We start from the raw sequence: 110,548 nt of genomic DNA, 5'->3' as shown, positions 1-110,548 counted from the left end.
GTACCACCCCGGTGCTGGTGCAGACCAGCAAGCAGGGCATGATCTTTATGCTCAACCGCGAGACCGGCGAGCCGGTGGCCAAAGTGGAAGAGCGTCCGGTACCGGCGGGCAACGTCAAAGGTGAACGCTACTCTCCGACGCAACCTTACTCGGTAGGGATGCCGATGATCGGCAACCAGACGTTGACCGAATCCGACATGTGGGGAGCGACACCGATCGACCTGCTGCTGTGCCGTATTCAGTTCAAAGAGATGCGCCATCAGGGCGTCTTTACCCCGCCAGGTGAAGACCGTTCCCTGCAGTTCCCGGGCTCGCTCGGCGGCATGAACTGGGGCAGCGTTTCGGTGGATCCGAACAACAGCCTGATGTTCGTCAACGATATGCGTCTGGGTCTCGCAAACTATATGGTGCCGCGCGCGAAGGTGGCGAAAGACGCCAGCGGGATCGAGATGGGCATCGTGCCGATGGAAGGTACGCCGTTTGGCGCCATGCGCGAACGTTTCCTGTCGCCGCTGGGCATTCCGTGCCAGAAACCGCCGTTCGGCACCATGTCCGCGGTGGATCTGAAAACCGGCAAACTGGTGTGGCAGGTACCGGTTGGCACCGTAGAAGATACCGGGCCGCTGGGGATCCGGATGCACATGCCCATTCCGATCGGCATGCCGACCCTTGGCGCGTCGCTGTCCACGCAGTCCGGACTGCTGTTCTTCGCCGGTACCCAGGATTTTTACCTGCGCGCCTTTGATACCGCGAACGGGAAAGAGATCTGGAAATCGCGTCTGCCGGTCGGTAGCCAGTCCGGCCCGATGACCTACGTCTCACCGAAAACCGGTAAGCAGTACATTATTATCAATGCTGGCGGCGCCCGTCAGTCACCGGATCGCGGCGATTACATCATTGCCTACGCGCTCCCGGATCATCACTGAACGACCTAAGCAAAAGGGCCCATCCGGGCCCTTTTTTTATCGGTGACGATACGCCATCAGCGTTAGCGATTACTGGTCGCCAAAGTGGATCACGGTGCGAATCGATTTGCCTTCATGCATCAGATCAAAGGCCTCGTTAATCTGCTCCAGCGGCAGGCGATGGGTAATAAACGGGTCGAGGCGAATTTTACCAGCCATGGCGTCCTCCACCATTCCCGGCAGCTGGCTGCGCCCTTTCACGCCGCCGAAGGCGGAACCGCGCCACACGCGGCCGGTTACCAGCTGGAACGGACGGGTCTTGATCTCCTGGCCCGCACCGGCTACGCCGATGATCACGCTCTCACCCCAGCCTTTATGGCAGCACTCCAGCGCCGCGCGCATCACGTTGACATTGCCGATGCACTCGAAGCTGAAATCCACCCCGCCGTCGGTCAGTTCGACAATCACATCCTGAATCGGCTTATCGTAGTCGTTCGGGTTGATAAAGTCGGTTGCGCCCATCTCTTTGGCGAGGGTGAACTTATCCGGGTTGGTATCGACCGCCAGAATCCGTCCGGCCTGCGCCTGCACCGCGCCCTGGATCACCGCGAGACCAATGCCGCCCAGACCAAAGACCGCGACGCTATCCCCGGGCTTGACCTTCGCCGTGTTGTGCACTGCGCCGATACCGGTGGTGACACCGCAGCCCAGCAGGCACACTTTATCCAGCGGCGCCTGCGGATTGACTTTCGCCAGCGAGATCTCGGCGCAAACCGTATATTCGCTGAAGGTGCTGGTGCCCATATAGTGATAAATCGGTTCGCCGTTATAGGAGAATCGGGTGGTGCCGTCCGGCATCAACCCTTTGCCCTGGGTGGCGCGCACCGCCTGACAGAGATTGGTTTTACCCGACTTACAGAACTTGCACTCGCCGCATTCGGCGGTATACAGCGGGATCACGTGGTCGCCCGGCTTAAGGCTGGTGACGCCCTCGCCCACTTCCACGACAATCCCGCCGCCTTCATGGCCCAGTACCGCCGGGAAAACACCCTCTGGATCGTCGCCGGAGAGGGTAAAGGCATCGGTGTGACACACGCCGGTGTGGGTGATTTTCACCAGAACTTCGCCTTTCTTCGGCGGCGCGACGTCAATCTCAACGATTTTTAACGGCTGGCCAGGACCAAAGGCAACTGCTGCGCGTGATTTCATAACTGTCTCTTCCTCGTCGTGATGTTATTTTAAATAGGATCGTAGCAAATGACCGACCTCTGCCATTCTCGCGGCCCGCTGGTCCGGGGTGGTCTCGCCGCTAACCAGCTCGTCCTGCAGGTGGATCTCCACCATTTCGCCCATCAGGCCATTTGCCGCACCGCGAATCGAGGCAATCTGCTGCAGGATTGTCATGCAGGGTTCGCCGGACTCCAGCGCGCGCTCGAGGGCCTCGACCTGGCCGCGGATGCGGCGTACGCGACTGAGCGCCCGTTTTTTATCTTCAGGTGAATGTGGCACGATTACGCCTCCGTATCATATAGGGGGGTATACTATACTTTATTACCCATAAAGGCAAAAAAAACCCCGTCGCGGGACGGGGTCAGGCAAAAAGGGTAACGATCATTTAGCGCTTACGAGGCATCATCCGCAGCAGGGTATTATCTTTCCACCAGTAATGATGGACCAGCGCGGCAAGGGCATGCAGGCCAATGACGAAGTACCCGGCGTTGGCTAACCATTCATGGATCGCCTTCAGGGTATCCACCCGCTCAAAATCGCTCTGTGGGGCATACGGCATGGTCAGGCCAAAGGCGTACCAGGGATTTCCGCGCCAGTACATCATCACCATCCCGATCAGCGGCAAGGCAATAAATAGCAGATAGATAACCAGATGGCCGAGATGAGCAAAACCGGTCATCATCGGCGACGGTTTCGGCACGATCGGCGGCGCTGGCGACTTCAGCCGCACCAGCAAACGCGCCACCATCAGCGCGCAGATGGTGATCCCGCAGGAGACATGAATCATATTAATCAGCGGCCGGTCACTACGGGGAAAAAATCCACGTAGCTCCATTGCCGCATAAGCCACCACCACCAGCAAAAAGACCAACCAGTGAATACCGATCTGCAGGCCCGAATATTTATCGCGCATGGAATTTCCTTAATGGAAAGAGTGATATCGCCAACATAGCGGCCTTCTCTTAAATTTTCATTAACCTTTACGTTGAATTAACAATTGATTACCGCATTGCGCCGATCCGCTCCCGACCCGGGAAGGCGCAGCATGCCTCGACGTGCTGAAGCGAACAGGCAACCGGCAGTCGGTACGCTATTACAAAATTAAACAGTTTTGTCACCTTCCCCTGTCCTGTCCTTCTCTATAGTAGAGAGCATCTGTCGAGCCACGTTGCGCATGGAGATGAGAATGAAGAAAATCGGCTTAACGCTATTGTTGCTGGCGTCGCTGGCTGTCCCGGCTTTCGCTGCGGACTGCCAGCCTAACGGCATTGGCGGATCATTTTGCATAAACGATGATGGCACCACCACCGACACGGTACCGAATGAAGTGAATGGTATGGATACTTACTCAAACAATGGCGGGTATACCAGCTCCCTGCCCGATCAGTCGGGGGCCGATGAAGCGCTGGAAGGCTCGACGATGTCGACGCAGCAGGATACGGTCGCCAGCAGCGGCCAGGGCGATAGCGCACTGGCTGGCCGCGACTGGCATGCACCCTCCAATCTCAATGATGGCGCCGCCACCTCCAGCATGAGTCTGCTGGATAAACCCTGAGATCGGATGCTAAGCGAGGCTCCAGCCTGCGGCGCCGATAGCGACGGCGAACAGCAGGCAGGCCAGCGCCGTTTTGCGTAACAGCATGGTATAGAATGAAATCGCAACGCCAATAAAGACCACAATCAGAATCGGCCACATGCTTAATAGCAGCAGCAGAAAACCCTCAATATTGTTATGGATTACGCTCTCCACATCCGCATCCTTGCCTCATCGTCGATAAAGTAAGCAGAATTTAATATGTAACATGAATACATTCAAATAAAATATAAATGCAAATGATTATGCACAGCATTCTGCGGCGGACGGTGGCTCGCCTGTCGCGGCGTCCTGGGGGTGCCATCAGGAGCCGCCACGAAAAGAGACGTCAGGATGGTTCCAGGACCACTTAGTGGTACGCTCGTACTCTTGCTGGGATCGCGCTCCCCTTCAGACCTTCATTCGCCGCTGATATCCGACACTACGCGCCGGCGATGGCAGTCGCCTGGTTGCAGTTTCTCCCCCTGAGCGGAACGCACATCCAGATACTGAAGCGGCTGACCGTGTTCGTTATCCAGCAGGACAGAATAGGTTTCCCCTTTATCAAACATATAACGCTCTCCCCATTGCCGCATCGCCACAACAATGGGAAACACAGACCTCCCCTTTTCAGTCAGGACGTATTCCTTGTAGGCGCTGCCATCCGATGCCGGTAAAATCGCGAAAATACCGATATCGACCAGGTGCTTCAGCCGCGAGGCAAGGATATTTTTGGCCAGCCCTAGATTCTTTTGAAACTCGCTGAATCGCCGCACATCGTCAAATGCCTCGCGAATAATCATCAGGCACCAGCGTTCTCCAATTGATTCCAGCGTTCTTGCCACCGGACATTCACTGGTTCTGAGTGATTCCTGTTTCGCCATCTGCGTGCTCTCCGTCTATCAGTCTGCTGTTGCCAGCTTAATCTCCCCTCGTAGCAGTTGCAAAAGAAAACCACTATGGCTAGTTTTATAAGCATACTAGTTTTAAAAAGCAACCAGAGTGCAGGCCTCTTATGAAATGCAAGGCAAGTTTGTGTACCGAGCACGAGATCCCGACCGCGTCCGCCCCTGTCACGATGCTGACCGCGGGGATAACGACGCTGTTTTCATTGACCTGCGCGCTGGCGGTAGCCAACGTTTATTCAGCTCAGCCTTTACTCGACTCGATGGCGGTCAGCCTGAAAGTGTCGCCCGGTATGATTGGCAGCGTCGTCACGGCAACGCAGGCGGGCTATGCCATTGGTTTGCTGTTCCTGGTTCCGCTCGGGGACGGGTTGAACCGTAAATACGTGGTGTTGACTCAGCTGTTGCTGTCAGTGGCGGCGTTAGTCGTGGCAGGGTTATCCCCTAATATCGCGATCCTGCTGGGGGCCATGCTGATCGTCGGGCTGATGGCCGTGGTGGTGCAGTTGATGGTGGCGTGGGTGGCGATACTGGCGACGCCGCAGAAACGAGGCCAGGCGGTAGGTACCCTGACCAGCGGCATTGTTTCAGGCATTCTGTTATCTCGTTTTATATCAGGGGCGATCGCTGATATCGCCGGCTGGCGAGCCGTTTATCTCACGGCTGCCTGTCTGATGTTGTTGATTGCCGGCGTCGTCTGGAAAGTCATGCCTTCGCCCCCGCCGCAGCCGCAAAAGCCCACTTATCTATCCTTACTGAAGTCAGTTTTTCAGCTGTACCTCACTGAACCGCAACTGAGAAAGCGCGGGATCCTGGCGCTACTGATCTTCGCCGCTTTCAGCATGCTGTGGACGACCATGGTCATGCCGCTCACCGCTCTTTCCCTGTCGCACACCCAGACAGGGATGTTTGGCTTAGCCGGCATCGCTGGCGTGCTGGCCGCCTCAAGGGCGGGCAGATGGGCTGACCAGGGATGGGCGCAGCGCACGACCGGCCTGGCGCTGGCGCTGCTGGCGCTCTCCTGGCTACCTATCGCCTTTGCCGAAACTTCTCTGCTCTGGCTGATAGCGGGCGTTATCGCACTGGACTTTGCGGTGCAGGCCGTTCATGTCACCAACCAGAGTCTGATTATTGCCGCCAGGCCTGCAGCGGCAAGCCGCCTGGTTGGGGCTTACATGTGTTTTTATTCGCTGGGCAGCGCGGCAGGTGCTATCGTCGCCACCCAGCTCTATTCTCACTGGGGATGGCAGGCGGTTTGCCTTGCCGGCGCCGCGGTCAGCGCCTGTGCTTTTCTGGTCTGGTCAGGATCGCGTCAATCATGAACGTCGTGCTCGCTGTAAAATGGCGCAGCGAAAAAGAGCGGAAAAGTGACCAGAGAAGCCCCAGCTGTTTGTATCGAATGGATTTTTTCAATGCTTTTAAACAGTTATGTACATGTTGTATAATGACGTGCACTTTAACTAAAAAAAGAGTGCGACCATGATTGATTCTTCATTGCCATTAACCGACATTCACCGCCACCTTGACGGTAACATCCGGGCCCAAACCATCCTCGATCTTGGCCGCGAGTTTAATATTGCCCTTCCCGCTTCCACCCTCGACACGCTGCGTCCCCACGTCCAGGTCACCAGCCTTGAGCCCGATCTGGTCAGTTTTCTCGCCAAGCTCGACTGGGGGGTAAAAGTCCTTGCCTCACTGGAAGCCTGCCGTCGCGTGGCATACGAGAACGTCGAAGACGCCGCGCGCAATGGCCTGCACTACGTTGAGCTGCGCTTCTCTCCCCGCTATATGGCGATGACCCACCAGCTTCCTGTCGACGGCGTAGTAGAGGCAGTGATCGCGGGCGTACGTGAAGGCAGCCGCGATTTTCAGGTCGACGCCCGCCTGATCGGCATTCTGAGCCGCACCTTCGGTGAAGCGGCCTGTCAGGAAGAGCTGGCGGCGCTGCTCGCTCACCGCGAGGGCATCACCGCGCTGGATCTGGCCGGTGATGAGCTGGGCTTCCCGGGCACGCTGTTCCTCAACCATTTTAATCAGGCCCGCGACGCTGGCTGGCATATTACCGTCCACGCTGGCGAAGCGGCCGGACCGGAAAGTATCTGGCAGGCCATCCGCGAGCTGGGCGCGGAGCGCATCGGTCATGGGGTCAAAGCGGTAGAGGATCCGGCCCTGATGGACTACCTGGCCGAACATCAGATCGGCATTGAATCGTGCCTGACCTCGAATGTGCAAACCAGCACCGTGGCTTCGCTGGCCCAGCATCCGCTGAAGCAGTTCCTTGAGCACGGCGTGCTGGCGAGCCTCAACACTGACGATCCGGCGGTGCAGGGCGTCGATATCATTCACGAGTACACCGTGGCGGCGCCGGCGGCGGGCCTGAGCCGGGAGCAGATCCGTCAGGCACAGATCAACGGTCTGACCCAGGCGTTTCTGAGCGAACAGGAAAAAGCCGCTCTCATTCAGCGGGTGGCGAAAGGTTGATCACCGGCCCGGCGGCAGCGCTGCCGGGCTCCCCCTCACACCAGGCTGAGCGTGGCGCGATGTCTGGCTGACTCGATACCCAGCTCAATCAACGTCATGATCTGAATCGCCTCGCTGGCCGGGACCGGGTTTTCTCCCTCCCCGTTAAGCGCGTCGCGAATGGCGGCATAGTAGGCGGGATAGTTGCCCGGCAGCGTCAGCCATGTCTCCTCGCTTCGTTCGTCGCCTTCGGCGCGGGTCAGAGTACCGTCGCGCATATCATACCCCCAGTCCTCCTGCGGCAGTCGTTCACCGTTTTTTAGCCGTTCCTCCTGAGGATCAAGGCCGAACTTAATATAGCTGGCCCGCGAGCCGTGGACGATAAAGCGCGCGCTCTCCGCCGCAGCGAGCAATGTGCCATGCAGCACCACCCGCCGCTGGGGATAGGCCAGCACGGCGTGAAAATAGTCGGTGGATTGCGCGCCGGGGCGAAGTTGAGCGAGATCGACTGTGATACTCACCGGCAGGCCAAAGAGCACCACCGCTTGATCAAGCAGATGTGGCCCCAGATCGTACCAAATGCCACTTCCGGGCCCCCCCTGCTCATGCCAGCGCTGACGCACCTGGGGGCGGAAGCGATCGAAATGCGACTCAAAGTAACACACTTCCCCCAGCTGACCTTCGTTAATTAACGCCCTGACGGTTAAGAAGTCACTGTCCCAGCGGCGGTTATGAAACACCGACAGCACCCGGCCGCAATGCTTCGCCAGACTCTCCAGCTCGCGTGCTTGTGACAGTGTCACGGTAAAGGGTTTATCCACCACCACATGTTTGCCCGCTTCCAGCGCCGCTTTCGCCAGCGGGAAGTGGGTATCGTTCGGGGTGGCGATGACCACCAGATCAATATCAGGATCGTTGAGCAAGTCTTTTGCCGCACTCACCACCCTGACCCCCGGCCAGTCGGCATGGACTTTGCCGGCCTCGCTGCTGGAGACCCTCGTCAGCGCCATGCCCGGCGTGCCGCCGATCAGCGGCGCGTGAAACGTTTTGCTGGCGTAACCGTAGCCTATCAGCCCTACCCGGATCGCGTCACTCATGTTACCGCCTCACTTATTCAGCTAATGTCAATATCGCGTAGATGAGAATAATCTTACAAACAATGAGCAAAATTTATCATTTGATTCACAGCTGTTTTTCCGCATGCGTGCAAAATCAGACAGATACCCCTTGTGATCTGCTGACCATGGAGTAACATTTCCCACTGTGTTCAAAGGATACTGAAGTGTTATGACGACTGTTTTTACCCGTATTGTAGAACTTATTGGCTGGATTGTTTTTGGGATTTCCGCACTGCTTTTGGTTATCGCCCACCATATTGATAACTACCAGTCGCCACCGCCAGCGGATGCGGTGCAGACAAAGTAGCCCCGCCGTGAAACAGTGACCCGCCTCGCAACTGTGCAACCGGTTTCAGAAACCGGTTGCACAGCTATCCTTGCTTTGATTACACTCCCTCTATCATCAGACTGGGAGCTTTTTCATGGCCGCTTTTCCGCACAATTTTTTATGGGGTGCCGCTACCGCAGCGTATCAGGTTGAAGGTGGGCACGACGCAGACGGTAAAGGACCGTCAATCTGGGACATCTACTCTCACCTGCCGGGTACCACCTTTGAAGGCACCACCGGCGATGTCGCGGTCGACCACTATCACCGTTTTCGCGAAGACGTTGCGTTAATGGCCGAAATGGGCCTGCAAAGTTATCGATTCTCCATCTCCTGGCCCCGGCTGCTGCCCGCTGGGCGCGGCGAAGTGAATGAAGCCGGCGTACAGTTTTACAGCGATCTGATCGACGAACTGCTGGCGCACAATATTGAGCCGATGATCACCCTCTATCACTGGGACCTGCCGCAGGCCCTGCAGGATGAGGGTGGCTGGGAAGCACGCACTACCGCCGAGGCCTTCGCCGAGTACGCCCGCCTGTGCTATGCGCGCTTTGGTTCACGGGTGAAGCTGTGGGCGACCTTTAACGAAACCATCGTGTTCATTGGCCACGGCTACATTAACGGTCTGCATCCCCCGGCGGTGCGCGATCCGGCGCGTGCCATTCAGGCCTGTCATCACGTGTTTATCGCCCATGCGCTGGCGGTCAAGGCATTCCGCGAGATGAACGTGGCGGGCGAGATTGGCTTCGTCAATGTGCTACAGCCGCATACTCCGCTCACCGACAGTGAGGCGGACAAAAAAGCCACCGAACTGGCTGACGCCATCCACACCCACTGGCTTTACGACCCGGTACTGAAAGGCACCTATCCTGCCGCCCTGCTGGCGCAGACCCAGGCTCTGTGGGGGGTACCACGCTTTGCCCCGGACGATGACACACTACTGCGCGAGAATCGCTGTGACTTTATCGGGCTGAATTACTATCGCCGGGAAACGGTGTCCGCCCAGCCGTCCAACATCCCCACCGGTGGCGAACCTGGCGTGGAGGGGTTGTTCTATTTCGTGCGTAATCCGCAGAGCACCTATACCGAATGGGGATGGGAAATCTGGCCGCAGGGGCTGACGGACGGCATTATGATGATCAAGGAACGCTATGGCGATATCCCGATCTATATCACCGAAAATGGCCTGGGAGCGAAAGACCCGATAATTGCCGGAGAAGTGGTCGACGATCCGCGAATCGACTACCTGAGCAGCCATATTGGCGCCCTGGAAAAGGCACTGGCGCTGGGGGCGGATGTGCGCGGCTATTATCCCTGGTCGTTTATCGATCTGCTGAGCTGGCTCAACGGATATCAAAAGCAGTACGGCTTTGTCTATGTCGATCACCAGCAAAATCTGGCACGCAAACGAAAGAAGAGTTTTTATTGGTACAAATCTGTTATTGCCAGTCACGGCGAACAGCGTTAATCTTCTCTTGCGGGCGCCATTCGGCGCCCGGTCTGGTTTTAGAATATTCTTAAACTTCTCCCTGCTCTTCAAGGTCGGCTCTCGCCCCTTGTCATGGGTTTATATAACCTGAATCATTCCACCCGGCCCCATTCAGAAGGCGCCGTTGGTTGAGAGTAGGTTTAGTGAATGCTGATAATATTCAACATAATTATTCCGATTATAAAATGGATACGAAAATGACCGTTCTGGACTATTTATTAAAATTCCGCAAAATCAGTTCGCTCGAAAGTCTTGAAAAACTATTTGATCACCTTAACTACTCCCTGACCGACACCGAAGAGATCGTGAATATGTATCGTGCGGCCGACCACCGCCGGGCAGAGCTGGTCTCCGGTGGTAAATTGTTCGATGTGGGCCAGGTGCCTAAATCCGTTTGGCGATTCGTGCAGTAAGGCTGTCATCCTTCACGCCAGTTGCTTATACTTCCCGGCCTGATTTTCATTACTGGCGTTGAATAGGGGAGTAACATGACGTCTCAATCTGCAGAACGCATTGGCGGATGGCTGCTGGCACCGCTGGCCTGGTTGCTGGTGGCGCTACTGAGCGCCTCCTTATCGCTGCTGTTTTTTGCTAATGCTCTCATGTCGACGCAGACGTATGCCCTGCTCCGCGCCATGAGCACCGGACATCTGGCGCTGTGGCTCGCTTCGCTGCTGTTTGCCGTCGCCATGTGGTATTACACGCTCTGGCTGACCATCGCGTTCTTTAAGCGACGCTCGCTGGTCCCTAAGCACTATATTATCTGGCTGCTCATCACCCTGCTGCTGGCGATAAAGGCATTTGCCTTCTCTCCCGTCTCGGATGTCCTTGCTTTGCGCCAGCTGCTGTTTCCACTCTTGGCTGCCGCGCTCCTGGCGCCCTATTTTCGCCGTTCCCAGCGGGTAAAGCGGACCTTTGTTCATCCGTAATAACCCCACACTTAACCTGTTGTCGCCGGTATCGTTTTATTCGATAATAAGCGGCTTTTTTTCGTTTCAGGTCGCATGATGGCTGATTATTTACTGCTCTTTATTGGTACAGTCCTGGTCAATAACTTCGTTCTGGTGAAGTTTCTTGGTCTGTGCCCGTTTATGGGGGTTTCCAAAAAGCTGGAAACCGCAATGGGGATGGGGCTTGCCACGACCTTCGTGATGACGCTGGCCTCTATTTGCGCCTGGCTGATTGATACCTGGATCCTTATCCCCTTAAATCTGGTCTATTTACGCACGCTGGCCTTTATTCTGGTCATCGCCGTGGTGGTTCAGTTCACTGAAATGGTCGTGCGTAAAACCAGCCCGGCGCTCTATCGCCTGCTGGGTATCTTTCTGCCGCTGATCACCACCAACTGTGCCGTACTCGGGGTGGCGCTGCTGAATATTAATCTGGGGCACAATTTCCTGCAGTCCGCGCTGTACGGCTTTGCCGCCGCCGTCGGTTTCTCGCTGGTGATGGTGCTGTTCGCGGCGATCCGCGAACGCCTGGTGGTGGCCGATGTGCCCGCGCCGTTTCGCGGTAATGCCATCGCATTGATTACCGCCGGTTTAATGTCTCTGGCCTTTATGGGCTTTAGTGGTTTGGTGAAGTTGTAATGAGCGCAGTCTGGATAGCCGTGATCGCCATCAGCCTGTTAGGGCTGATTTTCGGCTTAATACTGGGGTATGCCTCCCGCCGTTTCGCGGTGCAGGACGACCCGGTGGTGGAAAAAATTGATGAACTGTTGCCGCAGAGCCAGTGCGGGCAGTGCGGCTACCCCGGCTGTCGTCCCTATGCGGAAGCTGTTGGTGCCCAGGGTGAAAAAATTAACCGCTGTGCGCCGGGTGGCGAAGCCGTAATGTTAAAAATCGCCGCCTTACTGAACGTCGACCCGCAGCCGGTCGATGGCGATGAACAGGAGGCGGAGCCAGTTCGTATGCTCGCGGTAATCGACGAGCCGAACTGCATTGGCTGCACCAAATGCATCCAGGCGTGTCCGGTAGATGCGATTGTCGGGGCAACCCGCGCCATGCATACCGTGATGAACGACCTGTGCACCGGTTGTAATCTGTGCGTAGCCCCCTGCCCGACCCAGTGCATTTCGCTCGTTCCGGTGGCGACCACCCCGGAAACCTGGAAATGGGATCTCCATGCGATCCCGGTGCGCAATATTCCTGTGGAACAACATGTTTAAGTTATTTTCCGCTTTCCGAAAAGATAAAGTCTGGGATTTTAACGGCGGTATTCATCCGCCCGAAATGAAAACCCAGTCTAACGGTACCCCACTGCGCCAGGTGTCCCTGCCGCAGCGCCTTATCATTCCGCTCAAGCAGCATATTGGCGCCGAAGGCGAACTGTGCGTCAAGGTGGGCGATCGGGTGCTGCGCGGCCAACCGTTGACCCGCGGATGGGGAAGAATGCTGCCCGTACACGCCCCGACCTCCGGTACCGTTACCGCCATCGCCCCGCACACCACCGCTCATCCTTCGGGGCTGGCGGAGATGAGCGTGATCATTGACGCCGACGGCGAAGACCGCTGGATTGAGCGCGATGGCTGGAGTGATTATCAGGTCCGCACGCGCGAAGCGCTTATCGAACGCATTCATCAGTTTGGCGTCGCAGGCCTCGGCGGCGCCGGTTTCCCCACCGGCAGCAAACTGCGCGGCGGCGGCGATAAAATTAAGACGCTGATTATTAACGCCGCCGAATGCGAACCCTATATCACGGCGGACGACCGCCTGATGCAGGACTGCGCCGCGCAGATTGTCGACGGGATCCGCATCCTCGCGCATATTCTGCAGCCTGACGAAGTGCTGATCGGCATTGAAGACAATAAACCGCAGGCCATTTCGATGCTGCGGGCGGTGCTCTGCGACGCCCATGGCATCTCGCTGCGCGTGATCCCCACTAAATACCCCTCCGGTGGGGCCAAGCAGCTTACCCAAATTCTCACCGGCAAGCAGGTGCCTCATGGCGGTCGTTCGTCGGATATTGGCGTGCTGATGCAGAACGTGGGGACGGCCTATGCGATAAAACGCGCGGTGATTGACGGCGAGCCGTTAACGGAGCGCGTGGTCACCCTGACCGGCGAGGCGGTCTCGCGGCCGGGCAACGTCTGGGCGCGCCTTGGTACCCCGGTACGCCATCTGCTTAACGACGCCGGCTTCTGCGCCAGCGCCGAGCCAATGGTGATCATGGGCGGCCCGCTGATGGGCTTTACCCTGCCGGGGCTGGATGTCCCGGTGGTGAAGATCACCAACTGCCTGCTGGCGCCTTCCGCCAGCGAGATGGGCGAGCCGCAGGAAGAGAAAGGCTGCATTCGCTGCAGCGCCTGCGCCGACGCCTGTCCGGCCGATCTGCTGCCGCAGCAGCTGTACTGGTTCAGCAAAGGCCAGCAGCACGATAAAGCCACCGCGCACAATCTGGCGGACTGCATAGAATGCGGCGCCTGCGCGTGGGTTTGCCCAAGCAATATTCCGCTGGTGCAGTACTTCCGTCAGGAGAAAGCGGAGATCAGCGCGATTCGCCAGGAAGAGCAGCGCGCCGCAGAAGCTAAAGCGCGATTCGAAGCCCGACAGGCGCGCCTGGAGCGTGAAAAAGCCGCCCGCGCCGAACGGCATAAAAAAGCTGCCGTTCAGCCTGCCGCCAAAGATCAGGATGCGATTAACGCCGCCCTCGCCCGGGTACGCGACAAACAGCGTGATGCCGCGCAACCGATCGTGATTCAGTCTGGCGCCAAACCGGATAACAGCGAGGCGATCGCTGCACGCGAAGCGCGGAAGGCCGAAGCCCGGGCACGCAAGGCACAGCAGCAGGCCGCGTCGGTGGAAGCCCCGGTCGCCGAGCCGGTCGACCCGCGTAAAGCCGCGGTGGAAGCCGCTATCGCCCGCGCCAAAGCGCGTAAAGCCGAACAGCAGGTCGCGCCGGTGGAAGCCCCGGTAGCCGAGCCGGTCGACCCGCGTAAAGCCGCGGTGGAAGCCGCCATCGCCCGTGCCAAAGCGCGTAAAGCCGAACAGCAGGCTGCGCCGGTGGAAGCCCCGGTAGCCGAGCCGGTCGACCCGCGTAAAGCCGCGGTGGAAGCCGCCATCGCCCGCGCCAAAGCGCGCAAAGCCGAACAACAGGCCGCACAACCGGATCTCGCGTCAGCCGCAGCCAATGACGACCCACGCAAAGCGGCCGTCGCCGCGGCTATCGCCCGCGTTCAGGCGCGTAAAGCAACACAGCAGGCAGTTAACGAGGAATAAATGGTTTTCAGAATCGCAAGCTCCCCCTATACCCATAACCAGCGGCAGACCTCGCGTATTATGCTGCTGGTGCTGCTCGCCGCCGTGCCTGGCATTGTGGTCCAGACCTGGTTTTTCGGCTGGGGTACCGTACTGCAGATTGTCCTCGCCGCATTGACGGCCTGGGCAACGGAAGCCGCTATTCTCAAACTGCGCAAACAGCATATTGTGGCGACCCTGAAGGACAACTCCGCCCTGCTCACTGGCCTGTTGCTGGCGGTGAGTATTCCACCGCTGGCCCCCTGGTGGATGGTGGTGCTCGGCACTGCCTTTGCCGTGGTGATCGCCAAGCAGCTGTACGGTGGATTAGGCCATAACCCCTTCAACCCGGCGATGATCGGCTACGTCGTGCTGTTGATTTCATTCCCGGTACAGATGACCTCCTGGCTGCCTTCATATGAAATTGCCGCCCAGGTTCCGGCGTTCAGCGATGTGCTGCAGATGATCTTCACCGGGCATACCGCCGCCGGGGGCGACATGGCCAGCCTGCGACTGGGTATCGACGGCATCAGCCAGGCCACCCCGCTGGATACCTTTAAAACCTCTCTGCATGCCGGGCATAGCGTCCAGCAGGTGCTGCAATTGCCGGTTTACGGTGGCGTACTGGCGGGCCTCGGCTGGCAGTGGGTGAATATCGCCTGGCTGGCGGGCGGTCTGTTCCTGCTGTGGCAGAAAGCGATCCGCTGGCATATTCCGGTCAGCTTTCTCGTTAGCCTTGGGCTGTGTGCCACCCTCGGCTGGTTATTCTCGCCGCAAAGCCTGGCGTCGCCGCAGATGCATTTGTTCTCTGGCGCCACCATGCTCGGTGCTTTCTTTATTCTGACCGACCCGGTGACGGCTTCAACAACCAACCGCGGCCGCCTGATCTTCGGCGCCCTCGCCGGCCTGCTGGTGTGGCTTATTCGCAGCTTCGGCGGTTACCCGGATGGCGTGGCATTTGCCGTTCTGCTGGCGAATATTACCGTGCCGCTGATCGATTATTACACGCGCCCGCGCGTGTACGGCCACCGTTGAGAGAGCGATGATGTTAAAAACGATGCGAAAACACGGCGTAACGCTGGCGCTGTTTGCCGCCGGATCCACCGGGCTGACGGCGGCGATCAATGAACTGACGAAAAGCACTATCGATCAGCAGGCGGCCCTGCAGCAGAAAGCGTTATTTGATCAGGTCTTACCCGCCGACCGCTATAATAACGATCTGCTCAAGAGCTGCTATCTGGTCAGCGCCCCGGCGCTGGGCAAAGGCCAGCATAAAGTGTGGATAGCCAAAAATAACGACCAGCCGATCGGCGCGGTGATGGAAGCCACCGCGCCGGATGGCTATTCCGGGGCAATACAGCTGTTGGTTGCTGCCGATTTTAGCGGCACGGTCCTCGGCACCCGCGTGACCGAGCATCATGAAACGCCGGGCCTGGGCGATAAAATCGAGCTTCGCCTGTCGGACTGGATCACCCATTTTGCCGGGAAAGTCATCCACGGTCAGGGCGACAGCCATTGGGCGGTCAAAAAAGATGGCGGCGATTTTGACCAGTTCACCGGCGCCACCATCACCCCCCGGGCGGTGGTCAATGCCGTTAAGCGCGCAGGCCTGTATGCACAAACGCTGCCTGCGCAACTTCCTGAATTCACCGCCTGTGGAGAATGACCATGAGCGAAGTTAAAGACGTCATCGTCCAGGGCCTGTGGAAAAATAACTCCGCCCTGGTTCAGCTGTTAGGGATGTGCCCTCTGCTGGCGGTCACCTCGACCGCCACCAACGCCCTCGGGCTGGGTCTGGCGACCACCCTGGTGCTAACCTTAACCAACCTGACCATCTCCAGCCTGCGCCGCTGGACGCCGGCGGAGATCCGGATCCCCATCTACGTGATGATCATCGCCTCGGTGGTGAGCGTCGTGCAGATGCTGATCAACGCCTATGCCTTCGGCCTCTATCAGTCGCTGGGGATTTTCATCCCGCTTATTGTGACCAACTGCATCGTGGTCGGCCGCGCCGAAGCCTTTGCCGCCAAAAAAGGGCCGGCGCTGTCAGCACTGGATGGCTTCTCTATCGGCATGGGCGCCACCTGCGCGATGTTTGTGTTGGGCTCCCTGCGCGAGATCCTTGGCAATGGCACCCTGTTTGACGGCGCCGACAGCCTGCTTGGTAGTTGGGCAAAGGTGCTGCGCATCGAGGTTTTCCATACGGATACCCCCTTCCTGCTGGCTATGCTGCCGCCAGGCGCCTTTATTGGCCTCGGCATGATGCTGGCGGTAAAATACCTCATCGATGAACGTAGCAAGCAGCGGAAGGCGCAAGCGGCCCGGGCCGTTTCTGTCGCCCCGTCTGACGTGACAGGGAAAGCGTAACATGAACAAAGCCAAACGCCTGGCGATCCTCACCAGGCTGCGGGAAAACGATCCCCATCCCACTACCGAACTGCATTTCAGTTCGCCGTTCGAGTTGCTGATTGCCGTTCTGCTTTCTGCGCAGGCCACCGATGTCAGCGTCAACAAAGCGACAGCCAAACTCTATCCGGTGGCCAATACGCCCGCAGCGATGCTGGCGCTGGGGGTGGATGGGGTGAAATCGTATATCAAGACTATCGGCCTGTTTAACAGCAAAGCGGAAAACGTCATCAAAACCTGCCGCATCCTGCTGGAGCAGCACAACGGCGAGGTGCCGGAAGACAGAGCGGCGCTGGAGGCGCTGCCCGGCGTGGGCCGTAAAACCGCCAACGTGGTACTAAACACCGCCTTTGGCTGGCCGACCATCGCCGTGGACACGCACATCTTCCGCGTCTGCAATCGGACGCAATTCGCCCCTGGCAAGAATGTTGAGCAAGTGGAAGAGAAGCTTCTGAAGGTGGTCCCCGCCGAGTTTAAGGTCGACTGTCATCACTGGTTGATCCTGCATGGACGTTATACCTGCATTGCCCGCAAACCGCGCTGCGGCTCCTGCCTGATTGAAGACCTCTGCGAATTTAAAGAGAAAGTCTACGCCTGATCCCTTCTTCTGAGCCATAACTTAACCCTGAGTTATGGCTCGAATTTGTGCATTTAACCCGCCGTTAACACCAGAAAATGTCTCTTATGATGGGTAATAATCCGGCTATATAACGAACAATCAGTGCTTTCATTTTTTCTCGATGCAAAATTTCTCTACATTTGTGATCGAGATCATGCTCGCAACTTTATGTTGATTACATGTTGTGAAAATGAAAACAAATGTCAGGCAATACAACGATTGAGCAAAGATTACCAGGATAATAGACCATTAATTTTTAGGATAATGGACCATATCACTACCCATGAGGTCAATCAGTAGAATATATCGCCTTTTTAACGAAATCAGACTGATGAAAAAGATAAAAATAGCAATCATAACGAAACGGTGAAATTTAACTCTGGATAACATTCATATGTCCGGAGCATTATGCCACCCATATTATGTGTAACAGTTTATTACAAAGGCCTTGCCTGATGCGCCAGGATAGTGAACATTACCTGCCGTTTTCCCTCCCAAAATAACTATAAAGGCGGCGGTCCAACGAGATTGCGCCCCGAACACCCCCCAGTAAATATGGGATGTAAAAAAAGAGGTATATGTGTCTACTGCAAACAATAAACCAGCAGAAAGCGTGAGTCTGAACGCTTTCAAACAACCACGCGCGTTCTATCTCATTTTCTCGATCGAGTTATGGGAGCGTTTTGGTTATTACGGCCTGCAAGGGATCATGGCCGTTTACCTGGTAAAACAGCTGGGTATGTCGGAAGCGGATTCCATTACTCTGTTCTCCTCCTTTAGCGCGCTGGTCTATGGTCTGGTTGCTATTGGCGGCTGGCTGGGCGATAAAGTGCTGGGCACCAAACGTGTCATCATGCTGGGTGCTATCGTGCTGGCCATCGGCTATGCGCTGGTGGCCTGGTCCGGCCATGATGCTGCCATCGTCTATATGGGTATGGCGACCATCGCCGTCGGTAACGGTCTGTTCAAAGCCAACCCGTCCTCCCTGCTTTCTACCTGCTATGACAAAAACGATCCCCGTCTGGACGGTGCATTCACCATGTACTACATGTCCATCAACATCGGTTCGTTCTTCTCGATGCTGGCAACCCCGTGGCTGGCTGCTCGCTTCGGCTGGAGCGTGGCGTTTGCCCTCAGCGTGGTGGGGATGGTGATCACGATTATTAACTTTGCCTTCTGCCAGAAATGGGTAAAACAGTACGGTTCGAAACCGGACTTTGCCCCGGTACACATGGGCAAACTGCTGGCGACCATCGCTGGCGTGGTGGTGCTGGTCGCCATCGCCACCTGGCTGCTGCACAACCAGGGCATCGCACGTATGGTGCTGGGCGTCGTCGCACTGGGTATCGTCGTGATTTTCGCCAAAGAAACCATCGGTCTGAAAGGTGCCGCGCGTCGTAAAATGATCGTCGCCTTCCTGCTGATGGTAGAAGCGATTGTCTTCTTCGTACTGTACAGCCAGATGCCGACCTCTCTGAACTTCTTCGCGATTCGTAACGTTGAGCACTCGATCCTCGGTATCGCCTTCGAACCGGAACAGTATCAGGCGCTGAACCCGTTCTGGATCATGATTGGTAGCCCTATTCTGGCAGCCATTTATAACAAGATGGGCGACCGCCTGCCGATGCCGCACAAGTTCGCTATCGGCATGGTACTGTGCTCCGGCGCGTTCCTCGTCCTGCCTTTAGGGGCGAAGTTCGCCAGCGACGCCGGCATCGTCTCGGTTAACTGGCTCATTCTGAGCTACGCGCTGCAGTCTATTGGTGAGCTGATGATTTCCGGCCTCGGCCTGGCGATGGTCGCTCAGCTGGTTCCGCAGCGTCTGATGGGCTTCATTATGGGCAGCTGGTTCCTCACTACCGCCGGCGCGGCGATCATCGCCGGGAAAATCGCCAACCTGATGGCGGTGCCGGAAAACGTCACCGATCCGCTGGTGTCGCTGGAAGTGTACGGCCACGTGTTCCTGCAGATTGGTATCGTCACCGCGGTTATCGCCGCCCTGATGCTGCTCACGGCGCCGAAGCTGAACCGTATGACTCAGGACGACAGCGCGGACCTGAAAGCACGCGAAACCGCGGCAGCCTGACGCCGCAGGGAAAACCAATTATTTTTAAGCCGCTAACGTTAGGTTAGCGGCTTTTTTTTTACCCCTGGCGGGACTAACATACAGAAAACTGCAGCCACGAGGAGTTACGCATGAAACTGTTCTACAAACCCGGCGCCTGTTCCCTGGCCTCGCATATCGCCCTGCGCGAAAGCGGCCTGGATTTCACGTTGCAGAGCGTGGACCTGGCCAAAAAACGGCTGGAAAACGGGGATGATTATCTGCTGATCAACCCGAAAGGTCAGGTGCCGGCGTTGCTGCTGGATGATGACATCCTGCTCACTGAGGGCGTGGCTATTATGCAGTACATCGCCGATCAGGTGCCGGACCGCCATCTGCTGGCGCCAGTGGGCTCCATTGCCCGCTACCAGACCCTGGAGTGGCTGAATTACGTGGCCACCGAGCTGCATAAAGGCTTTACCCCGCTGTTCCGCCCGGATACCCCGGAAGACTATAAGCCTGTCGCGCGGGCGTTGCTCGAGAAGAAACTGCAGTATGTTGATACGTCGCTGGAAGATAAACAGTGGCTGACCGGCCATCGCTTTACTATCGCCGATGGCTATCTGTTCACCGTGCTGCGCTGGGGCTATGGCATAAAACTGGATATGGCTGCCTATGGTCATATCGGCAGCTGGATGGCGCAGGTGGCAGCGCGTCCGGCGGTGGCGGCCGCACTGGCGGCTGAAGGCTTAAAATAAGGCCTGAACCTGCCCGGCGGACCGTCGGGCAGGCCCGGGGAGTTACAGCCGGGTGGCGCTGAAGCAGTGCTCCGGTACGGCAATGCGATCCTGCGCCGCCACCACCTGCAGTTCATACTCTTGCATGTTTTTGGTGGTGAGCATGATCTCGTACACCGCGGCGGTAACGTGCTCAAGCGCATCGCGCAGGCTGGCACCCTGCAGCAGTTTCACCAGCAGCAGTCCACTGGTCACATCGCCGACGCCAACCGGCTGACGCAGGCCAAAATCCACCAGCGGCCGACTGATATGCCAGGCTTCTTCGGCCGTCACCAGCAGCATCTCAAAACGATCCATGCTCAGACCGGCGCGGGAAAGATGTTTAACCAACACCACCTCCGGCCCCTGGGCAATCAGCTCCCGCGCAGCAGCTACCGCTTCGCTGACGCTGGCGACCGGATGACCGCACAGGATCTCCAGCTCAACCAGATTCGGCGCAATAATATCGCTGGCCGGCAGCGCATAACGCACGTGGAATTCCGCCACGCCGGGCGCGACGATGCACCCTTTCTCCGGATGGCCCATCACCGGGTCACAAAAGTACTTCGCCGCCGGATTGGCCGCTTTCACCTGACGCACGATACCGAGGATATGCTCGCCCTGTTCAGCGGAACCGAGGTAGCCGCTCAGAACCGCATCGCAGGTCTGCAGCTTGTCGATGTCGGCAATGCCCTGGACGATCTCCGTCAGGTGTGAAGGCGGCATCACGCAACCGGTCCATTTACCGTATTGCGTATGGTTGGAGAACTGAACGGTATTCAGGGGCCAGACATTGGCGCCCAGACGGCGCATCGGAAACTCGGCGGCACTGTTGCCGGCGTGGCCAAACACAACGTGAGACTGAATGGCGAGGATGTTCTTCATTTTCTTACCACAACCCTAAAAAGAAAAAGGGCGTGGTTTCCCACGCCCTGGTTTTATTTTTTATTTCCAGCAGACCAGGCAGTAATTCTTTTTACCGCGACGCAGTAAGGTGTAGCGGCCGAACAGACGGTCGCTGTCGCTGAATACATATTCCGGGTCGGCCTGTTTTTCACCGTTGATGGTCACCGCGTTCGAGGCAACGGTTTTACGCGCCTGACCGCGGGACGGCTGCAGCTCGGAATCCACCAGCGCCTGCAGGAGATCGGCGCCTTTTTCCATTTCGATCATCGGCACGCCATCCTGCGCCAGCTGTTCGAAATCTGCTTCGCTCAGGTCGCTCAGGTTACCGTTGAACAGGCTTTCGGTAATGCGCTTCGCCGCTTCCAGGCCTTCTTCGCCGTGGACCAGGCGCGTCACCTGCTCTGCCAGCACGTACTGGGCGCGCGGCGCTTTACCGCTGTTTTTGTCTTCTTCTTCCAGAGCATTGATCTCCGCCATGTCCATAAAGGTGAAGAACTTGAGGAAACGATAGACATCAGCATCCGCGGTGTTGATCCAGAACTGGTAGAATTTGTACGGACTGGTTTTCTTCGGATCCAGCCACACGGCGCCGCCTTCGGTTTTACCGAATTTGGTGCCATCTGCTTTGGTGATCAGCGGAACCGTCAGGCCAAACACCTGGTTCTGGTGCAGGCGACGGGTCAGATCGATACCGGAGGTGATGTTGCCCCACTGGTCGGAGCCGCCGATCTGCAGCGCTACGCCGTGCAGCTTGTTCAGGCAGGCAAAGTCGTACCCTTGCAGCAGGTTGTAGGAGAACTCGGTAAAGGAGATACCCTGATCGTCACGATTCAGACGCTGCTTCACCGCTTCTTTGTTGATCATCTGGTTAACAGAGAAGTGTTTGCCGATATCGCGCAGGAAGGTCAGCACGTTCATGCTGCCAAACCAGTCATAGTTGTTCGCCGCGATCGCCGAGTTGTCGCCACAGTCAAAATCAAGGAACGGGGCCACCTGTTTGCGGATTTTATCCACCCACTCCTGCACGGTATCCTCGGTATTTAGCTTACGCTCAGCGGCTTTAAAGCTTGGGTCGCCAATCAGACCGGTTGCGCCGCCCACCAGCGCTACAGGTTTATGACCTGCCTGCTGGAAGCGTTTCAGGCATAACAATGGAACAAGATGCCCCAAATGCAAGCTGTCAGCGGTAGGATCGAAGCCGCAATAGAGCGCGATCGGGCCTTGCGCCAGTCGCTCTGCTAACGCTTCCTCGTCCGTCACCTGGGCTACTAGCCCCCGCTCTTGCAATTGTTTAATCAAGTTACTGCTTGCCATCAAATTCTCCATGTATAAACGACTGCACCTCTGCCGGTACACGACTTTTCGCCAGATGCGAAAAGTACATAGAATAAAGCGCCGGCCCTTTCAGCGCCAGCGCTTCGATAACTAATTTCGGCGTTTACGGTGCCAGGCGGTCTATTTTCCAGGCGCCATTATCACGCTGGTATAAAAAGCGGTCATGCAGCCGATGTTCGCCCCCCTGCCAGAACTCCATCTGCTCGACGCTGACGCGGAATCCGCCCCAGAAACTCGGCAGCGGCACTTCCCCCTGCTGGAATTTCTGCTTCAGCTCGAGGAATTTGCTCTCCAGGATCCCGCGGGCGGAAATGCGACTGGACTGCTGGGAGACCCAGGCGCCGATTTGGCTATCGCGCGGACGGCTGTGGAAATATTTGACCACCTCCAGCGTCGACAAGCGCTCCGCTTTGCCGATCACCATCACCTGGCGCTCCAGCATATGCCACGGAAACAGCAGGCTCACCTGGGGATTTTTTTCAATCTGATGGGCTTTGCGGCTGCCAAGGTTGGTATAAAACACCAGCCCTTTTTCATCGTAATGCTTCAGCAGCACAATACGCTGGTAAGGTTGGCCGCGCTCATCAACGGTAGCAACCACCATCGCGGTCGGGTCTGCGAGTTTCGCGTTACAGGCCTGACGCAGCCAGCGTTCAAACAGCGGCAGGGGTTCAGCAGGAAGATCGTGGCGACGCAAACCGCCACGGGTATATTCACGGCGCAAGTGCGCGATTTGCTGGAGTTCGTCGTTATCAGACATGGCCATTGAGGATGTAGTCATAAGGTGGCGTTATTGTGCGCCCCCCCGACAGAAATCTCAACGTTTGGCCGTCTGCAGCTGACAGTTATCGAGGATGATGCGATCGCGTTTATAGACGGTAGCGGTATCGCCCTTCGACCAGAAGACGTAGACGCCGTCGGTGTAGCGCGCCCCCGAAGCCGACAGCCCCTCAGCCAGGTTCAGTTGCTGATTATCATAGATAAAACTCACCTGTTGGCGGGTATTATTGCGATGGACCGTTAACGGTTTCTGGTCGCATTGATACTCCAGCGTGTCCGTCTGCATCCGCTCGACAAACTGGTTGTAGTAGCTACAGCCCGCCAGCATAAAAGGTACAACTGCGATAAGAATTTTTTTCATTCGTTTGCCTTCGACTTTCCCGGTCACGGAGGGCACTCCGCCCACCGCTTAACTTGTCCAGTTTACCGGTCGCGCCGTGTTTAAGATTTCAGTTAACTCCGATTCTGCGGCGGGTTAGCCGGGAAAATGGCGCCCAGCACCGTGGCTTCGCTGGCGCCGGTCACTGAGGGAAGATTACCCGGCAGCCCCGCCAGCGTACGCCAGGCCAGCCAGGCAAAGGCCAGCGCCTCCATATCATCGCCGCTGATCCCCGCCTCATCGGTGGTGGAGACTTCGGTTCCCGGCAACAGTGCCGCCAGGCGCGCCATTAACAAGGGGTTACGCGCGCCGCCGCCGCACACTAACAAACGCTCGCAGCCGCCGCTTAACAATACCTGCTCACTGATGGTCACAGCGGTTAATTCCGCCAGCGTGGCCTGCACATCCTGTCCACGCAGTCCCGAATAACGGGCCAGATGTTTTTCCAGCCAACCGTAATTGAAATATTCACGACCGGTGCTTTTCGGCGCCGGTAAAGCAAACCACGGATCGCTCAGCATGTCCTGCAGCAGCGGCAGCATCACTTTACCTTCGCTGGCCCACTGGGCATCCTTATCATACGGTTTACCCTGCTGACGCCAGATCCAGGCGTCCAGCAACATATTTCCCGGCCCGGTATCATAGCCGCGCACCGGCTGCCCCGGCACCAGCAGCGACACGTTGGCGATGCCACCGATATTCAGCACCATCCGCCGTTCAATGGGATGCGCCAGCAGCGCATGATGAAATGCCGGGACCAACGGCGCCCCCTGCCCGCCAAGCGCCATATCGCGCCGGCGAAAATCCCCCACCACCGTGACTCCGGTATGCGCGGCGATCTGGTTGTTGTCGCCGATTTGCAGCGTGTGCGGCGCGTCGCCTTGCGGTTCATGCCATACGGTCTGTCCATGGCAGCCGATAGCGATAACGTCGGTGGGCTTGAGATTTTCCTGGCGCATCAGCGCCAGTACGGCATCGGCAAACAGCCGCCCCAGACGAGTGTCCAGACGCCCCAGTTGTGAGAGGGTCAACGACTGGCCCTGGCAAATCGCGAGGATCTCTTCTTTTATTGGGTGTGGTATGGGCCAGGTGAGACTGGCCTGCTGCGCCACGATGTTTTCGTTGATGGCGGCCAATACGACATCGATACCATCAAGGCTGGTACCGGACATAACGCCAATAAAGCGACCCGATCTCATACGTTTTTCCTTCATTCCATGACCCTCGTATACGCCTCACTCCACCATAAAGCGCCCGCTAATGCTATGTTGTTATAATACTTTTTAACAATAGAGCGACATTTCAGAGAACACCGTAAAGAACCGGCGTTTAGTTTAGGTTGAAGCATCATTAATTATTATTTTTTGTATAGTCAGGGCGGAAGCTATGCCCGCCGGCGACTAAATGCCATATAATTAACCGTATGGACGTTCAATTGAACACCTTCGGTGAACAGGAGATTCATAAATGATTTTACGTGTTTTGGCTGTATCGATGATTGGTTTTACGCTCGCAGGCTGCGTGAGCAGCAGCGGCCTGTCCGGCGACGTTTATTCCGCATCTGAAGCCAAACAGGTGCAGAGCGTAACTTACGGTACGATTGTGCATACGCGCGCCGTGCAGATCCAGAGCGGCGACGACAGCAATGCCATCGGCGCCATTGGCGGTGCTGTGCTCGGCGGGTTCCTCGGCAACACCATCGGCGGCGGTACCGGACGCTCTCTTGCCACCGCGGCTGGCGCTGTCGCGGGCGGCGTCGCAGGCCAGGGCGTTCAGGGTGCAATGAACAAAACCCAGGGCGTAGAACTGGAAATCCGTAAGGATGATGGCAACACCATTCTGGTGGTGCAGAAACAGGGCAGCACGCCGTTCTCTGTGGGTCAGCGCGTCGCCATTGCCGGCAGCGGCAGCCAGGTCACCGTTTCTCCTCGATAACCCCCCTTGCGATGCGGCCCGTTGCGCCGCATCGTATTTTTCAGCCGCGGTTATTCCACCGTAATAGATTCGTATTAGCAATCAGATATATTATATTCAAGTAGTTCATCAATCATTGCGCCTGCGCAATATCTTATCTCACCGCCCCCACTACTCTCAGATTGTCATAATACTTTGTCGACTGAACGTCGCTGTTGCTTTTCTCTCTGGGATCTTGCCTATGCTCAAACATGTCAATCATGTTGCTAAACGTTTTATTATATATGTTTTTATTTGCTTACTGGCCGGGTTCGGCATTGCCGGAGTGACCGCTTTTTTTCATACCAGTTTCAGCACTACCTCATCAATATTATTTCCTCTACTGACCAGCTTTCTGATGGTCTTTCATATTACTATTGCCTGTTTTATGGGCATGAAATACTGGAGCAGCAAGCGCCGCCTGTACCTTACACCTGTTGCTTTCGGCTTTGCCTGTTCAGCGCTGCTGATGCTGGGCACCCTCAGCAGCTATCCGGACTGGCTTACCTGCAGCACGACCCCGGTCATTAATCAAAATGACGCCGTTATCTATTATTTCTTTCGCAATATAATGATGGCTGTATTATTCATGTCATCTATTGTTTTGTATTACTTCCGCCAGCGCATCATGCACTCGCTGAAAGCACACATAATTACATTCGCGGCATGTATCGTTTTTACATTAACAATTATTTTTTTATCGTGGGTGTACTCCAGCCACTCGCCGTGGCTGAGCGTCAATTTTATCGACGATCTTAGTCATACCTTCACGCCACTGTGGCAAAGTATTATCGGCTGGCTGCTGATGGCTATCTGGTTTATCACGCTTATTTTATTAATTAGCCTAAGTAAATTACGCAATATTTTCTGGTTTAGCGGCGCTTTTTTTTGCAGCGCTTATCTTTACACCCTCTTCCAGCTAGTCTCCACCGCCGGGGACCTCGATCAGACCTGGTACCAGGCGCGTTTTTTCGAAACGCTTTGTACCCTGTTCCTGATTCTGGTGCTGCTGGTCGACGTCTTTATGCTCTACCGTGAGTCTAACCATAAGTATGTCAACTCGTACCAGAACTCGATTCGCGACCCGTTGACCCGGCTTTATAACCGCAGCTTCTTCTACGACACCCTGAACCAGCAGCTGGCGAAGGTAAACCCCCAGCATCCGCTGTCAGTGATTATCAGTGACCTCGATCATTTCAAACGCATCAATGATAACTATGGCCACGTCGCCGGCGACAAGGTGATCCAGTTTGCCGCCTCGGTACTGGAGAACCATTCGCGCGCGGATGACGCTGCTGCCCGCATTGGCGGTGAGGAGTTTGCCCTGCTGCTGGTCAACACCGCCGAGAAAGACGCCCTGGCGATCGCCGAGCGTATCCGCCTGGCCGTCAACGCTGAGCAAAACCCTCTGCCGGAGCGAATGACCATCAGTATGGGGTTGTATACGACGCGCGATAGAAGCGTGAGCGCAGAAACGTGCGTCGAGCGCGCAGATGCGGCCATGTATGAAGCGAAAAACAGCGGGCGTAATCGGGTGGTGGTCTGGCGTCACCCTGGCGACTAAAAAAAACGGCCCGGGGCAACCCGGGCCGCTAAAAAATTAATCTTTTGCCTGGAGATCGAGGATATTTTGTTCAAGTTTACGAATTAAGTGGAGCAACGTTTCCACTTCCTGCTTTGACACCCCCGACAGGATTTCATCGCGGGTCTTGCCTATCACCTCTTCCATCTCATTGATCAACGGTTCAGCTTTTTCAGTGAGCTTGATGCGTTTGGCCCGCCGGTCGCTTGAACAGGTCTGGCGAGAAATAAGCCCTTTCTCCTCCAGCTGATCGAGCGTGCGCACCAGCGACGGCTGTTCAATGCCGATGGCTTTCGCCAGCTGGATCTGCGACTGCTCAGGCGGCAGCTGGTGGATGTTATGCAGCGTGACCCAGTGAGTCTGCGTTAACTCCAGAGGTTTCAGGCGATGGTCGATTAGCGCGCGCCAAACGCGGACTAAACGTGCCAGATCAGAACCAAGTGGCGATTCCAATTTCATCTCCTTATAATTAGCTTGCTAAGTTATTATACTGATTTTAGAATAGTGTGCAGCATTTGAATTATCAAAACAAATGAATTACTTGATTCAACAAAAACCAAAACAATGATTTACACTGTTATAGCGTAGCACGCTCTGAGGTTACCCCTGTAATGGCAAAGGATTTTTGCTTGTGAAACTGAGTCTTAACACATCCGGATTGCCGCTGCAGGACCTGGTGTTCGGCGCGTCCGTCTATTTCCCTCCGCTGTTCAAAGCCGTCTTATTAGGTTTTTTTATCTGGTTGTTTTTACATCGTCAGCTGCGTGACTGGATGTATGCCGGCGACATCTGGCATCCCCTGCTGATGGATCTCTCCCTGTTCGCGCTCTCGGTCTGTCTGGCCCTGGTGTTACTGATTGCCTGGTGATCTCCTTGCTATGAAAAAACTAAAATATCTGTCAACGCTGTTGGTTGCGGCTATCGCCCTGATCGCCGCATGGCTGTTATGGAATTTCTACACCCAGTCCCCCTGGACCCGCGACGGCAAAGTGCGTGCAGAGCAGGTCGGGATCACCCCTCAGGTCTCCGGTAGCATTCTGCAGTTGAACGTGACGGACAACCAACGGGTCAACGCCGGGGATGTTCTGTTCACTATCGACGACACCCCCTACCGTATCGCCGTGCTGAACGCCCAGGCGCAGCAGGCGAAAGCGCAAGCCGAGGTGGCGAAAGCGCAGGCTGAGCAAACGAAGGCCGCCAGCGAGGCACGTCGTCGTCGCAACCTGTCGCAGAATGCGATCTCGGCTGAAGATCTTGAGAACGTCAACACCGCGCTGAATACGGCCACCACCAACCTGGCGGCCGCCAGAGCGGGACTGGGCGTCAGCGAAGCGATGCTGAAACATGCGCAATGGCAGCTAAGCCAAACAACGGTCAAAGCGCCAGTGGACGGCTGGGTGACCAACCTCTCCACCCGCGTCGGCGATTACGCCACTACCGGCCACCCGGTCTTTGCTCTGGTAGACAGCCACTCGTTTTACGTGCTGGGCTACTTTGAAGAGACTAAACTGCGTCATATCCGCATCGGCGATCCGGCGCAGATTATTCTCTACAGTAATCAGCAGACGCTGCACGGGCATGTCGCCAGCATCGGCCGGGCAATTGTCGATCAGAGCGTGGAACAGGGAACCGGGCTGGTGGCCAACATCAAACCGAATATCCCCTGGGTGCGTCTCGCGCAGCGCGTTCCGGTGCGGATTGCCTTTGATACGCTACCGGCGGACGTCACTCTGGTCTCCGGCACCACCTGCACTGTCTCGATCGGCGGGCAGTAATGAATCTGCAGGCCCTGTCGTGGCGCACACTGCCCTGGGTTAAAGCCACCCGTCCACAGTGGCGATACGCGTTGCGTAACGGCATCGCTATGTGTCTCGCGTTAAGCATCGCCTACGCGCTGGATCTCGATGAGCCGTACTGGGCGATGACCTCCGCGGCAGTGGTCAGCTTTCCCACCGTCGGCGGCGTGATCAGTAAAAGCTTTGGCCGCATCGCCGGCAGCCTGCTCGGCGCCTGCGCCGCCCTGCTGCTGGCGGGCCATACGCTGAACGATCCCTGGCTGTTTCTGTTCAGTATTTCCGGCTGGCTGGCGCTGTGCACCTGGGCCTGCGCGCTGTTCACCAACAACGTGGCCTACGCCTTTCAGCTTGCCGGCTATACCTGCGCCATCATCGCGTTTCCGGTGATTAACATCAGCGACAGCTACGAACTTTGGGTGATCGCTCAGTCGCGCGTCTGCGAAGTCATCGTTGGGATCCTCTGCGGCGGACTCATGATGATGATCCTGCCCAGCACCTCCGACGGCAGCAACCTGCTGACGGCCCTGAAAACCATGCACGCCCGGCTGCTGGAGCACGCCAGCCTGCTGTGGGTGCCAGAGACGACTGATGCCATCCGCACCGCTCACGAAAGCGTGATTGGCCAGATCCTCACCATGAACCTGCTGCGCATCCAGGCCTTCTGGAGTCACTACCGCTTCCGTCGGCAGAATCCCCTGCTGAACTACCTGCTGCATCAGCAGCTCCGAATGACCAGCGTCATTTCCAGTCTGCGACGTATGTTGCTGAACTGGCCGGACGCGCCGGCGAACACTCGTCAGGTGCTGGAGTCGCTGCTTGCTGAACTCGCTGCTCCCCATGCTGACAGCTATCATGTCGCCCGCATTCTGGCGCCTCTGGCGCCGCCGCCGGATGCCGATTACCGTCATATCGCCTTTTGGGCGCGACTGCGCTATTTCTGTCGCATTTATCTGGAAAGCAGTCGCTGGATCCGCCGGGTAGAGAATGCGTCGGCGATCGCCGAGTTCAACGTACCTTCGGCGCCAGCCCTGGCCCGCCACACCGACCAGGCAGAGGCCTTGCTCAATGGCATCCGTACTTTTTGCGCGCTGGTGGCGATTGGCGCATGGGGGATCAGCACCCAGTGGACCAGCTGCGCGGCTGCCCTGACCCTGGCCTCCATCTGCTGCGTGCTCTATTCGGTCTCGGCTTCGCCGTTTCGATCGCTGACGCTGCTAATGCAGACCCTGGTGCTGCTGTCGCTGTTCAGTTTTGTGGTGAAGTTCGGCCTGATGGTGCAGATAACCGACCTGTGGCAGTTTCTGCTATTTCTGTTCCCGCTGCTGACCACCATGCAGTTGCTCAAGCTACAGTGGCCCAAATATGCCGGCCTGTGGGGACAGCTTATCGTGTTTATGGGCTCGTTTATCTCCGTCACCAATCCGCCGGTGTACGACTATGCGGCTTTTTTCAATGATAACTTAAGCAAGATTGTCGGCGTGGGCTTTGCCTGGCTGGCTTTTGCGGTGCTCAGTCCGGGCTCAGACGCCCGCAAAGGGCGACGCCATATCAGAGCGTTACGGCGTCACTTTGTCGATCAGCTCAGCCGTCATCCCCAGCATAGCGAACATGAATTTGAATCGCTGGTGTACCACCATGTCAGCCAGCTCAGTCAGAGTAAAGATGCCCTGGCACGGCGCTGGTTACTACGTTGGGGGGTGGTGCTGCTCAACTGCTCGCACGTCGTCTGGCAGCTTCGGGAATGGGAAACCCGCTCCGATCCCCTCGCCCAGGTGCGCGACCTGTGCATCAATTTGCTGCGCGATGTGATGAGCGAGCGCGGCGTGCAGCAGCGCCCGCTGGCCTCCACCCTGCAGGAGCTGCTGCGGATCTGCGACGTCCTGAACCACCATCATCAGCCAGCGGCCCGGGAGCTGGCCGCCGCAATCTGGCGACTGTATTGCGCCCTGTCACAGCTGGAACAGGCCCCGATCGCCGGGACGATTGGCGAAAAGACTACTTAATCACCCCGCAGGCAAACCGCTCGCCGCCGCCGCCCAGCGGCTGCGGGTTGTCGGCCATATTATCGCCGCCCACGTGGACCATCAGCGCTTTCCCCTTCACCTCATCCAGCGTTTTCAGACGTGGGGCAATAATTGGCTGGTCGGCCACGCCCGCGTCGTTGACCACCAGCAGAGGCAAATCGCCAAGATGCCCGGTGCCCAGCGGCCCTTCGTGTTTCCCGGTATGTTGCGGGTCATAATGTCCGCCCGCCGCCCCGGCGGCCACCGCTTTGCCCTCTTTCATCGCCGGCTGGCAGCTGCCTTCGGCATGAATATGAAAGCCGTGCTTGCCCGGCGGCAATGCCCGCAGTTCGGGGGCGAACTCGAGGCCGCGGTCGGTTTCGGTGATTTTTACACTGCCGATGGACTGCCCGACGCCCTGGGGGGTCACGAGATTAAGTTGAACATCTTCACTGACGGCCTGTGCGCCAGCGCAAAATGCGAGGGATAAGATCGCGAGAATACATCGTTGCATAACACCTCCGGATGGCTGTCTCCCTGTTAAGTGTAAACCAGGAACGCCTTTCCGGAGGCGAAATGCCCGTTACGGTACGTCGTAACCGAGCGCGGCTTTGCGGATACGGAACCACTGCTGACGGGTCATGCTAAGTTTTTCGGCCACGATCGCGGAACGCACGCGTTCGATTTTGCCCGAGCCGATAATCGGCAGCGGCTGCGAGGGCAGACGCAATATCCAGGCGTAGACCACCTGCTCGATGCTGTCGGCATTGAGCTCATGCGCTACCTGCGCCAGCTCATCGCGCAGCGGCTGGAAGCCCTCTTCATTGAACAGGCGTCCGCCGCCAAGGCAGGACCACGCCATCGGACGAATACGCAGCTGCTGCAGCTGATCGAGCGTGCCGTCGAGCAACAGCGGCTGATGCACCGGCGAGATTTCGACCTGATTGGTGGCCAGGGTAAACGGCAGGCGCGACTGCAGAAGAGTGAACTGGGCTGGGGTAAAGTTCGATACGCCAAAGTGGCGCACTTTTCCGCTGTGATGCAGCGCGAGGAACGCCTCAGCCACTTCATCGGCATTCATTAGCGGATCCGGCCGATGGATCAGCAGCAGATCGAGATGGTCCGTCGCCAGATTACGCAGCGATTGCTCAGCGCTCAGCACGATGTGGTCGCGGTCGGTGATATAGTGGCCGATGGTGTTTTCAGCCCGCGCCCGGGTGGCGATGCCGCATTTGCTGACAATTTCCATGCGATTACGCAGATGCGGCGCCAGCTTCAGCGCTTCGCCAAAGGCAGCCTCACACTGATAATCGCCATAGATATCGGCGTGATCGACAGTGGTTACGCCTAAATCGAGATGCTGTTCAATAAAGCTGACCAGCTCGCCTGGCGACATTTTCCAGTCCATCAGACGCCAGTAGCCCATCACAAAACGCGAAAATTCCGGCCCCTGGGGAGCCATAGCAATACGCTGAACCATAACCGCTTCCTCAATAAAAAAGTGTACTGAGTATACGTACTTTTTGGTTTAAAACAGTGAGGGTTGCTGCGGTTCTTCCGCCGGTTCCGGCTTGTTCGCGCGTATTTTGCGCAGCAGCCGTTGGCGGCAGAGACGCAACACCTCCTGTTTCTGCGCATCACTCATCGTTTGCCAGTTAAAACGTTCCTCACGGCTGCGGAAACAGCCGCGACAGTAGCCGCGCTCGTCGGTCTGACATATTCCCCGGCACGGGCTCTGCACCGGGAAAAACTCTAACTGCTCTGCCACCACACGTCTCCTGTCCCCTCGTCTCCTTTCATTGAAGACGTTTCCCCGCGCCGACGCAAATTTTGTTCACTACGTGCTGCGCCAGCTAACATTTTTCCGCCGACGCTTGCATTAGACCAATCGGTCTACTACAGTGTGCTCCATGAACAGACACAGCGAATGCGATACCCGAGAACATATCCTGGTCACCGGCGAGCAGCTCTGCATGCATCGCGGTTTTACCGGAATGGGCTTGAGCGAACTTCTGAAGACGGCGGAAGTGCCTAAGGGCTCTTTCTACCATTACTTCCGCTCTAAAGAAGCCTTCGGCGTCGCGCTGCTCGAACATCACTACACCGGATATCTGCAGCGCCTGGTCGACCACTTCGATCATGGCGACGGCAACTATCGTGACCGCCTGCTGGCTTATTATCAGCACACGCTGAATCAGTTCTGCCAGCAGGGGATTATTAGCGGCTGTCTTACCGTCAAGTTGTCGGCAGAGGTTTGCGACCTGTCGGAAGATATGCGTACCGCCATGGACCATGGTGCCAGTCAGATTATCGCCCTGCTGGGCGACGCGCTGGAGAAAGGACGTCAGGAAGGCAGTCTGGCGTTTGACGGCGAGGCCATGACCCTGTCGCAGGTGCTGTATTCCCTGTGGCTCGGGGCCAACCTGCAGGCCAAAATTACGCGTAGCGCAAGGCCGCTGGAAAGCGCCCTTGCCCACGCCAAACAGATTATTGCGGCGCCTGCGGTATAACAGGCGTTTTTATTTCATCAGTTACTAGACGACCGGTCTACTCAGGAGTCACTATGTCGGAAGCAAAATTATTCAGCCCGTTGAAAGTCGGTGCGGTCACCGTCCCTAATCGCGTATTTATGGCGCCGTTGACGCGTCTGCGTAGCATCGAGCCGGGCGATATCCCTACCCCGCTGATGGGCGAATACTACCGCCAGCGCGCCAGCTCCGGCCTGATCATCACCGAAGCGACGCAGATTTCTGCCCAGGCCAAAGGCTATGCCGGCGCGCCGGGCCTGCACAGCCCGGAGCAGATTGCCGCCTGGCAGAAAATCACCGCCGGTGTTCATACGGAAAATGGCCGTATCGCCGTCCAGCTGTGGCACACCGGGCGTATTTCCCATAGCAGCCTGCAACCTGGCGGCGGCGCGCCGGTAGCGCCTTCCGCGCTGAGCGCCGGTACTCGCACCTCCCTGCGCGATGAAAACGGCCATGCTATTCGCGCCGACACCTCGATGCCGCGTGCCCTGGAAACCGAAGAGATCCCGGGGATCGTCGACGATTTCCGTCAGGCGGTCGGCAATGCCCGTGACGCTGGCTTCGATCTGGTTGAGTTGCACTCGGCCCACGGCTATCTGCTGCACCAGTTCCTCTCGCCGTCGGCGAACCAGCGTACCGATCAGTACGGCGGCAGCGTGGAGAACCGTGCCCGTCTGGTACTGGAAGTGGTCGACGCCGTGAGCAAAGAGTGGAGCGCTGACCGGATCGGCATCCGCGTGTCGCCGATTGGCAGCTTCCAGAATGTGGATAATGGCCCGAACGAAGAAGAAGACGCGCTGTATCTGATTAGCGAACTGGCGAAACGCGGTATCGCCTATCTGCACATGTCCGAGCCGGACTGGGCGGGCGGCAAGCCGTACAGCGAAGCCTTCCGTCAGAAAGTTCGCGACCGCTTCCCGGGCGTGATCATTGGCGCTGGCGCCTACACGGTAGAAAAAGCTAACGATCTTATCAATAAAGGGCTCATTGATGCTGTGGCCTTTGGCCGCGATTACATCGCCAACCCGGATCTGGTGGCCCGTCTGCAGAAAAAAGCGGCGCTCAACCCCCAGCGCCCGGAAACTTTCTATGGCGGCGGCGCGGAAGGCTACACCGACTACCCTACGCTGTAATCCCTCCATTGATAGCGGCGACGTATCGCCGCTATACTCAAGGTTCTGATCTATCAAATAAACTGCATAGGGGACATTATGCGCTTACTCCACACCATGCTGCGCGTTGGCGACCTGCAACGTTCTATCGACTTCTATACCAACGTGTTGGGCATGAAGCTGCTGCGCACCAGCGAAAACCCGGAGTACAAGTACTCCCTCGCCTTTGTCGGCTACGGCGAAGAGAGCGAAACCGCGGTGATCGAACTGACCTACAACTGGGGCGTGGACAGCTATGAGCTGGGCACCGCCTACGGCCATATCGCGCTGAGCGTCGACAACGCCGCCGAAGCCTGCGAACGGATCCGCCAGAACGGGGGCAACGTCACCCGTGAAGCCGGCCCGGTAAAAGGCGGCACCACCGTCATCGCCTTCGTGGAAGATCCGGACGGTTACAAAATCGAGCTCATTGAAGAGAAAGATGCCGGCAAAGGTCTGGGCAACTAACGCTTCCCGAGCCAGGCCTCTTTAATGCCGTGGCTCGCCCGGGCGCTGCGGCGCCCGTTGTTTTCACCCCTGCCTGCTGCAAGCCGCGGCAAAATTTGCCATAATGCGCGCTACTTTTTTCCAGCTAAGAGAATCTGATGTCCGAGAATGCTCAACTGAATGGTCTGTGCGACCGTTTCCGCGGTTTTTATCCGGTGGTGATTGATGTTGAAACCGCAGGATTTAATGCCAAAACCGACGCTCTGCTGGAGATCGCCGCCATTACGTTGAAGATGGATGAGCAAGGCTGGCTGATGCCCGATGAAACGCTGCATTTTCATGTTGAACCTTTCGAGGGCGCCAATCTGCAGCCCGAAGCGCTGGCCTTTAACGGAATTAACCCGCACGACCCGGAGCGCGGCGCCGTCAGCGAATACGATGCCCTGCATGCCATCTTCAAAATGGTACGCAAAGGGATGAAAGAGAGCGACTGCAGCCGGGCGATCATGGTGGCGCACAATGCGACCTTTGACCACAGCTTCACCATGACCGCCGCCGAACGCGCGGGGCTTAAACGCAATCCGTTCCATCCGTTTGTTACCTTCGACACCGCCGCGCTGAGCGGGCTGGCGCTGGGCCAGACGGTGCTGTCGAAAGCCTGTATCGCCGCGGGTATGGCCTTCGATGGCGCGCAGGCCCACTCCGCCCTGTACGATACCGAGCAGACGGCGCAGCTGTTTTGTGAGATTGTGAACCGCTGGAAGCGTCTGGGCGGCTGGCCGCTGCCCGTGGCCACCCCGGAGTAATAAAAAAAGCGACTTCCAGGAAGTCGCTTTTTTACGGATGGCGGGAATTACTCCGCTTTCGGCTCGTCGGTGTGGTACTTCGCCGCCGTCTCTTTGATCAGCTGCTGCAGTTCACCGCGCTGGTACATTTCGATGACGATATCGCAGCCGCCCACCAGTTCACCGTCTACCCACAGCTGCGGGAAAGTCGGCCAGTTGGCGTATTTAGGCAGCTCGGCGCGGATATCCGGGTTCTGCAGGATATCAACGTAAGCAAAACGTTCGCCACAGGCGGACAGCGCCTGAACGGCCTGGGCAGAGAAACCGCAGCTTGGCAGCTTCGGCGACCCTTTCATGTACAACAGGATCGGGTTTTCAGCGATTTGGCGTTGGATCTTTTCTAAAGTCGAGCTCATTGTCGTGCTTCCTTAAACTTCTTTCTACGGCAGTAACTTGTCATTGTAGCGTCCTGTAGGCAGGACGGATAATAACATTTTTTTCACTATTCATATTTTATCTTCTGTTGCGCGAAGTTGCCTTAAAAATATCATTTTGCCGTCGCAGGCGGGCGCTCATTGCGCATTTTCTGTGCGAGACGGTCAATGTCTGACGCGTTTTCTTGCAATCGTTAACCAATCGACATTTTTGATACAAAAGAATATTAACTTTCCGGGTTTTTATGCTTTAGAATCATTCCGGTTTGTCATTCATCGTCAGGCATTTGTACATGTCTGTAATTAATCAGGGGATTGCTCAGTGGCGCGGCTAAACAAAATCGCGATATCGCTCTGTGCATTACTGTTCACATCTATCTCATTCACGCCACTGGCTCAGGCGTCAGGGCATACGCACGCCTCCGCTTCGCCAAAGGCGTTGCCCGCGAAAAGTGGCTCAGAGCGCAAGAAAAAAGCTACCAGTCAAAAAAGTAAAACCACCGCTAAAACCACCAGTAAAAAGTCCTCGAGCACCCGGCTCCCTTCCCGCACTACCGCAGCAAGCCAAACCGCACTTCATCGTCAGGCCGCCGGCGCGACGAAAAAATGCGTGCTGCGTAAAGGTTATAAAAAGCAGTGCGCGAAAACGGTCGCCGCCAGCGCCGAGCCGACCCTGGCGCTGAACAGCGTCAAAAGCAAATGCGTGGTGCGTAAGGGCTATAAAAAACGCTGTAAACCTGAGGCCAGCGATGCGAATTTAACGATCGCCGACGCCCATAAAGTCCGGGTGCAGAAAGCGCAAAGTACCGCCATGAACAAATTGATGGGCCAGTTGGGTAAACCCTATCGCTGGGGCGGCACCTCGCCACGTACCGGCTTTGACTGCAGCGGACTGGTTTATTACGCCTATAAGGACCTGGTCAAAATTCACATCCCGCGTACGGCTAATGAAATGTACCACCTGCGCGATGCGCGTCCGGTGGATCGTGATGAACTGCAGAGCGGCGATTTGGTCTTCTTCCGCACCCGCGGACGCGGTACTGCCGATCACGTTGGCGTCTACGTCGGCAACGGGAAATTTATTCAGTCACCACGCACAGGTCGTGATATACAAATCACCTCCCTGAGCGAGGATTACTGGGTTCGCCATTATGTTGGCGCTCGTCGCGTCATGACGCCGAAAACCATTCGCTGATCCTGGTCTGCCGCTACGGCGGCAGACCGCCTCACCTGCGCGTCTTTCCCTTCTACCGTCAAAGGATACTGCATATTCATCTCCTTGCCCGGCGCTTCCCGACGATAGCGGGTGGGCGACATACCAAAGTGACGGTGAAAGGTCCGGCAGAAAGCGGCCTGTCCGTCGTATCCCAGGCACTGAGAAATACTCTGTATCGACGCTTGCGTCTGCGTTAAATAGATTGTCGCAATGGTCATTTTTCGCCGACTGACGTAGTTCGCCAGCGTGCAGCCGGTCACCATGGCGAACTGCCGCTGGAAATACCAGTGCGAATAACCGGACTTTTTCGCAATCGTGCTGACCGGCAGGGTGTCTAAAATATGGGCTTCGATCCAGTCAACGATCCCCTGTACAACCGGGATCATCTTCGGGCTCACCACCTCACCTGTTTTTGCCATCGTAGCCATCCTGTGGGAAATTCATGTCGGTGGTCATATTTGTCATACAAATAGCAAAATAGACAATGAATTATTGGCATAGCGGCGATTGCCTGGGCGCATATTTTTATTAACAATCTGATTTTAAATGAATATTTATCCTCAACGAGGATGCATGGCTGCGATCGTCAGAGAAAAAGCAGAAGACGTTAAACCTTCCCTGCGAGAGTCGGAAAAGCGCAGACGGCGTCTCCGTAAACATTTTTGCAACATCTGCGAGCGGTTTGACGCCTCGTCCCGTAGAAAACGGTTAAGCCTTCATCAGTTGCGCCTGCGGCAATAGCCTTTATCGTTGTAAGGCTTTTCACTGCTTGCGGCAAATGTTAACATTCTCAATACAATAACAGCCCGTGACGCGACAGCGCCGGGTGGCCAGAACACGATTCTGATGAAAACCTCATCTTGTCAATGTGAGAAAAACAAAAAGTTATAAGGAGAGTAGCAATGTCGTTTGAATTACCTGCATTACCATATGCAAAAGACGCCCTGGCGCCGCACATTTCCGCAGAAACCCTGGAATATCACTACGGTAAACACCACCAGGCGTATGTCACTAACCTCAACAACCTGATCAAAGGCACTGCGTTCGAAGGCAAATCTCTCGAAGAGATCGTCCGCACTTCTGAAGGCGGCGTATTCAACAACGCAGCCCAGGTCTGGAACCACACCTTCTACTGGAACTGCCTGGCGCCGAACGCCGGCGGCGAACCGGAAGGCGAGTTAGCGGCCGCGATTGCCAAATCCTTCGGCAGCTTTGCGGATTTTAAAGCCAAATTTACCGATGCCGCAGCGAAAAACTTCGGCGCGGGCTGGACCTGGCTGGTCAAAAATGCCGACGGCAGCCTGGCTATCGTCTCCACCAGCAACGCCGGTACCCCGCTGACCACCGACGCGAAGCCGCTGCTGACCGTTGACGTCTGGGAACACGCCTACTACATCGACTACCGCAATGCCCGTCCAAGCTACCTGGACCATTTCTGGGCGCTGGTTAACTGGAAGTTTGTTGCGGCCAACCTGGCGGCATAAACGACAAACCGCAGCAGGGTCTCCCCGGCTGCGGTTTTTTTTAGCCCTTCCCTACACTCGCGTTACTGGCTGGCAAAGGCCTCTTCCGGCTGCGCTCGTCCGCTGAACCAGACCAGCAGCAGCGCCAGACCGGCGATAATCGCCCCCATCACCGGCACAAACGCATAGCCCAGTCCGCCAGAGATCACCGCCCCACCGGCGGCGGCGCCCAGCGCGTTGCCGAGGTTGAACGCGCCGATATTCACCGAAGAAGAGAGCCCCGGCGCTTCATGCGCCACGCGCATGACCCGCATCTGCAGCGGCGGAACCACCGCAAAGGTGGCTGCGCCCCAGACAATCATGCTGATGGCCGCTCCGGCCTGGGATTGCGCCAGCAGCGGGATCGCCAACATGATCGCCATCAGCAGCAGCAGAAAGCCTTTCAGCGTGCCAGAGACCGACCGGTCGGCGAATTTGCCGCCCAGATAGTTGCCCAGCGAAAAACCAACGCCAATCAGCACCAGCATCGCGGTAATAAACAGCGATGAAGCGTGGGTCAGCGTATTGAGCACTGGCGAGATATAGGTATACAGCGTAAACATTGCCCCGGCACCGAGCACGGTAGTCAGCAAGGCGGAGAGTACCTGCGGGCGTAGCAGGACTGAAAGCTCTTTTTTGACATCCGGGCGCTCACCGGCGCTGCCCTTCGGCAGAGAGAACCACAGACTGACCATCGCCAGCAGGCCTAACCCTGCGGTGGCCAGGAAGGACATCCGCCAGCCGATGGTTTCGCCAAGCCAGGTCGCCGCCGGCACACCGCCGATGTTGGCGATGGTGAGCCCCATAAACATCGTGGCTACCGCGCTGGCCTGCTTATGCTTTGGCACGACGCTGGCTGCGACCACTGATCCCAGGCCAAAGAAAGCACCGTGGTTAAGGCTGGTAATAATGCGCGACAGCAGCAAGGTGGTGTAATCCGGCGCAATGGATGACAACAGGTTGCCGACGGTGAAGATCCCCATCAGAAAAATCAGCGCATTGCGCCGCGCGCGATGTGACAACAGCAGGGTCATCAACGGCGCGCCGACCATGACGCCGATGGCATACGCACTGATCAGCATTCCCGCTACCGGTATCGAGACGTCCACACCTTTCGCAATCACCGGCAGCAATCCCATTGGGGAGAACTCGGTGGTACCGATGCCAAAGGCGCCGATCGCCAGCGCAAGTAAAGGAAAGTTGATTTTCATTCAATGACTCCATCAGACCGTCAGAGAGGACGGCGTAACATCAGAAGCCAAAAGCATGACATCAATCACAAAAAAACAAAAGTGAACGAAATGACAAAAGATTTTTGCAGAATTGATAATAATGGCGGGATACGGGGAGGAGGCCGCGCTCCTCCCTCACTGGAACATTAGTGCAGTATGGCGGTCAGGCTGAAAGCAACGATCACGCCGAGGGCAATAACCGTGGTGATCAGCGAAAACTTTAAATTGGTATCCATCATTTTTCCCTCTTGTTATCCCCACACCAAAAGTGAGCTTGCTCATTTTTGCACAAAAAATCGCAAAAATCTTCCGGGATTTAGGGCGATGCACATTTTTGCTCTTCCACTTTGCCCCAAGATCGGACAAAATCCCACGCTAATTTAAAAGCGTATCGGCCATTGACCCCTTCCTGTCGTTCTGTGTCGTTTTCCCGACGTGATGCAATGTTGAAAATTGTATTCAGGGTGTGTGTAGGCAAACGTTTACGTATCGATGATCAGGCGATCAGGTCAAGGCATGGAGTGAGATGTAATGGCAACTATTAAAGATGTAGCGAAGCGCGCAAACGTTTCCACTACAACTGTATCACATGTAATTAACAAAACCCGTTTCGTTGCCGAAGAGACGCGCAATGCGGTGTGGGCGGCGATCAAAGAGCTGCACTACTCGCCGAGCGCCGTGGCCCGCAGCCTGAAAGTCAATCATACAAAATCGATTGGTCTGCTGGCGACCAGTAGCGAAGCCGCCTATTTTGCTGAAATTATTGAGTCTGTTGAAAAGAGCTGCTTCCAGAAGGGCTACACCCTGATCCTCGGCAACGCATGGAACGATCCGGAAAAACAGCGCGCCTATTTGTCGATGATGGCGCAGAAGCGTGTCGACGGTCTGCTGGTGATGTGTTCCGAATATCCGGATTCGGTATTGAGCATGCTGGAAGAGTATCGCCATATCCCGATGGTGGTGATGGACTGGGGCGAAGCAAAAGCCGACTTCACCGATGCGGTGATCGATAACGCCTTCCAGGGCGGCTATATCGCCGGACGCTACCTGATTGAACGTGGCCATCGTGAAATCGGCGTGATCCCGGGTCCGCTGGAGCGCAACACCGGCGCAGGCCGCCTGGCCGGCTTTATGCAGGCGATGAAAGAGGCGCATATCAGCGTGCCGGAAAACTGGATTGTGCAGGGCGACTTCGAGCCGGAGTCCGGCTACCGCGCTATGCAGCAGATCTTAAGCCAGCAGCACCGTCCGACGGCGGTGTTCTGCGGCGGCGATATCATGGCGATGGGCGCTATCTGCGCGGCGGATGAAATGGGGCTGCGGGTGCCGCAGGACATTTCGCTGATCGGTTATGATAATGTGCGTAACGCCCGCTATTTCAGCCCGGCGTTAACCACCATTCATCAGCCGAAAGATTCCCTGGGCGAAGCCGCATTTAACATGCTGTTGGATCGTATCGTTAATAAGCGCGAAGAGTCACAGTCTATCGAAGTGCATCCTCGTCTGGTCGAACGCCGCTCCGTGGCGGATGGCCCGTTTGTCGATTATCGCCGCTAAGACGTTTGCGGGCGCATATTATTCCGGCGCCCGCAGCCATTCCCGATTCAGCGTGTCGCTGTCCCCCAGATAGTCGAGCATCCAGTTCAGCGCCGGTGAGGCATCACTCTGCTGCCAGGTCAGACAGCAGGCGGCATCCGGGAACGGATTCTCCAGCGCCAGCGCGGTCCACACGCCGCGATCTACCCATGGTCGGGCGAAATGGCTCGGCACCATGCCGACGCAGAGGCCCGCCGACAGACAGGTGGCCGACGATTCCCAGTCGGGGACCACCACCCTCTTCTGGTTATCCAGCAGCCAGGTTGTTCGTTTGGGCAGTGAACGTGACGTATCCTCCCGCACCAGCGACGGCCAGTTACGCAGGACATCATCGCTCAGGGGTCCCTCCATCTTCGCCAGCGGGTGATCGCTCGCCACCACGCAGTCCCAGCTCAGCATCCCCATATCGCGAAACGCATAGCGGCCCCCGACCGGAATAGATCGCGTTGCGCCAATCGCCAGTTCTACACGGCCGTCGGCCAGCGCATCCCATACGCCGTTGAACACTTCCTGGAAAACGATGAGCTCGACGTCGGGAAAATGGCGATAGAAATCGACGATCATCTGGCGCATCCGCGCCGGTTTCACAATATCATCCACCGCGATCGACAGCTGCCCGCGCCAGCCGTTGGCGATTTGCTGGCACTGCTGGCGGGTGATCTGCATTTTTTTGATAACAGAGCGCCCTTCCTGTAAGAACCAGACCCCTGCGGGCGTCAGCTCCACATCACGATGGCGGCGCTCAAACAAGGGAACGGCCAGCCACTCTTCAAGCTGACGCACGGTATAGCTGATGGCGGAGGGCACCCGGTGCAGCTCCTGCGCGGCCGCGCTGAAGCTGCCGTTGCGGGCTACGGCATCAACCACTTCCAGAGAGTATTCAGACCACATTTTCTGCCTGCAAAATTTTTGAATGCATGTGACAAATATTAGCGTTTCACAAGCCACAATGCACTCCCTACACTCTGCGGCATCGTACCTGTACTCCAAAAATGAGAACGTTATGTCACAACCTGGGAAAGGATTTTTAGTCTGGCTGGCCGGCCTGAGCGTGCTGGGCTTTCTGGCCACCGATATGTACCTGCCGGCGTTTGCCGCCATGCAGCAGGATCTCAATACCTCCGCTGCCTCCATCAGCGCCAGCCTGAGCCTGTTCCTCGCCGGCTTCGCGCTGGGGCAGCTGTTCTGGGGGCCGCTGTCGGACCGCTATGGGCGCAAACCGGTGCTGTTGAGCGGCCTGGCAATTTTCGCGGCCGGCTGTCTGGGGATGCTGTGGGTGCACAACGCTACCCTGATGCTGGCGCTGCGCTTTTTGCAGGCGATTGGCGTCTGTGCCGCGGCCGTTACCTGGCAGGCGATGGTCACCGATTACTATCCTGCCCAGCGCACGAACCGCATCTTCGCCACCATTATGCCGCTGGTAGGACTGTCGCCAGCGCTGGCCCCGCTGCTGGGTAGCTGGCTACTGGTGCACTTCGAGTGGCAAGCCATCTTCGCCACCCTGTTTGCCATTACTCTGCTGCTGATGCTGCCTGCCCTGCGCCTGAAGGCAGCCGCAAAGTCGGTAGCAGTGACACAGCAGAAGATCACCTTTCTCGCGCTGCTGCGCTCCCGGGAATACAGCGGCAACGTCCTGATCTACGCCGCCTGCTCCGCCAGCTTCTTCGCCTGGCTTACCGGTTCACCTTTTATCCTGCACGAAATGGGCTATGGCCCAACCGCTATCGGCCTGAGCTATATCCCACAGACCATCGCCTTTCTGGTGGGCGGCTATGGTTGTCGCGCACTGCTACAAAAATGGTCAGGACAACAGATGCTGCCGTGGCTGCTGGTGGTCTTCGCCGTCAGCGTTGCCGCCACCTGGCTGGTCGGCCTGCAAACGCATGCCTCGCTGGTGGCGTTAATGATCCCGTTCTGCATGATGGCGGTGGTCAACGGCGGGATCTATCCCATTGTGGTCGCCCAGGCGCTGAAGCCCTTCCCTCAGGCAACGGGCCGCGCGGCGGCGCTGCAGAATACGCTGCAGCTGGGATTGTGCTTCCTGACCAGTTTGCTGGTATCGGCGCTGATCGCCACGCCGCTGCTGACCACCACCAGTGTGATGCTGGTCTCGATTGGCTTAGCCGGAATCGGCTATCGCCTGCAGCAAACGCCGGAGCTGACCCCCCACTCTTCCCACGCGTAACGCCCATCGCCGTTGCCCGGACCAGTCGTTAGCATGCTAAGAAAATTTTATTGAAAGCCAGTACTTAGCGTCCTATACTGGATCCGGGTTCACATAAATAGAAAATAGTTAAATATTAACGGATGCAGGATGCCTCCGTTTCACCATGGAAGGCCTTTCGGCAAGGGTTATCTCCCTTCCTCTGTTCTACGTCGGATAGCGACTTCACGGATTATCCGTGAGATTTCTCACAAAGCCAAAAAAGCGTCTACGCTGTTTTAAGGTTCTGATCACTTGGGCGTGATGGAGAAGCTATGAGTTCATCGTGTATAGAAGAAGTAAGTGTACCAAATGATGACTGGTACCGGATTGCAGCTGAATTATTGGGCCGTGCGGGAATAGAAATCAATGGCTCCGCGCCGTCAGACCTGCGAATTAAAAACCCTCTTTTCTTTAAACGTGTCCTGCAGGAGGGGTCGCTGGGGTTAGGCGAAAGCTATATGGACGGCTGGTGGGACTGCGAGCGTCTGGATATATTCTTCCACAAAGTGCTTCGCGCCGGACTGGAAAAACAGCTCCCTCACCATTTCAAAGATACACTCCGCATCGCAGGCGCTCGCCTGTTCAATCTGCAAAGTAAAAAACGCGCCTGGATTGTTGGCAAAGAGCATTACGATCTCGGCAACGATCTCTTCAGCCGAATGCTTGACCCCTACATGCAGTATTCCTGCGGATACTGGAAAGAGGCGCAAACCCTCGAAGCGGCGCAGCAGGCTAAACTGGACCTCATCTGTCGTAAGCTGGAGCTTGAGCCGGGGATGCGGGTACTGGATATCGGCTGTGGATGGGGCGGGCTCGCCGAGTATATGGCGCGAAATTACCAGGTCAGCGTTGTCGGCGTGACCATCTCCGCCGAGCAGCAAAAGATGGCCCAGGCGCGCTGCGCTGATCTTGACGTGGAGATTCGGCTCCAGGACTATCGCGATCTGCACGACAGCTTTGACCGTATCGTCTCCGTCGGTATGTTCGAGCACGTGGGACCGAAAAATTACGCCACCTACTTTGAGGTCGCGGATCGTAATTTGAAACCCAACGGCCGTTTCTTACTGCACACCATCGGTTCCAAAGTCACCGACCATAACGTCGACCCGTGGATCGATAAATATATCTTCCCCAACGGCTGTCTGCCGTCGGTTCGGCAGATCGCCGATGCCAGCGAGAAGCACTTTGTGATGGAAGACTGGCATAACTTCGGCGCCGATTATGACACCACCCTGATGGCCTGGTATGAGCGTTTTCTCGCCAGCTGGCCGGAAATTGCCGATAACTATTCTGAACGTTTCAAACGGATGTTCAGCTATTATCTGAACGCCTGCGCCGGCGCCTTCCGCGCCCGTGACATTCAGCTCTGGCAGGTAGTGTTCTCGCGCGGCATTGAACATGGGCTACGCATCGCCCGCTAACAAAATCTCCCCCGCTCACCGGCGGGGGATTTTTTTCAGGCTTCATTCACCTTAGACGCAACGTCTTTCGCGGCCAGCACGCGTTCAACCGTATCGACAACCGCCTGAGTTTGCGGGTCAATCTCAATATTGACGCGGTCACCCAGCTTTTTCGCGCCCAGCGTGGTCCGCTGCAGCGTTTCCGGGATAAGATGCACGCAGAAGCGGGTTGCCGTCACCTCGCCCACCGTCAGGCTAATGCCATCAATACCGATGAAACCTTTATAAAGGATATATTTCATCAGCGTCGGATCCTGCACTTTAAACCAGATCTGACGGTTATTTTCGGAAGTGAGGATCTTCACGATTTCCGCGGTGGTCATAATATGGCCGGACATCAGATGCCCGCCGATTTCATCACTGAATTTCGCCGCCCGCTCGACGTTCACTTCATCCCCGATCTGAATATCGCCGAGGTTGGTAATCCGCAGCGTCTCTTTCATCAGATCGAAGCTGATGTGCGCGCCGTTTATTTCGGTCACCGTCAGGCAACAGCCGTTATTGGCTACCGAGGCGCCGGTTTCCAGCCCCTCCAGCATATGCGCCGGTAGCTCCACCACATGGGTGCGAAAATTGGGTTTATCATCAATGGAGACCACTTTCGCGGTTCCCTGAACAATACCAGTAAACATGTTAGGCTCCTGTTGAAAATCATGACGGTATCATTACCGTTTTCGCTATCGGGAACAATAACAGGAGGGCAAAGCGGTTGCCAGCGCGCTTCGTGCCTCGACTCTTTTTTCACTGGCTTAATGGCTAATCCTCGCTACAATAGACTGGAAATTCCTCATTTTTATCCCCTTGCTGCCAGTTACGGCGGCTTTTTTAGTCTCAAAATAACAACAAAATAAAGGTGTTCACGTGCAGAAGTATTTCGTTGAAGCGCGTCAGTTATTAGCTCTGGCTATACCCGTCATCCTTGCGCAGGTGGCGCAGACAGCAATGGGTTTTGTCGATACCGTGATGGCGGGTGGCTACAGCGCCACGGATATGGCCGCCGTGGCCATCGGGACCTCCATCTGGCTGCCGGCGATCCTCTTTGGCCACGGGCTGCTGCTGGCGCTGACCCCGGTGGTGGCGCAGCTTAACGGCTCCGGACGGCGGGATCGCATCGCACAGCAGGTGCGTCAGGGCTTCTGGCTGGCCGGCTTTGTCTCGGTGCTGATTATGGTCGTGCTGTGGAACGCCGGCTATATCATCAGCTCCATGCATAATATCGACCCGCTGTTGGCTGAGAAGGCGGTTGGCTATCTGCGCGCCCTGCTGTGGGGCGCGCCGGGCTATCTGTTCTTCCAGGTTGCCCGTAATCAGTGTGAAGGGCTGGCGAAAACCAAACCCGGGATGGTCATGGGCTTTATCGGCTTACTGGTCAACATTCCGGTGAACTATATCTTTATCTATGGTCATTTCGGCATGCCCGAGCTGGGCGGTGTCGGCTGTGGCGTAGCGACTGCTTCGGTTTACTGGGTGATGTTCGCCAGCATGCTGTGGTGGGTGCGTCGGGCGCGTTCGATGCGGGATATCCGCTGCGCCGAGCGCTTCAGCCGCCCCGATGTCGCCGTCCTGTTACGGCTGGTGCAGCTGGGGCTGCCCATTGCTCTGGCGCTGTTCTTTGAAGTCACGCTGTTTGCCGTCGTCGCGCTGCTGGTCTCCCCGCTGGGGATCATTGACGTCGCCGGTCACCAGATCGCGCTTAACTTCAGCTCATTGATGTTCGTTCTGCCGCTATCGCTGGCGGCGGCGGTCACCATTCGCGTCGGCTTCCGTCTCGGACAAGGTTCAACGATCGATGCCCAGGTTTCGGCCCGCACCGGCGTGGGCGTGGGCGTCTGTCTGGCGGTATTTACCGCTATCTTTACCGTGCTGATGCGTGAACAGATTGCCCTGCTGTATAACGATAATCCCGAGGTGGTGCTGCTGGCCTCACACCTGATGCTGCTGGCGGCTATCTATCAGATCTCCGACTCCATCCAGGTGATCGGCAGCGGCATTCTGCGCGGCTATAAAGATACCCGGTCTATCTTTTTTATTACCTTTACCGCGTACTGGGTGCTGGGTTTGCCGAGCGGCTATCTGCTGGCGTTGACCGATATGGTTGTGCCACGCATGGGGCCCGCCGGTTTCTGGTGTGGATTTATCATCGGCCTGACCTCCGCCGCCATCATGATGATGCTGCGGATGCGTTTTCTACAGCGCCAGCCCTCCAGCATCATCTTACAGCGCGCCGCGCGCTAGTCCCTGCAAAGCCCGCCCCTCCGGCGGGCTTTTTCGTTCTCCGGCATTGCGACCACGTTGTACATTCCGTTACTCCCCGACACCAAAGACTCACTGATGGCACTCCCCGAGACGCATATAGTGTGGTCAACAGCCCCGCAGTGGGGTTACTCAAGAAACCAATTCGAGGATTTCAGAATGAAAAAAGTATTAGCTCTGGTTGTTGCCGCTGCTATGGGTCTGTCATCAGTTGCTTTCGCTGCCGATGCCGCAAGCGCCACCCCGGCCGCAGCTGCCAGCCATACCACCGTTCACCATAAGAAACATCACAAAGCGGCCGCGAAACCGGCAGCCGAGCAGAAAGCCCAGGCGGCGAAGAAACACCACAAAGCCGCTGCAAAACCGGCTGCTGAGCAAAAAGCCCAGGCGGCGAAGAAACACCATAAAGCCGCTGCGAAACCGGCTGCTGAGCAAAAAGCGCAGGCGGCGAAGAAACACCATAAAGCTGCTGCGAAACCGGCAGTCGCGCAGAAAGCCCAGGCGGCGAAAAAACACCACAAAGCTGCTGCGAAACCGGCAGTCGCGCAGAAAGCGCAGGGTGCAAAGAAACATCATAAAGCGGCACACCACGCAGCTAAACCGGCGGTTAAACCTGCGGCATAATGGTCAGGGCGTTAAGGTGATAAACCGGCGCAGAACAGCGCCGGTTTTTTTTCAGGAGGACATCATGCTGCAACGCTATCGCTTCGAATTGCTGCTGTTACTGCTCATCGTCTGCGCGCTGTTTACCCTGCGCTTGATGTTTAAATAGCGGGCTGCTGAACCCATTTACGGGCCGGCGGCGTATAGTCGCGAAAACCGGCGATAATCTCGTCTGCCGAGGTAGCAAACGGCAGCATCTCCGCGTAGCGCGGGTGCATAAATCCTTCCCGTACCATGTTGTCGACCATCGCCTGAAGCGGATCGTAATAACCCTTGATATTCAGGAACGCGCACGGTTTCTCATGGATCCCCAGTTGCGCCCAGGTCCATTGTTCGAAAATCTCTTCGAGCGTCCCCGCCCCGCCCGGCAGGGCAATAAAGCCATCCGCCAGCGCCGCCATTTTGGTTTTCCGCTCGTGCATATCCTCGACCACATGCAGCTCCGTCAAGCCGCGGTGGGCAATTTCCCGCTCCACCAGGCCGCGCGGCATCACGCCGATCACCACGCCACCGGCCTCCAGCGCCGCATCGGCGACCGCCCCCATCAGACCGACTTTGCCGCCGCCATAGACAAGCGCCAGCCCCTGCTGCGCCAGCGTACGTCCGACCAGACGGGCGGTGTCGAGATACAGCGGATGTTCGCCAGCTGAAGAACCGCAAAAAATACCAATCGATTTCATCTTCGTTATGACTCCTTCTCTTCTGGTGGCCGATAATTTAACACAACGGCAACCCTACCGCGCAGAGTTAGACGGGCAGAAAAAAGCGAGTCATGACGCTCGCTGGCGAAGAAATATCCTTGTGGTTCAGTAAAATATATCCGGAATGGGTAAAAGTTCCGCAATCGCATGCAATGTGCAAGAAAAGTGACGTTTACCTCTTGCCACATCCTCTCCCTGCCGCTAATATGCGTCCCCGTTGTCACCACAACATTGCGTTCGTAGCTCAGTTGGTTAGAGCACCACCTTGACATGGTGGGGGTCGTTGGTTCGAGTCCAATCGAACGCACCATAATGCGTTTATAGCTCAGTTGGTTAGAGCACCACCTTGACATGGTGGGGGTCGTTGGTTCGAGTCCAATTAAACGCACCATAATGCGTCTGTAGCTCAGTTGGTTAGAGCACCACCTTGACATGGTGGGGGTCGATGGTTCGAGTCCATTCAGACGCACCAATCAGTTATCCTTCTGTAATTTCTGTGTTTTATCACCTGCCCCCGATGGTATTGCTGACTTAAAATGTTGTGTATTGGCAAAGATTTTTCCTTGCATATTCCACACTCGTGCAGGGGAAGCCAACCCTTTTAAGTACATTTTTGAGCACATCGAAATGGCGCTTTAGTCCACGAACGACGGGAAAAGTATCATTGCAGCAAGGCATTTTTTCCCGGCGGAAAACATTTCAGGCTTTAAAACTCCGGGCACTGACGTTACAGAATACTGCAGACAAAACTAAGGTGACGACTATGCCATTAACCGACACGGCCATTCGTAATGGCGGCTACTCCCCCAAATGACTCGCTGACCGATATGGATGGCCACTCCCTGTCTGTCAGCAAATCAGGAAGCAAAAATGGCACTTTCACTACTATCATAACGGAAAACAATGCAGCATGAGTTTCGGCCTCTAACCTGACATTTCACTCAGTGTGGCCCGAATTTTACGTCATGCAGCCCGTTCACAAATTGCACAGGGTTTCGTTCCTCAGATTCAGACAAAATTAACGCTGGCAAAACGACACTTCAAGTATTTGAAAGGGCACCCATCACACTCATATTTTTACTCCACAGTCATGAGCATCAAAAATCGATCAACAGACCACGCCGTTTAATTTTTAATGATAATCATTCCATTCATCATAAATATATGCATATGCAAATCGATATATCAGATACCCCACCAGGAATTCCACAACTGAAAGTAAACCCCAGAGAAATTTATATTCATTCACTGAGAAAAAAAAGAACCAGCCAGCCAGCGCGATACCCGAAGTACCTAATCCCATACCTGCTCCCCTGATAACACGGGAAAGTATGATGAGTAATGTTCGTTTTATATTCATAATCCACCAAAGAAATATTCCATACTGAAAACTATTCCCTGGCGTAAACAAGCGAGCGCGGTACAGCATAGATGAAACCCTGCCACAGTAGAATAAAGAAAGTCCAGCCCCGACCGGGCCAGACTAACTTTTTAAGATTAACGCCCGAATTACATTGAGAATTTACATATAAAAGACCTGAGCCATTGATGATGTCATAATATGGCGGGCGGTTCGCACATATCCAGAATAAGCGGCGAAAACGCACCATGAAATACATTGCTTTTCTGATTTACATCAGTTAGCGCCGCCTGACCGTTATTTCGTATAACCCGCTAATATTATCCAGTCGATACTGACAGGGATAATATTCCCCTGGCCATAAAGCGCAGCGGCAGCTTGCGCACCTACCGTCTGACAGACAAAACCCGCATATTGTCTTCAGACACGGCGAAGACTGGCCTGCGCCATCGCCAGGGCATCTTCCCCTGCCGGCAGCCGCGAAGGGGCCTGAGGATCGTTCACCATCCGCCAGACGGCCTGAGCCACATCGACAGCCTGCGTCACGCTGGCGTTATCCTGCATGCTGTCGAGGATCTGCTGGCCGAGCGCCGCATAGCTCTCCGGGAGCTGGCCCATCGTTCGACGAGCGTTTTCCCCGAAGCGGGTCTGCGGGGCGCGTCCCGGCAGGATTAGCCCGACGCGAATATTAAAAGCACGGAGCTCCAGCGCCAGCGACTCCGTGAAGGCATTCACCGCCGCCTTACTCGCGGTGTATACCGCCAGCAGGGGCATCGGTTGCAGGGTGACCGCCGAGGTAATGTTAACGATGGTCCCGCTTCGGCGCGCTCTGAACCGGGGGATCACCGCCTGGGTCATGGCAATCGTTCCCAGGGTATTGGTGGCAAACAGGTCTGCTATCGCCTCGCGCGACGCGCCCTCCAGGGCATTAAGCATCCCCACCCCGGCGTTGTTAACCAGCACATCAATCTCTCCGGCTTCGGCAATGGCCTCGGCGATACTCTGCGCCGAAGTGACGTCAAGACGCACCAGCCGCAGACGGTCGCTGGCGGGCAACACACCTTCCTGCGGAGCGCGCATCGTGGCAATAACCTTCCAGCCTTGCTCGAGAAAATAACGCGCCGTCTCCAGGCCAAAACCCGATGAACAGCCGGTGATCATTATCGTTTGCATATCTCTGTCTCCGAATGGCTTCTTCCTTTTGATCATAGACAGGCCGTGTCGGACGATATAGGGTCAATAATCCATCATTCTTTAGCAGGAGTCCGGAAATGAGCGATCCGTTGGCGGAGGTTATTGCCATGCTAAATCTCAGAGCGGTGCTGACCAAAACCGTTGAGGGGGCGGGAGACTGGCGAGTGATACGCTCGGACCAGGGGTTGTCATTTTATGGCGTCGTGCTGGAAGGCGGCTGTCGGCTGGAAATTGACCAGCATGAGCCGCAGATCCTGCGCGCCGGGGACTTTATTCTGATCCCGGCGGCGTACCGTTTCGCGCTAACCAGCCTGCCCCCGCCCCCTTCACCGGCGCTGGAGACCATCCCGGTGCAACTGGCGGAGGGACACTTTCGGCTGGGAGCCCTCGACAAGCCTGCGCAGATGCAGGCGCTGATTGGCCACTGCGCTTCCGGTTCAACGAACGCCAGCCTGCTGGCCTCGCTGTTGCCAGCCTTTGTGGTGGTCCGCAATCACCCGCGGCTGGCCACCTTTGTCGGGCTGCTGAAAGAGGAAGCGCAAGAGGATCGCGCGGGCAAATCTTTCGTTCTGGCGCGGATGGTTGAGCTACTTTTTATCGAGGCCATCCGTTCCTCCGGCACGCTCGCCACCCCCGGTCTGATGCGCGGGCTGAGCGACCCGCGGGTCGCCCAGGCAATCCGCCTGCTGCATCAGGCCCCCGCCAGACGCTGGACGGTCAACGCCCTGGCCGCCGACTGTGCGCTGTCTCGCTCGACGTTATTTGAACGCTTTACCGACCTGACCGGGATGACCCCGATGGGCTATCTGTTAGGCTGGCGAATGACCCTGGCCATGCAGTGGCTGAGCGAGACGGGCATCAGCATTGCGGATATCGCCGAGCGCATCGGCTATGGCTCGGCTAGCGCGTTCAGCGTAGCTTTTACCCGTTATACCGGGATATCGCCGGGGAAATATGCCCGCCAGCGGGCGACGCAGCCTCCCCCCGGGCCAGCCCTGACTTAACCGGCTGCAATCTCCGTCTGCAGCCAGCGCTCAAACACTTGCAGCGCCAGCTCCCCCTCCCCGCCACCGGGTTTGATCAGGCAGAAGCGCTTAGCCAGCGTCGGGGAGCCCGGCCACGGGGCAACCAGCGTCCCGGCGCGCAGCTCGCTTTCCACATACATCTTCGGCACCAGCGCCACCCCCTGCTGGCTCAGTACCGCGGCGATGGCCATCTCATGCAGATCGTAGCGCGGCCCCTGCGCCGGATTATCCAGCGCCAACCCGCATTCCCGGGCATAGAGCAGCCAGGCGTCAGGGTTCTGCCGCCGGTGAATGCGCGGCAATCGGTTCAGTTGCCCGGGGAGATCGTCATTCGTCAGCAACGCCGCATGACAGACCGGCAGCAGATACTCCTCGAACAAAAAGGTCACATCCATGCCAGTCCACGCCGGGTGATCAAAATGGATGGCGGCATCAAAACCGCTGCCCGGGAGGATGAAGGGATCGCTGCGGGCGGCAATATTGACCACGATATGCGGATGCTGCGCTGCAAAGCGTCCAAGCCGGGGAATTAACCAGCGGCTGGCAAAGGTAGGAAGCACGGCGAGCTCCAGGCTATGTCCATCGGAGGGCATCCCGCTGACATCGTGGGTATCCCGCTCCAGACGGGCAAGGATCTCGCGGACCTGGCGGGCATAGCGGGCGCCAGCCGGATTGAGCCGCACCCGGCTCCCCGTCCTGTCGAAGAGTTTACTGTCGAGGAGCGCTTCCAGACGGGCAATCTGCCGGCTGATTGCCCCTTCCGTTAATGCGAGTTCCGCCGCCGCGCGGGCAAAGTTGCCGTGACGGGCAGCGGCCTCAAAAGCCAGTAGCGCAGCGCTGCTGGGGATTTTACGACGCATAGCCAATGCTCCTTGTGCAGGCTCACCGAAAGTCAGTGACAGAATATCACTGACCATTGAATTAACATCGTTTTTCAGCGCCATTTTTAGCCGATAGGATGATGAAAAGTCACTAAAGCGCTTTGCGCGCTCAATCATCTGTCCATCGAGGTCACTATGCTCTATGTCGTCGAATGCGCCTACACCGATCCCCAAGGCGAAACAGCGTGGAATACCTTTTACAATCAGGAAAAACTGCCGGCGCTGGTCTCTGTGCCCGGTTTTTACGCCTCTCAGCGCTTCCGCGCCCTCAGCGAGGAGTGCCCCCGCTACCTGGCGCTGCACGATATCCACGATGCTACCGTCATCGACAGCGACGCCTACCGCCGCAACGGTGGCGGCCATTTTGCCCGCTGGCAATCGGCGATCACCGACTGGCACCGCCACCTCTATGTTGCAGATAGCGGCGTGCGGGAGGTCCGGTCTGATGAGGTGCTCCTGCTGAGCGATACGCCTCAGACGCTACCCATCTCCCCGGCAATCGTCCTGCTGCCTGGCGGCCTGGCGACACAACAAACCCGGTATGCCGCCATCGTCCCGCGTGACGACCTGCATCATCTGGCCACGGCTGCCGCCGTCTTTATCTATCAGCCCATCACCGCCCGGTTACGTAACCCGGCGCAACGCGCGTGAGGTCACCATGACACCAGTCCCCTTTTATACGTTGACCGCAGGCGACCTGACGGTGACCGCCGTCAGTGATGGTCAGATGTCGGCGCCACTGTCCTTACTCTCGGGTATCATGCCTGAGGAGGCGGAGCGCCTGCAGCGGAACGCCGGGTTAGCCTCACCGGAGGTCATTGCGATCGGCGCCTATCTTATCCGCGGACGCGGGCACACCGTACTGGTGGATACCGGCACCGGGGGAGTCAATGGCGTCGGCGGTGCGCTTATCGCCAATCTGGCGCTGCTCGGCGTACGCCCTGAGGAGATTGACACCATCCTCCTCACCCACGCGCACCCGGACCACATCGGCGGGTTGCTGACGGCAACCGGCGCCCCGGCGTATCCCAACGCCACGGTGTTCCTGCCTTCGCGGGAACGCGCTTACTGGCTGGCGGCATCCACACTGGACAACGCCAGCGATCGCGGCCGGCGCAACGTGCTGCTCGTCCACCGCGTACTGGCAATCTGCGCGGCGCAAATTCGCGAAGTTGATGGTGAGGAGACGGTCGCCGGGATCCACCCGTGCCCTCTGCCCGGCCATACGCCCGGCCATACCGGGTATCGTCTCGAGGCGGGCGATACCTCGCTGCTCATCTGGGGGGATATTGTCCATTTCCCGACCATTCAGACCACCCGGCCGTCGGTGTCGGTCGCCTTCGACGTCGATCCTGAACAGGCCCGACAAACCCGGGAATGTCTGCTGCGCCAGGCCGCCAGCGAACAATGGCTGATCGCCGGCATGCATCTTGGTCTGCCCGGCTTTGCCAGGGTGGTGGAGACGCCTTCTGGTTATCTGTTGCAGTCGGTGTAAAGGTCGCAGAGGTAAGCCCTGCTTGTCCGCAGGAACAAGCAGGGCTTTATGTCAGGGGGTTGGGCAGGCCGCTAACTGCGGCTTTTCCAGGCTTTTTTGCTTTTGCAGCTGGCTTTGGTGGCGACCCACGGGTGGCGTAGCTGAGTCAACTGAAGATCCTGGGAGGCCGGGCTGGCCGACCAGCGTTTGTTACACAGAGGCTTACGAGTTGCAATGACCATAAAAACGCTCCTGAAAAGTAATGAACAATTCCCTGGGTAGTTCCATAAGTTCAGAATCAGCTTATCATCGCGTAACGGAAGTTATTTCAATCTTTGTTTTACTATGTAAATGGTGAAAGCCTCCTGAAATGAGCAAAATTGATCTAGATCAATATAAGTGCATTTAGTTTTTCCTGACACCTATATATTCAACCGCTTACCAGCGGCTGACGTTTGTTTAAGACTTTTCCTATACCATACAATCCTGCAGAGCAATAATCATTTATCAGATTTTTATTCTACTTATGTATACAAACATGGTTATTTGTTTTGATTATTCTAACAAATAAAATTCACTTGGTCAGTCAGCAGCAGGCAGGTACTCTGCACCGGCAATAACTGGATTTGTCAGGGAGTGGTGGATGACTAAGGGCTATAAACTGCTTGGCTATAAGTTAGCAGATAATATTTTCTACTGCCTGCATCATCGGGAAATTATCGCGCTGCGAGGGACGCGAACGCAAGTTCAGCTACGCAGTACCATGGCCTGTTTACTGGAATATCTGTTGGCGCATGGCAGAGAACGGGTGGTCAGCGATGAAGAGTTGATGATTAACGTCTGGGAAAAAAATAACCTTCGCCCGTCTGCGCAGCGATTATGGCAGGTTATTCAGACGTTAAAATCCCGTCTTAGCCAGGCAGGCGTTGAAAGCGCATTAATTATTCGGGTCAAGTGCGCAGGGTATTATATTAACAATGCTGTCGTAGCCGAAATTTACTCATTCAAACCACCGGGCATGATGAATTATATTAATGCCTCGCCTGCTGATATGAATAAACTTCTGGTACGCAGCTAATCCCCTCTCCGCGCCGTTTACATCGCTTGTAACAGGGTTTATCCGTTGAATATTTTAATTCACAGCAATAATCTTTTTTTTAATATCGGCCTCGCCCAGTGTTTCAGAGATATTCAGGAGACCCTGCCCGGGCTGAACATTATTCATTCGCTGCCACTCAGCCATTTTCCCGATCCGGCTGGGCTGGATGTGATTATTTTATCGCTGGAAAACTTTCACGATTATCAGGCCGCCGCTGAATTAGCCCTGCGTTATCAGAGTCTGGTGATCGGCTTTACCTCGGCCGGCAACGTGAGGCGCGGACGCGCCTTTTTCGCGGACACCCTCCTGTGGGTTAGCCAGCGGGAAAGCGTTCCGGAGGTTGGCCGCCTTTTGCGCAGGCTGGCCGATCGTCGCTGGCCTCTGGTGCCGCGTCATCAGCGTCAGAGTACCTCTTCCCGTCAACGAGCGCCCCTCAACCTTCTGGAAAGGCGGATAATCGCCGCCACCATGAAGGGGCAGTCGGTGAATCAACTGGCGGCCACGTTGGGGATCAATCGCAAGCGAGTCTATAACGGACTGGAACGGATTAAGGTTAATTTTCACCTGGTCAGCCATGCTCATTTTCATCATTTTATGACCTCCGGGCCAACGTTTAACCCGCTCTCACCCGACCTTGCCAGTTATACGCCAGGGGCAAAGCCTGCCCGACAGCGGCAGGCTGCGTTGCACGCGGCTAAAAATCATTCATATTATTTGAACAAGATTCGCAAATTGTTTTGATTTTAGCCTGCAACATTCAAGCGTATTCTTTACCACATCAGGGCGAAAAGCCCTTTATCAGACACCAGATTAAGGAATACGACCATGAAATCCATCAAAACTTTCGTTGCAGTTGCGGCACTGTCTCTGTTCTCTTCTGTCAGCTTCGCCCAGAGCGTCAGCGCTACCGCCTCGACCCTGGACCGGGCTGAAGCAAAAATCGCCGCCCAGGCCGCGGAACAGGGTGCATCCTATAAAATCACCAGCGCCCAGTTTAATAACCGCGTCCATATGACGGCTGAACTGAGCAAATAATCCCTTTAGCCGTTAGCAATAAAAAAGCGCCGTTAAAAACGGCGCTTTTTTTTACCCCTTCCCCTTTCTTTGTTTTGCTGACAGGCATGCTGTGGCGCTCGCTCCATTCCCGACCAATACTGACTGTATCCTCCAGAAAAGAGAGCCTGATGATGAAAGCCTGGACAGTCAAAAAAACCGGTTCGCTTGAGAACCTGCAGCTTGTCGATCTTGCTGACCCCGGGGCGCCCGCCGCAGGAGAGATCCGGGTGGCGCTGCACGCCACCTCGCTGAACTACCATGATTTGCTGGTCGCAACGGGGGTAATTCCCACCGCCGATCGGCGGATCCTGATGGCGGATGGCGCCGGCGTGGTGGAAGCGGTTGGCGCCGGAGTGAACGAATTTCAGCCGGGTGACCGGGTGGTCGCTGGCTTTTTCCCGCAGTGGCTGGATGGCCGCCCCGGTCCGCTGGTGAGCGACTTCAGTCAGACCCCGGGCGATGGCGCGGAGGGGTTCGCCTGCCAGTATGTCGTCAGGCCGGCCAGCCATTTTACCCATGCGCCTGAGGGGTGGAGTTTCAGGGAGGCGGCAACCATCACCACTTCCGGTCTTACCGCCTGGCGCGCGCTGGTCGTCGAAGGACGGTTAAAAGCGGGCGATACGGTGCTGACGCTTGGCACCGGCGGCGTGTCGATAACCGCCCTGCAGCTGGCGAAAAGTATGGGCGCACAGGTGATCGTCACCTCATCGTCAGATGAAAAACTCGCCCGCGCTCGCGCCCTGGGGGCCGATCATCTCATCAATTACCGCACCACCCCGGAATGGGGCGCCGCGGTGCAGGATATCACCGGCCATCGCGGGGCCGATCTCATTCTGGAGCTGGGCGGTCCGGGCACCCTGGGGCAGTCGTTCGAGGCGGTCAGTGTTGGCGGACACATCGCCCTGATCGGCGTCCTGACCGGCTTCGAGGGCCATGTCCCCACCCATCTGCTGATGAGTAAACAGGCCCGACTGCAGGGGCTGGTGGTGGGTAATAGACGGCAACAACAGGACTACGTCAACGCCCTGAACCTGCAGACGTCGCGGCCGGTTATCGATAAAGTGTTTGATTTTACAGCCTTACCGGATGCCTTTCGCTATCTGCAAAGCGGCGCCCATTTTGGCAAAATTTGCGTGGAGTGGTGAGGGGATGAACAGGGCCTCCGTGCCCTGAGAACGGCTTTATTCGAAGAAGACGTCCGGATTTTCCGACAGCGAAACAAAGGATTTCGTGTTTTTATCCAGCGCCTGAATGTCGCCGCTTTCAATGTCGTAGAACCAGCCGTGCAGCCGCAGGGTATGGTCGCGCAGACCGACCGCCACCGACGGATGGGTTTTGATGTTGTTCAACTGAGCGATGACGTTTTCCTGCACCATGCCGTTGACCTTATCGGTTTCGCTGGCCCAGGTTTTCTTTTCCACCACTGCTTTCGCGGCATCAGCATAGCGCAGCCAGTGGGACACCGCCGGCATCGGCTCAAGGCACTGGCAGGTGGCGATCGCTTTCATCGCGCCGCAGTTGGAGTGGCCGCAGATCACGATATCCGTCACGCCCAGCGCAACGACGGCATATTCGATGGTAGCAGAAACGCCACCTGGCTCCGGCCCGAAAGACGGCACGATATTCCCGGCGTTACGAATGACAAAGAGCTGTCCCGGCTCCTGCTGGGTTACCAGTTCAGGCACCAGACGGCTGTCTGAACAGGAGATGAAAAGCGCTTTGGGATTCTGGCTGGAGGCCAGGCTACGGAAGAGCTCTTTACGCTGGGGGAAGATCTCTTTCTGGAAGTTGAGGAAGCCCTCAATGATATGTTGCATAGCAGTGTCTCTTCTCTGTAGTTATTACGGTATGACAAAGATCACAGTTATTCAGTTTACCATTGATGACAAGAATGGGAATCGTTATTCAAACAGTTGCGCAGAAAACGCGCGCCGCCACCGCCCGCGCCGCCCTGCCTTATCCACACCTTTTTGACGTGATTTCCTGAACCAGTTTGCTACTCTGTCTACCCCAACCGTTCACAGGTTACCGACCGCCTGCCGGCGGCGGACATCACAGGAGTCGCTATGTTCTTATCCAGCCTGATGGCCATTGCCGCGGTGCTGATCATGGGCGTGATCAGTCCCGGCCCAAGCTTTATCTTTGTCGCGCGCAATGCCGTCGCTCGCTCACGCGTGCACGGTCTGGTGACCGCCCTCGGTACTGGCGCCGGCGCCGCCATTTTTTCCATTATGGCAATGCTGGGCCTGCAGAAGGTGCTCACCGCGGTGCCGGAGCTGTTTATTGGGCTGAAGGTGGCGGGCGGGATCTATCTGCTGTGGCTTGGTTATAAAATTTTCCGCGGGTCGGCGCAGCCGATGGACTTTTCCGCCAGCGGCATGGCTGGCAACCATTCGCTGCTGAAGACCTTCCGCGATGGGTTGTATACCCAGCTGAGCAATCCCAAAACCGCGCTGGTGTTCGCCTCAATTTTTACCGCTCTGCTGCCAGCGCAGATCCCCATCGCGTTTTACTACATCGTGCCGCTGATGAGCTTTCTGATTGACGTCAGCTGGTATTCGCTGGTGGCGCTGGTGCTGTCTGCCGATCGACCGCGGCGCGTCTACCTGCGGCTGAAGCGGCGGATCGACATCGCCACCGCGACGGTGCTGGGGGCGCTGGGCCTGCGGCTTATCGCCACCTCCCTCACCCGCTAACGGGTTACACGGTATGGATGCGAATATCGTGCTGCTGAAAGGCAACGCGATATTCGCGACTGATGTTCTCTTCCACCACCAGCACATCGATATCGCTGCTCGCGGCCACCACAAACCGTGCCACTGCCGGAATTTTATCCGAGGTCAGGCCGACGATAATTTCGCTGCACTGCTTAATCACCGCTTTCTTGAACTCGCAGTCGGCGTAGTCAAAACCGGTCAGGCCCGACTCTGGCGCCATGGCGCAGCCGCCGATAAAACCCTGATCGAATAACATGCCCTGCACCTGAGCCACCGCCGCGGCGCCGACGCACCCGCCGCTCGCCCGCTGCACCTGGCCGCCGAGGATCACCACGTCATACAACGGTTTTTTCACCAGTACCGCGGCGATCTCCGGGGAGTTCGTTACCACCGTCAGCGCCAGCTCAGCGGGTAGCGCCTCGGCCATCGCCAGATTGGTGGTCCCGGTATCGACGAAAATCGTGCCGCCGGGCTTCACCAGCCTGGCACACTGTTGCGCGATCCTGAGTTTTGTTGCTCGATTTTTATCTTTCCGTTCACTGTAGTCCCCGGCTTCCGGCAGGCTCAGCACCGCCCCGCCATACACCTTTTTACAGAACCCTTCGCGACTGAGTTCATGCAGATCGCGGCGGATGGTGTGCTCCGACACCTGAAGCCGCGCCGCCAGCTCCGCGCACACCACTCTGCCATTTTCCTGCAGGATCTGGCAAATCAACGCTTGTCGCTGTTGGGGAAAAGCAGCATAATCGAGCACGAAAACTCCTTAAATTATCAAAAACGAGCAACAGCAAGCATGATCGTCTGCGCTGCTTTGATTGTCAATGTTCCTGCCCGGAGGTTTACCATGAAAATTGCCCATTTCGCCCTGTGGACCCAACAGCTCGACGTCCAGGCCCGCTTCTGGGTGGAGTTCTTTGCCGCCAGCATCAATGAAAAATACCTCAGCCAGACCAACCCCGGCTTTGCCTCCTATTTTGTCACCATCGACGACGAGGTGGTGATCGAGCTGATGACCAGGCCTGGCCTGCAGCCGGCCAGCGCGGATAATAACCATACCGGCTGGGCGCATCTGGCCCTCTCGGTGGGCGGGGCGGAACAGGTCGATGCCCTCGCCCAACGCGCCGAGGCTGCGGGGATACTGGTTTCGCCGCCGCGTACCACCGGCGACGGCTATTATGAGGCGGTGATCGCCGATCCCGATGGCAACCTGATTGAAATCGTCGCATAGTCAGCAGACCGCCAGTATTCAGGAGGTATTCATGGCACGTTACCGAATTATCGACACCGCGACCTGGCCCCGCCGGGACCATTTCACCTTTTACCGACAATTTGCCAACCCCAGCTTTAACCTCTGTGTCCCGATAGCGGCGCAGCGCCTGTACGAATGTGCGAAGGACCGTCGGGTCTCGTTTTTTCAGCTCGCGCTCTATGCGCTACTGCGCGCGGCAAACGGAGTACCGCAGCTACGGCAGCGCGTGCGCAATGATGAGGTGATTGAATATGACAGCCTGGCGGTAATGACGCCGGTGATGACCGTCGAGGAAGGATTCCGCCAGGTATGGTGCGACAACGCCCCCGAGTTCACCACCTTCAGCGATGCGGCAACGCCGAAGATCGTCGCGGCAAGAGAGACAACGCCGGCGCCGCTCATCGTCGATGGCGAGCATTTTATCTGCGCCAGTTGTCTGCCGTGGCTCCACTTCACCTCGATGACCCATGCGGAATATGCCGTAGGCGCGGCGGTGCCCGCGCTTACCTGGGGGAAACTACAGAACGGCGTGATCCCGGTGGCCGGGCGGTTTAACCATGCCTTCGTCGACGGTCTCCACGCCAGCCGCTTTTTTGCTCTCGTGGAAGAGGGATTTAGCGACCCCGAGCGGCTCTGGCAACCGTTAACCGAGACCGCACCCTCACTGCTCGCCCCTGCGGCAAAGAAACGCTGAGGTCCTCGCCACGCTCACCGCCTGACAGCCTTCCTTCGGTCCGGCGGTCGCTTTCCTCTCCTGTTGCCTTTGCAACAGCCGGCGCAAAACGGCGCTGCATTTGCAGCAGTCCGCTCCATCAGCTGACATAGCCAAGCCGCTTCCTATCACGACTGCGCCTTCCTCTCTCGCTGGCACGTGTTTTGCATACCCACACATATAACCCACAGGCATTATGAATTATTTATTTATCTAATTTTTGCATAAGCTATTCACTGAATAAGAGAGAAGATGATGTCAGCCAGTTCACCCGCACAGCCTTACACCCAGTCCACGCCGCAGGCGCATATTATTGCCAGCGATGCGGAAGCCCTCGCCATCGCCCATGAGATCGCCGCCGTGCTCAAACCCGGCGCCGCCGAGCGCGACCGGACGGGCATTGTCCCGGCAGAGATCGTCAACACCTATTCCAACAGCGGACTGTGGGGCATCACGGTGCCGCGCCGCTTTGGCGGCGCCGAGGTCTCGGCCGCGACCCTCGCGCAGGTTATCGCCATTCTCTCTGCAGCGGATCCGTCGTTAGGCCAGATACCCCAGAACCACTACTGCCTGCTGGAGGATATTCGTCTGCAGGGTAGCGACGACCAGCAGGCGTTCTTTTTCGCCCAGGTATTACAGGGCTATCGCTTCGCCAATGCCCTGTCGGAAACCGGGGGGAAAACGGTCCTTGATATTCGTACCCGTATCGAGGAAGGCGCAGACGGTCTGCGGATCAATGGCCGTAAAGGCTACTGCACCGGCTCGCTGTACGCCCACTGGATTGGCATTCTGGCGCTGGACGCCGACGACCGCGCCCAGCTCGCTTTCGTCCCCCAGAACAGCCCGGGGCTGACGGTGGTCAACGACTGGGCGTGCCTCGGTCAGCGCACCACCGCCAGCGGCACCGTGCTGGCCGATAATCTTCCGGTTAATCCTTTCCACCTTTTCCCAACCTGGAAGTCCTACGCCAGCCCGACTCTTGCCGGCCCCTTCGCCCAGTTGACCACCGCGGCAATAGATGCCGGGATCGCCCGCGCGGCGCTGGACGATACCGTGGCGTTTGTGCGCCACAGCGCCCGGCCGTGGATCGACGCCGGTGTGGCGCGGGCGAGCGACGATCCGCTGACTATCTACCATATCGGTCAACTGGACAGCCGCCTTGCGGCAGCCGACGCGCTGCTGGAGCGGGCGGGACGGGTGCTCGACCGCTATAAAAATGACCTCAGCGAGGAGCATGTCGCCGAGGCGTCGCTGGCCGTCGCCCGCGCCAAAATCTGGACCACCGAAGTGGCGCTGGAGTCCGCCAGCCGCCTGTTCGAGCTGGGGGGCACTCGCGCCACCGGTGAGTCGCTCAACCTCGACCGCCACTGGCGCAATGCCCGGGTGCACACCCTGCACGACCCGGTTCGCTGGAAGTATCAGCTGCTTGGCAACTGGGTGCTGAACGGCATTCGCCCGCAACGACATGACTGGAACTGATATGACGAGTCTGCTGGCGTTTTTCGCGGAAATCGACTGGAACGATGTGGCCCAGGCCGCCCTCGATACCCTTACCATGCTGGCCTGGTCGCTGGGATGGACCGTACTGCTGGGGCTTCCGCTGGGGATTGTGCTCTATCTCACCGGCGAGCCGCGTTTGCTGTACGCCCCGCGCCTTTACCGCCTGCTGTCATTGTGCGTCAACGTACTGCGATCCCTGCCGTTCATCATTTTGCTCATCGTGATGATCCCGGTGACCACGTTGCTGACCGGCACCTCGCTGGGGGTGGAAGGAACCATTCCGCCGCTGGTCGCCGGCTGCGCCCCGTTCTTCGCCCGGCTGGTGGAAACCGCCCTGCGCGAAGTGGAGCACGGCCTGGTGGAGGCCAGCTGGTCGATGGGCGGCAGCACCTGGCAGCTTATCTGGCACACGCTGCTGCCGGAGTCGCGGGCCGGGCTGATCGCCGCCGTGACCGTGACGGCCATTTTGCTGGTCGACTACACCTCGATGGCGGGGGTGATCGGCGGCGGCGGGCTGGGCGATCTGGCCATTCGTTTTGGTTATCAGCGCTTTCAGACTGACGTGATGGTGGTCACCGTCCTGATGCTGATTGCGCTGGTACAGCTTCTGCAAATGAGCGGCGACCGCCTGGTGCGCTACGTCAGCCGCAAATAACTTACCCTTCTCTGCTCAGGAAACCCTTATCATGAAAAAATCCATTATTGCCGCCGGACTGCTGGCCCTCTTCTCCACCGCAGCGCTGGCTAACGAGACGCTGATCGTCGGCGCCACGCCGGTGCCGCATGCGGAAATCCTTGAATTTGTGAAGCCGGTGCTGGCAAAGGAAGGCGTCGATTTACAGGTCAAGGTGTTTAACGATTTTATTCAGCCTAACCAGCAACTGGCGGAGAAACACCTCGACGCCAACTACTACCAGTACCGGCCATTCCTCGATAACTACAACCAGACCCGCCACACCAACCTTGTACCGGTGGTGGGAGTGCATATCGAGCCCTTCGGCGCCTACTCCAGCAAATACACGACCCTCGCCGCGGTGCCTGACGGTGCCACGATCGCCATCCCTAACGATCCGGTGAACACCGGCCGCGCGCTGGTGATGTTAAGCAACGCCGGGCTGATTACCCTCAAGGATCCGCACAACCCGCAATCGGCAACCAAGGACATTACCAGCAACCCGCATCACTTTAAGATCCGCGAACTGGAGGGCGCCATGCTGGCGCGCGCGGTGAAGCAGGTCGACCTGGCCTTTATCTTTGCCAACTATGCGCTGGAGGCCGGTATCGACACCGATAAAGCGTTGCTGGTGGAAAAAGGCAGCGATCTGTACGTCGAATATCTGGTGGCGCGCCCGGACAATATTCAGGACCCGGGCATTCAGAAGCTGGCGCAAGCGCTGCATTCGGACGCAGTTCGTCAGTTCATTCTGACGCGTTATCAGGGCAAAATTTTACCTGGATTCTAATCACCGCGGGCAGCGGCGTCAGCCGCTGCCCGGGCTAACGGAGCGCATCATCGTGACGCATATCCCCGCCCCACCGACCCACATTGAGTTTGCTGGTATCAGCAAAGCCTATCCTAACGGCGTGCAGGCGCTACAGGACATTGACCTGACCATCCGTCAGGGCGAAATTTTCGGCATCATCGGCCGCAGCGGCGCCGGAAAATCCACCCTGCTGCGCCTGTTTAATCGTCTGGAAAATGCCGACAGCGGCGAGATGTTCATCCACGGCGAGTCAACCGTGCGCTACTCCACGCGCCAGCTGCGCGATCTGCGTCGGCGGGTGGCGATGATTTTTCAGCACTTTAACCTGATGGCCACCAAAACCGTGGCGCAGAACATCGCCTTGCCGCTGAAGATGGCTGGCGTCCCGGCCGGCGAACGCCAGCGTCGGGTCAGCGAGATGCTTGAGCTGGTGGGCCTCAGCGCGCTGCGCGACAGCTACCCGGCCCGCCTCTCCGGTGGCCAGAAACAGCGGACCGGCATCGCCCGGGCGCTGGTCACGCAGCCGGAAATTCTGCTGTGCGATGAGGCAACCTCGGCGCTGGATCCGGAAAACACCCTGTCGGTGCTAACTCTGCTCAAGGAGATTAACCAGCGCCTGGGCCTGACAATCGTGCTGATCACCCACGAAATGGAGGTCATTCGCACCCTCTGCGATCGGGTCAGCGTGCTTGAGGGCGGGCGCATTGTCGAACAGGGCGATGTCTGGCGCGTGTTTGGCAACCCGCAGCACCCGGTGACGCGCGCCATGCTCGGCCTGCAGCACCCCGATCGCCCGGAGGCCGGGCCAGCGCTGCGCGACGGCGAGCAGATCGTGACCTTACGTTTTGACGGCAGCAGCGGTCGCGAACCCAATCTGCAGCATATCGCCAGCCTGCTGGGAGGCGACGCCCGACTGCTGTACAGCAACTGCGAGCGCATTCAGGGCCGGGTGATCGGCCAGCTGCAGGTCCGGCTGAGCGGGCCGCTGGCCGCCAGCGCGCTGGCGCAGGATGGCTGGGTCGCAGACAGCATTCTGACCCACCATCATCAGACAGCGGAAACCACTGTTTCTTAGCCATCGAATGGGATTATATTCCCGATCCTTTGCTAAGGATAATTAGTTATAAATCATAGCGTTTCAGTGTTAGACAGGGCGAAGTGCGCCTCTTATCTTTCGTCATGAATTGTAAATAACCACGCAATTATTTGATGAGGTAGCACTTTTGTCCAGATTACAACAAGGATTAAAAACCCGAAAAACCCGCTTCGCCCTGGCGCTAAAAGTGGCCCTGCTCGGCGGCGTGGTAGCATTTTCTTCTGTTGCCCATGCGGAAGGGATCCTGAAAGAAGGCATCACCCCGGCCACCGACGCCAGCCAGATCCCGGCCAGCGCCAAACTGCGGAAAGACACGGTGGTGGCCGGGATCTCCGAGCCGCAGGGGATCTTTAACCCCTACTTTTTCGTCAACGGCTGGGATGAGAACGTGACTAACGTCATTTTTTCACGCCTGATTGACTGGGACAGTCAGGGTAAGCTGGTCCCGGGACTGGCGGAGAGCTGGACGGTCAGCCCGGACAGTAAAGTCTATACCATCAAATTGCGCCCTGGCCTGACCTTCAGCGACGGTTCACCGCTGACGGCGGAAGATGTCGCCTTTACCCTGACGGTCCTGCTCGACCCCAAATATGATGGCGATACCGACATCACCCTGGCCAATATCGCCGGCGGCGCGGACTACAAAGCCGGCAAAGCTGACAGCGTCAGCGGCCTGAAGGTCATCGACCCGCTCACCCTGCAGGTGACCACCACGCAGCCAGGCGCCACCACGCTGGCCAAAATTGGCGGGCCGGTGCTGTCGAAAGCCTGGTACGGCAAAGGATATCAGCGGGGAAATCTCGACTATCTGCGTTCACTGCACGGCAAGCCACTGGGCAACGGCCCTTACGTGTACGACAAATACATTCCCGGTCAGGAAATACGCTTCCATGCCAATAGCCATTTTTACCGCGGAACGCCGCCAACACCGCGCTTTATCTACCGCGTGACCAATCCGTCGACCAACTTCCAGCTGTTCCAGACCGGGGAGACCGACTATGACGCCTTTACCTCACGCCCCGACGATATTGAGCAGCTGAAAATGCTCGGCTTCGCCAACATTAATCTTTACGGCTCCAGCGACTACAGCCAGGTGGAGTTCAACGTGCATCGCCCGGCGCTGCAGGATAAGCGCGTGCGCCAGGCGCTGATTTACGGTCTGGATCGGCAGAAGCTGATCGACGTGGTCTATCAGGGGTACGGCAAAGTCGCCATCGAGCCGATCGCCCCGATCTCCTGGGCCTTTAACGCTGAAGGCGTCAACCCTTACCCTTACGATCCGGCACAGGCCAAAAAGCTGCTGGATGAGGCCGGCTGGAAACCTGGCGCCGACGGTATCCGCGCCAAAGACGGCCAGCGCCTGGAGCTGACCCTGCTGGTGAGCAAGAAGGTGCTCAACGATGCACTGATCCCCATCGCCAAGGAGAACTGGCGGCAGATTGGCGTACTGCTGAAGCCGCAGGTGGTGGATTTCAATGCCCTGATGGCGCAGCGTAAAGCCGGAAATTACGATCTGGCCTCCTTTAGCACCAGCACCCTCAACGACCCGCACGATGGGGTATGGGATTTTTACAGCAGCGAAGCTAAAGAGTCCGGCTACCATAACGCGGAAGTCGATAAGCTGATTAACGCCGGCAACGCGGTGCTCGACATTGAACAGCGCAAGCCGATCTACCACCAGCTGTATAAAGTGCTGGCCGACGATCCGCCGGTGATCCTGCTTGGCTATCGCAACATTCTTTCCGCCAGCAGCGCCCGCGTCAGCGGCTTTAAGCCGGATATCTACAACGGCCTGACCGGCAGCCTGCCGGATGTAAAAATCGTCAAGTAAATCCCCCTGGCCGCCGGGTTAACCGGCGGCTGATGTGAGACCGTCATGAAAAATTTCATCCTGAGGCGCTTGCTGCAAACGCTGCCGATGCTGCTGCTGGCCTCCTTCATTATTTTTATGCTGTTTGCCAAAACCCCCGGCGACTTTATCGATGGCAATATCACCCTGACCGCCGCCCGCGCCGCAGAGCTGAAGGCGATCTACGGCCTCGACCAGCCGCTGTTCACCCGCTACCTCCACTGGCTGGGACAGCTGCTGCGCGGTGATTTAGGCTTTTCACTGCAGTATCAGATCCCGGTCAGCCAGTTGCTCAACCAGTACATCTGGAACTCTTTTCTGCTGGCCAGCGTCGCGCTGGTCTTTTACTGGGGCATTGGCCTGGCGGTCGGCGTGGTTTCTGCCCTGCGACCCGGCTCCTGGTTTGATCATCTGGTGAGCGTCGCGGTGTTTGCCGCCATGTCGTTCCCCACCTTTTTCCTCTGCCTGCTGCTGATTAAATGGTTCGCCGTCGATCTCCACTGGTTACCGGTAGGCGGGATGACCAATACCGGCAGCGACGAGAGCGGCTGGCAGTATGTGCTGCAAGTGGCCGCCCACCTGGCGCTGCCGGTGCTGGCGCTGGTGATGCTGCAGGCGGGCAGCCTGACGCGCTATGTGCGCGCCAGTATGCTCGACGTGGTGAAAATGGATTTTATCCGTACCGCCCGCGCCAAGGGATTGCAGGAGCGCACGGTGATCCTCAAGCATGCCCTGCGCAACGCCCTGCTGCCGATTATCACCCTGCTGGGCTTCGAGCTGCCGGGGCTGTTCTCCGGGGCGATCATTACCGAAAAGGTGTTCAACTGGCCAGGGGCAGGCCACATCCATATCGACTCGCTGGCCGCCCGCGACTATCCGGTGCTGATGGGGTTTACCCTGTTTCTGGCGGTGCTGACGATCGTCGGGAATTTGCTCGCCGACGTGCTGTACGCCTGGGCCGATCCGCGTATTCGGGTGAGGTCATGATGATCCTGTCTTACTTTGCTTCCCGTCGCCGCCAGCGGCAGGCGGCTATCCCGGCGCTGGCGCATATTCCCCCCTCTCCCTGGCGCCAGGGGTGGCGACAGCTGCGCCGTAACCGGCTGGCCATGTTCTGCCTGATCCTGCTGGCGGTGATGGCGGTATGGTGCGTGCTGGGGCCCGTCTGGTCGCCATGGAGAGATGATGCCACCGATGCCCTGAGCATCAACCAGCCGCCCGGGGCGGAACACTGGCTCGGGACCGATTTTCTTGGTCGCGATGTCTACACCCGCCTGCTGCTGGCCGGGCGCATCTCGCTGATTATCGGCCTGCTGACCATGGTGATGTCGGTGTGCCTCGGCTACCTGCTCGGCGCCCTCTCGGGTTATGTCGGCGGTTTAACCGACAAACTGATCATGCGGGTGGCCGACCTGGTGATGACTATCCCCGGGTTACCGCTGTTGATCGTCGCCGGGGCGATGCTTTCTGAGCTCGATTTTTCCCCGGACTCGCGCATTTATATGGTGGTGGTGATGCTCAGCCTGCTGGAGTGGCCCCGACTGGCGCGGCTGGTGCGCGGACAATGTCTCTCCCTGCGCGAACGCGATTTTATGCTGGCCACCCAGGTGCTGGGCCTGTCGGCGCGTCGCCGGCTGTTTGGCCACCTGCTGCCGAATACCATTCCGATTCTGGTGGTGATGGCGACCATGGCCGTCGCCAACGCCATTCTCAGTGAATCCGCGCTGAGCTATCTCGGCCTCGGCGTGGTACCGCCGACGCCGTCATGGGGCAATATGATGGATGCTGCCAATAGCCTGATCGATTTCCAGCGCCGCCCCTGGCTGTGGATGCCGCCGGGCATCGCCATCTTTATCACCGTGATCGCCATCAACGTGCTGGGCGACGGCCTGCGCGACGCCATGGATCCCAATATGAAACCGAGGCTGAAATGACCACGCCGTTAGTCTCCTTTAATCATCTCTCCGTCTCTTTCGCCGGCGAACGCACTCGCGTGCGCGCGGTGCAGGAGGTCTCTTTCACCATTCAGGCCGGACAAACCGTTGGCGTGGTGGGCGAATCCGGCTGCGGCAAAAGCGTCACCGCCATGACGCTGATGGGTCTCCTGCCACCGCAGGCGGCGCGCATCGACGGCGGCGAGATCCGCTTCGCGGACCGCGATCTGCTGCGGCTGAAAGCCAGACAGATGGCCGACCTGCGCGGCCACCAGCTGGCCATGATCTTTCAGGAACCGATGTCGGCCCTGAACCCGGTGTTGACCATCGGGGAGCAGCTGTGCGAACCGCTGATCCGCCACCTCGGCGCCACGCCGAAAGCCGCCTGGCAGCAGGCCATCCAGCTGTTAAGCGAGGTCGGCCTGGCGCGCGGCGACAGCCTGATGACCCGCTACCCTCACCAGCTTTCCGGCGGCATGCTGCAGCGGGTGATGATCGCCATGGCGCTGAGCTGTCAGCCCAAACTGCTGATTGCCGACGAACCCACCACCGCGCTCGATGTGACCGTGCAGGCGCAAATCCTGCGCCTGCTGCGTGACCGGGCGCGGGCCAGCCAGATGGCGATGATGCTGATTACCCACGATCTGGGGGTGATCGCGCAGATGGCCGAGCAGGTAGTGGTGATGTATGCCGGACGGATCGTGGAACAGGGCGCCACCGCAGAGGTGCTACGGCATCCGCAACATCCTTACACGCGTGGGCTGATCGCCTCCCGCCCGGTGCCGGGTGAGCGGCGTCGGCGGCTGTACTCTATTCCCGGCCAGGTGCCGGATCTGGCCGCTCTGCCGGCGGGCTGCGCCTTTGCCGGGCGCTGCGAGCGGGCGACGGCGCGCTGTCGGGAGGCGATTCCGCCGCTGCTCGGTGAGCGCCAGCGGGCCGCCTGCTTTTACAGCGAATTTGCGGAGGCGACAGCATGAGCGAACGCTATGTTATTGAAGTGGATGGATTGAAAAAATATTTTCCGCTGCGCGACGGCCTGTTTGGCCAGCAGACCGGCGAGCTTCGCGCGGTGGACGGCGTCAGCTTTAACATCCGTCCGGGCACCATTTTTGGCCTGGTGGGCGAGTCCGGCAGTGGTAAAACCACCGTCGGCCGGACCCTGCTTGGCCTGTATGAGAAGAGTGCTGGCAGCGTGAAATTTCACGGTCAGGAGCTGGCCGACCTGACCGCGCCTGCCCTGCGCGCCATCCGGCCCAGAATGCAGCTGGTGTTTCAGGACCCCTATAGCTCGCTGAACCCGCGGCTGCGTATTGGCGACGCGATTGGCGAAGCCATGCTGCAGCACAAGCTGTGCACCCGCGATGAGCTGTATGACCGGGTGATCGCCGTGATGAAGATCTGTGGCCTGGCGCCGGAACACTATGCCCGCTTCCCGCATCAGTTCTCCGGCGGCCAGCGCCAGAGGATCGGTATTGCCCGGGCGCTGATCCTCAACCCGGACTTTATCGTCGCCGATGAGCCCATCTCGGCCCTTGATGTGTCGATTCAGGCGCAGATCATCAATTTGTTTTCCGACCTGCGCGACGAGCGCGGCGTCACCTTCCTGTTTATCTCCCACGACCTCGGGGTGGTGGAGCATTTATGTGACGATGTGGCGGTGATGTATCTGGGACAGCTGGTGGAAAGCGCCAGCCGCGATGCGCTGTTCAGCCGCCCCCTCCATCCCTATACCCGCGCCCTGCTGGCCGCGGTGCCAACCCTCGATCCGCACAGTGAACCGCAGGCGCTGGTGCAAGGTGAGATCCCGGATCCGGCCAATCCGCCCCCCGGCTGCCGCTTTTCATCCCGCTGCCCGCAGGTCAGCGAGCGGTGCAGGAGAGAAGCTCCGGCGCTGCGCGAGGTGGCCCCGGGCCATCGGGTCGCCTGCCATGGGGTCGCGTCCTGAGCACAGTCGATGGGGTTATTTATTTCTAAACAACCGTCCGATTGTGCACGGCAGCGCCAGGATTTACTATCCGCCCCGTCTTGTGAGACGCGTTATGAATGAAGCGTAATATTTTTGTTCATTTTTGCCCGATGGCTTCGGGCATTTTTTTCTCTACGCCCGGGAGCGATCCTGTCGGCAACACATTTAGCGGGGCGCGGTCGCCCGTCTGTCAAAACGCAGCAATGGAATTGCCTGTCCGCGCCCCGCTATCCCTTTCCCTTTATCTTTCCCGCCGGTGATTAAAAACCGGCAAAAAATAAGAAATGATGAGATTGCCAGGGGTATAGCTTTCTCTTATGTTTTAAGCGTGTACTCCCCATTCAGGAAACAACATCATGCTTAAGCGTCGCACTCTCAAAACAGCACTGGCGGCGGTTATTTCTCTTGCCGTCATGGCCGCGCCGGCGTATGCCAACCCGGGTAATGGCAACGGTAATGGCGGTGGTAATCACGGGAACAGTGGTAACCATGGCAATAGCGGCAATCATGGCAATAATGGCGACCATGGTAATAAAGGCCAGAATAAAGGTCAGTCTGCTGACGAGCATGGCAACCGCAAAAACTACGGTAAACCCGACCACGTCGACAGCGATATTAGCTTCTCACGGGCGCGCTCCCTTGCCGTGAACTACGGTCTGGTCGGCTATCAGGCGCTGCCTCCGGGTATCGCCAAAAATGTTGCCCGCGGCAAACCGCTCCCTCCGGGTATCGCGAAAAAGACCCTGCCGGCTTCCATGATTAACGACCTGCCCTATTATCCAGGCTATGAATGGCGAGCGGTCGGCGATGACCTGGTGCTGGTCGCCCTGAGCACTGCCATCGTGACCGCCGTGATTAACGGTGTGTTTGACTAAATCACCAGCTTATTGAAAAGCCTCGCCCCGGCGAGGCTTTTTTGTGCCTGGCGCTGGAGAATGACAACTCACTGGCATAATCGCTAAGATAATGGCTCAACCAACCCGGGACAGACTATGGACAAAGACACAGTAGTGACGCTGTTGAAATACAAGCGCTGGATTGACCTTGCCACCTTACAGGCGATCCGCGCAATTGACGGTACGGTATATGGCGAAAAACGTCACCTGACCATCAGGCTGATGAACCATATCCATGTCGTTGACATGATTTTCCGGGCGAACCTGCGCGGCAGGCCGCACGGTTACACCGCGCTGAATACCCCCGAGACGCCAACCGTTGATGCGCTGGAAACGGCCATGACCGCTTGTACGGACGAATACATTCAGTACGTCAGCGCCATGACCCCCGCCGATTTCCACGAACGTATCGCCTTCAAATTTGTCGACGGCGGTGACGGCAATATGACCGCGATGGAGATGCTGAACCACATGCTCTTTCACGGCGCCTATCACCGTGGGGCGGTGGGCTGGATGATTGGCGAATGCGGCGGTGTGCCGCCGAAAGAGGTGCTGACGGTTTTCCTGCGCGACCATCATTCCTGAGGATGCGAAACCATCAGCCGTGAATCGCGCGGAGGATCAGCAGAAGTTCTGCCTGATGACGAGTATGGGTTTTCCGGTACAGGGCGCTGAGGTGGGTTCTGATGGTGGCGATGGATACGCCCAGATGTAAGGCGCATTCATCCGGGGTCATGCCCCGCACCAGCAGCTCCGCCACCGCATTCTCGGCGGGCTTGACGTTAAACAGCTCCATCAAGGCGCTGCCGGTGAGAAACGGCTCGGGAATAATCACGCAGGCGACCCCGGCAAGACGGGCTGCCGGGATCACGAGGATCGGTTTCGGCTGACGCCCGGCGGTATAGCACAGCCCTGCCTTCGGCGGCTCTGCCGTCCGGGTGGCCTGCTCGATGGCGCGTTTGAGTTTTTTACTGTCGGTATTGAGGCACAGCGTATCGCCCCCGCTATACCAGGAGAGGCGGGCGTTGGCGCGCAGATAGCGTTCGGCATGCGCGCTGGCGTAGAGAATTTTACCGCCATGATCCACCAGCCATACCGGGTAGATCCCGTTGTCCATCACCGCGCTCTGGTATTTTATGGTGTCCCGCAGCTGTTCAAAGCGGGCGTGAAGCTGGCAGGCGGTTTTTAACGCCGGGATCAGGCGCCTGAACAGTTCAAACTGCACCGGCTGCGGATAAGCCGCCGTATTGGCCGTCATCAGTGACAGATAGGTGGCATAGCCATTGATGGTGCACAGCTTGACGCTGGTGAGATTATTCAGGTCGTTGGGGTGATGAAATTCATTGTAATAGACGCTGCCGGCAATAAACTTATCGCCTAAATATTCCCGGTCCCGATATATTTGCCCGACCGGTAACGCGGTCAATATTTTTTCGGCGGGATCGATAGCCAGAAATACATCGCGATAGGCGGTAAAGACCTTCTCCTCGAGCAGGAGTGAATCAGTCAACAGATGGGCATTGCCTTTGTCGTAAAACAGAAATGCCGCGTACTGATGGCCGGTCAGTAACGCCAGTTTCTGCAATGCCGATTTCCACAAATCGGGATCCAGGGTGGCCGTCAGCACCGTTTCCAGGATCTCGATGTAAATCAGTTCCGGATCAATCGCCATACCGCCACCTGTGAGTCACTGTTTCCGCGGCCGGGGCGGCGCATGTGGCCGCTCTAATCAGCATAGTTCCGCCAGTGAAACAATGACAGTTCAGGTTCGCTGAGCAGCCCGGGAAGCGTGACGCCACCGCGCTATCAAGGGGTTCAGGATCCACTGTCGCGGGTTTGGATAGCGCCCGCCTTCCGGCATAGCGTCCGCCAGACCATCAGGGCGCACACCAGGGTGACGACCGCCAGCCCGCTAAACAGTAGCGTATAAGCAGAGTCATAGCTCTCGCGCAGCGCCCGGAGGGAAAAGTCAGGCAAAAGCGCAGCCGCCTGCGGCATATTGCCAGCCCCCAGCCAGCCTGCGGCGCGGTCAATCACCTCAGGCGCATACCCGTGAACGCGACTTTGCAGGGTCAGGTTATTGCTTGCCGTTAATACCGCCGAAACGACCGCCAGGGCGATCCCCTCGCCGGCAACGCGAACGGTATTGAACAGGCCTGCCGCCATACCGGCTTTCGCCATCGGCACAGCGGAAATCGCCAGGCCGTCCATCAGCCCCCAGGGAAACGCCGCCCCTGCTCCACAGAGGATCAGCGCCAGCACCAGCTGCGGGAGATGGTGGCTGTGAAAAGCGTTCCCCAGCAACAGCAACCCGACGGAGGCCATCATCAGTCCCGCCGTGGACACGTGCCCCGGTGAAAACCAGCGGGTGAGCAGGGCCGCAACGGATGGGAAAACCAGCATCGGCGTGGTCAGCGCCATCAGATACAGTGCGCTCTGCGACTCACTCATCCCCTCTCCGCCCATAAAATGCAGGGGAACAATAATCAGCAGGACAACGTAGCAACAGCAGGTGGAGACAGGCAGCAACAGTACGCCGACAAAACGCGGATGACGCAGCAGGGAGATATCCAGCACCGGGTTGTTCACCCTCCGGCAGCGCACGACAAACGCCACGAACAGCCCCCCCGACGCGATGAGCAAGGCCAGCGTGGTCAGGGATAAAAAACCGCGGGCCGGAATGACCATGAGCGATGCAGTAAACAGCATCAGGGCCAGCGTAAACAGGAGTAAGCCGAGGTTGTCGGGTGTCCGCGGCTCGCTTTTTTCTGCCGCGGGCAGATACGCCAGTCCGATAAGCAGCACCCCTGCCGAAAGCAGCGCAAACAGGGCGTATACGCCGCGCCAGCCCACCGCGTCGGTCATGAAGCCGATCAGCAGCGGACCGAACGCCAGGCCAACGCCGAACACCGTGCCCAGGATGCTGAATGCCCGGGTCCGCTGAGCGCCATCATACAGCTGGGCCAGCGCCGCACTGCCGCTGGCTAAAATCATCGCCGCGGCCAGGCCCTGCAGAGCCCTCAACACGCCTGACAGGAAGAGATTGTGCGTCAGGCAAAACAGCAGGCTGCTCAGGCAAAACAGCGCGGCGCCGGCGATAAAGATGCGTTTTCTGTCGATGGCATCCGCCGTCACCCCTGCGGCCAGCAAAAAGCTGCCGAAGGTCAACATAAAGCCATTGGTCAGCCACGACAGCGCAGCGGGAGAGCCGCCCAGCGACTGCTGTATCGCGGGGGTGGTCATGACGCCGCCGGTAAAACTTAACGGCAGCAGCAAGGCCGCCATAAAGACAGAAAGCGCGGCCAGGGCGCTGGCGTATCGGGAAGGTGTTCTGGCGGTGAGTAACATCGGGCGGCCCTCATCAGTCGGCAAGGAATGAATAAACTGTCGCCATCCTATTGCGGATGTTATTGCCGATAAATAGACTGAAAATATCTTCTTAAGAGACATAAGGTTTATAATCAATGGACAGCCTCACCTCGCTGACGTCCTTTGTCCGCACCGCCGAAACGCTAAGCTTTGTTCAGGCCGCCAGGCTGCTGGGCATATCTGCCTCGGCGGTGGGTAAGAATGTCGCCCGGCTTGAGCATAAACTGGGGGTCCGGCTGTTCAACCGCAGCACCAGAAACGTCAGCCTGACGGCGGAGGGGGCCGCATTTCTGACGCGCTGCCAGAGTATCCTGGAGCAGATCCAGGAGGCCGAGTCAGAGCTGACCAGCAGTCTCTCACAGCCCACCGGCAAACTGAGGATTTCACTGCCCGTCATTGGCTACCGCCTGTTGCTCCCCGCCCTCACCGCCTTTACCCGTCTTTATCCGCAGGTTGAACTGGATCTCGACTTTAGTGACCGGCTGGTCAATCTGATCGATGAAGGATTTGATGTTGCTATCCGTAGCGGTGAATTAGCTGACTCCCGCTTGATCGCCAGAAAGCTGGGGGGCTTTCGTTTTGTGCTCTGCGCCAGCCCGGCCTATCTGGCGGAATACGGGCCCCCCGACTCGCCAAAGGAATTGGCGGCGCACAAGTGCATTTTTTTCCGCTTCCCCTCGACGGGGCTGATCCAGCCCTGGGAACTGCGCGATATGCGGCTGACGGGAGATTTCAGGGCCGCTGCCGTTGTAACGGTCAATAACATTGAGGCCGCCATTCGCTTAAGCGCGGCGGGGATGGGCATCGCTTATGTGCCTGATTTTGTCGTGCGCGAGGCCATGGATGAGGGACAACTGCAGGAGGTGTTGCCCGGCTGTTGCGTCAAGGATGGGCATTTCTCGGTCCTGTGGCCCGCCAGCCGCTACCTGTCACCGAGAATACGCTGTTTTATCGATTTTATGGCTGCGGCAGAGATACCCTTGTCACCCGCATCGGCGCCCCCTTCCCTCTGAAAAGCCCTGCGCCGGATATCCTGCCGCCCGGCCAGCGAAAGCCGGCGGCAGGTGCGCATCATCAATCATCCGTCAGTACAATGCGTCCTATAACCCGGTACTTTTGCGCATCAAAGAGGTAAAACCAGACCGCGATGGCGGCGCCAAAGCAGAAGCAGGCCAACACGATCCACGGAATGGCATGATAAAAGGAGGAGCTGGCGGCAGCGCCCGCGGCAAACGCCATATTTTTGAATAACAGGTAGACGATATAGATCATCCCCATCCCCCCAAGCAACGGCGCAACGCCTGTTTTAAACCAGTGTCCTTTGCCAATATTTTCTTTATTGCCGTGGAAGTAAACGATCACCGCAAAGGCGCAAAGCGCCTGGACAATCATAATGCCCATCGTACCCAACAGCGCCAGCAGGGTATAAATATCCGCGTAAGGATCTTTACCGGTGATAAAGAATAGCAACACAATCAGCGTGGCGATAACGGTCTGCACCGTAGAGGCAACATGGGGGGAGCCGTGGCGCGAGTGTGAACGACCCAACGTGCGCCCGGCAAACGGAAACAGATTTTCCCGCCCGAGCGCGTAGAGATAGCGCGCCGCGCAGTTATGAAACGCCATCCCGCAGGCAAAAGAGCCAGTGATCACCAGCAGCTTAAACACCCCGACCGCCCACTCCCCCAGATACTGGCGAGCCGGACCGTAGAAAATCTCTCCTGCGCGGTTAGGATCCTGCGCAAGGGCAATAGCCTGCTCCGGTCCCGTTCCGGCAATCGCCATCCACGAAATGAACACGTAGAACACGCCGATACCAATCACGCCCAGCAGGGTAGCCAGGGGAATGATCTTTTTCGGGTTCTTCGACTCTTCACCGTACATTGCCGATGACTCAAAGCCCACCCATGACCAGAAGGCGAAGAATAATCCAATTCCGGCACTGGCGCCGACCACCCCTTTCGCCGGGGTAAAGGCGTTCAGCGGGTTGATCGACTCGGGGACAAAACCCTGTGGCCCTCCGCCATGGATCAGCACCGCCACCGCGACGGCGGTGAGGATCAATATTTCCAGTACCAGGCACAGGCCGAGCACCCGGGAAGTGAGCGAAATATCGAAATAGCTCAGCACTCCGGTAGTCATTAGCATGGCGAAGGCGAAGATGAGCCAGGGGATATGTACGCTGAAGACCGTATTGATTAAATCCTCACAGAAAAAGGCGAAGATCCCGACCAGCGCAGCCTCAAAGACAATGTAGGTCATGGTCACCGTCACTCCTGACGCCATGCCAACGATCCGCCCAAGGCCGTGTGAAATAAAGCCATAAAATGCGCCGGTAGCGGTAATAAACCTGGCCATCTGCGCATAGCCGATGGCAAACAGGGCAAGGATAAGGGTGGCGACCATAAACCCCGCGGGCGCAAACTGACCATTACCACTACCCACCGCGATCGGCACATTGCCCAGCATCGCAGTGATCGGCGCTGCCGTGGCGATAGTCATAAACAGCACCCCGCCAAGGCCTACCGCATTTGGCCGCAGCCGCTGCACAACATGTTTTTCCGCCGCTGGCGCGGGATTGGCAAGAATTTCATTGCTCATGATGAACGCTCCGTTCAGTTCAGGCACGCGGCGGATTCAGGCAGGATCTGCCCACCGTCAACAATTAGCGACTGGCCGGTGATGTAGCCAGCCTGACGGGAGGCGAAGAACAGCGCTGCCGCAGCAATATCTTCCACCGTTCCGAGGCGTTTGAGCGGCACGGCGCTGGCCATCCCGGCGATATAGTCCTCGCCCATATCCCTCAGCCCTTCCGTGACGATATTCCCCGGCAGGACGGCATTGACGGTAATGTTGTCGCCGGCCAGTTCCAACGCCGCGCTACGCATAAAACCCAGCTGGGCCGCTTTGCTGGCGGCATAGTGAGTCCAGCCCGGATAGCCCGTTACCGGCCCGGTAATCGAAGAGGTGAGGATGATGCGACCATACTCTGCCCGTTTCAGCCATGGCAGCGCCGCCTGGACAGTTAAAAAAGTCCCTTTACTGTTGATCGCCTGCACCTCATCCCACTGCTGTTCGCTCATGTCTGCCAGCGGCGCCGAAGGAAAAATCCCCGCGTTGCAACAGACAATATCCAGACCACCCCACTGCTGTGCGGCTTCTGCCACACAGGCTTTTACCTCTTCGGCATGACTGACGTTGCAGGTCAGACCGCGTAGCGTTAATCCCTGCTCCGCCGCCTGGCCGATCGCGCTATCGATACGCGATGGTGTGCGGGCGGTAATGGTCACCTTCGCCCCGGCGCGGGCAAAGCCGAGTGCAATGCCAAGACCGATCCCACTACTCCCGCCGGTCACCAGCACATGTTTGTTCATAAAATCTGACATCATTTTTCCCCGTCTGTGAAAGTTCTGCGATCCCATCCGTTTGGCCTGGCCGTGCAGCGATCTCCGTCGCTGGCAGGAAAAGAATAATCACGTAAATGTTGAATGTTCAACATTTTAATGTGAGATTTCAGCATAAAAATAATGCGCTATGATTGGGCACAAGACTGGTGCAATAGACAGATTAATTTATCTATATATATCAAGGAATTAATAACAAACTTCACGCTTTGATTACGCCTGAATGAGAAAAACACACATTATACGTTCCGTTATGGTGCAACCGGCTGAATCCAGCCAACTAAATCACACTAACTTACTGTTAATAAAATAATTAATAAACAAAAAGCATAATTAAAGCGCAACAGAAAACAAAAAAAACCTCACACATCTTGCAAATCCCGCAACCACAACATAAAAATGTGTTAAGCGTGTCATTTCAAATTGAGGACAGCATGTTTAACGACGAGTATTTAACAACACTTACCCTGAAGCTGCGGCCGCTCCTGCCCCGCTGGGGCCTCAGCGAAGGCGCAGAGATTGGCCTGCTGACGGTTTCAGAAAATGCCACGTTTCTGGTCAGCGATAAGATGACGCAGAGAAAGATCGTGCTGCGAGTGCATCGCCCAAACTACAGCTCAGCGGTGGAGATCCATTCTGAGCTGATGTGGCTAAACGCCCTGCATGCCCGGGGAGATATCAACATCGCCGTACCGCTTGTACTGGATGATGGGACCTGTATCGCCAGCCTCATCGACGGCGAAACGGTCACCCACGTCGTGGGATTCACCTTTGTTGCGGGCAGCGAACCTGATACCGGTAGCCATCTCACCGGCTGGTACCATGCCCTGGGACGGGTTGCGGGAGAACTGCACAGGCACAGCGAAGGCTGGGTAAAACCCGAGGGTTTTCATCGCAAGGTGTGGAACACCGAGACGATTATCGGACGTCATGCCTGGTGGGGCGACTGGCGGAAGATGACGCAACTGAGCGCCGACGATATTACGCTGCTGGAGGCGGTGGAGGCCACAGTGGTCGCCAGACTGGAAGCGTACGGACAGGGCGCCGACCGCTATGGGCTGGTGCACTGCGACATGCGGCTGGCCAACCTGCTGGTGAATGAGAATTCGCTGACGGTGATTGATTTTGACGACTGCGGCATCTGCTGGTTTGGCTGGGATTTTGCCACCGCCGTCAGTTTTATTGAAGACGACCCGGCCCTTGCGGACTACCGCGCTGCGTGGCTTGCGGGCTACCGTAGCGTCCGTCCCTTCAGTCAGAAGGACGAAGTGATGCTTCCGGTGCTGGTGATGCTGCGCCGCTTACAGCTGACGGCCTGGCTGGCCAGCCATAGTGAGACAGCCACCGCCCGTCGCTACAGCCCGCAATGGGGCGCCATCACCGTACGCCTGGCCCAGGCGTTTCTCCTCCAGGCGTCACCGCTTAGCGCTACCGTTAACTGCAAGGAACCTGCTGATGAACAATAAAACCCCCATTCTTCAACTGAACCGTTTTGACGCGCTGACCGGCGTGGCCGACGAAAACCTGAGCCGACAAATTGCCCGTCGCCACGCCACCCAGGGGACCGGTTCGGTTCTGTTTTATCCACAACCGATCGTCATGGCGTCGGCCTCCGGAGCCTGGATGGAGGACTCCGCCGGCAACCGTTATCTGGATATGTATAACAACGTGCCGGGCGTGGGGCATTGTCATCCGCATATTACCCAGGCGATGGTGCGCCAGGCCGGGTTACTGAACACCAACACCCGCTATCTGTTCCCGGTACTGGAGCAGTACGCGGACAGCCTGCTGGCGACGTTCCCCGCCGGGCTGTCGAATGTGATATTTACCTGCACCGGCAGCGAGAGCAACGACATCGCCCTGCGGATGGCCCGCTTTATCAGTGGTCGGCAGGGGATCATCGTCACCGAGAGTGCCTATCACGGCAATACAACGGCGGTGATGGAGGTCTCTCCCTCCGGGCACAAAGAGGCCCTCCTGCCCCCGTGGGTGCATACCATTCCCGCCCCTGACCTGCGCAGGCTGTCAGCGGGCCAGACGCTGTCTGACCTCTTCGCCGCCGACGTTGAGCGCGCCATGGACGAGCTGGATGAGCGGGGCTACGGCTGCGCGGCGCTACTGGTGGATACCATTTTTTCCAGCGACGGCGTTTTCGCCGATCCGCCGGGATTTCTGGCCCAGGCGGTAGCCCGCGTACAGGCCCGGGGCGGACTGTTTATCGCCGATGAAGTCCAGCCGGGCTTTGGTCGGACAGGCTCTCATTTCTGGGGCTTCCAGCGTCACAGTGTGCAACCGGATATCGTCACGCTCGGCAAGCCAATGGGGAACGGTTTTCCCATGGCCGCGGTGATCACGCGTCCGGCTATTCTGCAGGCGTTCAGCGAAAAGACCGAGTACTTCAACACCTTTGGCGGTAACCCGGTGGCTGCCGCCGTGGGCCTCGCGGTACTGGAGGTGATTGAACAGGAGGCCCTGATGAACAACGCCCAGCGCAACGGGGACTATCTGCGTGCCGGACTGCGCCAGCTGGCCCAGGATTTCCCGGCCATCGCCGACATTCGCGGCGCCGGACTGTTCAACGCCATCGAGTTTGCCCGGCCAGACAGCGGAGAGCCGGATCCGCAGCTGACGAGTCGCGTTATCTATCACCTGAAGCTTGAGGGCGTGCTGATTGGCGCGGCCGGTCGCTTTGGCAACAGCCTGAAGATCCGTCCGCCGCTGTGCTTCAGTCGCGATGATGCAGATTTCTTCCTCGAACGGCTGGCGAAAGTCATGGGCCGCCTGAACGGATAGTCTAACCGACAGGGCAAACATCCAGTTTGTTTGCCCTCGGCGTGCAGGTATATTAACGGCATCAGCGACTTCAGGGAGAGTAACCAGCGTTCATGTCGAAGAGAAAAGAAGACCGTCAGCAACAGATCCTGCGCGAACTGGCTGAGACCCCGACCCTGCGGATTGGGGATATGGCGCGCACCCACGGTGTCTCTACCGAAACCATCCGTCGCGATCTCGACGAACTGACCCGCCGGGGCGTACTGAACCGAACTTACGGCGGTGCGGTGCGGGCCATGAACAGTGAACCGACGGTCACGGAGCGCCACCAGCTGTTTACCGAAGAGCGCGAGCGCATCGCCCGGGACGCCGTCCATTGTATGCGCGAGGGCAAAATATTTATGATCGGCTCCGGCGCCACCACGGTACATGTTGCCCGCCGGATGGCCAGCGAGCTGCGGGATATCACGGTCATCACCCACGCCTTCGGCGTCGCAACGGTGCTGTCGATGAATCCAACCATCCGGGTGATCGTCGCTCCCGGGGAGTACTGCGCTACCGAAGGGGCAATGACCGGTGCGCAGACGCTTCAGTTCCTCAGCCAGTTCACGGCGGACTATACGTTACTGGGGGCCAGCGGTATCGCCGCCGATGGGCCAAGCGAGGCGTTAATCGACAGTGGAACGGTTTACCGGGCGATGATCCAGCGCGCCGCGAAGAGCATTGTCGTCGCCGACCACTCGAAGTTCGACCTCACCTATCCCTACCACTACGCGGGCTGGTCGGGCATCAGCCGTTTAATTACTGACCAGCCCCTGCCCGACCATCTCGCTACTGTACTCGGCCGGGAAAAGGTGGTCGTGGCGCGTGGTCATGCCGCTCCTGAACAGCAGTGACCCGCGCCGGTACGTTTACCCTTTGGCGAAATTCGCCTGGATCCGCTGCTGCAGATAATCCTCGGCGCTGATGGGCGGGTACTTTCTCTGCGGCCCGAGGATCTCGACATCTTTATTGGCCTGGCAGAAAAACGCCAGGCTGTAGCGCGGCCCCTGATATTCGTGGGGCAGCGGGTTTCTCACCCGGTGGAAGTTAGACGGCAGCTGGTCGTCGCTCCAGCGCATCAGCATATCGCCGATATTGCAGGTGATCACCTCCTCCCGCGGTTCAATGCTGGTCCACTGCTGGCTTTCGCGGTCTTTACCGGGACAAACCTGCAGGCCACCCTGGCCGGGGCGCTGGAACAGCAGCGTCAGGCAGTCAAAATCGGTGTGCGCGCCGGCCCGCCACATCCCCTGCTGCGACTGCTCGGTCGCATAGTAATGCAGCATGCGCAAGGTGCTCTGGTAGGTGTCTCGCTGCGGATCGTGCGCGGTGGTGAAAAACGATTCCGGAAAACCGAGCTTCAAAGCAAAGCAGGAGAGGATCTTCATCCCCAGTTGCCAGCACTGCGATTCAAACCCGAGCATCGTCTGCTGGAATGTTGGCAACTCCCGGTCGCTGGGCCAGCGCCCGGCCATCAACGGCCGGGTTATCTGATACGACTCTTTTTGATCCGGCGTGCGGGTCGACGGCCGAACCTGCGCCTTGCTCTCCCAGCCGGCGTTGCCGGCCAGCGGATACTGGCGCTTCACCTCGTCGGGCAGGTCGAAAAACGCCTCGGTCATGCTGAACGCCTGGCGGATATCCGCCAGCGGAATACCGTGGTGGCTGACCTGGAAGAAGCCGATCTCCACCGCCGCCTCCCACAGTTGTTCGGCAATGTCATTTTTTCTTTCGGCAAAGTTCGACAGGTCGATACAGCGCACTTCGCGGGCGAAGGTCTCTTCGCCCTGGGCGCCCATCAGCGCCTCTTTTTCCAGTTCCTGTAAGGCGTAGCGTTGATTCTGGGTGGTTGCGTTCATCGTCATTATCCTGTTATCAGTTAAACAGCGGCGCGCTGCTGGAGGGTACGGACGGCCGCCAGCGCGTCGTGGCGCATTGCGTCAAGGTCGAGACCGGGAATGGCGTCGTCTTCCACGATGGGGCGGCCATTGAGCAGCAGCGCCTTCAGCGCGGCGCGCCCACCGCAGGCCACCGGCCCAATGGCCATATCATGCAGGCCGAAGTAGCGCGGATCGTCCAGCCGGTAAATAGCGAGGTCCGCCTGCATCCCAACCTGCAGGGTGCCGGTCTGCGCTAAGCCAAGGATCTGCGCCCCGCCGGCGCTGCCCCAGCGCACCACATCCTCCACCGTGGCCGCATCGGCCCCCCCCTCGAAGGTGCCCCCGGCGTAGCGCGGCTGCGCCAGCATCCCCTTGCGCGCGCGCTGTAGCAGCCATGCGGCATGGGCTTCGCTTTGCATATCCGCCGCTTCATTGGAGGCAGCGCCGTCCACCCCCAGCGAGACCGGGACCCCGGCCTGCTCCAGCGCCAGCAGATCGGCGATGCCGCTGCCCAGCCGGCCGTTGCTTTGCGGGCAGTGGGCGATGCCGGTTCCGGTGCGGCCCAGCAGGGCAATCTCCTCCGGCAGCAGCTTCACCAGATGGGCAAACCACACGTCATTTCCCAGCCAGTCGTGTTCCGCGCAGAACTGCACCGGCGTCATGGCGAATTTCTGCCGCGCGGCGTCGAGATAATCGACGGTTTCCGATAAATGGCTGTGCAACCGGATCCCCAGCTGGCGGGCCAGCTTCGCCATCTCCCGCAGCTGGGCGCCCGGCGCGGAGTGCAAGACGGTAGTGGGCGCCATCACCACCCGGCGCAGAGAATCGGGCCGGGGGTCGTGATAGCGGCTGACCAGCCGTTCGATATCCGCCATATAGCCGTCGAAGGTTTCCGGACGCAGCGCCACCGGCAGATCCTGTTCCACCGCCCGACCCTGGGTCGCCCCACCCCGGCACAGAACGATGCGCATCCCCAGCGCTTCCCCTTCGCTGAAGACAATCTCCGAGGTATCGAAAGGCATATCCGGCCAGTAAAGGTAGTTGTGATCCGCCACGCTGGCGCAGCCCGAGCGCAGAAGCTCCACCAGGCCGATGCGCACCGCCAGACGAAAGGTATGTTCATCGAAAGCCGCGCGAAAGCGGTACGGCGTAGCGCTCAGCCAGGCCGTCAGGCTCTGGTTCAGCCCCTGCGGCTCGCCCTTCAGCAGCGACTGAAAAAGATGGTGGTGCGTGTTCACCCATGCCGGATAGATCACGCAGTCGCGGGCATCGATCTGTCGCTCTTCCGGCAGCGGCGTCAGGCTGCCGATGGCGGCAATCTTGCCGTCGCGGATGCGAATATCCGGCCCGGCCAGCCGCGCCGCCTCTCCGGGCAGACCGCTGAGGATGGCATGGGCATTTTTAATCATTAATGACATGGCGTCGCTCCTCAGGGTTTAACCTGCATGGCCTGAACAAATTCGGTGGTGTAGGCCTGTTTCCAGTCGGTGGCCGCCGCCAGCAGACCGGCGCTGACCATAAAGTCGCGGGTCTTCTGCCAGCGCGCGTCGGTCATCGTCCCCCAGCCCTGGCTGGCGGCATCCCCGCCGTCGATCAGATGATGCTCACGGATCTGGGTCACGCCCCAGGCGAGCAGATCGTCGGTCATTTTCGGGTTGTCCTGCTTAATCAACGCATTTCCCGGCGCCGGATTGTTGAGGTAACTCACCCAACCCTCCATTGAGGCGCGCACAAATTTCGCCATCGCCGCTTTCCGCTCGGCGATGGTATCCGGGCGGGCGATAAGGATGCCGCCGTAGGGGGGATAGCCGTGTTCGGAAAAGAGGAAGAAGTTCGCCTTCACCCCGGCCTTCTGCACCTGGAACACCTCGGAGCTGACATAGGCCTGCTGGGCGACGGCGTCATCGACGACAAAGGGTTGAATATTGAAGGTATAGGGGCGAACCTGAGCGTCGCTCAGCTGATATTGCGCCTTCAGCCACGGCCACCACGTCGCCTGACCGGAGCTGGAGACCAGAAGCGTTTTGTCTTTCAGCCCCTGCAGGGAGGTGACATCGGCATGGGTCAGCAGCCCCTGGGGATCGTACTGAAAGGGCGCGGCAATGGCTTTCGCCTGGAAGCCGCGCTGAATGCCTTCCAGCAGCTGCAGGTCGTAGCCGATGATCACATCGGCCCGCTTCGACAACAGCAACTGCATGCCGTTGACCTGGGGGCCACCGGAGCGGATCTCGACGTCGAGACCATATTTTTTGTACAGCCCAGTGGCCTGAGCCTGATAATAACCCCCCTGCTCCGCCTGAGCGTACCAGGAGGTCAGCAGAACGATTTTCTCCTCGGCCTGAACGGCCAGCGAGACACCGCCGAGAGCCATCAGGCCCAGCCAGCGAAAGCCCCGGGGAAGGCGTGCACGACTTTTCATTATCCCTCTCCTCTTCATGCCGGGAGAGGGGCGAGCAAACCACGGCTCAGCCTCCCATCCCGGTCAACATTGAACCGCGACATGGTGACTGAGCAATGTCCCGTATGGATAACCCGTACTGACCGCTTCTACTCACACTCAGCTATACAAAAACAATGCCAGATTTGATCGGCCGCGAGAAATCGCCTGCGCCGCCGCCCGCGGACATGCAACCTTTGATTCATGCACACAAAAAACGCACCATTATGGTGCGCTAATGAATGATTTTAGTGCCTGCCCGGTCTCTCACAGCTGACTGAAGAGCATCTCCAGCTGGTTCAACATCATCGAGGCGGCGAGGGAAAGCTGGCGGGCGGGCGAGACGCACAGCGCCAGCGTGAAAGGCTTAAGCTGCGGATCGGTTAGCGGTACAAACGCCAGCTGGCCGGACTCGATCTCATCGAGAATATCCAGCCGGCACAGGATGCCGATGCCCATCTGCTCTTTGATCAGGGTGCGGATCATGTGAATGTTATTCGACACCGCCACCTCCTTCACCTCGTTGCCGCTGATATTCACCAGCGCCTCCACCGGCTCGCTGATCATCAACGGGGCGGACGGCAGGATAAACGGGTAGTCGATGCACTGACTAAAGCGCACGGCGCTGCGGCTGGCCAGCGGATGGCCGGTCGGCACCACGATACCCATATTCATCTCGGCAAACGCCCGCACCTGCAGTTCGCGGGAGGTCTGGGGATTGAGCATGATGCCGAAATCCGCCTCGCCGGAGATCAGCGCCTGCTGAATGTGGATATTGTTGATGGTGGTCAATGTAAAAGAGATGTTGGGATAATGTTTATGCACCTCTTTGAGCATCGTCGAAAAAAAATGCCGGTTAATGGCATCGATGGTAGCGATGCGCACATGCCCCCGCCGCAACCCGCGCAGGTCATCCAGCTGTTCGCAGACCCGGGTAAAGTCCTTTTTCCAGTTATTGGCCGCGTGCAGAAGCAGCTCCCCGGCGGCGGTCAGCCGCAGCCCGGTGGGATGGCGCTCGAAGAGCGGCATCGCCAGCTCCTGTTCCACGCGCAAAATCTGACGGTCGATGGAAGACGCCGACACATGCAACGCCTCTGACGCTTTACGAAACGATCCCTGACGGGCCACTTCGGTGAAATAGAGCAGAAATCGGGAGAAGGCAAACATGGTTTGGGTGCTCTCTTTTTTGCAACGGGTTGTGCGAATCAAAGCTCTGGACGCAACAGTTTTATCACAATACCGTAGCATTCATAGCGGAGAAACGATCGTTTCACCCATTTTCTTGCACGCCGGACAGTTTACCGCGAAGGGGGAGTTATCTCTTCGCCGACCCTGGCCGCCCTGCAGACAGCGGAATGAGGGAGAGTAAACGGTAATGCACAGCCACGATCTTATTTCGGTCTCGGTCGGGGAAATACGCCCCAATGGAGAGGGAAATCTATCATTAATATTGCAGGCGGCGGCTGGGGAAATATTACCGGGCTACTCCGCCGGGGCGCATATCGATATTATTATTCCCGGCGTTGGCCCCCGGCAGTATTCCCTGTGCGGCACGCCTGACCGCAGTAATACTTATGAAATTTGCGTCAGACTGACGGACGCGTCCACCGGCGGCTCACGCTATATTCACCAACAGCTCAAAGCCGGCGATCGGCTCGCCATTTCGCCTCCGCGCAACCATTTTCCCCTGCCGGAGGCCGGGCGCTACCTGCTGTTTGCCGCCGGTATCGGCATCACGCCGTTGCTGGCGATGGCTGAAGCAATTGCCGCCAGAAAGGGGGCGCTGGAGCTGCATTATTATGTCGCCAGCTCGCGCCAGACGGCCTTCTCCCCGCGCCTGACCCAGCTGGCTGCGGGCGGCACGGTGGCGATCCACTGTAGCGAGGAAGGCGCGTCGTTTCGCCAGCGGATCCCCGCCTGCTTAACCACACCCGATCCTGATACCGCAGTGGTCGCCTGCGGCCCGGAGGGTTTTATTCAGCGACTGCAGTCGGTCATGGAGGAATATCGCTGGTCGCCGTCGCAATTCGTCTTCGAGCGTTTTACTCCCGCGGCGGAAAATAATACTGCGGCGAAAAATGCGTTTTATATTGAACTGGCCTCCAGCGGGCAGCGCCTGCAGGTCGCCGCGGATCAAACCATTGCTCAGGTATTACAGCACGCCGGCGTGGAGGTGATGCTCTCCTGCGAACAGGGAATGTGCGGGTCGTGTATTACCGGGGTCCTCGACGGGATCCCCGAACACCGGGACAGCGTGCTGACGGCGGAAGAGAAAGCTGGCAACGACCAGATCACGCTCTGCTGTTCGCGGGCGAAATCGCCGGTTCTGGTTTTGGATCTGTGAGGAGACTGACGATGACGTTCCCCTCCTCTTCCGCGCCGCTCGCCGGTATCAGCCGCGCCCGACTCCCGGCCTGGGCGCTGCCCGACAGCTGGCCGACGCGGGCCAACGGTGAACCGCTGCTGGCGGACCTGGCCTTTCGCGACGGCCGGATTGCCGCATTGACCCCGACCGACGAGCCGACTCCCGGCCTGTGGGACCTGGCGGGGGCCCTGACGCTCCCCGGCCTGGTGGAACCTCATGCCCATCTGGACAAGACCTTTACCATTGAACGCTGCCGTCCGGCGCAGGCCGGGCTGCTGGCGGCGATCCACGCCATGCACGAGGATCGCCAGCACTGGACCAGGGCGGATATTCAACGTCGGGCGTCCGCCGCGCTGGCCCGGGCGGCAGCAAATGGTGTGACCCATTTGCGTAGCCATATCGACTGGTTTACCGCCGACGCACCCGACGCCTGGCAGGAGCTCGCTCGCATCGACACCGTCGGCATCACCCTGGAGCGGGTGGCGCTGGTCCCGCTGACCCTGTTTCGCGATCCGGCGGACGCCGGGGCCATCGCCCGGACGGTCGCCAACAGCGGGGAGCGCTGCCTGCTGGGCGGCTTCATCCACTCCTCCAACTGGGACGCCGCCGCCATGGCAAACCTGCTGGATAGCGCGGCCCGCTGGGATCTGGATCTGGATTTGCATATTGATGAGGAGCTCAGCGAAGTGTCTCAGGGGCTGACCTGGCTGGCGGACCATCTCTCCCGCCACCCTTTTCCCGGGTATATCTGCTGCAGCCACGGCTGCGCGCTGGCCGCCGGCAGCGACGAACAGGCGGCGCCGATCCTGCGCCAGCTGGCGGCGCACGGCGTCACCCTTATCGCTCTGCCGATGACCAACCTGCTGCTGCAGGATGCGACGTTCGGTCGCACGCCGCGCCAGCGGGGGATCACCCTGCTGCACGAGGCGCAGGCCGCCGGCGTGGCCACCCTGCTCGGCTGCGACAACGTACAGGATGCCTTCTGCCCGGCGGGGAGCTACGACCCGCTGGACACCCTGGCCTGCGGCCTGTTCAGCGCTCAGCTCAGCGACCTGTTCGACCGGCAGTCGCGGCTGATCTGCGATCGCGCGGCGCTAACCGGTTCGCCGGCAGACGCGGCGCCCTTTGCCATCGGCGCGGCGGCCAGCGTGGTGATTTTCCCGGGTAGCGACCGTTTTACCTGGCCTTTAAACAGCGCCGCCCGTCTGGTGGTTAACCACGGCAGGTTAACCCACCGGCGCGTGTGGCAAGAGGAGATGGCACATGAGTCTTGAAGCAGGCGCGGGGGTGCCGCTGGCGCGGTATGCCGCCTGGCGCAGAGCCGGCGATTTTATCTTTCTCTCCGGCATTATTCCGGTCAATCCCCTGACCGGCACCATCGTCAACGGCTTTCAGGATGTGCCTGAGCCGGTGCGGGAGCTGCTGGGGGCGACCGGCGAATTTTCAACCGATGCGAAACAGGGCCCGATCCTCGCCCAGAGCTGGTACGTCCTGGAAAGCATCCGCCACACCGTGGCGTCCGCAGGAGGGCAGATGAGCGACGTTATCAAGTTGGTGCAGTACTTTCGCAACCTTGACCATTTTCCCTATTACAGCCGGGTCAGAAAGCTGTTTTATCCCGACCAGCCGCCCGTTTCCACCGTGGTCCAGGTCAGCGAAATGCTGCCCGACGCCACGGTATTGATTGAAGTTGAAGCGACCGTCTGGTTACCCCAGCCAATTCACTCCGAGGCACCGCGATGATTAACGGTTACATTCCTGCAGCGCGCTTTCTCCCTTTCCTGAGCTGGACGGACGTGGCCGCCCTGCCGGATAAAAGCAATACGGTTATCGTCCTCCCCACCGGGGCGATCGAACAGCACGGCCCGCATCTGCCCTGCTCGGTGGACAGCGTGATATCTTCCGGCGTGGCGGGCCATGCCCTCGCCCGGCTGCCGGCGGCGATCCCGGCCTACGCCATCCCGCCGATCGTCTACGGTAAGTCCGAGGAGCATCTGCATTTTCCCGGCACCCTGACCCTCAGCGGCGATACGCTGCTGCATACCCTGCTGGAGATCGCCGAATCCCTCTATCGGGCCGGTTTTCGCAAGCTGCTGATGATCAACGGCCACGGCGGCCAGCCGCAGATCCTGCAAATCGCCTGCCGGGAAATGCGCCTGCGCCACGGGGATTTCATCGCCATCCCGCACGATGTGTTCAACGTACCCAACTGCGAAAAACAGTTTCTCAGCCCGCATGAACAGCGGATGGCGATGCACGCCGGACATAGCGAAACGGCGCTGATGCTGGCGCTGGCCCCGGAGTGCGTTCATATGGAGCGGGCGGTCGCCAACTTCCCGCCGGAATTCCCCTGCCCGACCCTGTCGAAAGGCCGCCCGGCGGCGGCGTGGGCGTCCTATGACTTTGGCCCCAGCGGGGTGATTGGCGACCCGACCCCGGCGACGCGGGAGCAAGGCGAAGGGCTTCTCGACTCCCTCGCCGCCAGCTGGGCGCAAGCGATCATCGAGATCCACCGCATGGCCTGGGTCGAACGTCACGAACCGACCTGGGGCAAACAGCACTGGCACGGCTTTGTGCAGTCCCTACCCCCCTCTTTCGCTGCTGAATCCAAGGAGCCATGATGAATACCAGACCGACGCTCGTTTTTACCCTGCTGACCGTGGCCGCCCTCGCGACCTCAGCCTCCTGCTTCGCGGCGGAGAAGTTTACGTTTCTCACCAACTGGTATGCCCAGGCCGAGCACGGCGGGTTTTACCAGGCCCAGGCCACCGGGCTGTATCAGCACGCCGGTCTCGATGTCGAGATTAAAATGGGCGGCCCGCAGATCAACGTCATGCAGTTGATGGCTGCCGGTCAGGCCGATTGTACCCTTGGCGACAACGGTCAGGCGCTGGAGACCTGGCAGGCCGGGGTGCATGCGGTGACCGTCGCTACCGTGTTCCAGCACTCGCCGACGGTGTTTATCACTCATAACAAAGTGGAGAACCCGGCGGAGCTTAAAGACAAAACCTTCCTGCTCGCTACCGAGGCCTATACCTCTTTCTGGCCGTGGGCGAAGAGCGAGCTGGGTCTGGCTGGCAGCAAAGTGCGCCCCTATACCTTTAACGTTCAGCCGTTCCTCGCCGATAAAAACCTGGTGCAGCAGGGCTACGTGACCTCCGAGCCGTTCTCCGTCGCCAAAGGCGGGCAGCCGTTCTATGTCTATCCGCTCAGCGACTGGGGATATCCGCCCTACGGCAACTCGATTATCTGTATGGCCGACACCATCCGCAAACGTCCGGCGGCGGTGGCGGCCTTCGTCAAAGCCTCCATGGAGGGCTGGAAAAGCTACCTGCAGGATCCCGCCCCCGGCAACAGCCTGATCGGTAAAGCAAATCCGCAAATGAGCGCCGAGCAGATCGCCTTTGGTATTGCCCAGATGAAGCAGTACCAGCTGGTGACCGGCGGCGATGCTAAGACCGGCGGCATCGGCATCATCACCGAGCCGCGGCTGAAGAAAACCTGGGACATGCTGGTGAAAAACAAGCTGATCGACGCCAGCAAGGTGCCGTTTGAGCAGACTTACACCCTGGAGATGGTCAAAGACGCCGGAGTGATGCCATGAATACCGCCCCGAAACTGACCGTGATGAGCGACACCCGCTTTACGCCCGCCTCTGCCACCCCGGCCATCGAGGTGCTGTCGGCGGAGAAAATCTACAGCAACGGCACCCGGGCGCTGCTGCCCGTCAACCTGACCATCAATCAGGGGGAGTTTATTACCCTGCTCGGCCCGTCCGGCTGCGGGAAGAGTACTCTGCTGAAGATGGTCGCCGGCCTGGTGGAGCCCAGCGACGGCAAGCTGATGCTGTGGCGGCGCGACAGCCGGGAGAAAGCCCAGCATCCGCTGTCGTTCGTCTTCCAGGAAGCCACCCTGATGCCGTGGAGCAGCGTGCGCAATAACGTCAGGCTGCCGCTGGATCTGGCCGGCGTGCCGCGCGCGGAAGGTAATACCCGGGTGAGTGAAGTCCTTGAACTGGTGGGGCTGGGCAAATTCGCCGACGTCCTGCCGCGCGAACTCTCCGGCGGCATGCAAATGCGCGTCTCCATCGCCCGCGGCCTGGTCACCCGGCCAAAGCTGCTGCTGATGGATGAGCCCTTCGGCGCGCTCGATGAAATCACGCGTAATAAACTCGACAGCGACCTGCTGCGTCTCTGGCAGGAGCAGAACCTGACGGTGGTGTTTGTCACCCACTCGATCCACGAAGCGGTGTTTCTCTCACAGCGGGTGATCATGATGGCGGCCCGTCCCGGACGGGTGGTCGAAGATATCGCCATCCGGGAGCCGTTCCCGCGCAGCGAGGCGTTCCGCGTCAGTCCGGCCTTTTCCCTGTATGCCCGTCAGCTGCAGGACAGTCTGTTGCAGGCCAGCCAGTCCGGTATGGAGTCATAATATGAAAAACACAACCTCAACGCCGTGGGTCCAGCATCCGCGTTTTCTCAAAATTCTCTATCCGACCCTCGTCGCGGTGGCGGTGGTGCTCCTGTGGCAGGGCGCGGTGAGCTATTTTCGCATCCCGGCCTTTCTGGTGCCGTCGCCGCTGGTGATGCTGGAAAGCCTGTGGACGCATCTCACGCCGCTGCTGCTGGCGCTGCTGTTCACCCTCAAGATCACCCTGATCTCGTTTCTGCTGTCGATTGTCATTGGCGCCGCGGTGGCGTTTATCCTGGTGCAGAACCGCTTTGTGGAAACCGCCCTGTTTCCGTATATCGTGTTTTTGCAGGTGACGCCGATTGTCGCCATCGCTCCGCTGATCATCATCTGGGTGAAGGATGCCACGCTCTCGCTGGTGGTGTGCGCCACCCTTATGGCGGTGTTTCCCATCATCTCCAATACCACTCAGGGACTGCGCAGCGTCTCCCCCGGCCTGCTGAGCTATTTTCGCCTCAATCACGCCAGCCGCTGGCAAACGCTGGTGCGGCTGCGTATCCCCTCGGCGCTGCCCTATTTCTTCGGCGCGCTGCGTATTTCCAGTGGGCTGTCGCTGATTGGCGCGGTGGTGGCGGAGTTTGTCGCCGGGACCGGCGGGACCAATACCGGTCTGGCCTATCAGATCCTGCAGGCTGGCTACCAGCTGGATATCCCGCTGATGTTTGCCGCGCTGCTGCTGATCTCTCTCGCCGGGATCGCGCTGTTTGGCGTGATGTCCTGGGTTTCGCGCCGGGCGCTCAGCGCCTGGCATGAAAGCGAAGCCGTGCAATCTCATTAATATTTTGCTGACGAACAGGAAGAAAAATGATGACTGATGAGCAGCGTCAACACGCGGTCGCGGCGATCCAGCAGACACTCCCGACGCTGGAGTGGACCTTACAGCCGGCGAAGATCAAACGGCTTTCCCGCGATTTTCACTGGTTCAGTCCGGTACTCACTGAGCAACTGGCGGGGAAACAGGCGGACGCGGTGGTTCGCCCACGCGACGAAGAGGAGCTGCGCCAGCTGGTCGCCGCCTGCGTGCAGCACCAGCTGCCGCTGACCCTGCGCGGCAGCGCCACCGGCAACTATGGCCAACTGGTCCCCCTCGAAGGCGGGCTGCTGGTCGATATGACCGGACTCAACCAGATCGTCGCCCTCGGCAACGGCACGGTGCGCGCCCAGGCCGGCATTCGTCTGGCAGACATCGAAACCGCCGCCCGCCCAACGGGCTGGGAGCTGCGCTGCATGCCGTCGACCTACCGCCTGGCGAGCCTGGGCGGCCTCTACGGCGGCGGGTTCGGCGGCATCGGCTCCATCAACTATGGGCCGCTGGCGGCGCCCGGCAATGTGCTCAGCGTCAAAGTGATGACCGTCGAGCCGGTCCCCCGCGTGCTGACCGTCCCGGCTCCCGAAGCGCTGCTGCTGCATCACGCCTACGGCACCAACGGCATTATCCTGGAGGTTGAGCTGGCGCTGGCGCCCGTGCACCAGTGGATTGAACGCCTGGACGTGTTTGACGATTTCGCTGATGCGCTGAACTATGCCAACGCCTGCGTCCGCTCGCCGGGGCTGGTAAAACGTCAGGTCGCGCTGCTGGCCACGCCGATCGCCGACTACTTTAGCCACCTCAACGATCGTTATCGCACCGGGCAGCATGCGGTTATCAGCCTGATCGCCGAGGAGAGCGAAGGACTCTGCGCCAGCCTGTTACAGCGCCATCGCGGGAGCAACGCCATCCGTCAGGCCAGCGACGAGGCCCGGACGCAAAACGCCTCGTTAATGGAATACTGCTGGAACCATACCACCCTGCATGCGCTCAAGGTGGACAATACGCTGACTTATCTCCAGACGGCGTTTGATCCGCTGCGCTATCCGCAGCAAATTTTACAGATGGAGCAGCACTTCGCCGGGGAGGTGATTTCCCATATTGAATTCCTGCGCGATATCGAAGGCAACCTCACCGCCAGCGGTCTGCAGCTGGTGCGCTATACCACGCCCGCGCGGCTCAACACCATCATGCAGATATTTCGCGACAACGACGTCAAGATTAACAACCCCCACGTGCTGCAGGTTGAGGACGGCAAACAGGGCGTGATTCGCCCCGACGTCGTGGCGGTGAAACAGTCTCTCGACCCGGCGGGATTGCTTAACCCCGGCAAGCTGCGCGGCTGGGCGCTGCGCGACCAGCTGGAACTGGACAGCAACCCGCTGGCGCGAGCCACCCGCGAAAGCCCCACGACCTGAGCGTCCCATTCCGGGGCGCGCTAACCGGTCGCTGGCCCGCTTCTCTTCCTCCTGCCCGCGCGGCGAGTTTTTTTACGCCACTCATTCATATGAATGAGTGGCGTCTCTGTTTCCTCCGTTATACTCATCAAAAAAGCGACGATAAATTTATTATCACGGGTTAATTCCGCGGTTCAGTTTTCGTGTCGAATTAAATAGTTATTCCGAACACGCTCTGGCGGATTATTTATTACGCGCTGTCATTTTATTACAACTTGCCGATTACCGGCCTGAACGACAAAAATGCCCGTAAAATGAGTCGACATAAATTTGCCCCTATGAATTAAGCACATGATAAAAACGTCGTAAATTATTTTTATTCAACACAGCAATAGTGAGGATAATATGAGCGATGCCATTTCTTCGCAACTTGAAAACATCATTACGATGCTGATCGCCATCAGTATCGCCTCGGAAAGACTGGTAGAGATAATCAAAGGGTATTTTCCCTGGCTTAATCTGGAAAATCAGGATCCGGTCATCGAAGGACGACGCAAATCAGCCCTACAGATATTAGCGGTGGTTGCCGGTATTCTGACGGCGTTTTTGACCCAACCTTTCGTCGCCGGCAGTTTCTCGGCCATTAAACATCCGGACCTGATGACATTATGTATTGGCCTGATGGCAAGCGGCGGATCGGCGTTCTGGAACGTCATTCTTAATTATCTGTTGCAAGTGAAAAACCTGAAAAAGCAACAAGTCAGCAGCGTGAAAGCGGATCCAGTAGCCGATCCTGCCCCCCCTTCTCCGGTTTATCATGACGTGGTTCCTGGCGCAGAGCCGGTCAGCTCAAACCCCTGTTTCAATCCGGAGGGTAAATAACATGGTATGGCGTGTCGCAAAGAGTCTGCTGATACTCAGAGATCAGATTAATCAATATGCTCCGCATCGCAACAAGGACAGCGATGGCACCATTGGTGATGAACATCATGCCCACACCAACTCGGATCATAATCCGCAGGTGATAGATGGAAATATTGGTGTGGTAACGGCTATCGATATTACCCACGATCCTCTACATAAATGTGATGCTCAGGCGATTGTCGATGCGTTGGTCGCCAGCAAAGACAAACGAATTAAATATATTATCTGGAACAAACGGATCATTAGCGCTTCTGTCCAGCCTTGGTTATGGCGGGATTACCATGGGCCCAGCCCGCACGATAAACATTTCCACTTATCCGTGGTGCCGGTGAAAGCGCTGTACGATTACACCTTACCGTGGCTGTTATTTAATCCACATAAAGAATGATCCAGTTTTTTTCCGATTACCGTGAGGCGAATATGACTCAACAAATCGACATTGAGAAAATAAAAGCGGCACTCAACGCCATTGAAGAACTCGAACAGATTGCCCGTTCAACGCAGCCGGCCGATATTAAAAATTTTTGTGTGGAATATAACAAAACATGGAAAAAGAAAGTGGATACCCTGCTGGCACTGATTATTGATGAACCCATCAGTTCGCTGTTAGTTAAACTGGTGCCTTACTTACCCACACTGCTGGTGATTATTAACATGCTAAAGGCGGGCGTTGAGCAATATTGTCAACTGCATCTCGCGGAGGAGCCTCCCGTAGATAAATAATTGCCACCCATCCGGCCAGGGCCTGCTCAGGCACTGGCCTCTCTCCCCAATCCCCCATCTGTCCACGTTTCTCTCAGCCCAACGCCGACCTTATCCTGCGCCGGACAGTCCCGCCATATGGACGATAAGCCCCACCGCGGCGGCGGCGGCCAGTACCCAGGTCAGCTTCCACTTATAACGAAACAGCAGCCCGGCGGCGCCCAGGGCAATGGCCGCAGACCACGGGTCGAAACCGGATGGTCCCCAGACGCTATGCCAGATAAAAAACAGCGCCAGATTCAGGATAACGCCCACCACCGCGGCAGTGATGGCGGTCAACGGCGCGGTAAATCCCACCTTATTATGGGTCGTTTCAATAAACGGCCCACCGGCGAGAATAAAGATGAACGAGGGCAAAAAGGTAAACCATGTCACCAGGCACGCCGCCGCGATGCCCCCCAGCAGCACATCATCGACGCCCAACACCGCTTTGGTGTAGCCGCCGACAAATCCGACAAAGGTTACCACCATGATCAACGGTCCGGGGGTCGATTCCCCAAGAGCGAGGCCGTCCATCATCTGCCCTGCCGTCAGCCAGCCATAGTGGGTCACCGCCCCCTGGTAAACATAAGGTAAGACGGCATATGCCCCGCCAAAGGTCATCAGCGCGGCTTTGGTAAAGAACCAGCTCATCTGGCTCAGCGGATGCGCCCAGCCCAGCATTAGCGTCAGAGCGGCCATCGGCACCAGCCACAGCAGCATCCCGGCGATCAGCACCCGTGAGGTGCGCCGCCAGCTGAAAATGGCATGGGCCGGGATCGGCGTCGTGTCATCAATGATGGCGGCTCCGCCAGGGTGACTCTGCGCACGGTGGGCGTCCGCTTTGCCGAATGTCGTCGGCGCCAGCCGTCCGCCGATAAAACCCACCAGTGCCGCGGCGAGGACGATCAGCGGAAAAGGAACGTTCAGCGCAAAAATAGCGACAAAGGCAGCGGCGGCGATAGCCCAGTAGGCACCATTTTTCAGCGCCCGCGAGCCGATGCGGTGCGCCGCCTGCAATACTATCGCCGCTACGGCGGGTTTGATGCCATAAAAGATCCCCGCCACCACGGCGACATCCCCCCAGACGAGGTAGATCCACGCCAGGGCGATAAGTAACACCAGCGAGGGCAAAATAAACAGCACCCCGGCGATGACGCCTCCCCAGGTTTTATGCATCAGCCAGCCGATGTAAGTCGCCAGCTGCTGGGCCTCCGGGCCGGGCAGGACCATACAAAAATTGAGCGCATGCAGGAATCGCCCTTCCGATATCCAGCGTCGGTTATCCACCAGCTCCTGGTGCATCATGGCGATCTGCCCGGCAGGCCCGCCGAAGCTGATGAAGCCAAGCTTGAGCCAAAAGCGAAATGCCTGCCAGAAGGAGACGGAAGCGACGACGGAAGGACTGTCACTCTGCGGAAGAACGACCGTTTTGCTCATGATTGCCAGACCTCATTTCACAGGACCTCAGTAAGCCGTCGAACAGCGAGCAAGCTGCCGCCAGCAGTTGGTCATCGTCCGTAATGGTTTCCCGCAGCCCTGCAAGAATGCTTTCTACCCCCGCCGCCTCCGGGGTCGGTACCCCACCGACGTCCAGGAAGTGGATCAACCGTCCCAGACTGTCGGGGATCACCGCGTCCAGCACAAAACGCCGGACCAGTACTTCGAAGGTCACCAGCGTGCCGACATGGCTGAATGGCGCGCCGTCAAAATCAAAACCGACCGCCGTCGCCGGACAGGTCTCGGGCGCGGCCAGCCACAGGAACCGCGCCTCGTCGTCAATAAAGCGCCGGATAAGCCAGGCGCTGGCCAGACGATCGACCCACGGGCGTCGGCGGGTGGCCCACAGCCGGCCGCGAAAGGCGCCTCTGTCCAGCAGGCTCAGTTCGCCCGCCACCGACTGCGGCTCGTTCGGCGATAGCCGCTGATTAATGACCTGTTCGATAGTGGCCAGTCGCTCAGCGGCTTGCTCCCGGGCGGCCCCCGGAAAGAAATCAATGGCCTCGATCCGCCGGTAGTCACGCTGAATTTTACGCAGTTGTTTGAGCTGAGCCGCCAGTTCGTCGTTGCATAACGTCCCCTGCAGCGCCTGCAGATCCTGCAACAGCGCGTCGTACTGTTCACGACGATCGAATAGCGGCCTGAGCGCCTCTTCTTCCGCCGCCTCAATCGTGAAAACATACCCGGTCCCCCCTTCCGCGCGGATCGCCTGGCAGGTGCTGAGGAAAGTGTCATAGCCCTGGCGCACGTCGGGCAGCAGATAGACCCCATCGCGCAGGACCGCCGCCCCGCTCTGCTTCAGGGTTCGCCAGACACGCATGCGCAGCGTGGCTTGAGACGTCGTCAGGTTAAGGATCAAGAGATGCATTGTCATGTTGTAGAGATTACTACAGCATGTAGCGTATGTGACGTTTTTACGCGCAAGGAGTCAGATGAATTTCAGCAATGCATAGCTGAAAAAAGCAAAAGACGGCCTGCGCAGCGGCAGGCCAGGCGCTAAGCGCGGGGTGGGGATAAGGGGCGCAGCAGCAGGGTCAACAACGCCACCGCAACCGGGACCAGGGAGCCCCACAGCACGGCGTTCCAGCCGAAGGCGTTGAGCAGAACCCCGGACGAAAACGACCCCACGATCATCACGCCGAAGACCAGAAAATCGTTGAGCGACTGAACCTGGGTCTTCTCTTCCGGGCGGTGGAAATCGATGATTTTCGCCGAGGCGCCGGTGAAGCCAAAGTTCCAGCCGATGCCGAGCAAAATCAGCGACAGCCAGTAATGATACACGCCGAGACCGCTCAGGCCGACCGCCACCGACGCGGCGGTGATCAGCAATCCCGCCGCCGCCATTCGCACTGCGCCGAAGCGCTGGATCAGCCGGCCGGTGAAAAATCCCGGGCCGTACATCGCCATCACATGCCACTGGATCCCAAGGTTGGCGGCCTGCTGGGAAAGACCGTGCATATGCATGGAGAGCGGCGCGGCGGTCATCAGAAAATTCATCACCATATAGGCCACCGCGCCGCTGAATACCGTGGTGGCAAAACCCGGCTGGCGGACAATCTCGCGCAGCGGCCGCCCTCCGCGCACGCTGGCCGCGGTGGGCTCCGCCGGCGTCACCCCTCTCAACAAAAAGGCGGCCAGCACTGCAACCAGCGCCTGAGCGAGGAAGGTGACGGCGAAGGTATGTGCCGGCCAGAGGTGCATGGTGCCGGTGACCAGCATCGGGCCAATGATCCCGGCGGCCACACCGCCGCCCATCACCAGCGACAGCGCACGGGCGCGACGCGCCGGGGCGACGCCGTCGGTGGCGGCAAAACGAAAACTGAGCGCCACGGCGGCATAGGCGCCGCCAAGCATCGCGGCGAGACAAAACAGCAGAAAAGAATTCAGCACTACCGCCAGCGCGGCCGCCAGTCCGGTCACCATCCCGGCGCCGGTGCCGAGCCTGAACGCCGCTTTGCGGCCCCGCGTTCGCGCCAGCGCGCCGAAAGGCAGAATGGAGGCCGCCATCCCCAGCACAAACAGGGTGATCGGCAGCGTGGCCAGCGACGGGCTGGGGGCAATCGCGTTACCCACTATCGCGCCGGTAGCGTAGAAGACCACCGAGTTGGCGCCGGCCAGCGCCTGAGCGGCAGCCAGGCGAAAGATGTTTTTGTTCTGCACCGCCAGCGGCAGCATGTGTTCTGTAGACATCCGTTGTTTTCACCGGTTTGAGAGTGGCGCCAGGCTGGCCGTCTGGCATCGCGCCCTGTTTGTTGGGTTCCCTGACCGTTACCTTAGCCGCAAAATACGCTTTTGCACCATAGCGAATCGCAATATTACCCGGCGATCTGGCCCCTCTTCTGCGTCAGATCGCCGGGCCGGGCTTCGCCGCCCGTTTTATTCCGGGGATCCGTCGCGTCGCGCGGCGGCAAATTTCGCCGCGATCATTGCGGCCGTCGGCTGGACGCCGCCCAGACTCCACTGCTCCGGGTCATGTTCGTCAATGCGGATCCAGACGGACTGACGGAACTGCGGATCGCCCTGCCCCTCAATCTCCACCAGCAGATCGGTCATCCGTCGCAGCAGCTCACTTTTCTGTTCCGCGGTCATGATCCCTTTAATGGTTTGCACGTTAACAAATGGCACGCTATTCTCCTTAGCATCTAGGTCTAAAATTCAAACTCAGAGTAGAAGGTCAATCTCGCGATGTCAAAAAATAAATCACTGCCCTACCTTGACCCGGCGCTGTGCGGCCTGGCGGAAGGGGCGAAAATCCTCGGCGACCGCTGGGTGCTGTTGATCCTCCGCGAGGCGTTTTACGGCGTGACGCGCTTTGAAACGTTGCTGTCGCACACCCATATTACCCGCCAGACGCTCACCACCCGGTTAAAAACCATGACCGAAACGGGATTGCTCAACAAAGTGCCCTACCGGGAAGCCGGCTCCCGCGAACGGTATGAATATGTTCTGACCGATAAAAGCCGTAGCCTGGCGCTGGTGCTGTTCGCCCTGATGGAATGGGGCCACCAGCACGTGCTGCACAGTGCGCCGCATATTGCATTGGTGGACAGCGCCAGCGGCGAGGCTGTCCATCCGGGGTTTATTACTGCCAGCGGCACCGTGGCGAGCCCCGCCGCCCTGCAGATCGTCAAGGCAGACGAACGCTAATAGCGCCGCTACAGAACTTTCGTACGCCTCTGGCGAAAGCCGCCGCAAGCGGGTATGTTGCATAGCCACGGTACCCGACGAGCACGGGACATTTTTGTTTCATCGAACGGTGCGATAAAGGATGAAGGTATCCGGCAACCCCGACCCGGCCATTCCGACGCGCAGATCGCGCATGCTAAAGGTAGAAAATGTCGCTTCGTTCTCTGCGGGCTTTATCTCTGACCAGCTTTTTTATTGCCGATGTGCGCGACGGCCTCGGCCCGTTTCTGGGGATCTTTCTCACCCAGCGTCACTGGCAGGCGGAGGACATTGGCCTGCTGATGTCCGTCGGCGGTATCGCCGGCCTGCTGGCGACCCTGCCCGCCGGCTTCATCACCGACAGCTCGCGGCATAAGCGCTTGCTGCTGGCCGGGGTCTGCCTGGTGATCACCCTCACCACCCTGCTGCTCTGGTTTAGTCAGAAGACCAGCGTGGTCGCCCTCTCGCAAGTCGCCAGCGGCATCTGCGCGGCCTTTGTCGGACCGCTGATCGCCGGGATTACCCTCGGTCTTGCCAGACAGCGCGGCTTTAGCGCCCAGATGGGGAAAAACGAAGCCTTCAACCACGCGGGAAATTTCTTCACCGCGCTAATGGCCGGGGCTATCGCCTGGTACTGGGGCATCGGCGGCATTTTCATTCTGATGGCCTGTACCACGCTGCTTACCCTGGTCGCCCTGTTGGCGATCCGCGGCGGCGATATCGACGATGACGCCGCCCGCGGCATCGAAGCGGCATCCACGCCCTCCCTGCCGGGGTTTGCCATCCTGTTCCGCCATACGCCGCTGCTGATCGCCGGCGTAACCCTGATGCTGTTCCATCTCGCCAATGCCGCACTGTTGCCGATGCTGAGCATGCGGATCGCCGCCGCGCCGGGACACCTCAATCCCGGACTGTTTGCCGCCGCCACGGTGATTATTTCGCAGGTGGTGATGATCCCGGTGGCCATCCGGGTCGCCGGCAGCATCGACAAATACGGTTACTGGCGATGCATCCTGCTGGCGCTGCTGATCATGCCCATCCGGGCGGCGCTGGCGGCGTCCAGCGACGCCCCGGCGATGATGGTCCCGGTGCAAATTCTTGATGGCCTGGCGGCAGGGATTTTGGGGGTGGCGGTGCCCAGCTTTATCGTCTCGCTGCTGCGCGGCAGCGGGCACGTTAACGCTGGACAGAGCGTGGCGATGCTGATGCAGGGCGCCGGGGCGGCAATGAGTCCGGCGTTAACCGGGTCTATCGCCGGGCACTACTCCTATGCCACCGCCTTCGGCGTGCTGAGCGTTATCGCGATTGTCGCCCTGATGGTATGGTGGCGCAGCGCTCCGCTGCTCACCGTCTCCGCGTCACCGCCAATCGGCGAGAGCGGGCAGTAACCTACGGCACAGCGACCTGGGGAGAGAGGAAATCGCCAGCCGGGTAGCAGCCCCCTGCAGCCCGGCTGGCGTATGAGAGGCGTTAATTCACCCGTGCTTGCAACGTAATGTGCTGCAGGGCGTTCGCCATATCTATCTGAATCAACTCCTTGACACCTTCGCGCTTAATAAACTGGCTCCGGTGCTTACTTTTCACCTCTTCAATACTTTTTTTGATCTCTTGCGCCGGCAATTTATACCAGCCGCGAGCCTGTTTCTCACCACCCATTTCCAGCCACAGCGATGAATAACTGGCTTTCACCAGATCGCTTTTCACGTGGTAATCGGAATCGATCGCGTAGACCGTGGTGATGCTGAAATAACGCAGGAAACCATACAGCACGCTCATGATGATATTTTTCGGCCGCGCGCCATGCAGCTCTTTAGTCAGCACCTTCACTTCGTCATTGGTGATATCTTTCCCGCCCTGGATGCCGCCAATATAGGCGCGGCCATCGTCGGTACAGGAAAAACAGACGCTATAGACGCGCCGGTCGCCGAGAAACAGCTGCAGCATCAGCTCGCCCTCCTCCTGAAACGGCGACGCCAACAGTTTAACGTCAAGATTATCGCCATTTTTCAAAGGAATAGAGAACATCGCGCGACCAAAATCCGCCACATTGTACAGCTGCGGCAGGACATCAGGGTGAAACGTTTTCTCAATAAAATTCAGTGAACCGTGGGCAATATCCAGCTTGCGTCGTTTTGACAGCCGTTTATTGAGATACGCTTTAAACGGTTTATCCTCAAAAGGCACCAGCCCTTTGGTCACGGCGGTCAACCGCGCACACTGATATTTTGCACAAAGTTCTTGATATTCTCTGTATTTACCTCCTGCGAGCGAGAGCTCTCTGCATTTTCGTAAAACTTTTTTATAGTTTATTTTGACCTGACCGATCACTTTATTATGTTTACGCCATTCTTTGATGGCGCCTGCAACAGTATGTTCCATTGATTAAGATCCATAGATTCATCCATAATCGCGGCCATATTAACATAAAAGCTTTTCGTCAACGCTTAATTACTCCTTCGTTGTCCTTTCATTTAATATATACACAGGAAATCATTCTGTATGGTGATTAATAAAGCCAACTCCCGCCTGTCAACGGTTATTTATGGTAGGGAAAGCCTGCCGCCCCGCGACTTAACGCTCTGTGCGTTCGGCGCGGAGAGCGGCTACATCCGCTGGCGGTTTTGCCCTATACTTGACGCTGATTAAAAACCAGCGACGATAGGTAACTTATGGAAATTGATCTCGACAACCTGGTCTTCAGCGGCCTGGATGAAGCGGAAGAACGCAACGCGGAGCGTCTGGAAGAAGCGGACAAAAAAGCGCAGGCGATCGTTGCCGATGACGATTGCGGCGACGCCTGCAAAATCTGATAGTCAAACCGGCCAGCAGGCCGGTTTTTTTTGCCCCTCCCGCCTGCTCAGGTAGGCAAGAACCCTTTCAGCGTATCCAGCAGCGCCTGCGCCGCCTTCGACAGCGGCATATGCCCGGCATGGATCGCGCCGACGCACTTCTCAATCGGCGGATCGCTGAGCGGGATGCAGACGGCCCCCAGGGACGTCATCTGCGTTTTACACAGCGCCGGTACCGCGCTGCCCCCCAGGCCGCTGGCCACCATTCTCCCCACCGTCACCAGCTGGTGACTCTCCAGCGCTACGTCCAGCTGGCGACCGCTGCGCGCCAGCGCCTCCTCCAGCATCAGGCGTACCGCCGAGGGACGCTGCAGGGTAATAAAATCGAGGGTCAACAGCTCCTGCCAGGTGAGCTGCTTTTTCTTCGCCAGCGGGGATTGCCGGGGAACGATCGCCACGAAGCGGTCCACCGCCAGCGGGGTAAACAGCAGGTTGTGGGTGGGCGATGGCTCGAAGGCAATACCCATCTCCACTCGCCCCTCGCGCACCATCTCGATCACCTGCTCATTAATCACGTCATGCACCGTGACGTTCACGCCGGCATAGCGGTCGCGAAAGGCCTTCAGCGCCTCCGGCAGGACGTTGGCCGCAAACGACGGCATCGCGGCCACCGAAATTTTACCCCGTTGCAGGGTAAAGCTCTGACGCATGGCCTCCTCGACGTTATCCCAGTCGGCCAGCAGCTGACGGGCCATCGGCAGAAAGAGTTCCCCCTCCTGGGTAAGGGTCACTTTGCGGGTGCTGCGCTGCAGCAGCGCGCCGCCCAGCGCCTCCTCTAACCCTTTGATGGTCAAACTGAGGGCTGGCTGCGACAAATTGAGCCTTTCGCTGGCGTGGGCGAAATTCAGAGTGTGAGCTACCGCTAAAAACGCGCGTAACTGTTTGACACTCATTCTCATTTTTCTTCCTGTTAACTAATTGAAAAAAATTAGTTAACAGGAAATTAATTAAAATTCCAAATGAGTGGGTCACAAATTCAAAATTATCAAATCAGTCTCCAGCGCCAATGATAAGGCTATCGCAAGGCAGGAGAGACAAGATGGCAGGACTGGATAAACGCGTCGCCAGCTATGAAGCGGCGCTGGAAGGGTTAACGGACGGCATGACGCTGCTCGCCGGCGGTTTCGGCCTGTGCGGCATTCCCGAGAATTTGATCGCCGAGGTGCAGCGTCGCCAGGTGCAGGGGCTGACGGTGGTCTCCAATAACTGCGGCGTCGACGGCTTCGGTCTCGGTATGCTGCTGGCGTCGCGCCAGATCAGCAAGGTGGTGGCCTCTTACGTCGGGGAGAACGCGCTGTTTGAACAGCTGGTGCTGAGCGGCGAGCTGGCGGTTGAGCTCACTCCTCAGGGAACGCTGGCCGAAAAAATTCGCGCCGGCGGCGCCGGGATCCCCGGTTTTTACACCGCCACCGGCTATGGCACCCCGGTCGCCGAAGGCAAAGAGGTGCGCCAGTTCGCCGGCAGGCACTACATCCTTGAAGAGGCGATCCGCGGCGATTTCGCGCTGGTCAAAGGCTGGAAAGCCGACTGGTACGGCAATGTGGTTTATCGCCATACCGCGCAGAATTTCAACCCGCTGATGGCCACCGCCGGACGCATTACGGTGGTGGAGGTGGAAGAGATTGTACCGCCGGGCGAACTGCCGCCCTCCGCCATCCACACCCCGGGGATCTATGTCGACCGGCTGATCGTCGGGCAATTTGAAAAACGTATTGAGCAGCGCACCCTGCGCGCCGGAGGGAAGTGAGATGCTGACCCGTGAACAAATGGCGATGCGCGTCGCCCAGGAGCTGCGCGACGGCGACTACGTCAACCTCGGGATCGGTATCCCGACGCTGGTGGCCAATTACATTCCCGCCGGTATTGAGGTGATGCTCCAGTCGGAGAACGGCCTGCTGGGGATGGGCGAATTTCCAGACGAAGCCACGATCGACGCCGACATGATTAACGCCGGCAAGCAGACCGTCACCGCGCAAACCGGGGCGGCCATCTTCGACTCCGCTCAGTCGTTCGCCATGATCCGCGGCGGCCACGTTGACCTGACCGTTCTTGGCGCCTTTGAGGTCGACGTCGCGGGCAACATCGCCTCATGGATGATCCCTGGAAAAATGGTCAAGGGGATGGGCGGCGCCATGGACCTGGTAGCCGGCGCGCAGAACATCATCGTGGTGATGACCCACGCCTCAAAAAACGGCGAATCCAAACTGCTGCCGCAGTGCACCCTGCCGCTCACTGGCGTGGGCTGTATTCGCCGGGTGCTCACCGATCTGGCCCTGCTGGACATTGTCGACGGCGCGTTTGTCCTGCGCGAAGTGGCCCCGGGAGTGAGCCCCGACGAGGTGATGCGTAAAACGGCGGGACGACTGATCGTGGCCGACGATGTGCGCGAAATGCGCTTCAGCTAAGGAGAGACCATGACCGATATTGCCATTGTTGCTGCAGTACGCACCCCGGTCGGCAGCTTTCGCGGCGCCTTCGCCCCTCTTTCCGCCGTCGACCTCGGCGCCGCGGTGGTACGCAGCCTGCTTGAACGCGGCCCGTTGCCCGCCGCGGCGGTGGACGAACTGATTTTCGGCCAGGTGCTCACCGCCGGCTGCGGGCAGAACCCGGCGCGCCAGACCGCGCTGCGGGCCGGCCTGCCGGTGGACACCCCGGCGGTGACCGTCAATCTGGTGTGCGGCTCCGGGCTGAAAGCGGTTCAGCAGGCGATGCAGGCGATCCGCTGCGGCGACGCCGAGATCGTCATCGCCGGCGGCCAGGAGAGCATGAGCAATGCCCCCTATCTGATGCACGGCGCCCGCGACGGCCTGCGTTTCGGCCACGCCAGCCTGCAGGACAGCATGATTCTGGACGGCCTGTGGGACGCCTTTAACGACTACCACATGGGCATTACCGCCGAGAATCTGGCTGATGCCTTCGACATCAGCCGTGAGCGCCAGGATGCCTTTGCCGCCGGGTCCCAGCGCAAAGCGGCGGCCGCCATCGCCGCCGGACGCTTTCGCGAGGAGATCGTCCCGGTCAGCGTCCCGCAGGGCAAAAAGCCGCCGCGTGTCGTGACTGACGACGAGCAACCGCGCCCGGAGACCAGCGAGCAGCAGCTGGCCCAGCTGCGCCCGGCGTTTCGTCCCGCTGACGGCAGCGTCACTGCCGGAAACGCCTCGTCGCTGAACGACGGCGCCGCGGCGGTCCTGCTGATGCGCGTCGATAAAGCGCACGAGCTCGGGCTACCGGTGCTGGCGCGCATTGTCAGCTCAGCGGTCGCCGGGGTCGACCCATCGGTGATGGGCATCGGCCCGGTGAGCGCCTGCCGTAAAGCGCTGCAGCGCGCCGGCTGGACGCTGGACGAGGTGGATCTTATCGAAGCTAACGAGGCTTTTGCCGTCCAGGCGCTGGCCGTCGGTCAGCTGCTTGAGTGGGATAGCGAGAAGGTCAACGTCAACGGCGGCGCCATCGCCCTTGGCCATCCCATCGGCGCCTCCGGCTGCCGGATCCTCGTCAGCCTGGTGCATGAGATGCAGCGCCGGGGCGCCAGCAAAGGGCTGGCAACCCTGTGCGTCGGCGGCGGCCAGGGCATCGCCATGACTCTACAACGTTAACAGGAGCCACTATGTTTACACCACGCCTGGCGGTACTCGGCGCGGGACTGATGGGCGTCGGCATCGCCTGCCATTTCGCCCGTCACGGTCACGTCGTCCGCCTGTATGACACCGATCCGCAGCGTCTCGCCGAGGTTCCGGCGGTGGCCAGCGCCATCCTGCGCGAGCTGGAGGCGAGCGGCCAGCAGGATCCCGCCGACCGCGACGCTGTGCTGGCCCGTCTGACCCCCACCCCGGCGCTGAATACCCTGGCCGACACCACGCTGCTGATAGAAGCGATCCCCGAGCGGCTGGCACTGAAGCACGCCCTGTATGCCGAACTGGAAACGCTGATCGCCGACGAGGCGATTATCGCCAGCAACACCAGCGGCCTGCCGCCGGACTCGCTGGCGCAGGGCATGCGCCACCCTGAACGGCTGCTGATCGCCCACTTCTGGCATCCGCCGCACCTGATCCCGCTGGTGGAAGTGGTGCCCGGGAGCGCCACACTGCCCCATCTGGCTCGCCAGGTGAGCGACTTTTGCGCCGCCTGCGCGCTGGAAGCGGTGGTGCTCAATCGCGCCGCGCCGGGCTTTGTCGGCAACCGGCTGCAGTTCGCCCTGCTGCGCGAAGCGCTGCATATCGTCCACAGCGGCATTGCCTCTGCCGAGGTAGTGGACCAGGTGATGCGCGCCTCGCTGGGCCGCCGCTATGCGATGGTCGGCCCGCTGGAGGCAGCGGACATGACCGGGCTGGCGACGGTCCAGGATATCTGCCAGCACCTGCTGCCGGAGCTGGCCAGCGGGAGCGAGATGATGTCGCTGGTGGCGGAAAAGGTGGCGCGAGGCGACACCGGCGCCCGCAGTGGACAAGGCTTTTACCGCTGGGATGAGGCGCGGCAACAGCGCATCCAGTCGCGCCGGGAACATCAGCTTCGCTACGCTCTGAAGCCCTAGTATCGCGTTCTGTACCCCTACAATAACAATGAGAGTGAGACGTCGTGATGAGTGTGATAATTGCCCTGGCCGCACTGGCGTTACTGATGCTGGCGGCCTACCGTGGATACAGCGTGATCCTCTTTGCGCCGATCGCCGCCCTCGGCGCGGTGCTGGTCACCGACCCGGGCGCGGTCGGCCCGGCCTTTACCGGCCTGTTTATGGAAAAAATGGTCGGCTTTGTGAAGCTCTATTTCCCGGTGTTTCTGCTGGGCGCCGTGTTCGGCAAGCTGATTGAGCTGTCGGGATTCTCGCGGTCGATTGTCGCCGCCGCCATCCGCATCCTCGGACGCCGCCACGCGATCCCGGTGATCGTGCTGGTGTGCGCCCTGCTAACCTACGGCGGGGTGTCGCTGTTTGTGGTGGCTTTTGCCGTCTACCCCTTCGCCGCCGAACTGTTTCGCCAGAGCGGGATCCCCAAACGGCTGATTCCGGCCACCGTCGCCCTCGGGGCATTCTCGTTTACCATGGACGCCCTGCCCGGCACGCCGCAGATCCAGAATATTATCCCCACCAGTTTCTTCGGCACCAACGCCTGGGCGGCCCCCTGGCTGGGGCTTATCGGCTCGCTGTTCATTATCATTTTTGGCTTGCTGTGGCTGGAGCGTCAGCGCCGCAAAGCACAGGCCCGCGGCGAAGGCTATGGGACCGACCTGCAAAATGAGCCGGAGACCCCGGATGACATCGATCTGCCGCATCCGCTGATCGCTATCGCCCCGTTGCTGTTAGTGGGGGTGCTGAATCTGCTGTTTACCCACTGGATCCCGCAGTGGTACGGCGCCAGCCATGAGCTCACCCTGCCGGGTCTGGCGAAGCCTGTCGTCACCGAAGTAGGGAAAATCACCGCTATCTGGGCGGTGCAGGCGGCGCTGCTCTCCGGCATTGTGCTGGTGCTGGTCTGCGGCTATCGCAATATCCGCGGCCGGCTGGCGGAGGGGAGCCGAACGGCGGTGGGCGGGGCTATTCTCGCGGCGATGAACACCGCCTCTGAGTACGGATTCGGCGCGGTTATCGCCGCCCTGCCGGGTTTCCTGGTGCTGTCGAAAGCCCTCGCGGCCATTCCCAATCCGCTGTTAAACGAGGCGATCAGCGTCACGGTGCTGGCCGGGATCACCGGCTCGGCCTCCGGGGGGATGAGCATCGCGCTGGCGGCGATGTCCGAGACCTTTGTCGCCGCCGCCCACGCCGCCAATATTCCGCTCGAGGTCCTGCACCGCGTCGCCGCCATGGCCAGCGGCGGCATGGACACCCTGCCGCATAACGGGGCGGTGATCACTCTGCTGGCGATCACCGGCCTGAGCCATCGCCAGGCCTACGGCGGTATTTTCGCCATCACGGTGATCAAAAGCCTCGCGGTACTGTTTGTCATT

119 protein-coding genes, 3 tRNA genes and 2 pseudogenes (2 of these 124 running past the window's edge) are annotated in these 110,548 nt (G+C 58.4%); 81 read left to right on the top strand and 43 right to left on the bottom strand.

The window, feature by feature from the left end:
- Nucleotides 1–926, top strand: the 3' portion of a protein-coding gene (locus AC3EMD_RS11670; RefSeq protein WP_302074095.1) for a membrane-bound PQQ-dependent dehydrogenase, glucose/quinate/shikimate family. It extends 1,447 nt beyond the left edge of the window; 926 of the gene's 2,373 nt are visible here — the last part of the coding sequence; its start codon lies beyond the left edge, outside the window; it ends in the stop codon at nt 924–926.
- A gap of 69 nt (nt 927–995) precedes the next feature.
- On the opposite strand, the gene AC3EMD_RS11665 is transcribed toward AC3EMD_RS11670, so the two are convergent.
- The 3 genes from AC3EMD_RS11665 to cybB all read right to left on the bottom strand — a co-directional run bounded on the left by AC3EMD_RS11665 (nt 996) and on the right by cybB (nt 3,048).
- Nucleotides 996–2,114, bottom strand: a complete 1,119-nt coding sequence (locus tag AC3EMD_RS11665; protein WP_008804656.1) for an S-(hydroxymethyl)glutathione dehydrogenase/class III alcohol dehydrogenase — start codon at nt 2,112–2,114, stop codon at nt 996–998.
- A 24-nt stretch (nt 2,115–2,138) separates the two neighbouring features.
- Nucleotides 2,139–2,414: a metal/formaldehyde-sensitive transcriptional repressor gene (locus tag AC3EMD_RS11660; protein ID WP_004101746.1), complete on the bottom strand. Its 276-nt coding sequence runs from the start codon at nt 2,412–2,414 to the stop codon at nt 2,139–2,141.
- A gap of 106 nt (nt 2,415–2,520) precedes the next feature.
- Entirely contained in the window at nt 2,521–3,048 is a 528-nt protein-coding gene (gene cybB / locus AC3EMD_RS11655; protein ID WP_008804655.1) for a cytochrome b561, read from the bottom strand.
- Between the two features lie 273 nt (nt 3,049–3,321).
- On the opposite strand from cybB, the gene AC3EMD_RS11650 reads away from it, so the two are divergent.
- Nucleotides 3,322–3,690: a hypothetical protein gene (locus AC3EMD_RS11650; RefSeq protein ID WP_008804654.1), complete on the top strand. Its 369-nt coding sequence runs from the start codon at nt 3,322–3,324 to the stop codon at nt 3,688–3,690.
- A gap of 9 nt (nt 3,691–3,699) precedes the next feature.
- On the opposite strand, the gene AC3EMD_RS11645 is transcribed toward AC3EMD_RS11650, so the two are convergent.
- On the bottom strand, nt 3,700–3,885 hold the full coding sequence (locus AC3EMD_RS11645) for a hypothetical protein (protein ID WP_008804653.1): 186 nt from the start codon (nt 3,883–3,885) through the stop codon (nt 3,700–3,702).
- A 242-nt stretch (nt 3,886–4,127) separates the two neighbouring features.
- Nucleotides 4,128–4,592 (bottom strand): winged helix-turn-helix transcriptional regulator, encoded by a 465-nt coding sequence (locus AC3EMD_RS11640; protein WP_064179785.1) that lies wholly within the window; start codon nt 4,590–4,592, stop codon nt 4,128–4,130.
- 194 nt (nt 4,593–4,786) lie between these two features.
- Between AC3EMD_RS11640 and AC3EMD_RS11635 the strand changes: the two genes are divergently transcribed.
- Entirely contained in the window at nt 4,787–5,935 is a 1,149-nt protein-coding gene (locus tag AC3EMD_RS11635) for an MFS transporter (RefSeq protein ID WP_032730522.1), read from the top strand.
- A 157-nt stretch (nt 5,936–6,092) separates the two neighbouring features.
- Nucleotides 6,093–7,094, top strand: coding sequence for an adenosine deaminase (gene add / locus AC3EMD_RS11630; RefSeq protein ID WP_012968052.1), 1,002 nt, complete (start codon nt 6,093–6,095; stop codon nt 7,092–7,094).
- Between the two features lie 35 nt (nt 7,095–7,129).
- Here the strand turns inward: add and AC3EMD_RS11625 are convergent, their stop codons facing one another.
- A complete protein-coding gene (locus AC3EMD_RS11625) occupies nt 7,130–8,170 on the bottom strand; it encodes an oxidoreductase (protein WP_302074094.1) in 1,041 nt (346 codons plus the stop codon).
- A gap of 190 nt (nt 8,171–8,360) precedes the next feature.
- Here AC3EMD_RS11625 and blr point away from each other — a divergent pair, with 190 nt between their 5' ends.
- The 13 genes from blr (at nt 8,361) to gstA (ending at nt 20,067) form a co-directional block, all read left to right on the top strand.
- The gene (gene blr / locus AC3EMD_RS11620) at nt 8,361–8,498 is read left to right on the top strand and encodes a division septum protein Blr (protein ID WP_248178879.1); all 138 of its coding nucleotides are present in this window, start codon (nt 8,361–8,363) and stop codon (nt 8,496–8,498) included.
- Nucleotides 8,499–8,613: 115 nt separating this feature from the next.
- Complete coding sequence (locus AC3EMD_RS11615) at nt 8,614–9,984, top strand: GH1 family beta-glucosidase (protein ID WP_046881360.1); 1,371 nt, start codon at nt 8,614–8,616, stop codon at nt 9,982–9,984.
- A 218-nt stretch (nt 9,985–10,202) separates the two neighbouring features.
- Nucleotides 10,203–10,418, top strand: coding sequence for a transcription modulator YdgT (gene ydgT, locus AC3EMD_RS11610; RefSeq protein WP_004202843.1), 216 nt, complete (start codon nt 10,203–10,205; stop codon nt 10,416–10,418).
- A 75-nt stretch (nt 10,419–10,493) separates the two neighbouring features.
- On the top strand, nt 10,494–10,934 hold the full coding sequence (locus AC3EMD_RS11605) for a DUF2569 domain-containing protein (RefSeq protein ID WP_008804647.1): 441 nt from the start codon (nt 10,494–10,496) through the stop codon (nt 10,932–10,934).
- 78 nt (nt 10,935–11,012) lie between these two features.
- Entirely contained in the window at nt 11,013–11,594 is a 582-nt protein-coding gene (rsxA, locus tag AC3EMD_RS11600) for an electron transport complex subunit RsxA (RefSeq protein WP_002907658.1), read from the top strand.
- Nucleotides 11,594–12,172 carry an electron transport complex subunit RsxB gene (gene rsxB, locus AC3EMD_RS11595; RefSeq protein WP_008804646.1) on the top strand — a complete coding sequence of 193 codons (579 nt, stop codon included), beginning with the start codon at nt 11,594–11,596 and terminating at the stop codon, nt 12,170–12,172. Before rsxA ends, rsxB begins: the two co-directional genes overlap by 1 nt.
- Complete coding sequence (rsxC, locus tag AC3EMD_RS11590) at nt 12,165–14,222, top strand: electron transport complex subunit RsxC (protein ID WP_110191045.1); 2,058 nt, start codon at nt 12,165–12,167, stop codon at nt 14,220–14,222. The genes rsxB and rsxC overlap by 8 nt, the downstream gene beginning before the upstream one ends.
- Entirely contained in the window at nt 14,223–15,275 is a 1,053-nt protein-coding gene (rsxD, locus tag AC3EMD_RS11585; RefSeq protein ID WP_012968049.1) for an electron transport complex subunit RsxD, read from the top strand.
- 10 nt (nt 15,276–15,285) lie between these two features.
- On the top strand, nt 15,286–15,906 hold the full coding sequence (rsxG, locus tag AC3EMD_RS11580; protein WP_032691405.1) for an electron transport complex subunit RsxG: 621 nt from the start codon (nt 15,286–15,288) through the stop codon (nt 15,904–15,906).
- 2 nt (nt 15,907–15,908) lie between these two features.
- The gene (locus AC3EMD_RS11575; RefSeq protein WP_008804642.1) at nt 15,909–16,607 is read left to right on the top strand and encodes an electron transport complex subunit E; all 699 of its coding nucleotides are present in this window, start codon (nt 15,909–15,911) and stop codon (nt 16,605–16,607) included.
- A 1-nt stretch (nt 16,608) separates the two neighbouring features.
- A complete protein-coding gene (gene nth / locus AC3EMD_RS11570) occupies nt 16,609–17,244 on the top strand; it encodes an endonuclease III (RefSeq protein ID WP_008804641.1) in 636 nt (211 codons plus the stop codon).
- Between the two features lie 601 nt (nt 17,245–17,845).
- A complete protein-coding gene (gene dtpA, locus AC3EMD_RS11565; RefSeq protein ID WP_008804640.1) occupies nt 17,846–19,351 on the top strand; it encodes a dipeptide/tripeptide permease DtpA in 1,506 nt (501 codons plus the stop codon).
- Between the two features lie 110 nt (nt 19,352–19,461).
- Complete coding sequence (gene gstA / locus AC3EMD_RS11560) at nt 19,462–20,067, top strand: glutathione transferase GstA (protein ID WP_012541527.1); 606 nt, start codon at nt 19,462–19,464, stop codon at nt 20,065–20,067.
- 42 nt (nt 20,068–20,109) lie between these two features.
- Here gstA and pdxY read toward each other — a convergent pair whose 3' ends face one another.
- The 5 genes from pdxY to anmK all read right to left on the bottom strand — a co-directional run bounded on the left by pdxY (nt 20,110) and on the right by anmK (nt 24,684).
- Nucleotides 20,110–20,970 carry a pyridoxal kinase PdxY gene (gene pdxY / locus AC3EMD_RS11555; RefSeq protein WP_008804638.1) on the bottom strand — a complete coding sequence of 287 codons (861 nt, stop codon included), beginning with the start codon at nt 20,968–20,970 and terminating at the stop codon, nt 20,110–20,112.
- Between the two features lie 60 nt (nt 20,971–21,030).
- Nucleotides 21,031–22,305, bottom strand: coding sequence for a tyrosine--tRNA ligase (tyrS, locus tag AC3EMD_RS11550; protein ID WP_012968045.1), 1,275 nt, complete (start codon nt 22,303–22,305; stop codon nt 21,031–21,033).
- A 124-nt stretch (nt 22,306–22,429) separates the two neighbouring features.
- A complete protein-coding gene (gene pdxH / locus AC3EMD_RS11545) occupies nt 22,430–23,086 on the bottom strand; it encodes a pyridoxamine 5'-phosphate oxidase (RefSeq protein ID WP_302074185.1) in 657 nt (218 codons plus the stop codon).
- A gap of 57 nt (nt 23,087–23,143) precedes the next feature.
- The gene (gene mliC / locus AC3EMD_RS11540) at nt 23,144–23,467 is read right to left on the bottom strand and encodes a C-type lysozyme inhibitor (RefSeq protein ID WP_032691200.1); all 324 of its coding nucleotides are present in this window, start codon (nt 23,465–23,467) and stop codon (nt 23,144–23,146) included.
- Between the two features lie 92 nt (nt 23,468–23,559).
- A complete protein-coding gene (gene anmK, locus AC3EMD_RS11535; RefSeq protein ID WP_012968043.1) occupies nt 23,560–24,684 on the bottom strand; it encodes an anhydro-N-acetylmuramic acid kinase in 1,125 nt (374 codons plus the stop codon).
- Between the two features lie 268 nt (nt 24,685–24,952).
- Between anmK and slyB the strand changes: the two genes are divergently transcribed.
- Together slyB and AC3EMD_RS11525 are read left to right on the top strand one after the other, a co-directional pair.
- The gene (gene slyB / locus AC3EMD_RS11530) at nt 24,953–25,420 is read left to right on the top strand and encodes an outer membrane lipoprotein SlyB (RefSeq protein ID WP_008804633.1); all 468 of its coding nucleotides are present in this window, start codon (nt 24,953–24,955) and stop codon (nt 25,418–25,420) included.
- Between the two features lie 220 nt (nt 25,421–25,640).
- Nucleotides 25,641–27,002 (top strand): sensor domain-containing diguanylate cyclase, encoded by a 1,362-nt coding sequence (locus tag AC3EMD_RS11525; RefSeq protein WP_101139113.1) that lies wholly within the window; start codon nt 25,641–25,643, stop codon nt 27,000–27,002.
- Nucleotides 27,003–27,038: 36 nt separating this feature from the next.
- Here the strand turns inward: AC3EMD_RS11525 and slyA are convergent, their stop codons facing one another.
- Nucleotides 27,039–27,479, bottom strand: coding sequence for a transcriptional regulator SlyA (gene slyA / locus AC3EMD_RS11520; protein WP_008804631.1), 441 nt, complete (start codon nt 27,477–27,479; stop codon nt 27,039–27,041).
- A gap of 172 nt (nt 27,480–27,651) precedes the next feature.
- On the opposite strand from slyA, the gene AC3EMD_RS11515 reads away from it, so the two are divergent.
- From AC3EMD_RS11515 to AC3EMD_RS11505, 3 genes are read left to right on the top strand one after another with little or no spacing between them, the layout of a single operon-like run.
- Nucleotides 27,652–27,888 (top strand): DUF1656 domain-containing protein, encoded by a 237-nt coding sequence (locus tag AC3EMD_RS11515; RefSeq protein ID WP_004143834.1) that lies wholly within the window; start codon nt 27,652–27,654, stop codon nt 27,886–27,888.
- Nucleotides 27,889–27,898: 10 nt separating this feature from the next.
- Nucleotides 27,899–28,795 (top strand): efflux RND transporter periplasmic adaptor subunit, encoded by an 897-nt coding sequence (locus AC3EMD_RS11510; RefSeq protein ID WP_016161200.1) that lies wholly within the window; start codon nt 27,899–27,901, stop codon nt 28,793–28,795.
- Nucleotides 28,795–30,819, top strand: coding sequence for an FUSC family protein (locus tag AC3EMD_RS11505; protein ID WP_023297740.1), 2,025 nt, complete (start codon nt 28,795–28,797; stop codon nt 30,817–30,819). The genes AC3EMD_RS11510 and AC3EMD_RS11505 overlap by 1 nt, the downstream gene beginning before the upstream one ends.
- Here the strand turns inward: AC3EMD_RS11505 and sodC are convergent.
- The 3 genes from sodC to AC3EMD_RS11490 form a co-directional block, all read right to left on the bottom strand.
- Nucleotides 30,812–31,333 (bottom strand): superoxide dismutase [Cu-Zn] SodC, encoded by a 522-nt coding sequence (gene sodC / locus AC3EMD_RS11500; protein WP_008804628.1) that lies wholly within the window; start codon nt 31,331–31,333, stop codon nt 30,812–30,814. The genes AC3EMD_RS11505 and sodC overlap by 8 nt on opposite strands.
- Before the next feature lie 69 nt (nt 31,334–31,402).
- Nucleotides 31,403–32,299, bottom strand: coding sequence for an aldo/keto reductase (locus tag AC3EMD_RS11495; RefSeq protein WP_008804627.1), 897 nt, complete (start codon nt 32,297–32,299; stop codon nt 31,403–31,405).
- A gap of 48 nt (nt 32,300–32,347) precedes the next feature.
- Nucleotides 32,348–32,590: a DUF1289 domain-containing protein gene (locus AC3EMD_RS11490; protein WP_008804626.1), complete on the bottom strand. Its 243-nt coding sequence runs from the start codon at nt 32,588–32,590 to the stop codon at nt 32,348–32,350.
- 139 nt (nt 32,591–32,729) lie between these two features.
- Here AC3EMD_RS11490 and AC3EMD_RS11485 point away from each other — a divergent pair, with 139 nt between their 5' ends.
- The 4 genes from AC3EMD_RS11485 (at nt 32,730) to rnt (ending at nt 35,751) form a co-directional block, all read left to right on the top strand.
- Entirely contained in the window at nt 32,730–33,329 is a 600-nt protein-coding gene (locus AC3EMD_RS11485; RefSeq protein ID WP_008804625.1) for a TetR/AcrR family transcriptional regulator, read from the top strand.
- 53 nt (nt 33,330–33,382) lie between these two features.
- Nucleotides 33,383–34,480 (top strand): alkene reductase, encoded by a 1,098-nt coding sequence (nemA, locus tag AC3EMD_RS11480; protein ID WP_064160443.1) that lies wholly within the window; start codon nt 33,383–33,385, stop codon nt 34,478–34,480.
- A gap of 78 nt (nt 34,481–34,558) precedes the next feature.
- Nucleotides 34,559–34,966, top strand: coding sequence for a lactoylglutathione lyase (gloA, locus tag AC3EMD_RS11475; protein ID WP_002907764.1), 408 nt, complete (start codon nt 34,559–34,561; stop codon nt 34,964–34,966).
- Nucleotides 34,967–35,103: 137 nt separating this feature from the next.
- Nucleotides 35,104–35,751, top strand: coding sequence for a ribonuclease T (gene rnt, locus AC3EMD_RS11470; protein WP_008804623.1), 648 nt, complete (start codon nt 35,104–35,106; stop codon nt 35,749–35,751).
- A gap of 47 nt (nt 35,752–35,798) precedes the next feature.
- Here rnt and AC3EMD_RS11465 read toward each other — a convergent pair whose 3' ends face one another.
- Nucleotides 35,799–36,146 (bottom strand): Grx4 family monothiol glutaredoxin, encoded by a 348-nt coding sequence (locus tag AC3EMD_RS11465; protein WP_002907768.1) that lies wholly within the window; start codon nt 36,144–36,146, stop codon nt 35,799–35,801.
- Between the two features lie 340 nt (nt 36,147–36,486).
- Here AC3EMD_RS11465 and AC3EMD_RS11460 point away from each other — a divergent pair, with 340 nt between their 5' ends.
- On the top strand, nt 36,487–37,359 hold the full coding sequence (locus AC3EMD_RS11460) for a C40 family peptidase (RefSeq protein ID WP_012968037.1): 873 nt from the start codon (nt 36,487–36,489) through the stop codon (nt 37,357–37,359).
- Here AC3EMD_RS11460 and AC3EMD_RS11455 read toward each other — a convergent pair.
- Complete coding sequence (locus AC3EMD_RS11455; protein ID WP_008804621.1) at nt 37,314–37,799, bottom strand: helix-turn-helix domain-containing protein; 486 nt, start codon at nt 37,797–37,799, stop codon at nt 37,314–37,316. The genes AC3EMD_RS11460 and AC3EMD_RS11455 overlap by 46 nt on opposite strands.
- Nucleotides 37,800–38,282: 483 nt before the next feature.
- Here AC3EMD_RS11455 and sodB point away from each other — a divergent pair, with 483 nt between their 5' ends.
- Complete coding sequence (gene sodB / locus AC3EMD_RS11450; protein ID WP_002907771.1) at nt 38,283–38,864, top strand: superoxide dismutase [Fe]; 582 nt, start codon at nt 38,283–38,285, stop codon at nt 38,862–38,864.
- Nucleotides 38,865–38,926: 62 nt separating this feature from the next.
- Here sodB and AC3EMD_RS11445 read toward each other — a convergent pair whose 3' ends face one another.
- On the bottom strand, nt 38,927–40,093 hold the full coding sequence (locus AC3EMD_RS11445) for an MFS transporter (RefSeq protein WP_002907773.1): 1,167 nt from the start codon (nt 40,091–40,093) through the stop codon (nt 38,927–38,929).
- Between the two features lie 167 nt (nt 40,094–40,260).
- Entirely contained in the window at nt 40,261–40,353 is a 93-nt protein-coding gene (cydH, locus tag AC3EMD_RS11440; RefSeq protein WP_012968036.1) for a cytochrome bd-I oxidase subunit CydH, read from the bottom strand.
- A gap of 292 nt (nt 40,354–40,645) precedes the next feature.
- Here cydH and purR point away from each other — a divergent pair, with 292 nt between their 5' ends.
- A complete protein-coding gene (gene purR / locus AC3EMD_RS11435; protein ID WP_004202888.1) occupies nt 40,646–41,671 on the top strand; it encodes an HTH-type transcriptional repressor PurR in 1,026 nt (341 codons plus the stop codon).
- Nucleotides 41,672–41,689: 18 nt separating this feature from the next.
- Here purR and punR read toward each other — a convergent pair whose 3' ends face one another.
- Entirely contained in the window at nt 41,690–42,601 is a 912-nt protein-coding gene (gene punR, locus AC3EMD_RS11430; protein WP_012541515.1) for a DNA-binding transcriptional activator PunR, read from the bottom strand.
- Nucleotides 42,602–42,713: 112 nt separating this feature from the next.
- Here punR and punC point away from each other — a divergent pair, with 112 nt between their 5' ends.
- Complete coding sequence (punC, locus tag AC3EMD_RS11425) at nt 42,714–43,895, top strand: purine nucleoside transporter PunC (RefSeq protein ID WP_012541514.1); 1,182 nt, start codon at nt 42,714–42,716, stop codon at nt 43,893–43,895.
- A 293-nt stretch (nt 43,896–44,188) separates the two neighbouring features.
- Complete coding sequence (cfa, locus tag AC3EMD_RS11420; protein ID WP_008804616.1) at nt 44,189–45,337, top strand: cyclopropane fatty acyl phospholipid synthase; 1,149 nt, start codon at nt 44,189–44,191, stop codon at nt 45,335–45,337.
- Between the two features lie 35 nt (nt 45,338–45,372).
- Here the strand turns inward: cfa and AC3EMD_RS11415 are convergent, their stop codons facing one another.
- Nucleotides 45,373–46,008 carry a riboflavin synthase gene (locus tag AC3EMD_RS11415; RefSeq protein ID WP_012541513.1) on the bottom strand — a complete coding sequence of 212 codons (636 nt, stop codon included), beginning with the start codon at nt 46,006–46,008 and terminating at the stop codon, nt 45,373–45,375.
- A gap of 229 nt (nt 46,009–46,237) precedes the next feature.
- Here AC3EMD_RS11415 and mdtK point away from each other — a divergent pair, with 229 nt between their 5' ends.
- The 3 genes from mdtK (at nt 46,238) to ydgU (ending at nt 48,401) form a co-directional block, all read left to right on the top strand.
- The gene (gene mdtK / locus AC3EMD_RS11410) at nt 46,238–47,611 is read left to right on the top strand and encodes an MdtK family multidrug efflux MATE transporter (protein WP_012541512.1); all 1,374 of its coding nucleotides are present in this window, start codon (nt 46,238–46,240) and stop codon (nt 47,609–47,611) included.
- Nucleotides 47,612–47,788: 177 nt separating this feature from the next.
- Complete coding sequence (gene asr, locus AC3EMD_RS11405) at nt 47,789–48,253, top strand: acid resistance repetitive basic protein Asr (RefSeq protein ID WP_164729006.1); 465 nt, start codon at nt 47,789–47,791, stop codon at nt 48,251–48,253.
- 64 nt (nt 48,254–48,317) lie between these two features.
- Nucleotides 48,318–48,401 (top strand): small membrane protein YdgU, encoded by an 84-nt coding sequence (gene ydgU, locus AC3EMD_RS11400; protein WP_002907795.1) that lies wholly within the window; start codon nt 48,318–48,320, stop codon nt 48,399–48,401.
- On the opposite strand, the gene AC3EMD_RS11395 is transcribed toward ydgU, so the two are convergent.
- Nucleotides 48,394–48,972, bottom strand: a complete 579-nt coding sequence (locus AC3EMD_RS11395; RefSeq protein ID WP_008804612.1) for an LOG family protein — start codon at nt 48,970–48,972, stop codon at nt 48,394–48,396. The genes ydgU and AC3EMD_RS11395 overlap by 8 nt on opposite strands.
- A 254-nt stretch (nt 48,973–49,226) precedes the next feature.
- On the opposite strand from AC3EMD_RS11395, the gene AC3EMD_RS11390 reads away from it, so the two are divergent.
- The 3 genes from AC3EMD_RS11390 (at nt 49,227) to AC3EMD_RS11380 (ending at nt 49,465) form a co-directional block, all read left to right on the top strand.
- A tRNA-Val gene (locus AC3EMD_RS11390) sits at nt 49,227–49,303 on the top strand.
- A gap of 4 nt (nt 49,304–49,307) precedes the next feature.
- A tRNA-Val gene (locus tag AC3EMD_RS11385) sits at nt 49,308–49,384 on the top strand.
- 4 nt (nt 49,385–49,388) lie between these two features.
- A tRNA-Val gene (locus AC3EMD_RS11380) sits at nt 49,389–49,465 on the top strand.
- 660 nt (nt 49,466–50,125) lie between these two features.
- Here the strand turns inward: AC3EMD_RS11380 and AC3EMD_RS11375 are convergent.
- A complete protein-coding gene (locus AC3EMD_RS11375; protein WP_077248742.1) occupies nt 50,126–50,422 on the bottom strand; it encodes a hypothetical protein in 297 nt (98 codons plus the stop codon).
- A 351-nt stretch (nt 50,423–50,773) separates the two neighbouring features.
- On the bottom strand, nt 50,774–51,526 hold the full coding sequence (locus AC3EMD_RS11370; RefSeq protein ID WP_012968033.1) for an SDR family oxidoreductase: 753 nt from the start codon (nt 51,524–51,526) through the stop codon (nt 50,774–50,776).
- A gap of 98 nt (nt 51,527–51,624) precedes the next feature.
- On the opposite strand from AC3EMD_RS11370, the gene AC3EMD_RS11365 reads away from it, so the two are divergent.
- Nucleotides 51,625–52,551 carry an AraC family transcriptional regulator gene (locus AC3EMD_RS11365; RefSeq protein ID WP_110210764.1) on the top strand — a complete coding sequence of 309 codons (927 nt, stop codon included), beginning with the start codon at nt 51,625–51,627 and terminating at the stop codon, nt 52,549–52,551.
- Here the strand turns inward: AC3EMD_RS11365 and AC3EMD_RS11360 are convergent.
- Nucleotides 52,548–53,432: a LysR substrate-binding domain-containing protein gene (locus AC3EMD_RS11360; protein WP_012968031.1), complete on the bottom strand. Its 885-nt coding sequence runs from the start codon at nt 53,430–53,432 to the stop codon at nt 52,548–52,550. The genes AC3EMD_RS11365 and AC3EMD_RS11360 overlap by 4 nt on opposite strands.
- 156 nt (nt 53,433–53,588) lie before the next feature.
- On the opposite strand from AC3EMD_RS11360, the gene AC3EMD_RS11355 reads away from it, so the two are divergent.
- Together AC3EMD_RS11355 and AC3EMD_RS11350 are read left to right on the top strand one after the other, a co-directional pair.
- Complete coding sequence (locus AC3EMD_RS11355) at nt 53,589–54,104, top strand: hypothetical protein (RefSeq protein WP_012968030.1); 516 nt, start codon at nt 53,589–53,591, stop codon at nt 54,102–54,104.
- A gap of 7 nt (nt 54,105–54,111) precedes the next feature.
- Nucleotides 54,112–54,948 (top strand): MBL fold metallo-hydrolase, encoded by an 837-nt coding sequence (locus AC3EMD_RS11350; protein WP_270189541.1) that lies wholly within the window; start codon nt 54,112–54,114, stop codon nt 54,946–54,948.
- A 71-nt stretch (nt 54,949–55,019) separates the two neighbouring features.
- On the opposite strand, the gene AC3EMD_RS11345 is transcribed toward AC3EMD_RS11350, so the two are convergent.
- Complete coding sequence (locus tag AC3EMD_RS11345) at nt 55,020–55,169, bottom strand: hypothetical protein (RefSeq protein WP_012541503.1); 150 nt, start codon at nt 55,167–55,169, stop codon at nt 55,020–55,022.
- 401 nt (nt 55,170–55,570) lie between these two features.
- Here AC3EMD_RS11345 and AC3EMD_RS11340 point away from each other — a divergent pair, with 401 nt between their 5' ends.
- The 4 genes from AC3EMD_RS11340 to AC3EMD_RS11325 all read left to right on the top strand — a co-directional run bounded on the left by AC3EMD_RS11340 (nt 55,571) and on the right by AC3EMD_RS11325 (nt 58,227).
- Nucleotides 55,571–56,005 carry a winged helix-turn-helix domain-containing protein gene (locus AC3EMD_RS11340; RefSeq protein WP_012968028.1) on the top strand — a complete coding sequence of 145 codons (435 nt, stop codon included), beginning with the start codon at nt 55,571–55,573 and terminating at the stop codon, nt 56,003–56,005.
- Nucleotides 56,006–56,050: 45 nt separating this feature from the next.
- The gene (locus AC3EMD_RS11335) at nt 56,051–56,767 is read left to right on the top strand and encodes a hypothetical protein (RefSeq protein WP_039103689.1); all 717 of its coding nucleotides are present in this window, start codon (nt 56,051–56,053) and stop codon (nt 56,765–56,767) included.
- Between the two features lie 84 nt (nt 56,768–56,851).
- Nucleotides 56,852–57,061: a YdgH/BhsA/McbA-like domain containing protein gene (locus tag AC3EMD_RS11330; RefSeq protein WP_004202908.1), complete on the top strand. Its 210-nt coding sequence runs from the start codon at nt 56,852–56,854 to the stop codon at nt 57,059–57,061.
- A 149-nt stretch (nt 57,062–57,210) separates the two neighbouring features.
- A complete protein-coding gene (locus AC3EMD_RS11325; protein WP_207786593.1) occupies nt 57,211–58,227 on the top strand; it encodes a zinc-dependent alcohol dehydrogenase family protein in 1,017 nt (338 codons plus the stop codon).
- Nucleotides 58,228–58,263: 36 nt separating this feature from the next.
- Here the strand turns inward: AC3EMD_RS11325 and AC3EMD_RS11320 are convergent, their stop codons facing one another.
- Nucleotides 58,264–58,899: a carbonic anhydrase gene (locus AC3EMD_RS11320; RefSeq protein ID WP_008804599.1), complete on the bottom strand. Its 636-nt coding sequence runs from the start codon at nt 58,897–58,899 to the stop codon at nt 58,264–58,266.
- A 249-nt stretch (nt 58,900–59,148) separates the two neighbouring features.
- Here AC3EMD_RS11320 and AC3EMD_RS11315 point away from each other — a divergent pair, with 249 nt between their 5' ends.
- A complete protein-coding gene (locus tag AC3EMD_RS11315; protein WP_046882405.1) occupies nt 59,149–59,778 on the top strand; it encodes a LysE family translocator in 630 nt (209 codons plus the stop codon).
- A 4-nt stretch (nt 59,779–59,782) separates the two neighbouring features.
- Here the strand turns inward: AC3EMD_RS11315 and AC3EMD_RS11310 are convergent, their stop codons facing one another.
- Entirely contained in the window at nt 59,783–60,553 is a 771-nt protein-coding gene (locus AC3EMD_RS11310; protein WP_039103693.1) for a DeoR/GlpR family DNA-binding transcription regulator, read from the bottom strand.
- 90 nt (nt 60,554–60,643) lie between these two features.
- Between AC3EMD_RS11310 and AC3EMD_RS11305 the strand changes: the two genes are divergently transcribed.
- The 13 genes from AC3EMD_RS11305 to AC3EMD_RS11245 all read left to right on the top strand — a co-directional run bounded on the left by AC3EMD_RS11305 (nt 60,644) and on the right by AC3EMD_RS11245 (nt 73,070).
- The gene (locus tag AC3EMD_RS11305; protein ID WP_042947510.1) at nt 60,644–61,027 is read left to right on the top strand and encodes a VOC family protein; all 384 of its coding nucleotides are present in this window, start codon (nt 60,644–60,646) and stop codon (nt 61,025–61,027) included.
- A gap of 31 nt (nt 61,028–61,058) precedes the next feature.
- Nucleotides 61,059–61,742: a CatA-like O-acetyltransferase, family 1 gene (locus tag AC3EMD_RS11300; RefSeq protein ID WP_012541497.1), complete on the top strand. Its 684-nt coding sequence runs from the start codon at nt 61,059–61,061 to the stop codon at nt 61,740–61,742.
- Between the two features lie 270 nt (nt 61,743–62,012).
- Nucleotides 62,013–63,239: an SfnB family sulfur acquisition oxidoreductase gene (locus AC3EMD_RS11295; RefSeq protein ID WP_012968024.1), complete on the top strand. Its 1,227-nt coding sequence runs from the start codon at nt 62,013–62,015 to the stop codon at nt 63,237–63,239.
- A gap of 1 nt (nt 63,240) precedes the next feature.
- On the top strand, nt 63,241–63,915 hold the full coding sequence (locus AC3EMD_RS11290; protein ID WP_008804593.1) for a methionine ABC transporter permease: 675 nt from the start codon (nt 63,241–63,243) through the stop codon (nt 63,913–63,915).
- A 31-nt stretch (nt 63,916–63,946) separates the two neighbouring features.
- Nucleotides 63,947–64,723, top strand: a complete 777-nt coding sequence (locus tag AC3EMD_RS11285; RefSeq protein WP_008804592.1) for a MetQ/NlpA family ABC transporter substrate-binding protein — start codon at nt 63,947–63,949, stop codon at nt 64,721–64,723.
- Between the two features lie 52 nt (nt 64,724–64,775).
- The gene (locus AC3EMD_RS11280; protein WP_080782825.1) at nt 64,776–65,819 is read left to right on the top strand and encodes a methionine ABC transporter ATP-binding protein; all 1,044 of its coding nucleotides are present in this window, start codon (nt 64,776–64,778) and stop codon (nt 65,817–65,819) included.
- A gap of 148 nt (nt 65,820–65,967) precedes the next feature.
- The gene (locus AC3EMD_RS11275) at nt 65,968–67,671 is read left to right on the top strand and encodes an ABC transporter substrate-binding protein (RefSeq protein ID WP_008804590.1); all 1,704 of its coding nucleotides are present in this window, start codon (nt 65,968–65,970) and stop codon (nt 67,669–67,671) included.
- Nucleotides 67,672–67,716: 45 nt separating this feature from the next.
- Nucleotides 67,717–68,676, top strand: a complete 960-nt coding sequence (locus AC3EMD_RS11270; RefSeq protein ID WP_008804589.1) for an ABC transporter permease — start codon at nt 67,717–67,719, stop codon at nt 68,674–68,676.
- Nucleotides 68,673–69,623: an oligopeptide ABC transporter permease gene (gene opp4C, locus AC3EMD_RS11265; protein WP_012541495.1), complete on the top strand. Its 951-nt coding sequence runs from the start codon at nt 68,673–68,675 to the stop codon at nt 69,621–69,623. Before AC3EMD_RS11270 ends, opp4C begins: the two co-directional genes overlap by 4 nt.
- Nucleotides 69,620–70,600: an ABC transporter ATP-binding protein gene (locus AC3EMD_RS11260; RefSeq protein ID WP_012541494.1), complete on the top strand. Its 981-nt coding sequence runs from the start codon at nt 69,620–69,622 to the stop codon at nt 70,598–70,600. The genes opp4C and AC3EMD_RS11260 overlap by 4 nt, the downstream gene beginning before the upstream one ends.
- Nucleotides 70,597–71,568: an ABC transporter ATP-binding protein gene (locus tag AC3EMD_RS11255; RefSeq protein WP_012541493.1), complete on the top strand. Its 972-nt coding sequence runs from the start codon at nt 70,597–70,599 to the stop codon at nt 71,566–71,568. Before AC3EMD_RS11260 ends, AC3EMD_RS11255 begins: the two co-directional genes overlap by 4 nt.
- A 377-nt stretch (nt 71,569–71,945) precedes the next feature.
- Nucleotides 71,946–72,464: an anti-virulence regulator CigR family protein gene (locus tag AC3EMD_RS11250; RefSeq protein ID WP_008804585.1), complete on the top strand. Its 519-nt coding sequence runs from the start codon at nt 71,946–71,948 to the stop codon at nt 72,462–72,464.
- Between the two features lie 117 nt (nt 72,465–72,581).
- Complete coding sequence (locus AC3EMD_RS11245; RefSeq protein WP_012968019.1) at nt 72,582–73,070, top strand: DinB family protein; 489 nt, start codon at nt 72,582–72,584, stop codon at nt 73,068–73,070.
- 36 nt (nt 73,071–73,106) lie between these two features.
- Here the strand turns inward: AC3EMD_RS11245 and AC3EMD_RS11240 are convergent.
- The 3 genes and pseudogenes from AC3EMD_RS11240 to AC3EMD_RS11230 form a co-directional block, all read right to left on the bottom strand.
- Nucleotides 73,107–73,362 (bottom strand): annotated as a pseudogene (locus AC3EMD_RS11240) (transcriptional regulator).
- A 681-nt stretch (nt 73,363–74,043) separates the two neighbouring features.
- Nucleotides 74,044–74,157 (bottom strand): annotated as a pseudogene (locus AC3EMD_RS11235) (helix-turn-helix transcriptional regulator); the annotation flags it as partial.
- Between the two features lie 143 nt (nt 74,158–74,300).
- Nucleotides 74,301–75,833 (bottom strand): MFS transporter, encoded by a 1,533-nt coding sequence (locus AC3EMD_RS11230; RefSeq protein WP_302074092.1) that lies wholly within the window; start codon nt 75,831–75,833, stop codon nt 74,301–74,303.
- A gap of 116 nt (nt 75,834–75,949) precedes the next feature.
- On the opposite strand from AC3EMD_RS11230, the gene AC3EMD_RS11225 reads away from it, so the two are divergent.
- Nucleotides 75,950–76,867, top strand: a complete 918-nt coding sequence (locus AC3EMD_RS11225; RefSeq protein WP_080928559.1) for a LysR family transcriptional regulator — start codon at nt 75,950–75,952, stop codon at nt 76,865–76,867.
- A gap of 61 nt (nt 76,868–76,928) precedes the next feature.
- Here the strand turns inward: AC3EMD_RS11225 and AC3EMD_RS11220 are convergent, their stop codons facing one another.
- The gene (locus tag AC3EMD_RS11220; protein ID WP_008804580.1) at nt 76,929–78,455 is read right to left on the bottom strand and encodes an APC family permease; all 1,527 of its coding nucleotides are present in this window, start codon (nt 78,453–78,455) and stop codon (nt 76,929–76,931) included.
- Nucleotides 78,456–78,469: 14 nt separating this feature from the next.
- Entirely contained in the window at nt 78,470–79,240 is a 771-nt protein-coding gene (locus tag AC3EMD_RS11215; RefSeq protein WP_023322757.1) for an SDR family oxidoreductase, read from the bottom strand.
- 428 nt (nt 79,241–79,668) lie between these two features.
- Here AC3EMD_RS11215 and AC3EMD_RS11210 point away from each other — a divergent pair, with 428 nt between their 5' ends.
- From AC3EMD_RS11210 to AC3EMD_RS11200, 3 genes are all read left to right on the top strand, one after another.
- Nucleotides 79,669–80,724: a phosphotransferase enzyme family protein gene (locus AC3EMD_RS11210; protein WP_224285828.1), complete on the top strand. Its 1,056-nt coding sequence runs from the start codon at nt 79,669–79,671 to the stop codon at nt 80,722–80,724.
- Nucleotides 80,714–82,051, top strand: coding sequence for an aspartate aminotransferase family protein (locus AC3EMD_RS11205; protein ID WP_008804577.1), 1,338 nt, complete (start codon nt 80,714–80,716; stop codon nt 82,049–82,051). The genes AC3EMD_RS11210 and AC3EMD_RS11205 overlap by 11 nt, the downstream gene beginning before the upstream one ends.
- A 92-nt stretch (nt 82,052–82,143) precedes the next feature.
- Entirely contained in the window at nt 82,144–82,926 is a 783-nt protein-coding gene (locus AC3EMD_RS11200; RefSeq protein ID WP_004898673.1) for a DeoR/GlpR family DNA-binding transcription regulator, read from the top strand.
- A 15-nt stretch (nt 82,927–82,941) separates the two neighbouring features.
- Here the strand turns inward: AC3EMD_RS11200 and AC3EMD_RS11195 are convergent, their stop codons facing one another.
- From AC3EMD_RS11195 to AC3EMD_RS11180, 4 genes are all read right to left on the bottom strand, one after another.
- A complete protein-coding gene (locus tag AC3EMD_RS11195) occupies nt 82,942–83,931 on the bottom strand; it encodes an isopenicillin N synthase family dioxygenase (protein ID WP_087498287.1) in 990 nt (329 codons plus the stop codon).
- A 20-nt stretch (nt 83,932–83,951) separates the two neighbouring features.
- Nucleotides 83,952–85,370 (bottom strand): amidohydrolase family protein, encoded by a 1,419-nt coding sequence (locus tag AC3EMD_RS11190; RefSeq protein ID WP_008804574.1) that lies wholly within the window; start codon nt 85,368–85,370, stop codon nt 83,952–83,954.
- Nucleotides 85,371–85,381: 11 nt separating this feature from the next.
- A complete protein-coding gene (locus tag AC3EMD_RS11185; protein ID WP_008804573.1) occupies nt 85,382–86,371 on the bottom strand; it encodes an ABC transporter substrate-binding protein in 990 nt (329 codons plus the stop codon).
- 285 nt (nt 86,372–86,656) lie between these two features.
- Nucleotides 86,657–87,556, bottom strand: a complete 900-nt coding sequence (locus tag AC3EMD_RS11180; protein WP_004202952.1) for a LysR family transcriptional regulator — start codon at nt 87,554–87,556, stop codon at nt 86,657–86,659.
- A 208-nt stretch (nt 87,557–87,764) separates the two neighbouring features.
- On the opposite strand from AC3EMD_RS11180, the gene AC3EMD_RS11175 reads away from it, so the two are divergent.
- From AC3EMD_RS11175 to AC3EMD_RS11125, 11 genes are all read left to right on the top strand, one after another.
- Nucleotides 87,765–88,733, top strand: coding sequence for a PDR/VanB family oxidoreductase (locus AC3EMD_RS11175; protein WP_117108428.1), 969 nt, complete (start codon nt 87,765–87,767; stop codon nt 88,731–88,733).
- An 11-nt stretch (nt 88,734–88,744) separates the two neighbouring features.
- On the top strand, nt 88,745–90,028 hold the full coding sequence (locus tag AC3EMD_RS11170; RefSeq protein ID WP_302074091.1) for an amidohydrolase family protein: 1,284 nt from the start codon (nt 88,745–88,747) through the stop codon (nt 90,026–90,028).
- Entirely contained in the window at nt 90,018–90,497 is a 480-nt protein-coding gene (locus tag AC3EMD_RS11165) for a RidA family protein (RefSeq protein WP_166715788.1), read from the top strand. The genes AC3EMD_RS11170 and AC3EMD_RS11165 overlap by 11 nt, the downstream gene beginning before the upstream one ends.
- Nucleotides 90,494–91,375, top strand: coding sequence for a creatininase family protein (locus AC3EMD_RS11160; RefSeq protein WP_016161231.1), 882 nt, complete (start codon nt 90,494–90,496; stop codon nt 91,373–91,375). The genes AC3EMD_RS11165 and AC3EMD_RS11160 overlap by 4 nt, the downstream gene beginning before the upstream one ends.
- Nucleotides 91,375–92,358: an ABC transporter substrate-binding protein gene (locus AC3EMD_RS11155; RefSeq protein ID WP_025714444.1), complete on the top strand. Its 984-nt coding sequence runs from the start codon at nt 91,375–91,377 to the stop codon at nt 92,356–92,358. The genes AC3EMD_RS11160 and AC3EMD_RS11155 overlap by 1 nt, the downstream gene beginning before the upstream one ends.
- Nucleotides 92,355–93,185 (top strand): ABC transporter ATP-binding protein, encoded by an 831-nt coding sequence (locus tag AC3EMD_RS11150; RefSeq protein ID WP_004175785.1) that lies wholly within the window; start codon nt 92,355–92,357, stop codon nt 93,183–93,185. The genes AC3EMD_RS11155 and AC3EMD_RS11150 overlap by 4 nt, the downstream gene beginning before the upstream one ends.
- A gap of 1 nt (nt 93,186) precedes the next feature.
- Nucleotides 93,187–94,002 (top strand): ABC transporter permease, encoded by an 816-nt coding sequence (locus AC3EMD_RS11145; protein WP_004175779.1) that lies wholly within the window; start codon nt 93,187–93,189, stop codon nt 94,000–94,002.
- 26 nt (nt 94,003–94,028) lie between these two features.
- Complete coding sequence (locus AC3EMD_RS11140; RefSeq protein ID WP_038422675.1) at nt 94,029–95,450, top strand: FAD-binding oxidoreductase; 1,422 nt, start codon at nt 94,029–94,031, stop codon at nt 95,448–95,450.
- A gap of 384 nt (nt 95,451–95,834) precedes the next feature.
- Nucleotides 95,835–96,311, top strand: a complete 477-nt coding sequence (locus AC3EMD_RS11135; RefSeq protein WP_008804564.1) for a hypothetical protein — start codon at nt 95,835–95,837, stop codon at nt 96,309–96,311.
- A gap of 1 nt (nt 96,312) precedes the next feature.
- On the top strand, nt 96,313–96,741 hold the full coding sequence (locus AC3EMD_RS11130) for a hypothetical protein (protein WP_038422676.1): 429 nt from the start codon (nt 96,313–96,315) through the stop codon (nt 96,739–96,741).
- 32 nt (nt 96,742–96,773) lie between these two features.
- Nucleotides 96,774–97,076, top strand: coding sequence for a hypothetical protein (locus AC3EMD_RS11125; protein ID WP_051975541.1), 303 nt, complete (start codon nt 96,774–96,776; stop codon nt 97,074–97,076).
- A 90-nt stretch (nt 97,077–97,166) separates the two neighbouring features.
- On the opposite strand, the gene chrA is transcribed toward AC3EMD_RS11125, so the two are convergent.
- The 4 genes from chrA to AC3EMD_RS11105 form a co-directional block, all read right to left on the bottom strand.
- Complete coding sequence (gene chrA / locus AC3EMD_RS11120) at nt 97,167–98,534, bottom strand: chromate efflux transporter (RefSeq protein WP_038422677.1); 1,368 nt, start codon at nt 98,532–98,534, stop codon at nt 97,167–97,169.
- A complete protein-coding gene (locus AC3EMD_RS11115) occupies nt 98,503–99,462 on the bottom strand; it encodes a chromate resistance protein ChrB domain-containing protein (protein ID WP_367187627.1) in 960 nt (319 codons plus the stop codon). The genes chrA and AC3EMD_RS11115 overlap by 32 nt, the downstream gene beginning before the upstream one ends.
- Nucleotides 99,463–99,590: 128 nt before the next feature.
- Nucleotides 99,591–100,784, bottom strand: coding sequence for an MFS transporter (locus AC3EMD_RS11110; protein ID WP_224232615.1), 1,194 nt, complete (start codon nt 100,782–100,784; stop codon nt 99,591–99,593).
- 186 nt (nt 100,785–100,970) lie between these two features.
- A complete protein-coding gene (locus AC3EMD_RS11105; RefSeq protein ID WP_004175772.1) occupies nt 100,971–101,219 on the bottom strand; it encodes a tautomerase family protein in 249 nt (82 codons plus the stop codon).
- 60 nt (nt 101,220–101,279) lie between these two features.
- On the opposite strand from AC3EMD_RS11105, the gene AC3EMD_RS11100 reads away from it, so the two are divergent.
- A complete protein-coding gene (locus AC3EMD_RS11100; RefSeq protein WP_004175770.1) occupies nt 101,280–101,741 on the top strand; it encodes a winged helix-turn-helix transcriptional regulator in 462 nt (153 codons plus the stop codon).
- A 188-nt stretch (nt 101,742–101,929) separates the two neighbouring features.
- Entirely contained in the window at nt 101,930–103,147 is a 1,218-nt protein-coding gene (locus tag AC3EMD_RS11095; RefSeq protein WP_302074087.1) for an MFS transporter, read from the top strand.
- An 82-nt stretch (nt 103,148–103,229) separates the two neighbouring features.
- On the opposite strand, the gene AC3EMD_RS11090 is transcribed toward AC3EMD_RS11095, so the two are convergent.
- Nucleotides 103,230–104,138, bottom strand: coding sequence for a DUF535 family protein (locus AC3EMD_RS11090; RefSeq protein ID WP_039103735.1), 909 nt, complete (start codon nt 104,136–104,138; stop codon nt 103,230–103,232).
- A 290-nt stretch (nt 104,139–104,428) separates the two neighbouring features.
- Here AC3EMD_RS11090 and AC3EMD_RS11085 point away from each other — a divergent pair, with 290 nt between their 5' ends.
- Nucleotides 104,429–104,569: a hypothetical protein gene (locus tag AC3EMD_RS11085; protein WP_002908189.1), complete on the top strand. Its 141-nt coding sequence runs from the start codon at nt 104,429–104,431 to the stop codon at nt 104,567–104,569.
- Nucleotides 104,570–104,616: 47 nt separating this feature from the next.
- Here AC3EMD_RS11085 and AC3EMD_RS11080 read toward each other — a convergent pair whose 3' ends face one another.
- Complete coding sequence (locus tag AC3EMD_RS11080; protein WP_012541468.1) at nt 104,617–105,507, bottom strand: LysR family transcriptional regulator; 891 nt, start codon at nt 105,505–105,507, stop codon at nt 104,617–104,619.
- A gap of 140 nt (nt 105,508–105,647) precedes the next feature.
- Here AC3EMD_RS11080 and AC3EMD_RS11075 point away from each other — a divergent pair, with 140 nt between their 5' ends.
- The 5 genes in view from AC3EMD_RS11075 to AC3EMD_RS11055 are tightly spaced (at most 44 nt apart) and all read left to right on the top strand, a layout consistent with a single transcriptional unit that may run on beyond the window.
- Entirely contained in the window at nt 105,648–106,355 is a 708-nt protein-coding gene (locus AC3EMD_RS11075; protein ID WP_022064991.1) for a CoA transferase subunit A, read from the top strand.
- Between the two features lies 1 nt (nt 106,356).
- The gene (locus tag AC3EMD_RS11070; protein WP_012541466.1) at nt 106,357–107,013 is read left to right on the top strand and encodes a CoA transferase subunit B; all 657 of its coding nucleotides are present in this window, start codon (nt 106,357–106,359) and stop codon (nt 107,011–107,013) included.
- Nucleotides 107,014–107,022: 9 nt separating this feature from the next.
- The gene (locus AC3EMD_RS11065; protein WP_032754610.1) at nt 107,023–108,204 is read left to right on the top strand and encodes an acetyl-CoA C-acetyltransferase; all 1,182 of its coding nucleotides are present in this window, start codon (nt 107,023–107,025) and stop codon (nt 108,202–108,204) included.
- Nucleotides 108,205–108,215: 11 nt separating this feature from the next.
- Nucleotides 108,216–109,139: a 3-hydroxyacyl-CoA dehydrogenase family protein gene (locus AC3EMD_RS11060; RefSeq protein ID WP_047666631.1), complete on the top strand. Its 924-nt coding sequence runs from the start codon at nt 108,216–108,218 to the stop codon at nt 109,137–109,139.
- Between the two features lie 44 nt (nt 109,140–109,183).
- On the top strand, nt 109,184–110,548 hold the 5' portion of the coding sequence (locus tag AC3EMD_RS11055) for a GntP family permease (protein WP_008804551.1). The gene runs 30 nt beyond the window's last position; only the first 1,365 of its 1,395 coding nucleotides appear in the window; the start codon lies at nt 109,184–109,186; its stop codon lies off the right edge, out of view.

This window comes from Klebsiella sp. PK18 (genome assembly GCF_057784655.1).
The sequence above is the reverse complement of the archived record's forward strand: the minus strand, read 5'-3'. Positions and strand labels throughout refer to the sequence as shown.

Coding starts and splice junctions, on each gene's coding strand:
- AC3EMD_RS11665 (WP_008804656.1), bottom strand. CDS start 2,114: ATGAAATCACGCGCAGCAGTTGCCTTTGGTCCTGGCCAGCCGTTAAAA.
- cybB (WP_008804655.1), bottom strand. CDS start 3,048: ATGCGCGATAAATATTCGGGCCTGCAGATCGGTATTCACTGGTTGGTC.
- AC3EMD_RS11650 (WP_008804654.1), top strand. CDS start 3,322: ATGAAGAAAATCGGCTTAACGCTATTGTTGCTGGCGTCGCTGGCTGTC.
- AC3EMD_RS11640 (WP_064179785.1), bottom strand. CDS start 4,592: ATGGCGAAACAGGAATCACTCAGAACCAGTGAATGTCCGGTGGCAAGA.
- AC3EMD_RS11635 (WP_032730522.1), top strand. CDS start 4,787: ATGCTGACCGCGGGGATAACGACGCTGTTTTCATTGACCTGCGCGCTG.
- add (WP_012968052.1), top strand. CDS start 6,093: ATGATTGATTCTTCATTGCCATTAACCGACATTCACCGCCACCTTGAC.
- AC3EMD_RS11625 (WP_302074094.1), bottom strand. CDS start 8,170: ATGAGTGACGCGATCCGGGTAGGGCTGATAGGCTACGGTTACGCCAGC.
- blr (WP_248178879.1), top strand. CDS start 8,361: ATGACGACTGTTTTTACCCGTATTGTAGAACTTATTGGCTGGATTGTT.
- AC3EMD_RS11615 (WP_046881360.1), top strand. CDS start 8,614: ATGGCCGCTTTTCCGCACAATTTTTTATGGGGTGCCGCTACCGCAGCG.
- ydgT (WP_004202843.1), top strand. CDS start 10,203: ATGACCGTTCTGGACTATTTATTAAAATTCCGCAAAATCAGTTCGCTC.
- AC3EMD_RS11605 (WP_008804647.1), top strand. CDS start 10,494: ATGACGTCTCAATCTGCAGAACGCATTGGCGGATGGCTGCTGGCACCG.
- rsxA (WP_002907658.1), top strand. CDS start 11,013: ATGGCTGATTATTTACTGCTCTTTATTGGTACAGTCCTGGTCAATAAC.
- rsxB (WP_008804646.1), top strand. CDS start 11,594: ATGAGCGCAGTCTGGATAGCCGTGATCGCCATCAGCCTGTTAGGGCTG.
- rsxC (WP_110191045.1), top strand. CDS start 12,165: ATGTTTAAGTTATTTTCCGCTTTCCGAAAAGATAAAGTCTGGGATTTT.
- rsxD (WP_012968049.1), top strand. CDS start 14,223: ATGGTTTTCAGAATCGCAAGCTCCCCCTATACCCATAACCAGCGGCAG.
- rsxG (WP_032691405.1), top strand. CDS start 15,286: ATGTTAAAAACGATGCGAAAACACGGCGTAACGCTGGCGCTGTTTGCC.
- AC3EMD_RS11575 (WP_008804642.1), top strand. CDS start 15,909: ATGAGCGAAGTTAAAGACGTCATCGTCCAGGGCCTGTGGAAAAATAAC.
- nth (WP_008804641.1), top strand. CDS start 16,609: ATGAACAAAGCCAAACGCCTGGCGATCCTCACCAGGCTGCGGGAAAAC.
- gstA (WP_012541527.1), top strand. CDS start 19,462: ATGAAACTGTTCTACAAACCCGGCGCCTGTTCCCTGGCCTCGCATATC.
- pdxY (WP_008804638.1), bottom strand. CDS start 20,970: ATGAAGAACATCCTCGCCATTCAGTCTCACGTTGTGTTTGGCCACGCC.
- tyrS (WP_012968045.1), bottom strand. CDS start 22,305: ATGGCAAGCAGTAACTTGATTAAACAATTGCAAGAGCGGGGGCTAGTA.
- pdxH (WP_302074185.1), bottom strand. CDS start 23,086: ATGTCTGATAACGACGAACTCCAGCAAATCGCGCACTTGCGCCGTGAA.
- mliC (WP_032691200.1), bottom strand. CDS start 23,467: ATGAAAAAAATTCTTATCGCAGTTGTACCTTTTATGCTGGCGGGCTGT.
- anmK (WP_012968043.1), bottom strand. CDS start 24,684: ATGAGATCGGGTCGCTTTATTGGCGTTATGTCCGGTACCAGCCTTGAT.
- slyB (WP_008804633.1), top strand. CDS start 24,953: ATGATTTTACGTGTTTTGGCTGTATCGATGATTGGTTTTACGCTCGCA.
- AC3EMD_RS11525 (WP_101139113.1), top strand. CDS start 25,641: ATGCTCAAACATGTCAATCATGTTGCTAAACGTTTTATTATATATGTT.
- slyA (WP_008804631.1), bottom strand. CDS start 27,479: ATGAAATTGGAATCGCCACTTGGTTCTGATCTGGCACGTTTAGTCCGC.
- AC3EMD_RS11510 (WP_016161200.1), top strand. CDS start 27,899: ATGAAAAAACTAAAATATCTGTCAACGCTGTTGGTTGCGGCTATCGCC.
- AC3EMD_RS11505 (WP_023297740.1), top strand. CDS start 28,795: ATGAATCTGCAGGCCCTGTCGTGGCGCACACTGCCCTGGGTTAAAGCC.
- sodC (WP_008804628.1), bottom strand. CDS start 31,333: ATGCAACGATGTATTCTCGCGATCTTATCCCTCGCATTTTGCGCTGGC.
- AC3EMD_RS11495 (WP_008804627.1), bottom strand. CDS start 32,299: ATGGTTCAGCGTATTGCTATGGCTCCCCAGGGGCCGGAATTTTCGCGT.
- AC3EMD_RS11485 (WP_008804625.1), top strand. CDS start 32,730: ATGAACAGACACAGCGAATGCGATACCCGAGAACATATCCTGGTCACC.
- nemA (WP_064160443.1), top strand. CDS start 33,383: ATGTCGGAAGCAAAATTATTCAGCCCGTTGAAAGTCGGTGCGGTCACC.
- gloA (WP_002907764.1), top strand. CDS start 34,559: ATGCGCTTACTCCACACCATGCTGCGCGTTGGCGACCTGCAACGTTCT.
- rnt (WP_008804623.1), top strand. CDS start 35,104: ATGTCCGAGAATGCTCAACTGAATGGTCTGTGCGACCGTTTCCGCGGT.
- AC3EMD_RS11465 (WP_002907768.1), bottom strand. CDS start 36,146: ATGAGCTCGACTTTAGAAAAGATCCAACGCCAAATCGCTGAAAACCCG.
- AC3EMD_RS11455 (WP_008804621.1), bottom strand. CDS start 37,799: ATGGCAAAAACAGGTGAGGTGGTGAGCCCGAAGATGATCCCGGTTGTA.
- sodB (WP_002907771.1), top strand. CDS start 38,283: ATGTCGTTTGAATTACCTGCATTACCATATGCAAAAGACGCCCTGGCG.
- AC3EMD_RS11445 (WP_002907773.1), bottom strand. CDS start 40,093: ATGAAAATCAACTTTCCTTTACTTGCGCTGGCGATCGGCGCCTTTGGC.
- cydH (WP_012968036.1), bottom strand. CDS start 40,353: ATGATGGATACCAATTTAAAGTTTTCGCTGATCACCACGGTTATTGCC.
- purR (WP_004202888.1), top strand. CDS start 40,646: ATGGCAACTATTAAAGATGTAGCGAAGCGCGCAAACGTTTCCACTACA.
- punR (WP_012541515.1), bottom strand. CDS start 42,601: ATGTGGTCTGAATACTCTCTGGAAGTGGTTGATGCCGTAGCCCGCAAC.
- punC (WP_012541514.1), top strand. CDS start 42,714: ATGTCACAACCTGGGAAAGGATTTTTAGTCTGGCTGGCCGGCCTGAGC.
- cfa (WP_008804616.1), top strand. CDS start 44,189: ATGAGTTCATCGTGTATAGAAGAAGTAAGTGTACCAAATGATGACTGG.
- AC3EMD_RS11415 (WP_012541513.1), bottom strand. CDS start 46,008: ATGTTTACTGGTATTGTTCAGGGAACCGCGAAAGTGGTCTCCATTGAT.
- asr (WP_164729006.1), top strand. CDS start 47,789: ATGAAAAAAGTATTAGCTCTGGTTGTTGCCGCTGCTATGGGTCTGTCA.
- ydgU (WP_002907795.1), top strand. CDS start 48,318: ATGCTGCAACGCTATCGCTTCGAATTGCTGCTGTTACTGCTCATCGTC.
- AC3EMD_RS11395 (WP_008804612.1), bottom strand. CDS start 48,972: ATGAAATCGATTGGTATTTTTTGCGGTTCTTCAGCTGGCGAACATCCG.
- AC3EMD_RS11375 (WP_077248742.1), bottom strand. CDS start 50,422: ATGCTGTACCGCGCTCGCTTGTTTACGCCAGGGAATAGTTTTCAGTAT.
- AC3EMD_RS11370 (WP_012968033.1), bottom strand. CDS start 51,526: ATGCAAACGATAATGATCACCGGCTGTTCATCGGGTTTTGGCCTGGAG.
- AC3EMD_RS11365 (WP_110210764.1), top strand. CDS start 51,625: ATGAGCGATCCGTTGGCGGAGGTTATTGCCATGCTAAATCTCAGAGCG.
- AC3EMD_RS11360 (WP_012968031.1), bottom strand. CDS start 53,432: ATGCGTCGTAAAATCCCCAGCAGCGCTGCGCTACTGGCTTTTGAGGCC.
- AC3EMD_RS11355 (WP_012968030.1), top strand. CDS start 53,589: ATGCTCTATGTCGTCGAATGCGCCTACACCGATCCCCAAGGCGAAACA.
- AC3EMD_RS11350 (WP_270189541.1), top strand. CDS start 54,112: ATGACACCAGTCCCCTTTTATACGTTGACCGCAGGCGACCTGACGGTG.
- AC3EMD_RS11345 (WP_012541503.1), bottom strand. CDS start 55,169: ATGGTCATTGCAACTCGTAAGCCTCTGTGTAACAAACGCTGGTCGGCC.
- AC3EMD_RS11340 (WP_012968028.1), top strand. CDS start 55,571: ATGACTAAGGGCTATAAACTGCTTGGCTATAAGTTAGCAGATAATATT.
- AC3EMD_RS11330 (WP_004202908.1), top strand. CDS start 56,852: ATGAAATCCATCAAAACTTTCGTTGCAGTTGCGGCACTGTCTCTGTTC.
- AC3EMD_RS11325 (WP_207786593.1), top strand. CDS start 57,211: ATGATGAAAGCCTGGACAGTCAAAAAAACCGGTTCGCTTGAGAACCTG.
- AC3EMD_RS11320 (WP_008804599.1), bottom strand. CDS start 58,899: ATGCAACATATCATTGAGGGCTTCCTCAACTTCCAGAAAGAGATCTTC.
- AC3EMD_RS11315 (WP_046882405.1), top strand. CDS start 59,149: ATGTTCTTATCCAGCCTGATGGCCATTGCCGCGGTGCTGATCATGGGC.
- AC3EMD_RS11305 (WP_042947510.1), top strand. CDS start 60,644: ATGAAAATTGCCCATTTCGCCCTGTGGACCCAACAGCTCGACGTCCAG.
- AC3EMD_RS11300 (WP_012541497.1), top strand. CDS start 61,059: ATGGCACGTTACCGAATTATCGACACCGCGACCTGGCCCCGCCGGGAC.
- AC3EMD_RS11295 (WP_012968024.1), top strand. CDS start 62,013: ATGATGTCAGCCAGTTCACCCGCACAGCCTTACACCCAGTCCACGCCG.
- AC3EMD_RS11290 (WP_008804593.1), top strand. CDS start 63,241: ATGACGAGTCTGCTGGCGTTTTTCGCGGAAATCGACTGGAACGATGTG.
- AC3EMD_RS11285 (WP_008804592.1), top strand. CDS start 63,947: ATGAAAAAATCCATTATTGCCGCCGGACTGCTGGCCCTCTTCTCCACC.
- AC3EMD_RS11270 (WP_008804589.1), top strand. CDS start 67,717: ATGAAAAATTTCATCCTGAGGCGCTTGCTGCAAACGCTGCCGATGCTG.
- opp4C (WP_012541495.1), top strand. CDS start 68,673: ATGATGATCCTGTCTTACTTTGCTTCCCGTCGCCGCCAGCGGCAGGCG.
- AC3EMD_RS11260 (WP_012541494.1), top strand. CDS start 69,620: ATGACCACGCCGTTAGTCTCCTTTAATCATCTCTCCGTCTCTTTCGCC.
- AC3EMD_RS11255 (WP_012541493.1), top strand. CDS start 70,597: ATGAGCGAACGCTATGTTATTGAAGTGGATGGATTGAAAAAATATTTT.
- AC3EMD_RS11250 (WP_008804585.1), top strand. CDS start 71,946: ATGCTTAAGCGTCGCACTCTCAAAACAGCACTGGCGGCGGTTATTTCT.
- AC3EMD_RS11245 (WP_012968019.1), top strand. CDS start 72,582: ATGGACAAAGACACAGTAGTGACGCTGTTGAAATACAAGCGCTGGATT.
- AC3EMD_RS11230 (WP_302074092.1), bottom strand. CDS start 75,833: ATGTTACTCACCGCCAGAACACCTTCCCGATACGCCAGCGCCCTGGCC.
- AC3EMD_RS11225 (WP_080928559.1), top strand. CDS start 75,950: ATGGACAGCCTCACCTCGCTGACGTCCTTTGTCCGCACCGCCGAAACG.
- AC3EMD_RS11220 (WP_008804580.1), bottom strand. CDS start 78,455: ATGAGCAATGAAATTCTTGCCAATCCCGCGCCAGCGGCGGAAAAACAT.
- AC3EMD_RS11215 (WP_023322757.1), bottom strand. CDS start 79,240: ATGTCAGATTTTATGAACAAACATGTGCTGGTGACCGGCGGGAGTAGT.
- AC3EMD_RS11205 (WP_008804577.1), top strand. CDS start 80,714: ATGAACAATAAAACCCCCATTCTTCAACTGAACCGTTTTGACGCGCTG.
- AC3EMD_RS11200 (WP_004898673.1), top strand. CDS start 82,144: ATGTCGAAGAGAAAAGAAGACCGTCAGCAACAGATCCTGCGCGAACTG.
- AC3EMD_RS11195 (WP_087498287.1), bottom strand. CDS start 83,931: ATGAACGCAACCACCCAGAATCAACGCTACGCCTTACAGGAACTGGAA.
- AC3EMD_RS11190 (WP_008804574.1), bottom strand. CDS start 85,370: ATGTCATTAATGATTAAAAATGCCCATGCCATCCTCAGCGGTCTGCCC.
- AC3EMD_RS11185 (WP_008804573.1), bottom strand. CDS start 86,371: ATGAAAAGTCGTGCACGCCTTCCCCGGGGCTTTCGCTGGCTGGGCCTG.
- AC3EMD_RS11180 (WP_004202952.1), bottom strand. CDS start 87,556: ATGTTTGCCTTCTCCCGATTTCTGCTCTATTTCACCGAAGTGGCCCGT.
- AC3EMD_RS11175 (WP_117108428.1), top strand. CDS start 87,765: ATGCACAGCCACGATCTTATTTCGGTCTCGGTCGGGGAAATACGCCCC.
- AC3EMD_RS11170 (WP_302074091.1), top strand. CDS start 88,745: ATGACGTTCCCCTCCTCTTCCGCGCCGCTCGCCGGTATCAGCCGCGCC.
- AC3EMD_RS11165 (WP_166715788.1), top strand. CDS start 90,018: ATGAGTCTTGAAGCAGGCGCGGGGGTGCCGCTGGCGCGGTATGCCGCC.
- AC3EMD_RS11160 (WP_016161231.1), top strand. CDS start 90,494: ATGATTAACGGTTACATTCCTGCAGCGCGCTTTCTCCCTTTCCTGAGC.
- AC3EMD_RS11155 (WP_025714444.1), top strand. CDS start 91,375: ATGAATACCAGACCGACGCTCGTTTTTACCCTGCTGACCGTGGCCGCC.
- AC3EMD_RS11150 (WP_004175785.1), top strand. CDS start 92,355: ATGAATACCGCCCCGAAACTGACCGTGATGAGCGACACCCGCTTTACG.
- AC3EMD_RS11145 (WP_004175779.1), top strand. CDS start 93,187: ATGAAAAACACAACCTCAACGCCGTGGGTCCAGCATCCGCGTTTTCTC.
- AC3EMD_RS11140 (WP_038422675.1), top strand. CDS start 94,029: ATGATGACTGATGAGCAGCGTCAACACGCGGTCGCGGCGATCCAGCAG.
- AC3EMD_RS11135 (WP_008804564.1), top strand. CDS start 95,835: ATGAGCGATGCCATTTCTTCGCAACTTGAAAACATCATTACGATGCTG.
- AC3EMD_RS11130 (WP_038422676.1), top strand. CDS start 96,313: ATGGTATGGCGTGTCGCAAAGAGTCTGCTGATACTCAGAGATCAGATT.
- AC3EMD_RS11125 (WP_051975541.1), top strand. CDS start 96,774: ATGACTCAACAAATCGACATTGAGAAAATAAAAGCGGCACTCAACGCC.
- chrA (WP_038422677.1), bottom strand. CDS start 98,534: ATGAGCAAAACGGTCGTTCTTCCGCAGAGTGACAGTCCTTCCGTCGTC.
- AC3EMD_RS11115 (WP_367187627.1), bottom strand. CDS start 99,462: ATGCATCTCTTGATCCTTAACCTGACGACGTCTCAAGCCACGCTGCGC.
- AC3EMD_RS11110 (WP_224232615.1), bottom strand. CDS start 100,784: ATGTCTACAGAACACATGCTGCCGCTGGCGGTGCAGAACAAAAACATC.
- AC3EMD_RS11100 (WP_004175770.1), top strand. CDS start 101,280: ATGTCAAAAAATAAATCACTGCCCTACCTTGACCCGGCGCTGTGCGGC.
- AC3EMD_RS11095 (WP_302074087.1), top strand. CDS start 101,930: ATGTCGCTTCGTTCTCTGCGGGCTTTATCTCTGACCAGCTTTTTTATT.
- AC3EMD_RS11090 (WP_039103735.1), bottom strand. CDS start 104,138: ATGGAACATACTGTTGCAGGCGCCATCAAAGAATGGCGTAAACATAAT.
- AC3EMD_RS11085 (WP_002908189.1), top strand. CDS start 104,429: ATGGAAATTGATCTCGACAACCTGGTCTTCAGCGGCCTGGATGAAGCG.
- AC3EMD_RS11080 (WP_012541468.1), bottom strand. CDS start 105,507: ATGAGAATGAGTGTCAAACAGTTACGCGCGTTTTTAGCGGTAGCTCAC.
- AC3EMD_RS11075 (WP_022064991.1), top strand. CDS start 105,648: ATGGCAGGACTGGATAAACGCGTCGCCAGCTATGAAGCGGCGCTGGAA.
- AC3EMD_RS11070 (WP_012541466.1), top strand. CDS start 106,357: ATGCTGACCCGTGAACAAATGGCGATGCGCGTCGCCCAGGAGCTGCGC.
- AC3EMD_RS11065 (WP_032754610.1), top strand. CDS start 107,023: ATGACCGATATTGCCATTGTTGCTGCAGTACGCACCCCGGTCGGCAGC.
- AC3EMD_RS11060 (WP_047666631.1), top strand. CDS start 108,216: ATGTTTACACCACGCCTGGCGGTACTCGGCGCGGGACTGATGGGCGTC.